Origin of the sequence: Streptomyces sp. NPDC088254 (assembly GCF_044740925.1) — a bacterium.
Taxonomy (GTDB): Bacteria; Actinomycetota; Actinomycetes; order Streptomycetales; family Streptomycetaceae; genus Streptomyces.
The window spans coordinates 393,419-508,761 of the sequence record NZ_JBIURQ010000003.1 but is presented as its reverse complement, the minus strand read 5'-3'; the positions used below and the strand labels follow the sequence as shown (position 1 = coordinate 508,761).

Annotated in this window: 90 protein-coding genes, 4 tRNA genes and 2 pseudogenes (1 of these 96 cut by a window edge); 63 read left to right on the top strand and 33 right to left on the bottom strand. The window is 71.5% G+C overall.

Going from position 1 to position 115,343, the window contains the following annotated elements; genetic code table 11:
- Positions 1-1,517 carry the 3' portion of an aminopeptidase N gene (pepN, locus tag ACIOC0_RS12760; protein WP_402155040.1) on the top strand. It extends 1,051 nt beyond the left edge of the window, so the window shows 1,517 of its 2,568 coding nt (coding positions 1,052-2,568); the start codon falls outside the window, past its left edge; its stop codon occupies positions 1,515-1,517.
- Between the two features lie 110 nt (positions 1,518-1,627).
- Complete coding sequence (locus ACIOC0_RS12755; protein ID WP_402155039.1) at positions 1,628-2,116, top strand: DUF1203 domain-containing protein; 489 nt, start codon at positions 1,628-1,630, stop codon at positions 2,114-2,116.
- A gap of 9 nt (positions 2,117-2,125) precedes the next feature.
- Here ACIOC0_RS12755 and ACIOC0_RS12750 read toward each other — a convergent pair whose 3' ends face one another.
- On the bottom strand, positions 2,126-3,142 hold the full coding sequence (locus tag ACIOC0_RS12750; protein WP_402155038.1) for an aspartate-semialdehyde dehydrogenase: 1,017 nt from the start codon (positions 3,140-3,142) through the stop codon (positions 2,126-2,128).
- A gap of 376 nt (positions 3,143-3,518) precedes the next feature.
- Between ACIOC0_RS12750 and ACIOC0_RS12745 the strand changes: the two genes are divergently transcribed.
- Positions 3,519-4,049, top strand: coding sequence for a sigma-70 family RNA polymerase sigma factor (locus ACIOC0_RS12745; protein ID WP_402155037.1), 531 nt, complete (start codon positions 3,519-3,521; stop codon positions 4,047-4,049).
- A gap of 1 nt (position 4,050) precedes the next feature.
- Complete coding sequence (locus ACIOC0_RS12740) at positions 4,051-4,890, top strand: hypothetical protein (protein ID WP_402155035.1); 840 nt, start codon at positions 4,051-4,053, stop codon at positions 4,888-4,890.
- A gap of 64 nt (positions 4,891-4,954) precedes the next feature.
- Here ACIOC0_RS12740 and ACIOC0_RS12735 read toward each other — a convergent pair whose 3' ends face one another.
- Positions 4,955-8,263 (bottom strand): S8 family serine peptidase, encoded by a 3,309-nt coding sequence (locus ACIOC0_RS12735; RefSeq protein ID WP_402155034.1) that lies wholly within the window; start codon positions 8,261-8,263, stop codon positions 4,955-4,957.
- Between the two features lie 301 nt (positions 8,264-8,564).
- Here ACIOC0_RS12735 and ACIOC0_RS12730 point away from each other — a divergent pair, with 301 nt between their 5' ends.
- Positions 8,565-9,029 (top strand): NUDIX hydrolase, encoded by a 465-nt coding sequence (locus tag ACIOC0_RS12730; RefSeq protein ID WP_402155033.1) that lies wholly within the window; start codon positions 8,565-8,567, stop codon positions 9,027-9,029.
- Positions 9,030-9,141: 112 nt separating this feature from the next.
- Here ACIOC0_RS12730 and ACIOC0_RS12725 read toward each other — a convergent pair whose 3' ends face one another.
- Both ACIOC0_RS12725 and pepN (ACIOC0_RS12720) read right to left on the bottom strand, forming a co-directional pair.
- Entirely contained in the window at positions 9,142-10,227 is a 1,086-nt protein-coding gene (locus tag ACIOC0_RS12725) for a hypothetical protein (RefSeq protein WP_402155032.1), read from the bottom strand.
- 233 nt (positions 10,228-10,460) lie between these two features.
- Positions 10,461-13,064: an aminopeptidase N gene (pepN, locus tag ACIOC0_RS12720; protein WP_402155031.1), complete on the bottom strand. Its 2,604-nt coding sequence runs from the start codon at positions 13,062-13,064 to the stop codon at positions 10,461-10,463.
- A 137-nt stretch (positions 13,065-13,201) separates the two neighbouring features.
- Here pepN (ACIOC0_RS12720) and ACIOC0_RS12715 point away from each other — a divergent pair, with 137 nt between their 5' ends.
- A complete protein-coding gene (locus ACIOC0_RS12715) occupies positions 13,202-13,861 on the top strand; it encodes a DsbA family protein (protein ID WP_402155030.1) in 660 nt (219 codons plus the stop codon).
- A 272-nt stretch (positions 13,862-14,133) separates the two neighbouring features.
- Here the strand turns inward: ACIOC0_RS12715 and ACIOC0_RS12710 are convergent, their stop codons facing one another.
- The 7 genes and pseudogenes from ACIOC0_RS12710 to ACIOC0_RS12680 form a co-directional block, all read right to left on the bottom strand.
- Positions 14,134-15,510, bottom strand: coding sequence for an amino acid permease (locus tag ACIOC0_RS12710; protein WP_402155029.1), 1,377 nt, complete (start codon positions 15,508-15,510; stop codon positions 14,134-14,136).
- Positions 15,511-15,622: 112 nt separating this feature from the next.
- Positions 15,623-16,561: a TauD/TfdA dioxygenase family protein gene (locus ACIOC0_RS12705; RefSeq protein WP_402155028.1), complete on the bottom strand. Its 939-nt coding sequence runs from the start codon at positions 16,559-16,561 to the stop codon at positions 15,623-15,625.
- An 11-nt stretch (positions 16,562-16,572) separates the two neighbouring features.
- Positions 16,573-17,909: pseudogene (locus tag ACIOC0_RS12700) on the bottom strand (LLM class flavin-dependent oxidoreductase).
- Between the two features lie 149 nt (positions 17,910-18,058).
- Complete coding sequence (locus tag ACIOC0_RS12695) at positions 18,059-18,793, bottom strand: ABC transporter ATP-binding protein (protein ID WP_402155027.1); 735 nt, start codon at positions 18,791-18,793, stop codon at positions 18,059-18,061.
- Positions 18,769-19,614, bottom strand: a complete 846-nt coding sequence (locus tag ACIOC0_RS12690) for an ABC transporter permease (RefSeq protein WP_402155026.1) — start codon at positions 19,612-19,614, stop codon at positions 18,769-18,771. The genes ACIOC0_RS12695 and ACIOC0_RS12690 overlap by 25 nt, the downstream gene beginning before the upstream one ends.
- Positions 19,615-19,619: 5 nt before the next feature.
- The gene (locus tag ACIOC0_RS12685) at positions 19,620-20,687 is read right to left on the bottom strand and encodes an ABC transporter substrate-binding protein (protein ID WP_402155025.1); all 1,068 of its coding nucleotides are present in this window, start codon (positions 20,685-20,687) and stop codon (positions 19,620-19,622) included.
- A gap of 255 nt (positions 20,688-20,942) precedes the next feature.
- On the bottom strand, positions 20,943-22,190 hold the full coding sequence (locus tag ACIOC0_RS12680; RefSeq protein ID WP_402155024.1) for an ROK family protein: 1,248 nt from the start codon (positions 22,188-22,190) through the stop codon (positions 20,943-20,945).
- 461 nt (positions 22,191-22,651) lie between these two features.
- Between ACIOC0_RS12680 and ACIOC0_RS12675 the strand changes: the two genes are divergently transcribed.
- Positions 22,652-23,230 (top strand): biotin transporter BioY, encoded by a 579-nt coding sequence (locus ACIOC0_RS12675; RefSeq protein WP_130436762.1) that lies wholly within the window; start codon positions 22,652-22,654, stop codon positions 23,228-23,230.
- A gap of 123 nt (positions 23,231-23,353) precedes the next feature.
- Here ACIOC0_RS12675 and ACIOC0_RS12670 read toward each other — a convergent pair whose 3' ends face one another.
- A complete protein-coding gene (locus ACIOC0_RS12670; protein ID WP_402155023.1) occupies positions 23,354-24,070 on the bottom strand; it encodes a hypothetical protein in 717 nt (238 codons plus the stop codon).
- Positions 24,071-24,282: 212 nt separating this feature from the next.
- On the opposite strand from ACIOC0_RS12670, the gene ACIOC0_RS12665 reads away from it, so the two are divergent.
- Positions 24,283-25,881: a protein kinase gene (locus ACIOC0_RS12665; protein WP_402155022.1), complete on the top strand. Its 1,599-nt coding sequence runs from the start codon at positions 24,283-24,285 to the stop codon at positions 25,879-25,881.
- Between the two features lie 60 nt (positions 25,882-25,941).
- Here ACIOC0_RS12665 and ACIOC0_RS12660 read toward each other — a convergent pair whose 3' ends face one another.
- The gene (locus ACIOC0_RS12660) at positions 25,942-27,417 is read right to left on the bottom strand and encodes an amino acid permease (protein ID WP_402155021.1); all 1,476 of its coding nucleotides are present in this window, start codon (positions 27,415-27,417) and stop codon (positions 25,942-25,944) included.
- A 229-nt stretch (positions 27,418-27,646) separates the two neighbouring features.
- Between ACIOC0_RS12660 and ACIOC0_RS12655 the strand changes: the two genes are divergently transcribed.
- Positions 27,647-28,132 carry a ribose-5-phosphate isomerase gene (locus ACIOC0_RS12655; RefSeq protein WP_402155020.1) on the top strand — a complete coding sequence of 162 codons (486 nt, stop codon included), beginning with the start codon at positions 27,647-27,649 and terminating at the stop codon, positions 28,130-28,132.
- 75 nt (positions 28,133-28,207) lie between these two features.
- On the top strand, positions 28,208-29,020 hold the full coding sequence (locus ACIOC0_RS12650) for an Fpg/Nei family DNA glycosylase (protein WP_402155019.1): 813 nt from the start codon (positions 28,208-28,210) through the stop codon (positions 29,018-29,020).
- A 7-nt stretch (positions 29,021-29,027) separates the two neighbouring features.
- On the opposite strand, the gene ACIOC0_RS12645 is transcribed toward ACIOC0_RS12650, so the two are convergent.
- A complete protein-coding gene (locus ACIOC0_RS12645; protein WP_402155018.1) occupies positions 29,028-30,290 on the bottom strand; it encodes a GNAT family N-acetyltransferase in 1,263 nt (420 codons plus the stop codon).
- 162 nt (positions 30,291-30,452) lie between these two features.
- Here ACIOC0_RS12645 and ACIOC0_RS12640 point away from each other — a divergent pair, with 162 nt between their 5' ends.
- Positions 30,453-31,637, top strand: coding sequence for a PP2C family protein-serine/threonine phosphatase (locus tag ACIOC0_RS12640; RefSeq protein WP_402155017.1), 1,185 nt, complete (start codon positions 30,453-30,455; stop codon positions 31,635-31,637).
- A 40-nt stretch (positions 31,638-31,677) separates the two neighbouring features.
- On the top strand, positions 31,678-32,127 hold the full coding sequence (locus ACIOC0_RS12635) for an HD domain-containing protein (protein ID WP_402155016.1): 450 nt from the start codon (positions 31,678-31,680) through the stop codon (positions 32,125-32,127).
- Here ACIOC0_RS12635 and ACIOC0_RS12630 read toward each other — a convergent pair.
- On the bottom strand, positions 32,124-33,302 hold the full coding sequence (locus tag ACIOC0_RS12630; RefSeq protein WP_402155015.1) for an acyltransferase family protein: 1,179 nt from the start codon (positions 33,300-33,302) through the stop codon (positions 32,124-32,126). The genes ACIOC0_RS12635 and ACIOC0_RS12630 overlap by 4 nt on opposite strands.
- Before the next feature lie 443 nt (positions 33,303-33,745).
- On the opposite strand from ACIOC0_RS12630, the gene ACIOC0_RS12625 reads away from it, so the two are divergent.
- Positions 33,746-33,940 carry a hypothetical protein gene (locus ACIOC0_RS12625; protein WP_130436771.1) on the top strand — a complete coding sequence of 65 codons (195 nt, stop codon included), beginning with the start codon at positions 33,746-33,748 and terminating at the stop codon, positions 33,938-33,940.
- Between the two features lie 540 nt (positions 33,941-34,480).
- Here the strand turns inward: ACIOC0_RS12625 and ACIOC0_RS12620 are convergent.
- A tRNA-Gly gene (locus ACIOC0_RS12620) sits at positions 34,481-34,551 on the bottom strand.
- 152 nt (positions 34,552-34,703) lie between these two features.
- Between ACIOC0_RS12620 and ACIOC0_RS12615 the strand changes: the two genes are divergently transcribed.
- The 5 genes from ACIOC0_RS12615 to clpX all read left to right on the top strand — a co-directional run bounded on the left by ACIOC0_RS12615 (position 34,704) and on the right by clpX (position 39,601).
- Positions 34,704-34,780 (top strand) — tRNA-Pro (locus tag ACIOC0_RS12615).
- Between the two features lie 199 nt (positions 34,781-34,979).
- The gene (gene tig / locus ACIOC0_RS12610) at positions 34,980-36,359 is read left to right on the top strand and encodes a trigger factor (RefSeq protein ID WP_402155014.1); all 1,380 of its coding nucleotides are present in this window, start codon (positions 34,980-34,982) and stop codon (positions 36,357-36,359) included.
- A 425-nt stretch (positions 36,360-36,784) separates the two neighbouring features.
- The gene (locus tag ACIOC0_RS12605) at positions 36,785-37,390 is read left to right on the top strand and encodes an ATP-dependent Clp protease proteolytic subunit (RefSeq protein ID WP_351091287.1); all 606 of its coding nucleotides are present in this window, start codon (positions 36,785-36,787) and stop codon (positions 37,388-37,390) included.
- A 67-nt stretch (positions 37,391-37,457) separates the two neighbouring features.
- A complete protein-coding gene (locus ACIOC0_RS12600) occupies positions 37,458-38,123 on the top strand; it encodes an ATP-dependent Clp protease proteolytic subunit (RefSeq protein ID WP_130436773.1) in 666 nt (221 codons plus the stop codon).
- A gap of 191 nt (positions 38,124-38,314) precedes the next feature.
- Positions 38,315-39,601: an ATP-dependent Clp protease ATP-binding subunit ClpX gene (gene clpX, locus ACIOC0_RS12595; protein ID WP_130436774.1), complete on the top strand. Its 1,287-nt coding sequence runs from the start codon at positions 38,315-38,317 to the stop codon at positions 39,599-39,601.
- Between the two features lie 86 nt (positions 39,602-39,687).
- Here the strand turns inward: clpX and ACIOC0_RS12590 are convergent, their stop codons facing one another.
- Positions 39,688-40,632 carry a hypothetical protein gene (locus ACIOC0_RS12590; protein WP_402155013.1) on the bottom strand — a complete coding sequence of 315 codons (945 nt, stop codon included), beginning with the start codon at positions 40,630-40,632 and terminating at the stop codon, positions 39,688-39,690.
- 136 nt (positions 40,633-40,768) lie between these two features.
- Here ACIOC0_RS12590 and ACIOC0_RS12585 point away from each other — a divergent pair, with 136 nt between their 5' ends.
- From ACIOC0_RS12585 to ACIOC0_RS12540, 10 genes are all read left to right on the top strand, one after another.
- Positions 40,769-43,399 carry a valine--tRNA ligase gene (locus tag ACIOC0_RS12585; RefSeq protein ID WP_402155012.1) on the top strand — a complete coding sequence of 877 codons (2,631 nt, stop codon included), beginning with the start codon at positions 40,769-40,771 and terminating at the stop codon, positions 43,397-43,399.
- A gap of 103 nt (positions 43,400-43,502) precedes the next feature.
- Positions 43,503-45,023, top strand: a complete 1,521-nt coding sequence (locus tag ACIOC0_RS12580; protein ID WP_402155011.1) for a bifunctional folylpolyglutamate synthase/dihydrofolate synthase — start codon at positions 43,503-43,505, stop codon at positions 45,021-45,023.
- Between the two features lie 4 nt (positions 45,024-45,027).
- Entirely contained in the window at positions 45,028-45,393 is a 366-nt protein-coding gene (locus ACIOC0_RS12575; RefSeq protein WP_402155010.1) for a DUF4233 domain-containing protein, read from the top strand.
- A gap of 64 nt (positions 45,394-45,457) precedes the next feature.
- Positions 45,458-45,871 carry a nucleoside-diphosphate kinase gene (ndk, locus tag ACIOC0_RS12570; RefSeq protein WP_351091008.1) on the top strand — a complete coding sequence of 138 codons (414 nt, stop codon included), beginning with the start codon at positions 45,458-45,460 and terminating at the stop codon, positions 45,869-45,871.
- Between the two features lie 358 nt (positions 45,872-46,229).
- Positions 46,230-47,249 (top strand): rod shape-determining protein, encoded by a 1,020-nt coding sequence (locus ACIOC0_RS12565; RefSeq protein WP_402155009.1) that lies wholly within the window; start codon positions 46,230-46,232, stop codon positions 47,247-47,249.
- A gap of 163 nt (positions 47,250-47,412) precedes the next feature.
- A complete protein-coding gene (gene mreC / locus ACIOC0_RS12560) occupies positions 47,413-48,354 on the top strand; it encodes a rod shape-determining protein MreC (RefSeq protein WP_402155008.1) in 942 nt (313 codons plus the stop codon).
- 13 nt (positions 48,355-48,367) lie between these two features.
- Complete coding sequence (gene mreD, locus ACIOC0_RS12555) at positions 48,368-49,039, top strand: rod shape-determining protein MreD (protein WP_351091013.1); 672 nt, start codon at positions 48,368-48,370, stop codon at positions 49,037-49,039.
- Positions 49,040-49,181: 142 nt separating this feature from the next.
- Positions 49,182-51,446 carry a penicillin-binding protein 2 gene (mrdA, locus tag ACIOC0_RS12550; protein ID WP_402155007.1) on the top strand — a complete coding sequence of 755 codons (2,265 nt, stop codon included), beginning with the start codon at positions 49,182-49,184 and terminating at the stop codon, positions 51,444-51,446.
- Positions 51,443-52,642, top strand: coding sequence for a rod shape-determining protein RodA (gene rodA, locus ACIOC0_RS12545; protein WP_402155006.1), 1,200 nt, complete (start codon positions 51,443-51,445; stop codon positions 52,640-52,642). Before mrdA ends, rodA begins: the two co-directional genes overlap by 4 nt.
- A 77-nt stretch (positions 52,643-52,719) precedes the next feature.
- A complete protein-coding gene (locus ACIOC0_RS12540; RefSeq protein ID WP_130436785.1) occupies positions 52,720-54,669 on the top strand; it encodes a TIGR03960 family B12-binding radical SAM protein in 1,950 nt (649 codons plus the stop codon).
- 79 nt (positions 54,670-54,748) lie between these two features.
- Here the strand turns inward: ACIOC0_RS12540 and ACIOC0_RS12535 are convergent, their stop codons facing one another.
- The gene (locus tag ACIOC0_RS12535; protein WP_402155005.1) at positions 54,749-55,882 is read right to left on the bottom strand and encodes a hypothetical protein; all 1,134 of its coding nucleotides are present in this window, start codon (positions 55,880-55,882) and stop codon (positions 54,749-54,751) included.
- A 197-nt stretch (positions 55,883-56,079) separates the two neighbouring features.
- Here ACIOC0_RS12535 and ACIOC0_RS12530 point away from each other — a divergent pair, with 197 nt between their 5' ends.
- From ACIOC0_RS12530 to obgE, 6 genes are all read left to right on the top strand, one after another.
- Positions 56,080-57,012, top strand: coding sequence for a hypothetical protein (locus ACIOC0_RS12530; protein ID WP_402155004.1), 933 nt, complete (start codon positions 56,080-56,082; stop codon positions 57,010-57,012).
- A gap of 48 nt (positions 57,013-57,060) precedes the next feature.
- Positions 57,061-57,825, top strand: coding sequence for a TIGR03936 family radical SAM-associated protein (locus ACIOC0_RS12525; RefSeq protein WP_402155003.1), 765 nt, complete (start codon positions 57,061-57,063; stop codon positions 57,823-57,825).
- Between the two features lie 274 nt (positions 57,826-58,099).
- Positions 58,100-62,323: a ribonuclease E/G gene (locus tag ACIOC0_RS12520; protein ID WP_402155002.1), complete on the top strand. Its 4,224-nt coding sequence runs from the start codon at positions 58,100-58,102 to the stop codon at positions 62,321-62,323.
- 307 nt (positions 62,324-62,630) lie between these two features.
- Positions 62,631-62,951, top strand: a complete 321-nt coding sequence (gene rplU / locus ACIOC0_RS12515; protein ID WP_402155001.1) for a 50S ribosomal protein L21 — start codon at positions 62,631-62,633, stop codon at positions 62,949-62,951.
- A 14-nt stretch (positions 62,952-62,965) separates the two neighbouring features.
- Positions 62,966-63,220 carry a 50S ribosomal protein L27 gene (gene rpmA, locus ACIOC0_RS12510; RefSeq protein ID WP_130436790.1) on the top strand — a complete coding sequence of 85 codons (255 nt, stop codon included), beginning with the start codon at positions 62,966-62,968 and terminating at the stop codon, positions 63,218-63,220.
- 109 nt (positions 63,221-63,329) lie between these two features.
- Complete coding sequence (gene obgE, locus ACIOC0_RS12505; RefSeq protein ID WP_402155000.1) at positions 63,330-64,766, top strand: GTPase ObgE; 1,437 nt, start codon at positions 63,330-63,332, stop codon at positions 64,764-64,766.
- Positions 64,767-64,827: 61 nt separating this feature from the next.
- On the opposite strand, the gene ACIOC0_RS12500 is transcribed toward obgE, so the two are convergent.
- The 9 genes from ACIOC0_RS12500 to rfbB form a co-directional block, all read right to left on the bottom strand.
- Positions 64,828-66,402 (bottom strand): DUF6020 family protein, encoded by a 1,575-nt coding sequence (locus ACIOC0_RS12500; RefSeq protein ID WP_402154999.1) that lies wholly within the window; start codon positions 66,400-66,402, stop codon positions 64,828-64,830.
- The gene (locus tag ACIOC0_RS12495; RefSeq protein ID WP_402154998.1) at positions 66,399-69,983 is read right to left on the bottom strand and encodes a CDP-glycerol glycerophosphotransferase family protein; all 3,585 of its coding nucleotides are present in this window, start codon (positions 69,981-69,983) and stop codon (positions 66,399-66,401) included. Before ACIOC0_RS12495 ends, ACIOC0_RS12500 begins: the two co-directional genes overlap by 4 nt.
- A gap of 59 nt (positions 69,984-70,042) precedes the next feature.
- Positions 70,043-72,265 (bottom strand): CDP-glycerol glycerophosphotransferase family protein, encoded by a 2,223-nt coding sequence (locus tag ACIOC0_RS12490; RefSeq protein ID WP_402154996.1) that lies wholly within the window; start codon positions 72,263-72,265, stop codon positions 70,043-70,045.
- A 72-nt stretch (positions 72,266-72,337) separates the two neighbouring features.
- Positions 72,338-73,246, bottom strand: coding sequence for a glycosyltransferase family 2 protein (locus ACIOC0_RS12485; protein WP_402154995.1), 909 nt, complete (start codon positions 73,244-73,246; stop codon positions 72,338-72,340).
- On the bottom strand, positions 73,243-73,971 hold the full coding sequence (locus ACIOC0_RS12480; protein WP_351091034.1) for a glycosyltransferase family 2 protein: 729 nt from the start codon (positions 73,969-73,971) through the stop codon (positions 73,243-73,245). Before ACIOC0_RS12480 ends, ACIOC0_RS12485 begins: the two co-directional genes overlap by 4 nt.
- On the bottom strand, positions 73,968-74,363 hold the full coding sequence (locus tag ACIOC0_RS12475) for a DUF2304 domain-containing protein (RefSeq protein ID WP_130436796.1): 396 nt from the start codon (positions 74,361-74,363) through the stop codon (positions 73,968-73,970). Before ACIOC0_RS12475 ends, ACIOC0_RS12480 begins: the two co-directional genes overlap by 4 nt.
- Before the next feature lie 163 nt (positions 74,364-74,526).
- On the bottom strand, positions 74,527-75,795 hold the full coding sequence (locus ACIOC0_RS12470) for a lipopolysaccharide biosynthesis protein (protein WP_402154993.1): 1,269 nt from the start codon (positions 75,793-75,795) through the stop codon (positions 74,527-74,529).
- On the bottom strand, positions 75,792-76,691 hold the full coding sequence (gene rfbD, locus ACIOC0_RS12465) for a dTDP-4-dehydrorhamnose reductase (RefSeq protein ID WP_402154992.1): 900 nt from the start codon (positions 76,689-76,691) through the stop codon (positions 75,792-75,794). The genes ACIOC0_RS12470 and rfbD overlap by 4 nt, the downstream gene beginning before the upstream one ends.
- The gene (gene rfbB / locus ACIOC0_RS12460) at positions 76,688-77,677 is read right to left on the bottom strand and encodes a dTDP-glucose 4,6-dehydratase (protein WP_402154991.1); all 990 of its coding nucleotides are present in this window, start codon (positions 77,675-77,677) and stop codon (positions 76,688-76,690) included. The genes rfbD and rfbB overlap by 4 nt, the downstream gene beginning before the upstream one ends.
- A 104-nt stretch (positions 77,678-77,781) precedes the next feature.
- Here rfbB and rfbA point away from each other — a divergent pair, with 104 nt between their 5' ends.
- The 7 genes from rfbA (at position 77,782) to ACIOC0_RS12425 (ending at position 84,458) form a co-directional block, all read left to right on the top strand.
- Positions 77,782-78,651 carry a glucose-1-phosphate thymidylyltransferase RfbA gene (gene rfbA / locus ACIOC0_RS12455; RefSeq protein ID WP_130436800.1) on the top strand — a complete coding sequence of 290 codons (870 nt, stop codon included), beginning with the start codon at positions 77,782-77,784 and terminating at the stop codon, positions 78,649-78,651.
- 22 nt (positions 78,652-78,673) lie between these two features.
- On the top strand, positions 78,674-79,279 hold the full coding sequence (gene rfbC, locus ACIOC0_RS12450) for a dTDP-4-dehydrorhamnose 3,5-epimerase (protein WP_402154990.1): 606 nt from the start codon (positions 78,674-78,676) through the stop codon (positions 79,277-79,279).
- A 160-nt stretch (positions 79,280-79,439) separates the two neighbouring features.
- The gene (gene proB / locus ACIOC0_RS12445) at positions 79,440-80,546 is read left to right on the top strand and encodes a glutamate 5-kinase (RefSeq protein WP_402155084.1); all 1,107 of its coding nucleotides are present in this window, start codon (positions 79,440-79,442) and stop codon (positions 80,544-80,546) included.
- A gap of 215 nt (positions 80,547-80,761) precedes the next feature.
- Entirely contained in the window at positions 80,762-81,235 is a 474-nt protein-coding gene (locus ACIOC0_RS12440; protein WP_402155083.1) for a hypothetical protein, read from the top strand.
- A gap of 86 nt (positions 81,236-81,321) precedes the next feature.
- Entirely contained in the window at positions 81,322-82,608 is a 1,287-nt protein-coding gene (locus ACIOC0_RS12435) for a glutamate-5-semialdehyde dehydrogenase (protein WP_402154989.1), read from the top strand.
- A gap of 98 nt (positions 82,609-82,706) precedes the next feature.
- A complete protein-coding gene (locus tag ACIOC0_RS12430) occupies positions 82,707-83,300 on the top strand; it encodes a hypothetical protein (protein WP_402154988.1) in 594 nt (197 codons plus the stop codon).
- 87 nt (positions 83,301-83,387) lie between these two features.
- A complete protein-coding gene (locus ACIOC0_RS12425; RefSeq protein ID WP_402154987.1) occupies positions 83,388-84,458 on the top strand; it encodes a hypothetical protein in 1,071 nt (356 codons plus the stop codon).
- Positions 84,459-84,519: 61 nt separating this feature from the next.
- Here the strand turns inward: ACIOC0_RS12425 and ACIOC0_RS12420 are convergent, their stop codons facing one another.
- Positions 84,520-85,614 (bottom strand): M48 family metallopeptidase, encoded by a 1,095-nt coding sequence (locus ACIOC0_RS12420; RefSeq protein WP_402155082.1) that lies wholly within the window; start codon positions 85,612-85,614, stop codon positions 84,520-84,522.
- Between the two features lie 142 nt (positions 85,615-85,756).
- On the opposite strand from ACIOC0_RS12420, the gene ACIOC0_RS12415 reads away from it, so the two are divergent.
- The 9 genes from ACIOC0_RS12415 to ACIOC0_RS12375 all read left to right on the top strand — a co-directional run bounded on the left by ACIOC0_RS12415 (position 85,757) and on the right by ACIOC0_RS12375 (position 91,080).
- Complete coding sequence (locus tag ACIOC0_RS12415; RefSeq protein WP_402154986.1) at positions 85,757-85,918, top strand: hypothetical protein; 162 nt, start codon at positions 85,757-85,759, stop codon at positions 85,916-85,918.
- A 108-nt stretch (positions 85,919-86,026) separates the two neighbouring features.
- Positions 86,027-86,191 carry a hypothetical protein gene (locus ACIOC0_RS12410; RefSeq protein ID WP_165430287.1) on the top strand — a complete coding sequence of 55 codons (165 nt, stop codon included), beginning with the start codon at positions 86,027-86,029 and terminating at the stop codon, positions 86,189-86,191.
- Between the two features lie 79 nt (positions 86,192-86,270).
- Entirely contained in the window at positions 86,271-86,909 is a 639-nt protein-coding gene (nadD, locus tag ACIOC0_RS12405) for a nicotinate-nucleotide adenylyltransferase (protein ID WP_130436805.1), read from the top strand.
- Positions 86,910-86,925: 16 nt separating this feature from the next.
- On the top strand, positions 86,926-88,812 hold the full coding sequence (locus ACIOC0_RS12400) for a LytR C-terminal domain-containing protein (RefSeq protein WP_402154985.1): 1,887 nt from the start codon (positions 86,926-86,928) through the stop codon (positions 88,810-88,812).
- 97 nt (positions 88,813-88,909) lie between these two features.
- Complete coding sequence (gene rsfS, locus ACIOC0_RS12395; protein ID WP_351091057.1) at positions 88,910-89,353, top strand: ribosome silencing factor; 444 nt, start codon at positions 88,910-88,912, stop codon at positions 89,351-89,353.
- On the top strand, positions 89,350-90,024 hold the full coding sequence (locus ACIOC0_RS12390; protein ID WP_402154984.1) for a histidine phosphatase family protein: 675 nt from the start codon (positions 89,350-89,352) through the stop codon (positions 90,022-90,024). The genes rsfS and ACIOC0_RS12390 overlap by 4 nt, the downstream gene beginning before the upstream one ends.
- A 114-nt stretch (positions 90,025-90,138) precedes the next feature.
- A tRNA-Ala gene (locus ACIOC0_RS12385) sits at positions 90,139-90,211 on the top strand.
- Positions 90,212-90,665: 454 nt separating this feature from the next.
- Positions 90,666-90,899 (top strand): hypothetical protein, encoded by a 234-nt coding sequence (locus tag ACIOC0_RS12380; protein WP_003976229.1) that lies wholly within the window; start codon positions 90,666-90,668, stop codon positions 90,897-90,899.
- A gap of 108 nt (positions 90,900-91,007) precedes the next feature.
- Positions 91,008-91,080 (top strand) — tRNA-Ala (locus tag ACIOC0_RS12375).
- Positions 91,081-91,257: 177 nt separating this feature from the next.
- Here the strand turns inward: ACIOC0_RS12375 and ACIOC0_RS12370 are convergent.
- Both ACIOC0_RS12370 and ACIOC0_RS12365 read right to left on the bottom strand, forming a co-directional pair.
- Positions 91,258-92,868 (bottom strand): NADH-ubiquinone oxidoreductase-F iron-sulfur binding region domain-containing protein, encoded by a 1,611-nt coding sequence (locus ACIOC0_RS12370; RefSeq protein ID WP_402154983.1) that lies wholly within the window; start codon positions 92,866-92,868, stop codon positions 91,258-91,260.
- Positions 92,865-94,175 (bottom strand): cytochrome b/b6 domain-containing protein, encoded by a 1,311-nt coding sequence (locus ACIOC0_RS12365; RefSeq protein ID WP_402154982.1) that lies wholly within the window; start codon positions 94,173-94,175, stop codon positions 92,865-92,867. Before ACIOC0_RS12365 ends, ACIOC0_RS12370 begins: the two co-directional genes overlap by 4 nt.
- Positions 94,176-94,598: 423 nt before the next feature.
- Here ACIOC0_RS12365 and leuS point away from each other — a divergent pair, with 423 nt between their 5' ends.
- From leuS to ACIOC0_RS12315, 10 genes and pseudogenes are all read left to right on the top strand, one after another.
- Positions 94,599-97,475 carry a leucine--tRNA ligase gene (leuS, locus tag ACIOC0_RS12360; protein ID WP_402154981.1) on the top strand — a complete coding sequence of 959 codons (2,877 nt, stop codon included), beginning with the start codon at positions 94,599-94,601 and terminating at the stop codon, positions 97,473-97,475.
- Between the two features lie 137 nt (positions 97,476-97,612).
- Complete coding sequence (locus ACIOC0_RS12355) at positions 97,613-98,341, top strand: hypothetical protein (protein WP_402154980.1); 729 nt, start codon at positions 97,613-97,615, stop codon at positions 98,339-98,341.
- Between the two features lie 272 nt (positions 98,342-98,613).
- Positions 98,614-99,096 (top strand): annotated as a pseudogene (locus ACIOC0_RS12350) (helix-turn-helix domain-containing protein); the annotation flags it as partial.
- 74 nt (positions 99,097-99,170) lie between these two features.
- Positions 99,171-100,016, top strand: a complete 846-nt coding sequence (locus ACIOC0_RS12345) for a DegV family protein (protein ID WP_402154979.1) — start codon at positions 99,171-99,173, stop codon at positions 100,014-100,016.
- A gap of 178 nt (positions 100,017-100,194) precedes the next feature.
- A complete protein-coding gene (locus tag ACIOC0_RS12340; RefSeq protein WP_402154978.1) occupies positions 100,195-101,430 on the top strand; it encodes a helix-hairpin-helix domain-containing protein in 1,236 nt (411 codons plus the stop codon).
- Positions 101,427-104,063: a ComEC/Rec2 family competence protein gene (locus ACIOC0_RS12335; protein WP_402154977.1), complete on the top strand. Its 2,637-nt coding sequence runs from the start codon at positions 101,427-101,429 to the stop codon at positions 104,061-104,063. The genes ACIOC0_RS12340 and ACIOC0_RS12335 overlap by 4 nt, the downstream gene beginning before the upstream one ends.
- Positions 104,064-104,068: 5 nt before the next feature.
- Positions 104,069-104,935 (top strand): arylamine N-acetyltransferase, encoded by an 867-nt coding sequence (locus ACIOC0_RS12330; RefSeq protein ID WP_402154976.1) that lies wholly within the window; start codon positions 104,069-104,071, stop codon positions 104,933-104,935.
- Positions 104,928-105,173 carry a hypothetical protein gene (locus tag ACIOC0_RS12325; RefSeq protein WP_130436817.1) on the top strand — a complete coding sequence of 82 codons (246 nt, stop codon included), beginning with the start codon at positions 104,928-104,930 and terminating at the stop codon, positions 105,171-105,173. Before ACIOC0_RS12330 ends, ACIOC0_RS12325 begins: the two co-directional genes overlap by 8 nt.
- 79 nt (positions 105,174-105,252) lie before the next feature.
- Positions 105,253-106,239 (top strand): DNA polymerase III subunit delta, encoded by a 987-nt coding sequence (gene holA / locus ACIOC0_RS12320; protein ID WP_402154975.1) that lies wholly within the window; start codon positions 105,253-105,255, stop codon positions 106,237-106,239.
- A gap of 317 nt (positions 106,240-106,556) precedes the next feature.
- Positions 106,557-107,051, top strand: a complete 495-nt coding sequence (locus ACIOC0_RS12315) for a hypothetical protein (protein WP_402154974.1) — start codon at positions 106,557-106,559, stop codon at positions 107,049-107,051.
- A 53-nt stretch (positions 107,052-107,104) separates the two neighbouring features.
- Here the strand turns inward: ACIOC0_RS12315 and ACIOC0_RS12310 are convergent, their stop codons facing one another.
- Complete coding sequence (locus ACIOC0_RS12310; RefSeq protein WP_402154973.1) at positions 107,105-107,335, bottom strand: hypothetical protein; 231 nt, start codon at positions 107,333-107,335, stop codon at positions 107,105-107,107.
- Between the two features lie 2 nt (positions 107,336-107,337).
- On the opposite strand from ACIOC0_RS12310, the gene ACIOC0_RS12305 reads away from it, so the two are divergent.
- On the top strand, positions 107,338-107,481 hold the full coding sequence (locus tag ACIOC0_RS12305) for a hypothetical protein (RefSeq protein WP_402154972.1): 144 nt from the start codon (positions 107,338-107,340) through the stop codon (positions 107,479-107,481).
- A 226-nt stretch (positions 107,482-107,707) separates the two neighbouring features.
- On the opposite strand, the gene rpsT is transcribed toward ACIOC0_RS12305, so the two are convergent.
- Positions 107,708-107,974, bottom strand: coding sequence for a 30S ribosomal protein S20 (gene rpsT, locus ACIOC0_RS12300; RefSeq protein ID WP_053750780.1), 267 nt, complete (start codon positions 107,972-107,974; stop codon positions 107,708-107,710).
- A gap of 232 nt (positions 107,975-108,206) precedes the next feature.
- On the opposite strand from rpsT, the gene lepA reads away from it, so the two are divergent.
- Entirely contained in the window at positions 108,207-110,075 is a 1,869-nt protein-coding gene (lepA, locus tag ACIOC0_RS12295) for a translation elongation factor 4 (RefSeq protein WP_402154970.1), read from the top strand.
- A 200-nt stretch (positions 110,076-110,275) separates the two neighbouring features.
- Positions 110,276-112,159, top strand: a complete 1,884-nt coding sequence (locus ACIOC0_RS12290; protein ID WP_402154969.1) for an AMP-dependent synthetase/ligase — start codon at positions 110,276-110,278, stop codon at positions 112,157-112,159.
- A 402-nt stretch (positions 112,160-112,561) separates the two neighbouring features.
- On the opposite strand, the gene ACIOC0_RS12285 is transcribed toward ACIOC0_RS12290, so the two are convergent.
- Positions 112,562-115,343 (bottom strand): ATP-binding protein (locus tag ACIOC0_RS12285; RefSeq protein WP_402154967.1); only part of this gene is annotated, 2,782 nt, incomplete at its 5' end.

Sequence of the window (115,343 nt, the reverse complement as noted above, 5' to 3'; positions counted from 1 at the left end):
TGAAGACGTGGGCCTACCGGCAGGACCAACTGCCGTCCACGCACCCGATCATGGCGGAGATCAACGACCTGGACGATGTCCTGGTCAACTTCGACGGCATCACGTACGCCAAGGGCGCGTCCGTCCTCAAGCAGCTCGTCGCCTACGTCGGCATGGACGAGTTCTTCAAGGGCGTGCAGGCCTACTTCAAGCGCCACGCCTACGGCAACACGCGCCTGACCGACCTCCTCGGCGCGCTGGAGGAGACCTCCGGCCGTGACCTCAAGGCCTGGTCGAAGGCGTGGCTGGAGACGGCCGGCATCAACGTGCTGCGTCCCGAGATCGAGACGGACGCCGAAGGGGTCATCACCTCCTTCGCCGTGCGCCAGGAGGCCCCCGCGCTGCCCGCCGGCGCCAAGGGCGAGCCGACGCTGCGCCCGCACCGCATCGCCGTCGGCTTCTACGGCCTCGACGAGGGCAGCGGCAAGCTGGTGCGCGAGGAGCGCGTGGAACTGGACGTGGACGGCGAACTGACCGCCGTGCCGCAACTGGTGGGCAAGCGCCGCCCGGACGTGGTCCTGCTCAACGACGACGACCTGTCGTACGCCAAGGTCCGCCTCGACGAGCAGTCCCTCGCCTTCGTCACCGAGCACCTCGGCGACTTCGAGGCGTCCCTGCCGCGCGCGCTGTGCTGGGCCTCGGCCTGGGACATGACCCGCGACGCCGAACTGCCCACCCGCGACTACCTGTCGCTGGCGCTGTCCGGCATCGGCAAGGAGTCCGACATCGGTGTGGTGCAGTCGCTGCACCGGCAGGTCAAGCTCGCCGTCGACCTGTACGCGGACCCCGCCGCCCGCGAGACCCTGCTGACCCGGTGGACCGACGCCACGCTGGCCCACCTGCGGTCCGCCGAGGCGGGCAGCGACCACCAGCTGGCGTGGGCCCGCGCGTTCGCGGCGACCGCCCGCACGCCCGAGCAGCTCGACCTCCTCGACGCCCTGCTGGACGGCTCGCAGACCATCGAGGGCCTCACCGTCGACACCGAGCTGCGCTGGGCGTTCGTGCAGCGGCTCGCGGCGGTCGGCCGTTTCGACGAGAGCGAGATCGCCGCCGAGTACGAGCGCGACAAGACCGCCGCCGGCGAGCGCCACGCGGCGACCGCCCGCGCCTCCCGCCCCACGGCGGAGGCCAAGGCGGAGGCGTGGGCGCAGGTCGTCGAGTCCGACAAGCTGCCCAACGCGCTCCAGGAGGCCGTGATCGGCGGCTTCGTCCAGACCGACCAGCGTGAGCTGCTCGAGCCATACACGGACCGGTACTTCGACGTGGTCAAGGACATCTGGGAGGAGCGGTCGCACGAGATCGCCCAGCAGATCGTCGTCGGCCTCTACCCGGCCCTCCAGGTCTCCGAGGAGACCCTGCGCAAGACCGACGCCTGGCTGGCCTCCGCCGAGCCCGGCGCGGCCCTGCGCCGCCTGGTCTCCGAGGCCCGCGCGGGCGTGGAGCGCGCGCTGAAGGCCCAGGCGGCGGACGCGCGCTAGCGGCCCGTACGCGGCGAAGGGCGCCCCGCCGGGGCGCCCTTCGGCGGCCGGGGAGCACGACGTCCGGATCCCGCCGGTGGCGCGGGCCGCCGGGCGGGAGCCTGGCACGCATGACGTTCACGATCCACACGTACACCGCACGGCCCGTCGAGCCCGGCGCCCTTCAGGAGCTGCGCGTCACGGACGACGCGGGCCGCCCGGCCGAGCCCTTCACCGACCACGAGGGCGGCGACCCGCTCCGCTGCTGCCTGCGCCGCAGCGAGCCGGGCGAGCGGCTCGCGCTCGTCTCCTACGCCCCTCTGCGCCGCTGGGCGGCCGGGACGGGCGCCGACCCGGGCCCCTACGACGAGCAGGGCCCCGTCTTCGTCCACGCAGGCCCGTGTCCGGGTCCGGCGGCCGGCGACACGCTCCCCTTCGCGGACGCCCACCGCACGGTCCGCCGCTACTCGGCCGCGGGCCGCATACTGGGCGGCGCTCTCGTACCGGCCGGCGGCCTCGCCGAGGCCTTCCGGAAAGCGTTCGACGACCCGGCCGTGGCACTCGTCCACGTCCGGGCCGTCGAGTACGGCTGCTTCCTCTACGAGGTGCGCCGAGGCTGAGGCCGTACGTCAGCCCTTCAGCTCGGCCGCCACCAGCTCCGCGATCTGGACCGCGTTCAGGGCCGCGCCCTTGCGGAGGTTGTCGTTGGAGAGGAACAGGGAGAGGCCGTTCTCCACGGTCTCGTCCTCGCGGATGCGGCCCACGTAGGAGGGGTCCTTGCCGGCCGCCTGCAGCGGGGTCGGGATGTCGGTGAGGACGACGCCCTCGGCGTCCTTGAGGATCTCCGTCGCGCGAGCGGCGCTGATCGGACGCGCGAAACGGGCGTTGACCTGGAGGGAGTGGCCGGAGAACACCGGCACGCGCACACAGGTGCCGGAGACCTTCAGCTCCGGGATCTCCAGGATCTTGCGGGACTCGTGGCGGAGCTTCTGCTCCTCGTCCGTCTCGTTCAGGCCGTCGTCGACGATCGAGCCGGCGAGCGGGACGACGTTGAAGGCGATGGGCCGCTGGTAGACCTGCGGCTCGGGGAAGTCGACGGCCTCGCCGTCGTGGGTGAGGCGGTCGGCGTCGGCGATCACCTTCTGCGCCTGGCCGTGCAGTTCGGCGACGCCCGCGAGGCCCGAGCCGGACACCGCCTGGTAGGTGGCGACGACGAGGGCTTCGAGGCCCGCCTCGGCGTGCAGCGGCCGCAGCACGGGCATCGCGGCCATCGTCGTGCAGTTCGGGTTGGCGATGATGCCCTTGGGGCGGTGGGCGATCGCGTGCGGGTTCACCTCGGACACCACCAGGGGCACGTCCCGGTCACGGCGCCACGCGGAGGAGTTGTCGATCACGACGGCGCCCTGCGAGGCGACCTTCTCGGCCAGCGCCTTCGAGGTCGCGCCGCCCGCCGAGAACAGCACGATGTCCAGGCCGGAGTAGTCGGCGGTCGCCGCGTCCTCCACCGTCACGCCGTCCAGCTCGGAGCCCGCGGAACGGGCCGAGGCGAACAGGCGCAGCTCGGTGACCGGGAAGTCGCGCTCCTTGAGGATCTTGCGCATGACCGTGCCGACCTGACCGGTGGCTCCGACGATTCCGACCCTCACGACGACTCCCTGTCTGTTCACGGCTTGCTGCCGCCTTCTACGGTCCTCTGCGGCGCGGCGGCTCTTCACGGACCGCACGGCGTGGCCGAGGCCTTTCCATCATGCGGCCGACACCGGCCCGCCTGTCCAGTTCTTTGCCCGCGGCGCCCGAGGAATGGGACGCGGCGGTCCGGTCCCTGGTTGCGGAACTGCGGTGCGCACCCCGCCCGAGCTGCAGAAAATCGCCTGCGGACGGGCCCGCGCCGCAAGCTCGCCTGCCCGTCCCGCCCCCTCTCACACAGTGGTGTGACGTACGCCTCGACGGGTGTGGAAAGCCCCCTCGAACGTTCCACGGTCTCCCCGCGTCACAGGAGAAACGCGGTGGAGGGGGTGGCGTGTGCTGCGCGGAAGAGGGCGGCGCGTGCAGGGGGCGCGCGCGGACGACGACCCGCTGGACGCGGCGCAGGAACGCCGGGTGCGGGCGGTTCTCGCGCTGGGCGGGGTTCCGCAGTCGGACCTGCCGGACGGGGTGCAGCAGGTCCGGCTGCGGCTGCTGGAGCGGGCGGCGAAGGGGGACGAGGCGCCGCGGGACGTCTCCGCGTGGGCGGCCGTCGTCGCCTCCAACCTGGCCATGGACTGGCACCGGGCCAAGCGCCGGCAGGAACGCGTCGGCGAGCGCCTGGCGTCCCTGCGCCAGCACGAGCATCCCTCCGGCGAGGAGACCAGCGTGCTCTCCCTCGCCGTCGCCCGCGGTCTGGACGAGCTGCCCGACGCCCAGCGTCAGGTCCTCGTCCTGCGTTTCTACGCCGATCTGCCGGTGCGCTCCATCGCCCTCGAGCTGGGCGTGCCGGAGGGCACGGTCAAGAGCCGCCTGCACACGGCGGTCCGGGCCCTGCGCGCCCGCCTGCACGAGGACGAGGTGGTGTGACATGAGCACCGGACGCGACAGCGAAGAGACCTTCGGCGAAGGCGAAGCCGATGTCGACGGCTACGACGGCTACGACGGCTACGACGACAAGGAGGGCACCGACCCCCTGATGGCCGCGATCCTGGGCACACCCCTGCCCGAGGAGTCCCGCGCCGACCCCGCCTTCCTGGCCGCGCACCGGGCGGCGACGGCCGACCTGGCGGTGCTGCGCGAGCAACTGGGCGTCGTCGCGGACACCCTGACCCGGCCCGCCGAGCGCACGGAGGACACGCTCACGTCCGGGCCCGCCCCGGTACTGAGGCCGCGCCCCGTCCGCCGACGTGCCGCGCGCGCCCTCGCCCTCGCCGCCGCCGGTGCGATCGTCGCCGGGGCCGGGTGGCTGGTCGTGCAGGTGGGCGAGGGGGTGAGCACGCTCAGCTCGTCGAAGAGCGCCGACAGCGGCGCGGCCGACACCACGGCCGAGGGCGAGGCGGGCGCGGCCGAGCCCGGCGCGAGGTCGACCGGCAGCCCGCTGGGCGACCCGGGCTACCTCGCCTGCGCCCGCTTCGTCGTCGAGGGGGAGGTGACGGACGTCGTCCCGGTCGGCGGCACCGGAGGGGACCGGGTCACGCTGCGGGTGACCCGCTCCTACCTGCCGGGGCGGCCGGCGGCGGGCGAGGTGGACGTCGTGCTGGCGCCGGACATGGACCCGCTCGTCGCCGAGGGCGACCACGTCCTGGCCGGCCAGTCGCGGGACTCGGCGTCGCCGGAGGTGTGGGCGGTCGGCTCGGCGGACATCGCCGCCGAGCGGGCGGCGATCGAACGCACGCTGCCCCGCACCGACGGGGTGAGCTGCGGATGACGAAGGGGCGGGCGCCCTCACGGACGCCCGCCCCTCACACTGTGCCGTCACACACTGGGTGCGGTTACGGCACGACCTTCTCGATCGCCACGCTGCCCGTGCCCGCGACCGTGCCGCGCGCGTTCTTCAGCTGGACCCGGCCGAAGAACGCCCGGCCCTCCGGCGCGGGGGCCAGGGCGGTGACGGTCGCGGAGACCGTCGCCGTGGCGCCCGTGGCCAGCTTCACCGGCGTCGACCCGTCGACGGCGACGGCGCCGAGAGCCGAGGAGAAGAACACGTCCAGGTAGTCGTAGGCCGTGGTGCCGGCCGGGACCGAGTAGCCGGCGACCTCGATGGTGTACGTGCCGGCGGCGGGCGACGGGATGGAGACCGCCTCCTCCGAGTCGCCGTCGGCCTGCTGCGCGACCTGGTTGCCGGCGGCGTCGAACACCGTCAGGTCGAGGTCGGCGGAGGCGTCGGAGACCTTGCCGATGGAGACGTCCAGGGACTTGGCGCCCGCGGGCACCTCGACCGTGGTGGTGTGCGTCTCGTGGTTGGCGATGGTCGGCCGGGCCGCCTTGGAGGAGCCCAGCGGGCCGCCCACCGGCGCGCCCTCGAACGCCGCGAAGTTGTTCTTCACCTTCCAGGAGACGGCGGCCGGCGTGCCGACCTTCGCCTCGGGCACGGTCACGGTCGCCGGGTCGAACGTGGCGCCGAAGACGGTGACGTCCAGCTGGTAGGGGTTGTCGAGCAGCGGCGAGGTGCGGCGCGACTCGACCTCGATCTCCCAGACGCCCGGCTGCGGGTCGGCGTAGGAGCGGGCGTCCGGCTTGCAGCCGTTGCCGTCGAGGTAGTTGTTGTAGCAGTAGATGGTGGCGCTGTCCTCGACGGCGACACCGTACGGGTGGATCGAGATGAACCGGGTCTGGCTCTTGTCCTTCAGACCGCCGATCGCGACCTCCAGGGAGGTGGCGCCCTCGGGCACGGTCAGGAAGTAGTGCTCCGAGCTGTTGCGCTGCACGCTGCTCTTCGCGGTGAAGGTGTGCGCCACCGGCGTGGCGGCGACGACCGTGTTGAGGATCTGCTTGTCGACGCCCTCGGTCGCCGGGTCGTCGACCTCGAGGATCGCGCTCTTGATGCCGACGGCCTTCGCCCTGGCCTGGATCTGGACGGTCACCGGCTTGTTCAGCGGCAGCGTCACCTCGTCCGGGCCGAGGATCTTGAAGGTGTGGTCCGCGTTGTTCTTCAGGTCGAGGCTGTGGCGGATCGCCTTGTCGGCACCGGTGGTGCGGGTGATGGTGACGTCGTAGACCCTCTTCTCACCGGTCTTCAGGCCGCCCTCGCGGTCGTAGATGCCGGTGCCGAAGCCGGGGGTCTTCAGCGCGGCGTCGATCGCGGTGTCGACGGGGGCCTTGACCGTGTACTCGTGGGCGGTGGCGCCGTCCTCGATGGCGTCCCAGGCGTCCACGATGTCGATGGCGCCCGCGCCCTCCTCGTAGGCCTGGAGGTCCTTGATGTGGTGGGCGGTCGAGGTGAGCGCCGTGCGCAGGTCGGCGGGCGTCAGCTTGATGCCCTTCGCCTTGGCGGCGCTCAGCAGCAGCGCCGAGGCGCCGGCTGCCTGCGGGGAGGCCATCGAGGTGCCCTGGAGCATGGCGTAGCCGGCCGGCAGGGTGTAGCCCGACTCGGCGACCGGGGCGCCCGGCAGCCAGGTCTGGATGGTGTTGATCGCGGCGCCGGGGGCGACGAGGGTCGGCGTGAAGCCGCCGTCCTCACGCGGGCCGCGCGAGGAGAACGGCAGCAGCGCGTACTTCTTGTCGACCTGCGAGCCGTAGTTGGCGGCCCAGGTCTTCTGGGAGATGGCCGCGCCGACGGAGATGACCTTGTCGGCCAGGCCGGGGTCGCCGATGGTGTTGGCGCCGGGGCCCTCGTTGCCCGCGGAGATCACGAGCTGGACGCCGTAGGTGTCGATGAGGCGCGTGTAGAGCTCGGCGCGCGCGTTGTTGCCGTCGTTGAGCGCCGGCAGGCCGCCGATCGACATGTTGACGATGTCGACGCCGCGGTTGACGACGAGGTCGATCATGCCCTCGGTGAGCGCGACGTTGGTGCAGCCGGGGCCGAAGACACAGGCGCGGGAGGAGACGATCTTCGCGCCGGGGGCGGCGCCGTTCATCTTCCCGCCGAACAGGCTGTTGGCGGCGGTGATGCCGGCGACGTGGGTGCCGTGCTCGCTGGAGATCATGCCGATGTTGACGAAGTCGGCCTTCTTGCCGACCCAGTCCCCGCCGTACGGGTCCATCGGGACGTCCTTGCGGATCTCCACCACGAACGGGATCCGCTCGGCGACGTCGGTCGCCGGGTTGTCGGTGCCGAAGTAGCCGACCTGGAAGCCGTTCTTGTACGGCTTCATCGCGGTGTCGTCGGTGAAGTCGCCGTTGTTGTTCAGGTCGACGGTGACCGTGCCGGCGGCGGCGTTGTAGAGCACGCCCCAGGCGTCGGTCTTGTCGCCGTCGCGGTTGACGTCGCCCTGCTGGTCGCCGCCGGCGGTGGCCGACTCGCGGAACAGGTTGATGGAGTACGTCCCGGCCGGCGCGGTCCAGGTGCGGCCGCCGTAGACGAAGCTCGGGCCGGAGACGGTGCTCGTCATCGGGCGCCAGCTGAGGTCGTTGTCGACGATCGGGTCGGTGGAGGTGACCCAGTCGACGATCTTGCGCTCGCCGGTGGTGGTCTTCTGCAGCGCGGGGTGCGAGAGGTCGACGCCGGAGTCCAGGACGCCGATGGTGACGCCGCGGCCGTCCCACTGCGCGTGGTCGTCGACGAAGTCGACGGCGCCCGTCTCGAAGGACGGGTTGTACGGGTTCTCGGCGGGCGTCTGCTTGCCCGGCGCCGGGTACGGCTTGGGGGCCTTGGCGGCGCTCGCACCCTTCGCGGTGTCCGCGGCGGGCGTCGGGTCGTCGAGGACGATGTCCTGCTTGAGGTCGATCGCGTGCACCGAGGACAGCTTCCCGGCGGCGGCGATCACCGAGTCCGCCTTGGCCGTGGGCACGGTGGCGCGGACGTAGCCGAGCTTGTCGTAGGAGCGGCCCACGGAGGCGCCGTCGACGGCGTCCAGCTTCTCGGCGACCTGCTCGGTGCTGCCCGGAGCCGTCGCGACCATCAGCGTGACGTTCTTGTCGCCGGCGGCCTTGGCTTCGGCGAGGAGGTCGGCGTCGTCGGAGCCGAGCTTGTCGGCGGCCGACTTCACGCCCGGGTCGGCGGCGGCCGAGGGCTGGTCGGCGGAGAAGGCCAGGGGTATCGGCCCGGCGGCCGACAGCGCGGCCACCAGACCCGCGGCCACGGCTATGCGGGCCGCGCGTCTTGCGCCCGGTATCGGTTCGCGCTGGGGGGTGTGGGTCATCGGCATCCCTTGTCGGTAAGGAACGATCAGCGCGCGACCAGGTCCGTTCCCCGTCCGGTCGCGCACGTCCGGAACGCGATCCCGGACGAGCACGCAGCTTTACGCAAGGGATGGATGTTTGGGGAGAGTTGACCGAATCGATATGGACGTATGGGGAAAACCCCCGATGGCCATTGCGGAGATGAGCGCCCAACCCGGACGAAACGCCCCTTGACGGCTTCAAGGTTCGCCGGAGACCCTCGCCCGCCCCAAGTCCCGTCCGCGAGGCGTCCGTTCGCCGGAGCCTGGGTAACCTGCACCGATGCGCGAGAAGTTGAGGGTGGCGGCCTACGCCGTCTGCGTCCGTGACGGCCGGCTCCTGCTCGCCCGCTCACCGGCCCCCGGCGGCACCTTCGAGTGGGTGCTGCCCGGCGGCGGGATGGAGCACGGCGAGGACCCGCACGACACCGTCGTGCGCGAACTGGAGGAGGAGACCGGGTACCGCATCGAGGTGACTGGCCTGCTCGGCGTCGACTCCTTCCGCCATGTCCTGCGCGGTGAACGGCTGCGCGCTCCCGTCGACCACCACGGTGTGCGCATCGTCTACGAAGGGCGGATCGTCGGCGGGGAACTGCGCGACGAGATCGGCGGCTCCACCGACACGGCCGCCTGGCACGACCTGGCCGATGTGCCCGCCCTCACCCGGGTGCCGCTGATCGACACGGCGCTGCGCCTGTGGCGGGAACGCCCGGCGAACGGACGGGTGCCCGCGACGCCCGGGGAGTGAGTCCGCACCGGACGGACCGGTGACACGAGGAGGGGCCGCCGGCCTGAGGGGCGCGAACTCCCTCGGCCCGGCGGCCCCTCCTCTCCCCTCCTGCTGTCGGCTCGTCGCCCCACTACTGGGGCAGTACCACGACGTACGCGGCCGGATCGCGGTCCCCCGAGGCCATCAGGGCGGTGCGCACCACCGCCGCCTGCTGCTCCATGCACTCCCGCAGCTTCCTCGGCGTGATGTGCACGACGGTGATGCCGAGCCGCTCCAGGTGCTCCCGCTTGCGCGCGTACTCCGACCACATCGCGTCGTCCTCCTGCCCGGCGTCGGGCCCGTCGTCCGGCCGGCGCCGGGGCCGGGGCGCGCGGGTGTCCAGCTCCACCGCCACCGCCTGCTCCGGCCAGTACGCGTCCACCCCGCCGAGGTGCGGGCCGCCCGGCAGCCGCAGGTCCACGTTCCACACCGGGTCCGGCAGACCGTGGTGGCGCACCATCGCGTACAGGCGGTCCTCCGCGATCGACCGCCCCTCGGCCAGCAGCGCGTCCACCGCGGCCACCACATGCGGCCGGCCCAGCAGCTTCGCCAGCTTCAACTCACGTACCACCGCGGCCGGTTCGCAGTACCCCCCGCGCACCGCGTCGGACAGCAGCCGCCGGACCGCCCCCGCGTCCGTCAGCCCCGCCACCGCGTCCGCCAGCGCGCGCGGCACCGGCGCCACCGGGAGCCCGGTGGCCTCCTCGGCGACGGGCAGGTCCGGCGTGCGCAGGACGTGGGCGCAGCCCGCCGAGCGCAGCCGCCGCCGGCAGGGGACCAGGACGTCGATCCGCTCCAGGGAGGGCAGCGGGGGCGCGGAGGGGAAGCCGTGCAGCGTCAGCGCCGCCAGGCCTGTGATCATCGCCTCCGCGTACACCGGGCGGTGCGGCTCCCCGGCGCCCGGCTGAGCCGGCACCCCGGAGGGCGACGTCTCGCGGGCCGCGTACAGCAGCACCGAGTGCAGCCGCTCCTCGCTGGTCGGCGGTCCGGGGTGGAGCAGGAACACGCCGGGCAGGAGCTGCTGCCAGGGGCCGCCGGCGCGGCACTGCTCGCCCGCCGCGGCGGGGGAGACGCCGTGCGCGCGGAGCTGGGCCGTCGTCATGACCCGGCGCTGGACGTCCGAGAGGTGACGCAGGGGGCGGGGCGAGGCCGGGGGGAGGGGGGTGTTGTGGTTCATGCCTGGGAGGTTCCCGCGTCCGAACCGCCCTGTAACCGCTGTTACACGCTCGTCGACAAATGAGGACAAGCCCGCACTAAAGGACGGGTGTTCGGATGCCGAGTAGGCACCGGAAACCCCTGGTCCGCAAGACGGGAGCCAGGGGTTACGGGTCGGATTGCCTGCATTCCGTAACGGTCACGGACCGCCGGATCTCAGGCCAGAGCTCGGGCTTCCATGGCAGCCCCCGTGCGTCAGTCGGCGCCAACCTCGGCGGCCGCGTCACAGGCCTGCCCGCGCAGCGCCCGCGCCAGGTCGTCCCGCGCCTCCAGCACCAGCCGGCGCAGCGCCGGCGGCGCCGACTCGTGCGCCGCGAGCCACGCGTCCGTCGCCTCCAGCGTGCCGGGGGAGTCCTGGAGGTCCGGGAAGAGCCCCCTGACCACGTGCATCGCGATCTGGATGGACCGCTCCTCCCAGATCCGGTCGATCACCTCGAAGTACCTCGGCGCGTACGGCGCGAGCAGCTCCCGCTGCGAGGGCTGCGCGAAGCCCGCGATCGTCGCCTCCACCAGCGCGTTGGACAGCGCGTCCGACTCCACGAGCTGCGCCCACGCCTGCGCCTTGACCGCCGCCGAGGGGCGGGCGGCCAGGCAGCGGACCTGGTGCCGCTTGCCCGACGCCGTGTCGTCGCGGGCCAGTTCGGCGGCGAGCACACCCTCGTCCACGACGCCGTGCGCGGCCAGCGGCTCCAGGAAGGCCCAGCGCAGCTCCTGGTCCACGTCCAGGCCGTCGATCTTCGCGGTGCCGTCCAGCAGCCCCCGCAGCAGCTCGAAGTCCTCCGCCGAGGAGGCCACCGACGCCCAGAACCGCGCCCACGCCAGCTGGTGTTCGCCGCCCGGCCCGGCCGACCGCAGCTCGGCCAGCGCGCCCTCGGCCAGCAGCCGCTCGCCGACCGGCCGCCACGCGGGACTCACGTAGTGCACGAGGGCCGAGCCGGCCCAGGCGTGCAGCATCTGGAGCACCCCGATGTCGGACTCGCGCCCCGCGAACCGCAGCACCAGGTCCACGAAGTCCCGCGCCGGCAGCAGCGCGTCCCGGGTCAGGTTCCACAGCGCGGACCAGCACAGGGCGCGTGCCAGCGGGTCGGTGACGTCCCCGAGGTGGGCCTTGAGGGTCGCCAGCGAGGTGTCGTCGAAGCGGATCTTGCAGTACGTCAGGTCCTCGTCGTTGACCAGGACCAGCTCCGGCGCGTCCGCCCCCGCCAGCTCCGTCACCAGCGTGCGCGGACCGTCGACGTCCACTTCGGCGCGGGCGTACCGCTCCAGCCGGCCCTCCCGCAGGCGGTACAGGCCGATCGCCACCCGGTGCGGGCGCAGCTCGGGATGGGATTCGGCGGCCTCCTGGAGCACCGCCAGCTCGTCGATCCGCCCCGAGGCGTCCAGCAGCACCTGCGGGGTCAGCGAGTTGACGCCGGCCGTCTGGAGCCAGGACCGCGCCCACGCGCCCATGTCCCGCCCGCTGGTCTCGGCCAGCACCGACAGCAGGTCGCCCAGGCGCGTGTTGCCGTACGCGTGCCGCTTGAAGTAGCGCCGGGCGCCCTCCAGGAAGGCGTCCTGCCCGACGTAGGCCACGAGCTGCTTCAGGACGGACGCGCCCTTGGCGTAGGTGATGCCGTCGAAGTTGAGCTTGGCGTCCTGCAGGTCGCGGATGTCGGCGGTGATCGGATGGGTGGACGGCAGCTGGTCGGCGCGGTAGGCCCAGGCCTTGCGGCGGTTGGCGAAGGTGATCCAGCCGTCGGTGAAGCGGGTCGCCCCGACCATCGAGAAGGAGCCCATGAAGTCGGCGAACGACTCCTTCAGCCACAGGTCGTCCCACCACTGCATGGTGACCAGGTCGCCGAACCACATGTGCGCCATCTCGTGCAGGATGACGTTGGCCCGCGCCTCGTACGACGTCCGCGTCACCTTGCCGCGGAAGATGTACTCCTCGCGGAAGGTCACCAGCCCCGGGTTCTCCATCGCGCCGAGGTTGTACTCGGGGACGAACGCCTGGTCGTACTTGCCGAAGGGGTACGGGTAGTCGAGATGGTCGTGGAAGAAGTCCAGGCCCTGCTTGGTGATCTCGAAGACGTCGTCGGCGTCGAAGTGCGGCGCGAGGCCCTTGCGGCACAGGGCGCCGAGGGGGATCTCCAAGCGGGTGCCGTCCTCGAACGTCCGCTCGTAGCGATCCGTGACGTAGTGGTACGGGCCCGCCACCACGCAGGTGATGTACGTCGAGATCGGCTTCGTCTCGGCGAACCGCCACACCCCGTCGGTGCGCTCGCCCACGCCGTTGCTCCACACCACCCAGTCCTCGGGCGCCCGCACCTCGAAGCGGAACGGCGCTTTCAGGTCGGGCTGTTCGAAAGTGGTGAGGACCCGGCGGGAGTCGGCCGGCTCGTACTGCGTGTAGAGGTAGACCTCGCCGTCCTCGGGGTCGACGAAGCGGTGCAGGCCCTCGCCGGTGCGGGAGTACGCGCACTGCGCGTCGACGACCAGCTCGTTCTCCGCGGCCAGGTCCTCCAGCAGGATGCGGGAGCCGTCGAAGACCTCGCCGGGGTCCAGATCGCGCCCGTTGAGGGTGACGGCGGTCACGCTCGGGGCAACGAGGTCGGCGAAGCTCGAGGCGCCCGGCTCGTTGCAGCGGAAGCGGATCGTGGTGACGGAGCGGAAGGTGCGCGGACCCTCCCCGGCCCCCTGGCCGCCTCCCGCCGGGTCGTCCACCGCCGACCGCACGTCGAGGGACACGTCGTACCCGTCGACGGACAGCAGGGCGGCCCGCTCCCGGGCCTCGTCGCGGGACAGGTTCTCACCGGGCACGGGCGGTACTCCCTCGGGCGTTGACGCAAGTCGCAGGACAGCACCGATCCTGCCATGCGCCCCTGACCGGGAACACCGGGGAATGACCTGCCCGGGCGGCGCGTTCCACCCCCAAACGCTTCCTGCCGAGGAGAGACATGTCCGAGAGCGCCACCGCCGGCAAGACCCCCGTCGACTTCTGGTTCGACCCGCTGTGCCCCTGGGCCTGGATGACCTCCCGCTGGGTTCTGGAAGTGGAGAAGGTCCGCGACATCGAGGTCCGCTGGCATGTGATGAGCCTCGCCGTCCTCAACGAGGACAAGCTCGACGAACTCCCCGAGGAATACCGCGAGATGCTCGCCACCAAGGCGTGGAAGCCGGTCCGCGTGGTGACCGCCGCCTGGCAGAAGCACGGCGCCGACGTCCTCGGCCCGCTCTACACCGCGCTCGGCACCCGCTTCCACAACAACGGCGAGGGCCCCACCCCGGAGGCCATCGCCGGCGCGCTCGCCGACGTCGGACTGCCCGCCGACCTCATCGACTACGCCGACCAGGAGAACTTCGAGTTCGACGCCGAGCTGCGCGCCTCCCACAAGGAGGGCATAGAGAAGGTCGGCCAGGACGTCGGCACCCCGGTCATCGCGGTGCCCGGCACCGACGGCGAGCAGATCGCGTTCTTCGGCCCGGTCGTCACCCCCGCCCCGCAGGGTGAGGAGGCCGCCCGCCTGTGGGACGGCACCCTCGCGGTCGCCTCCGTCCCCGGCTTCTACGAGCTCAAGCGGACTCGGACGAAGGGCCCGGACTTCAGCAACCTGTGAGGTGCGGCCCTCATCGGGTCCTGAGACGGGAGACCCCCGCGAGTCACGTCCTCGCGGGGGTCTCCTTCTTTCCGCCCGCCGCCGTGAAGGGTGAGAAGACGATCACGAGGCAGGGCGTCCCGCACAGCTTATTGCGAGCTGCTTGCAACTGCACGGTAGCAACAAACAGTCCGGCGCGGACAGCGTCCGGCGATCGCGCCCGCCGCCGACCGAAAGACGAGCGAGGCCCCCGTGCCGCTCGCACAGGGGCCTCGCTCGTCGGGCCGGGGGCGTCAGGGCGCGGTGCGCCTGCGCTGCCAGAGGTAGCCGGCCACCGCCAGCAACACCGTCATCGCCCCCGTCGAGTACAGCTGCACGCGCGTGTGCGGCTCCCGGGCCATCAACACCAGCACCGCCGCCATGCCCGCCAGCGAGACCCAGGTCAGCAGCGGGAACGCCCACATCCGCACCGTCAGCCGCTCCGGCGCCTCCCGCTCCAGCCGGCCGCGCAGCCGCAGCTGGGAGACGGCGACGAACGCCCAGACGACCAGGATCACCGCGCCGATCATGTTCAGCAGCCAGGGGAAGACGTCGTCGGGCCGCCAGTAGCTGAGCAGCACGCACACGAACCCGAACGCGCACGAGGCGAGGACGCCGACCCGCGGCACCCCGCCCGAGACCCGGCCCAGCGCCTTCGGGCCCTGCCCGCGCCGCACCAGCGAGTAGGCGATCCGCGAGGCGCCGTAGACGTTGGCGTTCATCGCCGACAGCAGGGCGGCCAGGACCACGACCTTCATCAGCTGACCGGCGCCCGGGATGCCCAGCTGGTCCAGGGCGGCGACGTACGGGCCTTCCTCCGCGACCTTCGGGTCGTTCCACGGGACGAGGGTGACGACGACCGCCATCGAGCCGACGTAGAACAGCCCGATGCGCCACATCGCCGTGCGGACCGCGCTCGCCACACCGCGCACCGGGTCCGGCGACTCGGCGGCGGCGATGGTGACCGTCTCCAGACCGCCGTAGGCGAAGACCGAGGCGAGCAGGCCCACGACCAGGCCCTCACCGCCGTTGGGGAAGAAGTCGGCGAGGTGCGCGGTCCCCGGGGAGTCCGTGCCGGGCAGGACCCCGGCGATCGCCAGCACGCCCAGCACCAGGAACAGGGTGATCGCACCGACCTTGAGGGCCGCGAACCAGAACTCGAACTCGCCGAAGTTCTTCACCGCGGCCAGGTTCGCCCCGCAGAAGACCGCCATGAACAGCGCCACCCACGCCCACTGCGGCGTGCCCGGCAGCCAGCCGGTGACGATCTCCGCCGCGCCGATGCCCTCCAGGCCGACGGCCGTGCACAGCAGCACCCAGAACGACCACCCGGCGGTGAAGCCCGCCCACGGCCCGATCGCCCGCTCGGCGTGCGCCGAGAAGGAGCCCGACGACGGGTACGCGGCCGACATCTCGCCCAGCATCCGCATCACCAGCATCACCAGCAGGCCGGAGAGGGTGTAGGCGAGGACGATCGAAGGGCCGGCGGCGGCGATGCCCTCGCCGGAACCGACGAACAGTCCCGCGCCGATGACCCCGCCGAGGGCGATCATCGACAGGTGGCGCTGTTTCAGGCCGTGGGACAGGGCGGCGTCCGACTCCGGGGGAGCGTCGGTGGTGGTGCTGGGCATGGGCGCGACTCGTCCAATGCGTAGAGGGCAAAAAACGCCGCCAGTCTGGTCGGCCCCCGCGCACCGGCGTGGGGGCCGACCACTATCCGGACATCTGCCGGACCGACCGTGTCTACGCCGCTACGGTCGCCGCCTCCCGGGCCGCCGCAGCCGGCACGGCCGCGGCCACGGGCGTGTAGTGCGCCGCGTCCCCCTCCACCGACCTGCTCCTCCCGCCGTCGACGCCCACCGGGACGTCCCCGGCGAGGGTCACCCGGTGCAGCCGGCGCGGCTGCCCGTCGTAGTTGTCGACGGCGTAGTGCTGGGTGATGCGGTTGTCGAAGATCACCAGCTGGTTCGGCGACCAGTGGTGGCGCAGGACGTTCTCCGGGCGGATCACGTACGACTGGAGCAGGTCAAGGATCTTGCGGGACTCGCCCACCGACAGGCCGACGATCCGCTGCGCGAACCCGCCGATGAACAGCCCGCGTTCACCGGTCAGCGGGTGGACCCGCACCACGGGGTGGGCGGTGCGGTACTTGATCGAGGTGAACTGGGCGCGCTGGGCGGCCTGTTCCTCGTCGAACGCCTCGTTAGGGACGGCGTAGTCGTAGTCGTTGGTGTGCTCCGCCCACAGGCCGTCCGCCAGCCGGCGCAGCGGTTCGGGCAGGTCGCGGTAGGCGGCGGCCGAGCTGGCGATCAGGGTCTCGCCGCCGTACGGCGGGACGGTGATGCTGCGCAGCGTGGTGGCCTGCGGCGGGTTGAGCACGAAGGTGACATCGGTGTGCCAGTGGTTGGCGCGGCCCCTCTCGCTGTCCACGGGCAGCACGTTCGGCGAGCCCTCCACCGCGCCGACCGTCGGATGGGCGGTGGTCAGGTCGCCGAAGTGGCGGACGAACGCCTGGTGGCCCTCGTCGTCGAGGTTCACGTCGTCGAAGACCAGCGCCTTGTGGACGTTGAGGGCCTCGCGGACGGCGGCGACGCTCTCCTCGTCGAGGGGGCGGGAGATGTCGACGCCGGAGACGCGGGCGCCGATGTTCGCGGTGACCTTGGTGATCCTGATGTCGCTCATGGGGTGTCCTTTCAGACCAGGGCGGGGGTGTGGACGTACTGGTTGGCGGGGCGGGGCAGGCCGTAGCGCTCCCGCAGGGTGTGGCGGCCGCCGTACTCCGTGCGGAGCAGGCCGCGGACGCGCAGGATCGGGACGACGTGGTCGACGAAGGCCTCCAGACCGGAGGGCAGGACCGCGGGCATGATGTTGAAGCCGTCGGCGGCGCCCTGGGTGAACCAGGTCTCGATCGTGTCGGCGACCTGCTCGGGCGTCCCGGCGACGGTGAGGTGACCTCGGCCGCCGCCGAGCCGCCCGATCAGCTGCCGCACGGTGAGCCGTTCGCGCCGGGCCAGAGCGACGACGAGCGTGTAACGGCTCTTGGCGCCTTCGACGGCGTCCTCGGACGGCAGGCCGGCGGGCAGCTCGGCGTCCAGCTCCAGTGTCCCGGGCTCCAGTCGGAGCAGCTGCTCCAGCCGCCGGACGCCGTGCTCGTGGACGATGTGGTCCTCCAGCAGCCGCTCGTTCGCCAGTGCCTCCGCCTGCGTCGAGCCGAGCACCGGCACGATCCCGGGCAGCACCTTGATGTGCTCGGGGTCCCGGCCGGCCGCCGCCGTGAGCGATTTGAGGCCGGCGTAGAAGGCCCGCGCGTCCTCGATGGTCTGCTGGGCGGTGAAGACGGCCTCCGCGTAGCGGGCCGCGAACGCCTTGCCGTCCTGCGAGGACCCGGCCTGCACCAGCAGCGGGTGCCCCTGCGGCGAGCGGGGGACGTTGAGGGCGCCCTCGACGCTGAAGTAGCGGCCCCTGTGCCGGGGGGGATGGATCTTCGCGTCGTCGCCCCACACGCCGGCCGCCTTGTCGGCGACGATCGCGTCGTCCTCCCAGCTGTCCCACAGCTTCAGCGCCACGTCGAGGAACTCGGCGGCGCGGGCGTACCGCTCGGCGTGGGCGGGCTCGGCGTCGAGACCGAAGTTGCGGGCGGCCTCGGCGCCCGCGGTGGTGACGATGTTCCAGCCGGCCCGGCCGCCGCTGATGATGTCCAGCGAGGCGAACTTGCGGGCCAGGTTGTAGGGGGAGTTGTAGGAGGTGGACGCGGTCGCGATCAGGCCGATGTGCTCGGTCGCCGTGGCCAGCGCGGTCAGCAGCGTGAGCGGCTCCAGCGCGCCGGCCGGGCGCTGGGCGATGCCGCCCCACAGCTGCGGTCCGTCGGCGAGGAAGAGGGAGTCGAAGGCGCCGCGTTCGGCGGTTCTGGCGAGCCTGACGTAGTGGCCCAGCTCGACGTGGGCGTAGGGGTCGCTCTCGGGGACCGCCAGGAGGCCTCGTGGTGGCCGGTGTTCATCAGGAAGGCGTTGAGGTGCAGTCGCCGGGTCATGGGTGTCCCTTGCTCTGGACAGGGGGAGGACTTCTGAAGTTCCGGCCGGGCTGTCCAGCCCGTCCGGTGTTCGAGGACGAGGCCCGTTCAGGGCCGAAGCGGGGGCGTGGGGGCGGCAGCCCCCGCAGGACGGCCACCCAGGCCGCCGGTCAGGCGATGTCCTCGGTGACGCCCAGTGCCGCCAGCAGCCGCTCGCGGTACTCCCCGAGCAGCGGGTCCCGGTACGAGCGCGGGTGCGGGCGGTCGACGCTCAGGTCGACGGCGATCCGGCCGTGCTCCAGGACGAGGACCCGGTCGGCGAGCACGATCGCCTCGTCAACGTCATGGGTGACCAGCAGCACCGAGGGCCGGTGGTGCTCCCACAGCTCGCGCAGCAGGGTGTGCATCCTGATCCGGGTGAGCGCGTCGAGCGCGCCGAACGGCTCGTCGGCGAGGAGCAGCTCGGGCTCGCGGACCAGGGAGCGGGCCAGCGCCGCCCGCTGCGCCTCGCCGCCGGACAGCTCGTTGGGCCAGGCCCGCTCGCGTCCCGCGAGGCCGACCTCGGCGAGGGCGGCGCGGCCCTTGGCCTCGGCGTCCTTGCCGTCGAGGCCGAGGAGCACGTTGGGCAGCACCCGCCGCCAGGGCAGCAGCCGGGAGTCCTGGAAGACGACCGACACCCTTTCGGGCGCGCTCAGCTGCCCGCTGCCGGTGACCTCGTGGTCGAGTCCCGCGACCGCCCGCAGCAGGGTGGACTTGCCGGAGCCGCTGTGTCCGAGCAGGGCGACGAACTGTCCGGCGGGGATGTCCAGGTCGACGCCGTCCAGGACGGTCCGTCCGTCGAAGGAGCGGGTGAGCCCGCTCAACCGGACAGCGGGACGGGTCAGTTGCTCAGAGTGCGTCGCCACGACAGCACCCTCCGTTCGACGATGCGGACCGCGCTGTCGGAGACCAGACCGAAGATCCCGTAGACGACCAGGCCGACGAGGATGACGTCCGACTGGCCGTAGTTCGTGGCCTGGAACATCATGTAGCCGAGGCCGCTGGTGGCGTTGATCTGCTCCAGGACCACCAGTCCCAGCCAGGAGCCGGTCACGCCGAGCCGCAGTCCGACGAAGAAGCCGGGCAGGGCGCCGGGGATCACGATCTGCCGGATGAACCGCAGCCTGGACAGCCCCTGCACCTCGGCGACTTCGACGAACCGGTGGTCGATGCCGGCCAGCGCGGAATGCGTGTTGAGGTAGATCGGGACGTAGACGACGATGGCGATGATCGCGATCTTGAAGGTCTCGCCGATGCCCAGCCAGAGGATGAACAGCGGGATCAGACCGAGGGTCGGGATGGCCCGGTTGAGGTTGACCGTCCCGTCGATCAGCGCCTCACCGGTGCGGGAGAGCCCGGAGACGAGCGCGAGCGTCACGCCGGCGGCCAGGCCGATCGCGAAGCCGGAGCCCGCCCGTTGCAGCGAGGTGAGGATGTCGGTGGTCAGCGTCCCCTCGGTCCACAGCCGGACGCCGGTCTCCACCACTGTCCAGGGCGCAGGGATCGCGGCGGGGTCGAGCCGTCCGGCGGCGGACGCGGCGGCCCACAGGGCGAGCAGCAGCAGCGGGCCGGTGAGCCGGGCGGCGGGGAGCTGTTTTCCGGGCGCGAGCCTTCGGCGGCGATCCCGGGGGCGCTCGTCGGAGACGGCGGTGGGGGCGGTGGCCGTGTGCAGTGTGGTGGCGGTCATGGCGGTCACTTCCGGTACTCGGCCGGCACGGACTGGGCGGCGATGTGTTCGAAGCGGTGGTCGAAGAGCTCGGCGACGTCGAACTTCTTCACGAACCCGCCCTCGGCGAGCAGATCCGCGGTCTCCTGCTCCCACTTGATCGCCTCGCTCCAACTGGGCGAGAAGAGAGGCTTGTTGGCGAGAGCGGTGATCCCCTTGGCCTGTTCCGGGCGCAGGTTCTGCGTCTTGACGTAGAACTCGTCGTTCCAGATGTCGGGGTTCTCCCACTGCCAGACCAGGCCCTTGGCCCACTGCGGGATGTACGCGGCGATCGCGGCGGCCCTGGCCGGGTCGTTCAGCACGGACACCGGCGCCCACAGCAGGTTGAGCAGGTCGACGACGTCGGTGGCGATGGTGTGGGCGCCCTTCGCCCCGTACTGCTTCAGATAGGCCGGGGCCTGGCTGTTGGCCAGCGGCGCGATGTCCACCTGGCCGGACTGCAGCGCGGTGAGGAACTGGTTGCTCGTCAGCGGCACGAGGTCCACGTCGTCGTACTCCAGGCCCGCCTTCTTCAGCGCCCGCAGCAGGACGACCCCCTGCGCCTGGCCCTGCGAGAACGCCAGCTTGCGGCCCTTGAAGTCCGCGACGCTCCCGATGTCGCTGCCGGGTTTGGTGGCGAAGAGGTAGTTCGGCTTGCGGGTGAGGTTGATCGCGACGATCTTCGCGTCGAAGCCCTGGTAGTGCGCCTGGATCGGCGGGATGCCCGCGTTGTTGGCGAGGTCCAGGGACTTCGAGCGGAACGCGTTGATGACGTCGGGACCGGCACCGATGTTCAGCCAACTGGACACCTTGAACGGCAGTTCAGGCAGTCTCGCCAGCTTGAACTGGAGCTGCTGGACGTTCTGGAAGGAGCTGATCCGCAGGCTGGTGCCGGCGGGCACCGTGGCCGGGATCGCGGCGGTGGAGGCGGCCTCGGACCCGGCGGCCGCGCTGCTCTCGGCGCATCCGCTCAGTCCGGCGGCAGCGGCGGTGACGCCGAGCAGAGAGGTGAGGAAGAGACGCCGGTCGAGGCCGGACGCACGGGAAACAGGCATGGAAGGACCCCCAGGGGAAAACAGCGGAAAGGCAGGGACACCGCAGGTGGAATTCCGGACGCGAAAGAGCCCGGGAAAAGAATTCACACAACCTTGATCAGGCGTGGATTCCCGCGTCGTGAGGCGGGAGGAAGGCGCGCTCCCGGCGCGCCGGGGGCGTCAGCAACAGAGGGTGCGACAGCTCATGGGAAAGATGTTCCTGTCCGGGTGCCAGCCCTGTCAACATTCGGAGTTTCTGAATTAAGTCGACCCGGCTCAGGCGGCCGGCCGCAGCCGGGCGGAGACCGCCAGCGGATCCCGGTAGAGCACGTCGAGAGCCACCGCGCCGCCCGCCACCGCGAGCACCGAGTCCGGGAAGCTGCTCGGCGCGACCGACGCCGCCCGGTCCGGTCCGACCTCCTCCCGCAGCGCGGCCAGGCAGTCCTCCCGGTGCAGCGCGCCCACCTCGGTGACGACCACGCTCTCCGGGTTGAGCACGTCCATGAGCAGCGCCGCGGCCCGCCCCACCAGCCGTGCCCGCCCCACCAGCAGCCGCACCGCCACCGGGTCCCCGTCGGCTGCCGCGGCGATCACGTGCATCGGGTCGACCCCGTCGATCACCCCGGCCTCCCGGGCCCGCCGGCACAGCGTCCGCTCGCTCAGCTCCACCTGGAGGCAGCCCACCCGGCCGCACTCGCACGGCTCGACGCCCCCGGCCAGCGGCAGATGCGCGATGGCGCCGGCCTGCGAGCGCGGTCCGTGGTGCACCTCGTCATGGGTGGCGAACGCCGCGTCGACGACGTTGCCGGCGAACAGATGCAGCACACTGCGCCTGCCGCCCGCCCGCCCGAACAGCCGCTCGGCGTTCACCAGCGCCCGCGCGTGCCCGTCCACCTGGACCGGCAGCCCCGTACGGGCGCGGAACACCTCCCGCACCGGCACGTCCCGCCAGCCCAGCAGCGGATGCTCGACCACGGTCCCCGAGTCCCGGTCGACCCAGCCGCCCACGGCCACGCCCACCCCGAGCGCCCGGCAGCCGGGCGCCGCGCCGAGCAGCGCGTCCAGCCCGTCGGCGGCCCGCGCCAGCACCGCGCCGGGCTCGGCGCCCTCGCGCCCCTCGTGCCGCAGCTCGCGCCGCGCCACCACCCGCCCGCGCAGATCCAGCAGCGCGACCGTCGTGTACGGCACCGCGACATGCACCCCGCCCACCACGAACCGCGAGTCGTCCAGATCCACGGGGACGTGCGGGCGGCCCACCCCGTTGCTGCGCCGCGGCACGGCCGACTCCCGGATCAGCCCCAGCTCAGACAGGCGCGCGCAGTGGTCGGTGACGGACGCCGGGGACAGCCCGGTCACCCGCGCGATGGTGCTGCGGGCCACCGGCCCGTGCTCCAGCACCGACCGCAGGATCACACTGGCACTGGTCCGCCGCCGGTCGCTGTCCGCGACACGGGAGACGGGGGAGGGCGGGGCTCCGGCGAACGAAGGAGACGTCGTCAGGGGAGAAACAGCGGTACGGGGCATGGAGAACTTCCTCGGGGCCGGTCCGGCACTGCGCCTGCGCTGAAGAGGCGCCCGGATCGTCTCCGCTCGCCTCACACCGGCCGGCGACAGGCGGCCGTGCCCACACGTCGCAGGTCGACATGGCGACGCGACGAGAAGTTGAGGGACTGGGCGACCATGCGGCCGAAGCTAGCAAAGCCGTCCACGGCTGCCCAGGCGGTGACCGACGGGCGAGACGGGCCCGGTCCACGCCCGCGCCGCGATTGGCGGAACCCTACAGACGTGCGTCACGGGCTCCCCGTAGCACGTGCCACGCCACCTCCGTGACCGGAGTCACGTCCGCACGGGTGTAACCCCCATCCTTTGTCCGGAGCCCACCAAGCTGCCGATCATCCGTTTGTCGACCACTGACGGTGAGCGGACCGCTCCCGCTGGGATAGCGTCGCCGTGTCCCCGAACCGTCCCCGTCCCGCGGAGCCCCCATGAGCATCGCCGCCACCACCGTCCGCCCCGGACAGGTCCTCGCCGACCTCCTCCCGGCCTCCCGTGTCCGGGACGCCGCGCTCGTGCTCGGCGGCGCCGCGCTCACCGGCCTCGCGGCCCAGATCGCCGTCCCCGTGCCCGGTTCCCCGGTGCCGGTGACCGGCCAGACCTTCGCCGCCCTGCTCGTCGGGACCACCCTGGGCGCCGGGCGCGGTTTCCTCGCCCTCGCCCTCTACGCCGTGGCCGGCGTCGCGGGCGTCCCGTGGTTCGCCGAAGCAGGCTCCGGCGCGGGCGCGGTGTCCTTCGGCTACGTCCTCGGCATGCTCCTCGCCTCCACCGTCGTCGGCGCCCTGGCCCGGCGCGGCGCGGACCGCGGCGTGTGGCGCATGGCGGGCGCCATGCTGATCGGCGAGGCGATCATCTACGCCGTCGGCGTCCCGTACCTGGCCTACGCGGCCGACATCTCCGCCTCCGCCGCGATCGCGGCCGGCCTCACCCCGTTCCTGATCGGCGACGCCCTCAAGGCCGCGCTGGCGATGGGCCTGCTGCCCACCGCCTGGAAGTTCGCGAACCGCTGAGCGACGGCCGGCCCGGCCCCGGCGCTGACATCGGAAGAGGCCCGCTCGGGGCAGACCATCTGCCCCGAGCGGGCCTCTTCCGTGCGCCGTGGGAGGGGTCCCGGCGGATCACGGCTCTCCGTGTCAGGCCTCGCGCCCTGGCGGCCGCCGCCGTGACCATCGCAGTCCGGCCGCGCCGACCACGATCAGCGCCGCCCCGGCCGCGCCCCACGGCAGGACGGCCGGCCCGGTCCGGGGCAGTTCGTCGCCGCCCGGTGCCGCCGGCGTGTTGTCCGTGCCGAGCAGCAGCGGCGTCGCGGGCGCGTTCGGCGACGGGTTCGTCGTACCGAACGGCACCGGGCCCTGCTGCCAGAACGTCTTCGACCCGTCGGCGCTCTGGACGGGCAGGCAGATCCTCCCCTTCCGGCCCGTGTCGAAGGTCGCGCCGACCGCGTACGACTTCGACGCGCCGGCCGCGAGGTCACCGACCGGGCAGGCGAAACCGCTGTTCGCGCCCTCGGGGAGATCCTTCCGCGCGATCGCGGAGCACCCCGCCGCGTTCCTCACCGTCAGCCCGTCGAACCCGACGACCAGCAGCCTGACGTCGCCGCTCCCCTCGGTCCCCTCGTTGCGCACCGTGGCGGTGATCGCCGTTTCGTGCGAGGCGTTGTCGACCGAGATCCGCTCCGGCAGCAGCGTGCTCAGCTTGACGCCCGCGGGCGCCGCGTCGACGGCCTTCCCCCCTTCGCCGCTTCCGGGCCCCGGGGCGCCCGCGGCGGCGGGCAGGGCCGAAATCATCACCGCCGAGAAAGACGCCGCGATCAGCGATCCGGCGATGGTCGTCGTACCACGAGAACTCATGTTCGTCCCCCTTGGCTGCGTCTGAATTCGCAGTACTTGAAGAGGTACCACAAGATTTCTCCGCACTATGCTGATACGCCACTGAGTGTGACCATTGTGTTCCAGGGGTCGGGCAATGGAGGGGGTGCAGCGAATTGCCGGGGAGCGCGGGGAATCCAGGAATTCCGGAAAACGCTGGGAACACGGGGAAAGGAGGTGTCCCGGGTTTTGTCGTGGCGAGCCGGTACCGGTTGGCCGAAGTGATCGGGCAGGGGGGAATGGGGCGGGTGTGGCGCGCCGCCGACGAGATGCTCGACCGGGTGGTCGCGGTGAAGGAGATGCGCATCGACGGCCTCGACGCCGAGGACGGCCGCACCCGCCGTGAACGCGCCCTGCGCGAGGCCCGCGCCACCGCACGCATCGACCACCCCGGCGTCGTACGGATCTACGACGTCGTCGACGAGGGCGAACGCCTGTGGATCGTCATGGAGTTGGTCGCCGGACGCTCCCTGGAGCGCCTCACCGCCGAGGAGGGCCCGCTCGGCCCCCGGGAGACGGCCCGGATCGGCCTCGGCCTGATCGCTGCGCTGCGCCAGGTGCACGCGCGGGGCGTCCTGCACCGTGACATCAAGCCGGGCAACGTCCTCATGGACGACGGCGGGCGGCGCGTGGTCCTCACCGACTTCGGCATCGCCGCGATCCAGGACGCCAAGGCGCTCACCATGGTCGGCATGCTGGTCGGCTCCCCCGACTACATGGCTCCCGAGCGGGTCTCGGGCAGGCCCCAGGGCGCGGCCTCGGACGTCTGGTCGCTGGGCGCCACCCTCTGCGCCGCCCTGGCCGGGCACTCCCCCTTCTCCCGCGGCACCACCCTCGCGACCCTCCACGCCGTGCTCTACGAGGAACCCGAACTTCCCTCCCGTGCAGGCCCGTTGTGCGAGGTCCTCACCGCGGCGCTGCGCAAGGAGCCGTCGCTGCGCGCCGACCTGGACGCCCTGGAAACCGCCCTGCGCCCGGTGGCCTTCCCCGCTCCGACCCCGACCCTGCCCGCGCACCCGGCCGGGACGCCCACCGTCGGGGTGGACGGGGCGGATCGGGCACGCGTCGCGGCGGAACGCGGACCGGCCCCGCCCACGGTCACCCGCGCGGATCCGCCGGCGCCGGGCGGGCCCACCGGCCCCGCCCGGCGCCGCCGCACGGTGCGGTCGGCTGCGGTGGGCGCCGTGGCCGTGAGCGTGGCCGGCGCACTGGTGTGGGCGGCGATGTCCGCGGACGGGCCCGGAGCCGACGGCGCCTCGCCGCGGCCGAGCCCCGCGGTCACGGCTTCCGGCACCACGAACAGCCCTACCGCCACTGCGGTCCCCGGCGGTACCTCGCCCACCGTGGCGGGGACGTACCGGCCGCCCAGTCTGCCGCCGGGCGCGCACCAGGAGGCCGGCGGGTACGCGTGGGCGACGCCCCGGGGATGGCGGCGGGACCTGAAGACGGGAGCGGAGGTGCACTACACCTCCCCGGACGGCACGCAGGAGCTCGTCGCCAAGTCCTCCCTGGCCCGGGGCGATCTGATGGAGACCTGGCGGACCTCCGAGCGCAACGCCCGGCAGGGCCGGGGCTACCGCAAGATCCGCCTGGAGGAGGTGACGTTCCGGGGCCGGCCGGCGGTCGTGTGGGAGTACGCCTTCACCCTCGGAGGCGTCCCCTGGCACGCCGTCCTGCTGGGCTTCACTCAGGACGGGACCACGTACCAGGTCAACACCTGGTACCAGCCGGCCGTGGAGAGGGACGCGCTGCGGACGTACGAGAGGGCCAAGGACAGCTTCACCGTGCTCTGAACGCGCGAAGGGGCCCGCACGGGCGGGCCCCTTCGACGGTCCGGTGGGACGGACGTACGGCTACTTCTCGACCGGGACGGTGTCCTCCGCCACGGCCGGAGCCTCGGCGGCGGGGGTCTTGCCCTTCACCTTCTCCTTCACGAAGGCGATGGCGATCACGACCGCCGCGACGAGCAGCGACAGCAGCACGGTCTCCCGGCCGTCGTGCTCGGTGTCGGTGAGCATGTAGCCGAGCACGAACACGATCAGCGCGGCCGTCGCCCAGGTCAGGTACGGGTACAGCCACATCCGCACGACCAGCTTCTCCGGGGACTCCGCCTGGATGATCTTCCGCATGCGCAGCTGCGAGAAGCAGATCACCAGCCACACGAACAGCGCGACCGCGCCACTGGAGTTGACCAGGAAGAGGAACACGGAGTCCGGGAACTTGTAGTTGAAGAAGACCGCGACGAACCCGAACACCACGGAGGCGATGATGGCCGCCATCGGCACGCCGCGGCTGTTCGTCCGCGCGAACGCCTTGGGCGCGTCGCCGCGCTGGCCCAGCGAGAACGCCATCCGGGAAGCGGTGTAGAGACCGGAGTTCAGGCAGGACAGCACCGAGGTCAGCACGATGAAGTTCATGATCTGCCCGGCGTGCGCGATGCCCAGGGAGTCCAGGGCCGCGACGTAGGAGCCCTTCTCCTTGATGGAGGGGTCGTTCCACGGCAGCAGCGCGACGACGACGAAGATCGAGCCGAGGTAGAAGACGCCGATACGCCAGATGATGCTGTTGGTGGACTTGGTCACCGCGCGCTGCGGGTCCTCGGACTCGCCGGCGGCCAGGGTCGCGATCTCACTGCCCATGAAGGAGAAGACGACGAGCAGCACACCGGTGAGGATCGCGCCCGGCCCGTTGGGCAGGAAGCCGCCGTGCTCGGTGAGGTTGCCCAGGCCGGCCTTGTCGCTGTCGACGCCGGGCAGCACGCCGAAGACGGCGAGTCCGCCGACGACGATGAAGGCGCCGATGGCGACGACCTTGATGCCGGCGAACCAGAACTCGAACTCACCGTAGGAGCCCACGGAGACCAGGTTGGTGGCGGTCAGGACCACCATCACGATCAGCGCCCACCCCCACTGCGGCACCGCCGGTATCCACGACTCGAGGATCGCGGCACCGGCGGTCGCCTCCACGGCGAGGACGACGACCCAGAAGAACCAGTACAGCCAGCCGATGGAGAAGCCGGCCCAGGGGCCGAGCGCACGGTCGGCGTGCGCGGAGAAGGAGCCGGAGGTCGGGTTGGCCGCGGACATCTCCCCGAGCATCCGCATCACCAGCACCACGAGCGTGCCGACGAGGGCGTACGACAGGAGGATGCCGGGCCCGGCGGTGGCGATGCCCGAGCTGGACCCTACGAACAGTCCGGCACCGATGACGCCACCGATGGCGATCATCGAAAGATGGCGGTTCTTGAGACCCGCCTGCAGACCGGGCCCGGGTTCTTCGGGGCCTCCGGGGCCGTTTTCGGCCTTCTTCAGAGTCGGCTGCGAAGTCATGGAACGGGGTTTCCTTTGCGCCGCGGGGTGTGTCTCCCGTACGAGCGGATGTACGGGCCGTACGAAGGGGTGTACGAGCCGGTCCAGTGAATCCGAGGCACTGGAATTCGGGAACCTTTGATTCCGGATCGTTACTTGAGGTTTTCCTGAGGTTCCAATGGGGCACGTAGGTTTTTCGGGCCCGACACCCCGCGCAGCTACCCCGCAACACGCGTGTCACACTCATCCCATGCGCGTGTATCTCGGCTCGGACCATGCCGGCTTCGAACTCAAGAACCATCTCGTCGAATGGCTGAAGGCGGCGGGCCACGACCCGGTCGACTGCGGCCCGCACATCTACGACGCCCAGGACGACTACCCGCCCTTCTGCCTCCGCGCGGCCGAGCGGACGGCCGCCGACGCCGACTCCCTCGGCATCGTCATCGGCGGCTCCGGCAACGGCGAGCAGATCGCGGCGAACAAGGTGAAGGGCGTGCGCGCGGCCCTCGCCTGGAGCGAGGAGACGGCGGCTCTCGGCCGTCAGCACAACAACGCCAACGTCGTCGCCATCGGCGGCCGGATGCACACCCAGGACGAGGCGACGAAGTTCGTCGAGACCTTCCTCGCCACCCCGTTCTCGGGTGACGAACGACACATCCGCCGCATCGACATGCTGTCGGACTACGAGACGACGGGCGACCTGCCCGCGATCCCGCCCCACCACCCCCAGCAGTAAGGCACCTCACCCCGCCCGGCCCACGGGGCCGGGCGGGGACCGGGGGAGACGACGGCAGCGGAAGGACGGCGCGCAGTGCCGGAAGGGCACACGATTCACCGGCTGGCACAGGACTACGCCGCACGCTTCACCGGCACGGCCCCCCGCCTCACCAGCCCCCAGGGCAAGTTCAGCGACGCCGCCGACCTCCTCACCGGCACCCCGCTCACCCGTACCGAGGCCCACGGCAAGCACCTGTTCCTCGGCTTCGGCGCCGCGCCCTCCTGGATCCACGTCCACCTGGGCCTCTTCGGCAAGGTGACCTTCGGCGACGCCCCCGCGCCCCCGCCCGCGGACACCGTCCGCCTCCGCCTCGCGACCGGGACGTCGTACGCCGATCTGCGCGGCCCGACCACCTGCGCCCTGATCACCGAGGCCGAGAAGCAGGCGGTCCACGCCCGGCTCGGCCCCGACCCGCTCCGCGAGGACGCCGACCCCGGCGCCGCCTACCGACGGATCTCCCGCAGCCGGACCGCGATCGCCGCCCTCCTGCTGGACCAGAAGGTCATCGCCGGCATCGGCAATGTCTACCGCGCCGAGGTCCTCTTCCGGCACGGCGTCGACCCGTACCGCGCGGGCCGGGACGTCACTCCCGCCGAATGGGACGCGATCTGGGCCGACCTCGTCGCCCTCATGCGCGACGGCGTCCGCGACAACCGCATCGACACGGTCCGCCCGGAGCACACCCCTGAGGCGATGGGCCGCCCGCCCCGCTTCGACGACCACGGCGGCGAGGTCTACGTCTACCGCCGCACCCACCAGCCCTGTCACCTCTGCGGCGAGGCCGTCCGCACCGCCGACCTCGCCACCCGCAACCTCTTCTGGTGCCCGACCTGCCAGAAGGGCTGAACCCGCCCTAGAAGCCGTGCGGCAGCCAGGGCGCCGCCCAGCCGCCGAACGCCACCGACGCCTCCTCCAGCGCCCCCGGGCGCAGCTCGCGCACCCGGCCGGCCGCGGCGAGCGACCCCAGGCTCACGCCCCCCAGATACACCGCCCCCAACTCCCGCACGGACAGCGCGAGATCAGCGGCGTCCGTCGTCCGCTCACAGCTAGCCCCCTTCGCGTCGCCGGTCAGCCGCCAACGCCCCGTGTTCCAAGGGCAGAAGGCGTCCTCGACCTCCAACACCACGTCCACCGGTGCCGGATACGTCCGCGCCTCGAGCGCGGCCCCGACGTCGACAAGCCGCACGTACAGCGAGTCCCGCACCCGCAGTTCACACCGGCGCACGTCCGAGACGAGGTGCTGCCAGCTCTCGTCCACGGGCCGGCTGCGCACCTTCAGCGAGGTGGTCAAGTCGATCCCGAACAGGAACCGCCACAGCGCCGCGCCCGAACAAGGATCCACCGCGACCAGATCCTGCAGCACCACCTGCCCGTTGTGCCCGGAGTCCGTCCACCGCGGCACGACCCGGAACCGGGCGTACCCGCTGACCTCGCCGTCCCGCTCGGCGAGCACGCACTGCAGCGGCGACGCGCCGCCCCGCGCGCTCTCCGGGTCGAGCACCCCAAGCCGCTCCCACCCGGGCCGCCGTGCCAGCATCCCCGGCCGCAGCGGCACCGTGCGCGCATACACCGCCTCGCACGCGTCCAGGCTGCCCAGGGGATCGGCGTAGCGCAGGCGTACGTCATCGGTGCCGGGCGGGACGGACAGCCGCACCCGGCTCGTATCGATCTCGGCGTGGAGGGCGGAGGTCGCCGCGCCGTACCCGAACCGGCCGTAGATCGCGGGCTCGGAGGCGGTGAGCACGGCCAACGGCTCGCCCCACGCGCGTATGTCGTCGAGCTGGCGCCGCATCATCGAGGTGAGGACGCCGCGCCGCCGGTGCGTGGCCGCCACGGAGACCATCGTCACGCCCGCGGCCGGCACCGAGGCCCCGCCGGGCACCGTCAACCGGAAGTCGAACGCCCCCGCGGTCCCCACCAACAGGTCGCCGTCCCGGGCGGCCAGGGAACGCTCGTACGGAGTGAGCGCTCTCCACAACTCACGCTCCTCACCGGCATCGTCGACGCCACCGAAGGCGCGCACCAGATTGTCGTACCATTCGTCCCAGCCATCCTGTCGCAGCACCGTGAGAGCCGCGGCCGGAAGGGGCAAGCGCCCCGTCGCCTCAGTCGTCATGAATCATGCCTACCAGCGCAATGCGGGACGAGCCAGGGGATTTCTCCCTCCTCGCGGCGGAATCGCTTTCCGTGCCGTTCACTGTGAAGTCGAAGCTCGGACGGGGGACAAGTGGGACCTCCCGTGCCAAGCGGCGGGTCGGATGGATAGGGTCCCGAATTAATGGCGGCAGGACGACAGCGGCGAGCGGAAGCCGAGACGTCTACGGCCCGGTTGAAGCACCTCGTGCACCGGGTCCGCACCGGCGTGCGCCGGAGCGCCGTCGACTACTTCCGCGGCGACGGCTCGGACTGGATCGCGCTGGCCGGACTGCTGCTCACCGTCCCGTTGATCGCCGCCACCACCCTCGCCAACTCCGTGTGGTGCTCGCCGGCCGCGCTCGTGCTGCCGATCGTCGCGGGCGGTCTCCTGCTGCGCCCCGCGAGCCTGTTGGGCCTGTACGCGGCGGCGGCCACGGCCCTCATCGTGGAGTCGGTGCAACTCGGCCCGTACACCGAGGGCCCCTCCCGGGTCACCCCGGGCGTCGTGCTCGTCGTCGCGGCCTGCGGTCTCTTCGGGCTGCTCATCGCCCAGTTCCGCAGCCGGGTCGGCGTGCCCTGGCGGCGCGGCGGCACCATGCTGTTCGACCTGCGTGAACGCATCCGCGTACAGAGCAAGTTGCCGACGCTGCCGAAGGGCTGGCACCGCGAGATGGCGCTGCGGCCCGCCGGCGGCCAGTCGTTCTCCGGCGACTTCGTCGTCGCCGCCCGCACCAACGGCGGCCGCACCATGGAGGTCGTCCTCACCGACGTCTCCGGCAAGGGCATGGACGCCGGCTCGCGCGCCCTGCTGCTGTCCGGCGCCTTCGGCGGCCTGCTCGGCTCGCTGCCCCCGCACGCCTTCCTGCCCGCCGCCAACGGCTATCTCCTGCGCCAGGACTGGGACGAGGGCTTCGCCACCTCCATCCACCTCGTCCTGGACCTCGACTCCGGCGACTACGAGCTGTACTCGGCCGGGCATCCGCCGGGCCTCCAGCTCAGCGCGGGCAGCGGCCGCTGGGAGGAGAAGGCGGCCGAGGGCCCGCTGCTCGGTGTCTACGAGGGCGCCCAGTTCGACCCGGTGAAGGGGATCCTGCGCCCCGGCGACGTGCTGATGCTGTTCACGGACGGCCTGGTGGAGACCTCCGACCGGGACATCGTCGAGGGCATCGACCGCCTCACCGGCGAGGCCGACCGCTATGTCGCCGGCGGCTTCCAGGGCGCCGCCTGGCATCTGATCGAGGCCGTCGCCAAAGACGTCAACGACGACCGCGCCCTGCTCCTGATCTGCCGCGAGGGCCCCACGGCCCAGACGTCACCGCTTCTCTAGTGCCGCCAGGGCCGGTGCCGACACGAGGGAGAGGTCCCGCATGCTCACACTGACCGAGGTCGAGGCGCTGGCCCGCGCCGCGCACGAGGGCCAGACCGACAAGGCGGGCCGCTCCTACGCCGAACACCTCCAGGCGGTCGCCGAGGGCGTACGGGACCGGGGCGGGGACGCCGACCAGATCGCCGCCGCCTGGCTGCACGACGCCGTCGAGGACGACGCCCTCTCCGAGACCTGGCTGCGCGAGGCCGCGCTCAGCGACCGTACGAAAGCGGTCGTGCTGGCCGTCACCAAGCGGGCCGGGGAGACACCCGAGGCGTACGCGGGGCGCGTCCTCGCCACCCCGGGCGCGCTGCTGGTGAAGGAGGCCGACCTGGCGCACAACGCGGACCCGGCCCGGCTGGCCGTCCTGGACGCCCCGACCAGGTCCCGGCTGACCGAGAAGTACGCGCACATGCGCGCGCTGCTCGGCCTCGCCGACGGCCAGCACTAGGCCGAGACGCGCTCGCGCCGCTGCTCCCCCGCACGCAGACGCTCGCGTTCCCGCTCCCGCTCCTGCGCACGCTCCCGCGCCTCACGGGCGGCGTCCCGACGGAACGCCCACTCCATCCTCGGCTCCACCACGCACCGGAACACCCGCCGGACCGGCTCGGTGCACAGCAGGGTGACGGCGGCGCCCACGGTCAGGCTGACGGCGATCACGCCGAGCGGGCCGGGCAGCCAGGCCGGCTCGAACAGCCCGGCGTAGATCGCGCTCTTGAGCAGGAACCCGTGCAGCAGATAGCCGTACAGGGTGCCCGCGCCGAGCGAGGTGAACCAGGTCGTGCGACCCGGAACCAGCGCGAGGAAGCAGGCGGTCAGCAGCAACGAACAGCCGAACATGGCGAGTTGCATGAGCGGGCCGACCCACCAGGGCGCGCCCATCTCCTGCGCGGAGTCACGGTGGTAGAACCAGGCGTGGTCCATCCGCGGCACCGCCCAGTAGGCGAAGGCCAGCGAGAGGGCGAACAGGGGCACGGCAGCGATCCGCGCCGGACGGCGGCGCACCAGCTGGAAGTGCTCGGGCCTCAGGCACAGCCCCAGCACGAAGAACGGCAGGAACTGCAGCAGGCGCTGGAGGTCGAGGTCGTCGCCGATGGCGGGGGAGAGCGACGCCAGCATGGCGACGGCGAGCGCGACCGGCAGCGGACGGCGGAGCAGGTTCCACACGGGGGTGGTCAGCCGCCAGACGAACAGCGCGCACAGGAACCACGTCAGGTAGTACGGGTCGAGGAGATTGAGCTCCTGGTCGGCGTTGCCGCCGGCGTAGCGCGCGAAGAGGGTGTAGCCGGCCTGGAACACGACGTACGGCACGGCGACGCCGGTGACCAGCCGCTTCAGCCGGTTCGGGCTCGCGTCGAAACGCCGGGAGAAGTAGCCGGAGATGACGATGAAGGCCGGCATGTGGAACGCGTACACCACGAGATACGCCGCCTGGAGCGGCCGGTCGCCGCCCTTGAGGGGTTCCCAGGAATGAGCCACCGCGACCAGCACGATCGCCAGGTACTTGGCGTTGTCGAAGAACGCGTCGCGCTGTTCGGGCCGTCTGTCCGGGGACTCCCGGCGCTGATCTTTCTCGCTCGGGGAAGAGCGCGGGCTCGGCACGAGAGACGAAGCGGCGTGGAACATCTGAGGCACCCTAGCGTTGTCCGCGGCGATACGTGAAACGCGTGAGTGTGTTTCACGTTATCCGAGCCCGGCTGCCCGCGAATTAGCCGAACTCGCTGCTCATATTGCTGTCTTGTGGGTCACAGAGCGCCCCGAATGTCATGAATCATCCAGGCCAAAAAGTGCATACCGCCGGTTGTGGGCTCCTCGTCACCCGCACTCCGGCCACAATTCGAATCCATTATGCAGCAGTTGTGAACGAACTGCGGGAACAGGCCCTCGAATTAAGGTGCGAGGCCCTTTTCGCATGCCCGGCGCGCGATACGTGAGGGACGGTCGACGTCGAGGATGCGTCACGGGCCGCATATAAGGGGCCTGTTGGTGGCACGATGGTCTCTGCGGGGTACGCGGGGTCGCGACCCCGGGCCGGCAGTGCGGAACCGACCGAGGGTGTGTGATCAGTTGTGGCCATCTCACTGTCAGTGGTGCTGCTGTTGGCGATCGTCCTGGTCGTCCTGATCCGGGGCGGCTCCATCAAGGCGGGCCCCGCCATCGTCGCGATCCTCTTCGGCTTCTTCCTCGCCTCGACCGGCATGGCCCCCTCGATCAACCGCTTCCTCAACTCCCTGGCGGAGACGATCAACCAGATCAGCTTCTGAACGGGGCGTCGGACCCCTTCCCGATCACGCCGGGCCCTCTTCACCTGGCGCACAGCCCGAGCCCGGTGGCGCCGCACCGCCGGTCGGGACCGGCACCGGGGCACACAGCGGCTGTGCGGGGTGGCTGCCACCGCGGTCGTAGCGTTGCGAGCAGCCGCTTGCGACGGCCCCTGCGGCGCAAAGCGGTGACGAGGGCGATGGCGGCGCCGATGCCGAGCATCGCGAGAGCGGCAGCCGGCAGCAGTCGGCCTCCGAGTGACGAAGCCTCCCGGCTCCCCGATGGCGTACTGGGACGGGCCCCCGGGGCAGGCGACCGTTCCAGGTCTCGTCGCGGGTGAGGAACACGTCGATCGCCGGTGTCCGCGGCGAGGGCTGCGTCCGGCGCAACCTGGATCATCCGTGCCGGCTCGCCCCTTCCTTCCGGCGTGACCGGCTGAGCCCAAGGCGCACGCGGGGGTGCGGGCGGACTGATCGGGGCCCCGGAACGCGATCAGGGCCAGGTGGAGGAATGATCCTCTGACCTGGCCCTGAGCCGTGCAGAGCGGGCGACGGGAATCGAACCCGCGTAGCTAGTTTGGAAGACTAGGGCTCTACCATTGAGCTACGCCCGCACAGGAGGCACCGCGGAGTGGCCGCGGCACTGCAGGCATCGTAGCGGGTCCGGTCGCCTTGTCGCACACCGTGGTCCTCCGGTCGCGTCGACGCTCGGTAAAGGCGGCGGTCGGGCGGGCCCGCGGGCATGTACCCTACGTGTCGCACCAGACGGGGTGTGGCGCAGCTTGGTAGCGCGTCCGCTTTGGGAGCGGAAGGCCGTGGGTTCAAATCCCGCCACCCCGACCACCTGCGCGAACCGCTTGCGCGATCCCGCCGTACGCCTGGCCGTTGATCGTCTTTTGGGCGGTCCCCCGGCTGCGGCTACTATGCAAACTGCGCGCCCGTGTGTCCCGAGCCCACTCGGCCTGAGAATCCCGGGCGACGAATCGCCGGACCTGTCTGGCTCCGGCGAAACCCAAGAAGTCAGCCACAAGGAGACCGAACCGTGAAGAGCGCCGTGGAGACCCTGAACCCGACCCGGGTTCGGCTCACTGTCGAGGTGCCCTTCGAGGAGCTCAAGGACAGCCTCGACGCGGCGTACAAGAAGATCAACCAGCAGGTCACGGTGAAGGGCTTCCGCAAGGGCAAGATCCCTGCCCGCGTCATCGACCAGCGGTTCGGCCGCGGTGCGGTCCTGGAGGAGGCCGTCAACGACGCGCTTCCGAAGTTCTACACCGAGGCGGTCAACGAGGCCGAGATCGACGTCCTCGGCCAGCCGGAGGTCGACATCACCGAGCTGAAGGACGGCGAGACGCTGAACTTCACCGCCGAGGTCGACATCCGCCCCTCCCTGGACCTCCCGGAGGACTTCTCCTCCATCGAGGTCGAGGTCGACGCCGTCGAGGTGACCGACGAAGACGTCGAGAAGTCCGTCGAGCAGCTCCGTGAGCGCTTCGCCTCCACCTCCCCGGTGGAGCGCGCCGCCGCGGACGGCGACGTGGTCACCGTCGATCTCGAGGCCAAGGTCGACGGCGAGGTGCTGGAGGACGGCGTCGCGAGCGGCGTCTCCTACACCATCGGCTCCGGCGAGCTCCTCGACGGCATCGACGAGGCCGTCAAGGGCCTGGAGGCCGGTGGCGAGACCACCTTCACCTCCGAGCTCAAGGGCGGCTCCGCGGCCGGCAAGGAGGCCGAGGTCACCGTCAAGGTCACCCAGGTCGCCGCGCGTGAACTCCCCGAGCTGGACGACGACTTCGCGCAGCTCGCCTCCGAGTTCGACACGCTCGACGAGATGAAGGCCGACAGCCGCAAGCGTCTCGCCGACATGAAGCAGTTCGACCAGGCCACCCAGGCCCAGGAGCGCGTCCTGGAGAAGCTCCTGGAGCTCGTCGAGGTGCCCGTCCCCGAGAAGCTGCTCGAGGACGAGGTCAACACCCGCAAGCACAACCTCGAGCACCACCAGCTCGGTCAGATGGGCCTGACCCTCGACAAGTACCTGGAGATCCAGGGCAAGACCGCCGAGGAGTTCGAGACCGAGACCCGCGAGGCCGCGGTCAAGGGCATCAAGACCCAGTTCGTCCTGGACGAGCTCGTCAAGCGCGAGAAGCTCAACGTCAACCAGGAGGAGCTCACCGAGCACCTCATGCGCCGTGCCGCCTCCTCCGGCATGTCCCCCGACCAGTTCGCCCAGGCGGTCGTCGAGGGCGGCCAGGTTCCGCTCCTGGTCGGCGAGGTCGCCCGCGGCAAGGCTCTGGCCCTGGTCGTCGAGTCCGCCACGGTGAAGGACACCAACGGCGAGGTCATCGACCTCGACGACGAGGACGAGGAGACCGAGGAGACCGCCTCCGCCGAGGCGGAGACCTCCGAGGACAAGAACGAGGCCTGAGCAGCCGAGCGTCACCGCTGACGTAGGCAGCACGAGGGGCTCCGGGGCAGACAGCTCCGGGGCCCCTTCGGCGTACGCCAGGGCAGACCACCCAGGGGCGCGGGGGCTGTGCCGACATGCGGCTCCGCCGCGCGGGCGCGACCAGCCCCGACGGCCCGCAGCCCGAAGACCACCAAAGGGCCCCCGCCGATCCGCACCGCTCCTCCTGCGGAGCTCTACGCCCCCGACGGAGCCCCCCGGCGGACCTCTACGCCCCCGGCGAACACTCACCTCTCCGGGATTCCCCGAAGGGACCCGCGCGTTAGGGTCCATGAATACGAGGGCAGGGGAGTCGCCGAACCGCCGGACGGCCCCACGCCCCGGCAGAACACGTGAGACGGCCCGGCGCCGTCGTAAGACGAGCAGGTGGATACGTGACGAATCTGATGCCCTCCGCCGCCAGCGAGCCTTCTTTCGGTGGCGGCCTCGGTGACCAGGTCTACAACCGGCTGCTCAACGAGCGAATCATCTTCCTCGGACAGCAGGTCGACGACGACATCGCCAACAAGATCACCGCACAGCTGCTGCTCCTGGCCGCGGATCCGACCAAGGACGTCTACCTGTACATCAACAGCCCCGGCGGCTCGGTGACGGCAGGCATGGCGATCTACGACACGATGCAGTACATCCCGAACGACGTGGTCACCATCGCCATGGGCATGGCCGCGTCCATGGGGCAGTTCCTGCTGACCGGCGGTGCGGCCGGCAAGCGCTTCGCGCTGCCCCACGCCGACATCATGATGCACCAGGGCTCCGCCGGCCTCGGCGGCACCGTCTCGGACATCAAGATCCAGGCCGAGTACCTGCTGCGGACCAAGAAGCGCATGTCGGAGCTGACCGCCCAGCACTCGGGCCAGACGGTCGAGGCGATCATCCGCGACGGCGACCGCGACCGCTGGTTCACCCCGCAGGAGGCCAAGGACTACGGCCTCATCGACGAGATCATCACGCATGCCTCCGGTGTTCCGGGAGGCGGCGGCACCGGAGCCTGACCGCCCCGGCCTCGCCCCGCACCGCCGAGACTTCAGCCCGTAACGCACCAGGATGGTGAACACGCACATGAGCAACTTCCCCGGCGCCGCCAGCGGCCAGTACGAAGGGCCCCGGCCCGACAGCCGCTACGTGGTCCCGCGCTTCGTCGAGCGCACCTCCCAGGGCATCCGCGAGTACGACCCGTACGCGAAGCTCTTCGAGGAGCGCGTGATCTTCCTCGGCGTCCAGATCGACGACGCCTCCGCCAACGACGTCATGGCGCAGCTGCTGTGCCTGGAGTCGATGGACCCCGACCGGGACATCTCGGTCTACATCAACAGCCCCGGCGGCGACATGACCGCCCTCACGGCCATCTACGACACGATGCAGTTCGTGAAGCCGGACATCCAGACCGTCTGCATGGGCCAGGCGGCCTCCGCCGCGGCGATCCTGCTCGCCGCCGGTACGCCCGGCAAGCGCATGGCCCTGCCGAACTCCCGCGTGCTGATCCACCAGCCGGCCGGCTCCACCGGCCGCGGGCAGCTCTCCGACCTGGAGATCATCGCCAAGGAGTTCACCCGGATGCGCGACCAGCTGGAAAACATGCTGGCCAAGCACTCCAACCAGCCGATCGAGAAGATCCGCGAGGACATCGAGCGCGACAAGATCCTCACGGCCGAGGAGGCGCTGGAGTACGGCCTGGTCGACCAGATCATCTCCACCCGGAAGATGAACAACAGCGAAGTACGCTGACGCGGGCGTGGTAACGTCCGCCGCCCCTTGGCGCGGTGTGTGACACGGTCCACGTGCGGTGGGTCGCAGTGAACCGTGCCAAGGGGGGCCCGAACGGGGGGCCCGGCAAGGTACCGTCGGACATAAGGCAGCACCAGGAGCCGCTGGACTCTTAGCGTCCAGTCGTCTCCCAGGCGAAGGGGAAGCACACCGTGGCACGCATCGGTGACGGCGGCGATCTGCTCAAGTGCTCGTTCTGCGGCAAGAGCCAGAAGCAGGTCAAGAAGCTCATCGCAGGGCCCGGTGTGTACATCTGCGACGAGTGCATCGATCTCTGCAACGAGATCATCGAGGAGGAACTCGCCGAGACGAGCGAGGTGCGCTGGGAGGAACTCCCCAAGCCCCGCGAGATCTACGAGTTCCTGGAGGGGTATGTCGTCGGCCAGGAGCCCGCGAAGAAGGCCCTCTCCGTCGCGGTGTACAACCACTACAAGCGGGTCCAGGCAGGCGAGAACGGCGGCGCCCAAGGCCGTGACGACGCCATCGAGTTGGCGAAGTCCAACATCCTCCTGCTGGGCCCCACGGGCTCCGGCAAGACCCTCCTCGCGCAGACCCTCGCGCGCATGCTGAACGTCCCGTTCGCGATCGCCGACGCCACCGCGCTCACCGAGGCGGGATACGTCGGCGAGGACGTCGAGAACATCCTGCTGAAGCTGATCCAGGCGGCCGACTACGACGTCAAGAAGGCCGAGACCGGGATCATCTACATCGACGAGATCGACAAGGTCGCGCGCAAGAGCGAGAACCCCTCCATCACGCGTGACGTGTCGGGCGAGGGCGTCCAGCAGGCCCTGCTGAAGATCCTCGAGGGCACCACGGCCTCGGTGCCGCCGCAGGGCGGCCGCAAGCACCCGCACCAGGAGTTCATCCAGATCGACACGACGAACGTCCTGTTCATCGTGGGCGGCGCCTTCGCGGGCCTGGAGAAGATCATCGAGACCCGGGCCGGCGCCAAGGGCATCGGCTTCGGCGCGACGATCCGTTCCAAGCGGGAGCTGGAGGCCAAGGACCAGTTCGAGGACGTCATGCCCGAGGACCTGGTCAAGTTCGGCATGATCCCCGAGTTCATCGGCCGCCTCCCCGTCATCACCTCGGTGCACAACCTGGACCGCGAGGCCCTGCTCCAGATCCTCATCGAGCCGCGCAACGCGCTGGTCAAGCAGTACCAGCGCCTCTTCGAACTCGACGGCGTGGAGCTGGACTTCGAGCGCGAGGCTCTCGAGGCCATCGCCGACCAGGCGATCCTCCGCCAGACCGGCGCGCGCGGCCTGCGCGCCATCATGGAGGAGGTCCTGATGTCGGTGATGTACGAGGTGCCCTCCCGCAAGGACGTGGCCCGCGTCGTCATCACCGCCGACGTCGTCCACTCCAACGTCAACCCCACCCTGATCCCGCGCGACGCCCGCGGCCGGGGCCCGGGGGAGCAGAAGACGGCGTAGCACCGCCGCCCCGCACCCGAACGAGGGCGCTCCGACCGCGTATTGCGGTGGGAGCGCCCTCGTCGTCGTGCGGGAAGGTGCGGAGGTCAGGCCTTGACGCGGACCTCGCCGCGGAACTTGGCCGTCAGCTCGGCCGCGCCGTTCAGGTCGGCGGCCTTGCCGCCCATCGCGTCCGCCAGGTCCATGCTGATGACGATGCCCAGCGTGCTGTGGTCGCCCCAGATGCACACCGGCATGCTGAGTTCGCTGGGCACGCCCTCCGCCTCGCCCCCGGAGCCGCTGGAGATCTTCGTCTCCTGGCACTTGAGGACCGCGCCCTTGAGCGCGGCCGGCTTGAACTCCTTGGGCGAGCCCACGAGCTCGCCCTCGTCGTCCTTGCCCGCCTCCTTCTTCATCTCGGCGAACATGCCGTCGACGACCGCCTCCGGGTCCGCGATGTCACCTGAAACGCCCATGAACTTGATCATCCGCTGGGAGAGCGGATTGCTCTTGTCGCCGGCTTCGTACTCGGCTTCCACGTCCTTGGCGTTCTTCACACCGTGCTTCTCGGCGTCTTTCAGGTCGTCCTCGCTGAAGGCGTCCTCGTCCGACTTGCCCGTCTTCTTGTAGTCGCTGAGCACGGTCGCCGGAGTGGTCAGCTTGTGCGGGCCGTCGTCGGCGATGTCCGAACCGCCGCCGTTGCCGAGGAGGAGCGTCACACCCACCGCTATCGCGGCCACGACCGCCACCGCGCCGATGGCGATCGCGGCCTTCTTCTTGCCGCCGCCGGCCGGCGGGGGCGGCTGCGGAACGCCGTACGGGGGCTGGCCGTAGGGCCCCTGGCCCATGGGCGCGGTGGGCGGCTGCTGGCCGTACGGGCCCGGCTGCTGCTGGGGGTAGCCGTAACCCGGCTGCGGGGTCTGGGGCTGCTGGGGGTAGCCATAGCCGGGCTGCGGGGCCTGCGGCGGCTGGCCGTACGGACCGGGCTGGCCGTACGGACCGGGCTGCTGAGGCTGCTGCCCGCCGTACGGGCCCGGCTGGTTGTAGCTCATTCCTGGGTTCCCCTCCAGATGCTTATGTAGTTCTCACATCCTGTCCCAAGCCGTGGGGGCCTTCGGCGGCGGGGCCCTCACCGTTACAGAACAAAGGCGTTTCGGGACTGCCCCGTGACACCCCTAAACTGAGCCCGTGACCGAGAACGCTCAGCAGCAGCCACCAGCGCCCAGCACCGAACTGCCGACCCAGTACGCGCCGGCCGAGGTAGAGGGGAAGCTGTACGAGCGCTGGGTGGAACGGGGTTACTTCGCCGCGGACGCCAAGAGCGACAAGCCCGCATACACCATCGTCATCCCGCCGCCGAACGTCACCGGCTCCCTGCACCTGGGCCACGCCTTCCAGCACACGCTGATGGACGCGCTGACCCGCCGTAAGCGGATGCAGGGTTACGAGTCGCTGTGGCTGCCCGGCATGGACCACGCCGGCATCGCGACCCAGAACAAGGTCGAGCAGCAGCTCGCCGAGGAGGGCAAGTCCCGCCACGACCTGGGCCGCGAGGAGTTCGTCGAGCGCGTCTGGCGGTGGAAGGAGGAGTACGGCGGCAAGATCCTCGGCCAGATGCGCCGTCTCGGCGACGGAGTCGACTGGGACCGCGAGCGGTTCACCATGGACGAGGGCCTGTCCAAGGCCGTCCTCACCATCTTCAAGCGGCTCTACGACGACGAGCTGATCTACCGCGCCGAGCGCATCATCAACTGGTGCCCGCGCTGCCTCACGGCCATCTCCGACATCGAGGTGGAGTACCAGGAGGACGCGGGTGAGCTGGTCTCCATCCGCTACGGCGAGGGCGAGGACAGCCTGGTCGTCGCGACCACGCGCGCGGAGACGATGCTCGGCGACACCGCCGTCGCCGTCCACCCCGACGACGAGCGCTACAAGCACCTGGTCGGCAAGCAGATCAAGCTCCCGCTGACCGACCGGACCATCCCCGTCGTCGCCGACGAGCACGTCGACCCCGAGTTCGGCACCGGCGCGGTCAAGGTGACCCCGGCCCACGACCCCAACGACTTCGCCATCGGTCAGCGCCACGGCCTGCCGGCGCTGACCGTCATGGACGAGCACGGCGTCATCACCGTCCACGGCCCCTTCATCGGCCTGGACCGCTTCGAGGCCCGCTCGGCGGTCGTCGGCGCGCTGAAGGCGCAGGGCCGCATCGTCGCCGAGAAGCGCCCGTACATGCACTCCGTGGGCCACTGCTCGCGCTGCAAGACCACCGTCGAGCCGCGTCTTTCCATGCAGTGGTGGGTCAAGGTCGGCCCGCTCGCCAAGGCCGCGGGCGACGCGGTCCGCGACGGCCGGGTCAAGATCCACCCCGAGGACATGTCGAAGCGCTACTTCGACTGGGTCGACAACATGCACGACTGGTGCATCTCGCGCCAGCTGTGGTGGGGCCACCGCATCCCGATCTGGTACGGCCCCGAAGGCGAGGTCGTCTGTGTCGGCCCCGACGAGGAGCCGCCGGGCACCGAGGCCGAGGGCTGGAAGCAGGACACCGACGTCCTGGACACCTGGTTCTCCTCCGGCCTGTGGCCGTTCTCCACGCTCGGCTGGCCCGAACAGACCGACGACCTGCGGAAGTTCTACCCGACCGACGTCCTGCTGACCGGCCACGACATCATCTTCTTCTGGGTCGCCCGGATGATGATGTTCGGTCTCTACGCCATGGACGGCGAGGTCCCCTTCCGCACGATCTCGCTGACCGGCCTGGTCCGCGACGAGCGCGGCAAGAAGATGTCGAAGTCCTTCGGCAACGTCGTCGACCCCCTCGACTGGATGGACAAGTACGGCTCCGACGCCGTCCGGTTCACCCTCGCCCGCGGCGCCAACCCCGGCACCGACGTGCCGATCGGCGAGGACTGGGTCCAGGCGTCCCGGAACTTCGCCAACAAGATCTGGAACGCGACGCGCTTCGCGCTGATGAACGGCGCGACGGTCGACGGGCCGCTGCCCGACCCGTCCGAGATGTCCTCGACGGACCGCTGGATCCTCTCCCGCCTCGGCAGGACGGTCGCCGCGGTCGACGCGTACTACGAGGACTACCAGTTCGCCAAGCTCTCCGACGCGCTCTACCACTTCGCGTGGGACGAGGTGTTCGACTGGTACGTCGAGCTGTCCAAGACCACGTTCCAGGGCGGCGGCGAGCCGGCGAAGGTCTCCGGACGCGTCCTCGGCGAGGTCCTCGACGTCACGCTCAAGCTGCTGCACCCGGTGGTCCCGTTCGTCACCGAGTCCCTGTGGACGACCCTGACCGGCGGCGAGTCGATCGTCGTCGCCCAGTGGCCGACCGACTCCGGCTTCCGCGACGCCGACGCCGAGCGTGAGATCGAGACGCTCCAGTCGGTCATCACCGAGGTCCGCCGCTTCCGCGCCGACCAGGGCCTCCAGCCCGGCCAGCGGGTCCCGGCCCGGCTGACCCTCGACGGCACCGCCCTGGCGCCGCACGAGGCCGCCATCCGCCAGCTGCTGCGCCTCCAGCCGGAGGGCGACGCCTTCGCGGCGACGGCGACCCTGCCCGTCGCGGGCGCCACGGTCGCCCTCGACCTGTCCGGCACGATCGACGTGGCGGCGGAGCGCAAGCGGCTGGCGAAGGACCTGGCCGCGGCGGAGAAGGAGAAGGCCCAGGCGAACGCCAAGCTCGGCAACGAGGCCTTCCTCGCCAAGGCGCCCGACCAGGTCGTGGACAAGATCCGCACCAGGCTGGCGAAGGCGGACGAGGACATCGCCCGGATCCAGGCCCAGCTGGAGCGCCTGCCCCAGGCGTGAGCGGCGCGTCAGCGGCCGAAGGCCCCCGGAGCAACCAGCAGTGTTCATCCAGCTCCGGGGGCCTTCGCCCATCTCTGTCACCGGCCGTCCGTAGACTGGCCCTGTGAGCGACGAAGACCCCGGCAACGGCCCCCATGACACGCCCGACTCCCTCGACGCCTTCGAAGAACTCGTCGCGGCCGAGACCGATCGCGACCCCGATCTCGCGGTGATCGAGGCCGGCAGCCGCACCCTGCGCACGCAGGGCGGCCCGCCCAGCTCCGACGTGCCCGCGCGCCCCGAGGACCCGGAGGTCGACAAGGCGCTGCGCGAGGTCGAGACGGAGCTGGCCACGCGGTGGGGCGAGACCAAGCTGGAGCCGTCCGTCGCCCGCATCGCCGCGCTGATGGACGTCCTGGGGGACCCGCAGCGCTCGTACCCCTCCCTGCACATCACGGGCACGAACGGCAAGACCTCCACCGCCCGCATGATCGAGGCCCTGCTCGGCGCGTTCGAGCTGCGCACCGGCCGGTACACCTCCCCGCACGTCCAGTCGATCACCGAGCGGATCAGCCTGGACGGCGCGCCGATCTCCGCCGAGCGGTTCGTCGAGACGTACCAGGACATCAAGCCGTACATCGAGATGGTCGACGCCCGGCAGGAGTACCGGCTGTCCTTCTTCGAGGTGCTCACCGGCATGGCGTACGCCGCTTTCGCCGACGCGCCCGTCGACGTCGCCGTCGTCGAGGTGGGCATGGGCGGCTCCTGGGACGCCACCAACGTGATCGACGGTGACGTGGCCGTCATCACCCCCATCGACCTGGACCACACCGACCGGCTCGGTGAGACGCCCGGCGCGATCGCCGGCGAGAAGGCCGGGATCGTCAAGCAGGACGCGACGGTCATCCTGGCCCAGCAGCCCGTCGACGCCGCCCAGGTGCTGTTGAAGAAGGCCGTCGAGGTGGACGCCACGGTCGCCCGCGAGGGCCTTGAGTTCGGGATCGTGTCCCGGCAGGTCGCCGTCGGCGGGCAGTTGCTCACCCTGCGCGGTCTCGGCGGCGAGTACCCCGAGGTGTACCTCCCGCTGCACGGCCCCTACCAGGCCCACAACGCGGCCGTCGCGCTCGCCGCCGTCGAGGCGTTCTTCGGCGTGGGCGCCCAGCGGCCCGAGCCGCTGGACATCGACACCGTCCGCAAGGCGTTCGCCGCGGTGTCCTCGCCGGGCCGCCTGGAGGTCGTGCGCCGGTCGCCGACCGTCGTGCTGGACGCCGCCCACAACCCGGCCGGCGCCCGGGCCACCGCCGAGGCGATCGGCGAGGCGTTCGACTTCAGCCGGCTGATCGGCGTCGTCGGCGCGAGCGGCGACAAGAACGTGCGCGGACTCCTGGAGGCCTTCGAGCCGATTTTCGCGGAGATCGTCGTCACGCAGAACTCCAGCCACCGCGCGATGGACGCGGACGAGCTCGCCGCGATCGCCGTCGAGGTGTTCGGCGAGGACCGCGTCCAGGTCGAGCCCCGGCTGCCGGACGCCCTGGAGGCGGCGATCACGCTCGCCGAGGAGGAGGGCGAGTTCGCCGGCGGCGGCGTCCTGGTCACCGGATCCGTCATCACCGTCGGGGAAGCCCGGCTGCTGCTGAAGGGCTGAGTCCATGCGCACGCTCTGTTCCTCGACCCTGATCGGCGAGTTCTTCATCATCGGCTTCGCCGGCCTGGTCGCCATGAAAGACCCCGACCTGTCCATGTCCACGGTGTGGACGGTGTGCGGCGTCGCCATGCTGCTCAGCGTGCTGCTGTGCGCCATGGTGACCCGGCCCGGGGGAGTGGCCCTGGGCTGGGCCCTCCAGGTCGCCCTGGTCGCCGCCGGCTTCGTCGTGCCGATGATGTTCGTGCTGGGCGTCCTCTTCGGCGCCCTGTGGTGGGCGTCGGTGCACTACGGCCGCAAGATCGACGAGGCGAAGGCCCGCTTCGCGGCGCAGGCGGACGCCCCGTCCCCGGACGCTGCTGACGCTGTGTGACGGGCGCGCGGACACGCCCTGTAACCTCATCCCACCGCACACCGGCAGTAGAAGGAGTCCTCCCGTGAGCCAGCGCACCCTCGTCCTGCTCAAGCCCGACGCCGTCCGTCGAGGCCTGACCGGCGAGATCATCAGCCGCATCGAGCGCAAGGCCGGCTGGCGGATCACCGCGCTGGAGCTGCGCACGCTGGACCAGGACACGCTGGAGCAGCACTACGGCGAGCACAAGGGCAAGCCCTTCTACGAGCCGCTCGTGGAGTTCATGTCGTCCGGGCCGGTCGTCGCGCTGATCGTGGAGGGCGAGCGGGTCATCGAGGGCGTGCGCGCGCTCGCCGGCCCCACCGACCCGATCGCCGCCGCGCCCGGCTCCATCCGCGGCGACTACGGCGTCATCGTCCGCGAGAACCTGATCCACGCCTCCGACTCCGAGGAGTCCGCCGAGCGCGAGGTGAAGATCTTCTTCCCGGGCCGGGCCTGAGCGACCCCGGGAGACGGGCGGCGGGGCCGCGCCGGCGCGGCGGGTCCCGCCTCCCGCGAAGGTTTCGCGGATTTTTCTGATGGGCCGTTACCCCGACCGTCCGTCTGACCTGGCACGGCCGTGTCCTTTTCGGCCGTCCCTCGGCATATGCGTGGCGATCGAGGGAACGGATGCCCCCTATGGACCGTCTCCACAAGCGAGGCGCTCCGGCATCTGCTGACAATGGCGAAGACCCTCGCGCAGTGTCCGTGCAGGCGCGTCTACGATGGAAGCCTTCACGTCACAGCACCCACCTCGCCGACCTGAGAAGCCCTCAAAAGCTCATGGGAAGGCCTGTCGAATCCTGATGGGGAACTCAATGTCGTTCATCGGCCGTGACATGGCTGTCGACCTCGGGACCGCCAACACGCTGGTGTACGTCAGGGGTCGCGGGATCGTACTCAACGAGCCGTCCGTCGTCGCGATCAACACCAACACCGGTGGCATCCTCGCGGTCGGGGCCGAAGCCAAGAAGATGATCGGCCGCACGCCCGGCAACATCGTCGCCGTGCGTCCGCTGAAGGACGGCGTGATCGCCGACTTCGAGATCACCGAGCGGATGCTCCGCTACTTCATCCTGAAGATCCACAAGCGGCGCTACCTCGCCCGCCCGCGGGTCGTCGTCTGTGTGCCCTCGGGCATCACCGGCGTCGAGCGCCGCGCCGTCATCGAGGCGTCGACGCAGGCCGGCGCGCGCCAGGTGCACATCATCGAGGAGCCCATGGCCGCGGCCATCGGCTCGGGTCTGCCGGTCCACGAGGCCACCGGCAACATGGTGGTGGACATCGGCGGCGGCACCACGGAGGTCGCGGTCATCTCGCTCGGCGGCATCGTCACCGCCCAGTCCATCCGCGTCGCGGGCGACGAACTGGACAACGCGATCATCCAGCACATCAAGAAGGAGTACTCCCTCCTCCTCGGTGAGCGGACGGCCGAACAGATCAAGATCACGATCGGTTCGGCGTACGACCTCGACGCCGACGAACACACCGAGATCCGCGGCCGGGACCTGGTCTCCGGGCTGCCGAAGACCGTCGTCATCTCCGCCACGGAGGTGCGCAAGGCGATCGAGGAACCGGTCAACGCCATCGTCGACGCGGTCAAGACCACCCTCGACAAGTGCCCGCCGGAGCTGTCCGGCGACATCATGGACCGCGGCATCGTCCTCACCGGCGGCGGAGCCCTGCTGCGCGGCCTCGACGAGCGGCTGCGGCGCGAGACCGGCATGCCGATCCACATCGCCGAGGACCCGCTGGACAGCGTGGCGCTCGGATCCGGCAAGTGCGTCGAGGAGTTCGAGGCGCTCCAGCAGGTCCTGGACGCGGCGCCGCGCAGATGACGTAACGCTTCGATTCCGCCGTACGAGACGATCTCTCCTCGTGCGGCGGATCGTTGCAATAGAGGCATAAGCTCCCACAAAGCGCCCCTTGGCCGCACAGGCCGGGGGCCACCCGAATTCCCGCAGAGGAAATTCCTACAGAGGAAGGGCACGGCCGCCGCACGTGAGGGACACACGAGAGAGCCGGCTGCTCCTGGTGCTGCTGGTCGCCGTCGCGTTCGCGCTGATCACGGTGGACATCCGCGGCGGGGAGGACTCCCCGGTCGACGGTGCCCGACGGGCCGCGGCCGCGGCCTTCGGCCCCATCGAGGACGGCGTGTCCTCGGCGGTCGACCCGGTCGGCAACGCCGTCTCCGCGGTCCGCGACTCCGGTGAGCGCCACGACCGGCTCGCGGAGCTGGAGCAGCGCAACGCGGCTCTCGAGGCGAAACTCGGCAGCGACGACCGCAACCGCAGCCGGCTGACGCAGCTCGACAAGATGCTGAAGCTCGCCGGCGCCGGCCAGTACGGGATCAAGGGCGCCCAGGTCATCGCGATAGGAGCGGCGCAGGGCTTCTCCTGGACCGTCACCATCGACATCGGCGCCGCCGACGGCGTCAAGCGCGACATGACCGTCCTCAACGCCGACGGCCTCGTCGGCCGGGTGACGACCGTCGGCCCGAACACCGCGACCGTGCTCCTCGCCAACGACCCCGACTTCACGGTCGGCACGCGCATGGAGGCCGGCGACGAACTCGGCTTCGCCTCCGGGCAGGGCGACCGGCCGCTGCGCGTCGAACTCCTCAACGGCAAGGCGGAGGTGAAGGCGGGCGACCGGCTCGTCACCTTCGGCTCCCAGGCGGACCGGCCGTTCGTGCCGGGCGTCCCCGTCGGCGTGGTCTCCCGCGTCGACCCCTCGGGCGGCGACCTCACCCGCACGCTCTACGTCACGCCGTACGTCAGCTTCACCAAGCTGGACATCGTCGGAGTCGTCGTCGAGGCCCCGAAGAAGGACCCGCGTGACACGGTGCTCCCCGCCAAGCCCAAGCCGGTCCCCACGCCGACGGTGACCGTCACGGTCACCCCGAACGCGAACGCACCCGCCGACGGCCAGGACCAGCAGTAGGAGCTGACAACGAATGCGCGTCAACCGGATCCTGCTCTCCGTGCCCCTGGTGATCGTCGCCCTGGTCGTCCAGGTGAGCGTCCTCGCCCGCCTCCACCTCCCGGGCGCCGTGCCCGACCTGCTGCTGCTGACCGTGCTGGGGCTCGCCCTGGTCTACGGCCATGTCGGCGGCGCTCTCATCGGCTTCGGCGCGGGACTGCTCGCCGACCTCGCGCCGCCCGCCGACCACGCCGCCGGGCGCTACGCCCTGGTGCTGTGCGTGATCGGCTATCTCGCCGGGCTCGTCAAACCGGAGAACGGCCAGGTCAAGTCGGCCACCGGGCCGATGGTGGTGGTCGTGGCCGCCGCGGTCGGCTCCACCCTGCTGTACGCGGGCGTCGGCGCCCTCGTCGGCGACACCGCGGCCCGCGGCGTCGGCCTGACCGGCCTGCTGTTCTCTGCGGCTCTGTACGACCTGCTGCTCGCCCCGTTCGTGGTGCCGGGCGTGATGTTCCTGGCCCGGCGCACGGAGAACGACCCGCTCGCCGAGACCACCTCCGGCGGCAAGGCCGCCGACATCTCCTCCGGCTGGCACTCCTCCGGGACGGGCCTGAGGGTCGGGGGACAGCGCGGCGGACTGCGGATGAGGGCGGCCCGGGCCCGGGTGGCGCGGGCCGGGCGCATCAAGGGGGTCAAGCGGTTGTGAGCGGTGGCGAGTTCACCCGGACGGGGGACGGCCCCGGCGGAACGGGGCGGAGCGCGCCGGACGTTCATCATTCGTACGCGGCGACATCCGCATCCGCACAGAGAGACGCACGTCAGCGCACCGAGAGGGGGAGGCAGCCGCAGTGACCAACATTCCCGAGACCGGGCGGACGCCACGGGTCCAGATCCGGCTCGTCGTGATCCAGATCCTCGTCCTCTCCCTGCTCGGCACCCTCGGCGGCCGGCTGTGGTACCTCCAGATCAGGGAGGGCGCCGCCTACGCCAAGGAGGCCTCCGGCAACCACGTCCAGCAGGTCGTCGAGCCCGCCGTGCGCGGCTCCATCCTGGACGCGCGGGGCGTGCCCCTCGCCGACAACGAGACCCGCCTCGTCGTCTCCGCCTCCCGCACCGACCTGCTGAAGCAGAAGGACGACGGCAAGGCCGTCCTGACCAAGCTCGCAGGCGTCCTCGGCATGAGCGCCGAGGAGGTCACCCAGAAGGTCCGGCTGTGCGACGCGCAGACGCCCCAGCCCTGCTGGAACGGCTCGCCGTACCAGCCGATCCCGATCACCGACGAGGCCACGGCCAAGCAGGCCCTGCAGATCCGCGAGCGCGCCGAGGACTTCCCCGGCATCACCGCCGAGCCGGAGGCCGTGCGCCGCTACCCGGCCCCCGGCGCCGCCAACACCGCCCAGGTGCTCGGGTACCTCTCGCCGGTCACCGACGAGGAGATCACCAAGGCCCAGGACACCGACTCGCCCTACCTGCGCTCAGACCAGGTGGGCCGCAGCGGCCTGGAGCGCCAGTACGACAAGCAACTGCGCGGCAAGGCCGGCGTCACCCGCTACGAGGTCGACAACCTCGGCCGGGTCATCGGCCAGGCCGAGGCCGACGCGGCGCAGCCCGGCTCCAACCTCGTCACCAGCGTCGACGCCCGGGTGCAGCGGGTCGCCGAGTTCGAGCTCAACGAGGCGATGAAGGCCGCCCGCAAGGAGTGGGACCGCAACACCAACGAGCGCTACAAGGCCGACTCCGGCGCGGTCGTGGTCATGGAGGCCAAGACCGGCCGCATCGTCGCCATGGCGTCCAACCCGACCTACGACCCGAACGCCTGGGTGGGCGGCATCTCCGCCAAGGACTACAAGCGGCTCACCGGCAAGTCCTCGAACTACCCGCTGCTCAACAGGGCCATACAGGGTCAGGCAGCCCCCGGCTCGGTGTTCAAGGTGGTCTCCACGGCCGCCGCGGTCCAGGCCGGCTACCCCTTCGACGGCCGCTACAACTGCTCCAGTTCGTACTCGGTCGGCGGCCAGGTCTTCAAGAACTTCGAGTCCCAGAACCACGGCCCGATCAGCCTCGGCCGCGCGCTGGAGGTCTCCTGCGACACCGTCTACTACGGGCTGGCGCACCGCGAGTGGCAGAAGGACGGCGGCATCGACCCGAAGAAGAAGCCCAAGGACTTCTTCTACAAGACGGCCCACCAGTTCGGCCTCGGCGCGGAGACCGGGATCGACCTGCCCAACGAGGTCAGCGGCCGCGTCCCCGACCGCGAGTGGAAGCAGGCGTACTGGGACGCCAACAAGAGCGCCTGGTGCAAGACGGGGAAGAAGGACGGCAGTTACGTCGAGAAGATCGCGTACGAGAACTGCCTCGAAGGCAACAAGATGCGCGCCGGTGACGAGATCAACTACTCCATCGGCCAGGGCGACACCCTGGTGACGCCCCTTCAGATGGCCACCATCTACGCGGCCATCTCCAACGGCGGCACGCTCTACGACCCGACGGTCGGCAAGGCCGTCATCAGCGCCGACGGCAAGAGCGTCAAGGAGATCAAGCCGAAGTCGCACGGCAAGCTGCCCGTCAGCAAGCAGACGCTGGCGCAGATGGACGAGGCCCTCGCCGGCGTCGCCACCCGCGGCACCGCCGCCTGGCGCTTCGGCGGATGGCCGCAGGACAAGATCCAGATGCACGCCAAGACGGGCACCGCCGAGGTCTACGGCAAGCAGACGACGTCGTGGTTCGCCACGTACACCAAGGACTACGCGATCGTGATGACGATCTCCCAGGGCGGTACGGGTTCCGGGGCCTCCGGCCCGGCCGTGCGCAACATATACGACGCGCTGTACGGCATCTCCGACGACGGCACGATCACCCCGAAGAACGCGCTGCTGCCCACCCCGCAGAAGGGCCTGCCCACGATCAAGACGGACGGCACCATCGCGGCCCCGAAGATCTCCAAGGACCCGGCGAAGGAGCAGCAGGCCTTCCAGAAGGCCCCCGAGGAGGGCGCGGCTGCGGCCGGCGGTTCGCAGCCGGCGGCGACGGTGGCCTCGCCCGAGGCCAACCGTGACACCCGGCGACGACGGCGCGGTCCGCGCGGGCGGGGAAGCCGGAGGGTGAGCTCATGACCGGCGCGAACGGGTTCTCCGTCTCCGGGTACGGGCCGCAGCGGGCCGGCTGGACGCGGTTGTTCGCCCGCGACTCGGTCGCCCGGCGTCTGGACTGGCCGATCCTGCTGTCGGCCACGGCCCTGTCGCTGATCGGCTCGGTGCTGGTGTACTCGGCGACGCGCAACCGCACCGAGATCAACCAGGGCGACCCGTACTACTTCCTGATCCGGCATGTGATGAACACCGGGATCGGACTCGCCCTGATGGTCGGGACGGTCTGGCTCGGCCACCGCGCCCTGCGCAACGCGGTGCCGGTCCTCTACGGGCTGTCGGTGCTGTTGATCCTGCTGGTGCTCACCCCGCTGGGCTCCACGGTCAACGGAGCGCACTCCTGGATCGTGCTGGGCGGCGGCTTCTCGCTCCAGCCCTCGGAGTTCGTGAAGATCACGATCATCCTGGGCATGGCGATGCTGCTGGCGGCGCGGGTAGACGCCGGTGACAAGCCCCACCCCGACCATCGCACGGTCCTTCAGGCACTGGGTCTCGCCGCGGTGCCGATGATGATCGTGATGCTCATGCCCGACCTCGGATCGGTCATGGTCATGGTCATCATCGTGCTGGGGGTGCTGCTGGCCTCGGGCGCATCCAACCGCTGGGTCTTCGGCCTGATCACCGCGGGTGCGGCCGGCGCGATCGCCGTCTGGCAGCTGCACATCCTCGACGAGTACCAGATCGCCCGCTTCGCGGCCTTCGCCAACCCCAGCCTCGACCCGGCGGGCGTCGGCTACAACACCAACCAGGCCCGGATCGCGATCGGTTCGGGCGGACTGACCGGAGCGGGACTCTTCCAGGGCTCGCAGACGACGGGTCAGTTCGTGCCCGAACAGCAGACGGACTTCGTGTTCACGGTCGCCGGTGAGGAGCTCGGCTTCGTCGGCGGCAGCCTGATCATCGTCCTGCTCGGCGTCGTCCTGTGGCGCGCCTGCCGCATCGCCCGGGAGACGACCGAGCTGTACGGCACGATCGTCGCCGCCGGGATCGTCGCCTGGTTCGCCTTCCAGGCGTTCGAGAACATCGGCATGACGCTGGGCATCATGCCGGTCACCGGACTCCCGCTGCCGTTCGTGTCGTACGGCGGATCGTCGATGTTCGCGGTGTGGGTGGCGGTGGGGCTGCTGCAGTCGATCAGAGTGCAGCGGCCCATGTCGGCGTGATTCCCGGGCGGTCCGAGGGCCGCCGGGGGCGCGTTACGCTTGATGGTCACCCCTGCCAGCTCAAGAAGGTTCGAGAGATGCCTGTCGCATCGGTCTTCCCGCAGCTCGAAGCTCTGCTCCCGCATGTGCAGAAGCCGATCCAGTACGTGGGCGGCGAGCTGAACTCCACCGTCAAGCCCTGGGACGACTGTGACGTCCGCTGGGCGCTGATGTACCCGGACGCGTACGAGGTCGGTCTGCCCAACCAGGGCGTCATGATCCTCTACGAGGTACTCAACGAGCGGGAGGGCGTCCTCGCCGAGCGCACGTACAGCGTGTGGCCGGACCTGGAGGAGCTGATGCGGGAGCACGGCGTCCCGCAGTTCACCGTGGACAGCCACCGCCCGGTGAAGGCCTTCGACGTGTTCGGCCTGTCCTTCTCCACGGAGCTGGGCTACACGAACATGCTCACCGCCCTCGACCTCGCGGGCATCCCGCTGGAGTCCAAGGACCGCACGATCGACGACCCGATCGTCCTCGCGGGCGGCCACGCGGCCTTCAACCCCGAGCCGATCGCCGACTTCATCGACGCGGCCGTCATCGGGGACGGCGAGCAGGCCGTGCTGGACATGACGGAGATCATCCGCGCGTGGAAGGCGGAGGGCCGCCCCGGCGGCCGCGAGGAGGTGCTGCTGCGCCTGGCCAGGACCGGCGCGGTGTACATCCCGGCGTTCTACGACGTCGAGTACCTGCCCGACGGCAGGATCGGCCGTGTGGTCCCCAACCGCTCGGGCGTGCCGTGGCGTGTGTCGAAGCACACGGTCATGGACCTCGACGAGTGGCCCTACCCCAAGCAGCCGCTGGTCCCGCTGGCCGAGACGGTCCACGAGCGGATGTCCGTGGAGATCTTCCGCGGCTGCACCCGCGGCTGCCGCTTCTGCCAGGCCGGCATGATCACCCGCCCGGTCCGTGAGCGGTCGATCACCGGCATCGGCGAGATGGTCGACAAGGGCCTGAAGGCGACCGGCTTCGAGGAGGTCGGCCTGCTGTCGCTCTCCTCCGCCGACCACAGCGAGATCGGCGAGGTCGCCAAGGGCCTCGCGGACCGCTACGAGGAGGACAAGATCGGCCTGTCCCTCCCGTCGACGCGTGTGGACGCCTTCAATGTCGACCTGGCGAACGAGCTGACGAGGAACGGCCGCCGCTCCGGTCTCACCTTCGCCCCCGAGGGCGGCTCCGAGCGCATGCGCAAGGTCATCAACAAGATGGTCTCGGAGGAGGACCTGATCCGCACGGTCGCCACCGCCTACGGCAACGGCTGGCGGCAGGTGAAGCTGTACTTCATGTGCGGTCTGCCGACGGAGACCGACGAGGACGTCCTCCAGATCGCCGACATGGCGATGAACGTCATCCAGAAGGGCCGCGAGGTCTCCCGCTCCAACGACATCCGCTGCACGGTGTCGATCGGCGGGTTCGTGCCCAAGCCGCACACGCCGTTCCAGTGGGCGCCGCAGCTGTCCGCCGAGGAGACCGACGCCCGGCTGGAGAAGCTCCGCGACAAGATCCGCGGCGACAAGAAGTACGGCCGTTCGATCGGCTTCCGCTACCACGACGGCAAGCCCGGCATCGTCGAGGGCCTGCTGTCGCGGGGCGACCGCCGTATCGGTGCCGTCATCCGCGCCGTCTACGAGGACGGCGGCCGTTTCGACGGCTGGCGCGAGCACTTCTCCTACGACCGCTGGATGAGCTGCGCGGACAAGGCGCTGGCGCAGTTCGGCGTCGACGTGGACTGGTACACCACCCGTGAGCGCGGCTACGAGGAGGTCCTGCCCTGGGACCACCTGGACTCCGGTCTCGACAAGGACTGGCTCTGGGAGGACTGGCAGGACGCCCTCGACGAGACGGAGGTCGAGGACTGCCGCTGGACGCCGTGCTTCGACTGCGGCGTGTGCCCGGCGATGGGCACCGAGATCCAGGTCGGGCCGACGGGGAAGAAGTTGCTGCCGCTCTCGGTGAAGCAGCCCGCGGGCAGCGGGCACAGCCACTGAGCGAGTTCCGCTTGACGGGAGCGGGGCGTTCGAGGGGTCGGTGACCCTTCGGACGCCCCTCTCGCATTCCGGCGCGGCGTCAGGACGCCGGGGTGGTCCCGCTGTTCAGGGCGCCCTTCCTCGGGCGCAGCGACACTTCCGCCCACACCTGGTCGGTGCAGTCGAGGATGGACGCGTCGCTGTCGTTGATCTCCCTGGTGCAGGTGATCTCGTAGACGCGTCCGGTGGTGGTGAGGACGTCGAAGGCGACGGTGTCGGTCTCCGCGAGTCCCGACACCGCGGCCGCGCAGGGGAGGCCGGCGCCCCTGATACCGGCTGGGTAGCCCTCGTTGCCGGTGAGGTCGGTCCACAGCATGGGGCGGTCGCCGTCGCCCGCGATGTCACGGACGCCCGCGTAGTAGCGTCCGCCGGTCAGCACGCCGCGGTACTCGACGCCGGCCTCGGCCCGCAGGGCGTCGATGTCGGAGCACGGGACGCGGGCGCCGCCGGGTGCGGCCGGGCCCGTCTGCCCGGGTCCGTGGCCGTACTCGCCCTTCGGGTCCTTGCACTCCTTGTCACCGCGCCCGCCCCGCGACGCGGCGTCCCCCGGCTTGTGGAAGGCGGGCTTGGCGGGTCCCGGCTTGGTCCGGCCGGGCTTGTGGGAGGCCGCTGTCACGGCGCCGGGCTTGTGCGCGGCGGGCTTGGCCGGTCCCGGCTTGGTCTGGCCGGGCCGGTGGGAGACGGGCTGCGTGGCGCCCGGCTTCTGCGCGGCGGGCTTCGCGGGGCCGGGCTTGGTCTGGTGCGGCCTGTGGCCGGCCGGTCCGGAGGCGCCCGGTTTCTGCGTGGCGGGCTTGTGTGTGGCGGGCTTCGCGGGGCCGGGCTTGGTCTGGTGCGGCTTGTGGCCGGCCGGTCCGGAGGCGCCCGGTTTCTGCGTGGCGGGCTTGGCCGGGCCGGGCTTGGTCTGGTGCGGCTTGTGGGGGGACGGCTTGGCCTGGCCGGGCTTCTCGTGGGCCGGCCTCGGGGCCGTCGGCTCGCAGGCGTCGGCCGGGGTGACCACCGTGGTGACCGCACTGCCGGTCGCGGGGCCCGCCGGGCTCCCCGCCGTCGCGGAGGCCGGGCCGGCCGCGCCCGCCGCCAGCAGCAGCGCGAGGGTGGCGGCCAGGCCCGCCTTTCCGAACCCGGCGCGTGCCGACGGCCCGAGACATGAGGGCGGTGTCCCGAGGACAGGACTCATCTTCGTGCTCCTTGCTCTCCCGGTTCGGGCGATTCCCCTGAACCCGAGTGCGAGCGTGACGGGAACACAGGAGGCAGCGGTGCCTACGGGGGCGGAACGCGCCGACAATCGACGTATCGGGCTAACGCCGTGGACGCCGGGCGAATCCGGACGGGCGACAGCGCATCCGGACGGGCGGCCACGGCGTCCACCTGGGCATGGACCTCCAGAAGAAGCCCGCGGACCGGCCCGCGCGGCCGGACCCCGAAGGGTGTCTCGTCGTCGCCCTCCGGCTGCCCGTGCGGATCGTCGCGTTCGTACTGGTCGTGCCGGTGAGGATGGCCTGGGACGCGCTCGTCGTGGCCGGCCGCCTGCTGCGCGACGCGGTGCTGCGGCCGTGCGGCCGGGCCCTGCTGTGGCTGGGCGAGGTCCTCGTCGTCCGGCCGCTCGGCTGGCTGTGGCGGTGCATCGTCGTCCCTGTCGCCCGGGCCCTCGCCCGGCTCGTCCGCGTGCTGGTGGTCACGCCGCTGCTGTGGCTCTGCGCACACGTCGTCGTCCCCGTCGCCCGGGCCCTCGCCTGGCTCGCCCACTGGCTGATCGTGGTCCCGGCCCGCCGGCTCCTCGAATGGGTCCTCGTCCCCGTCGGGCGGGCGATCGGCTGGGTTCTGTACCGGACCGGGCGGATACTCTTCGTGCTGCCCGCGCTCTTCCTTTACCGCTGGGTCCTCGCCCCCGCAGGCCGGGTCCTCCTCGTCGTCGGCCGGGAGATCCGGGACGCCCTCGGACACGCCTGGCGGATCGCGGGACACGTGTCGCTCGCCGTGGGACGGTTCCTCGGCGTCCTCCTGCGGTGGACCCTCGTGGAGCCCGCGCGCTGGGTGTACCGCACGGTGCTGACGCCCGTCGGGCACGTCGTCCGCGACGCGGTGCTGCGCCCGGCCGCCCGGGCCGCCCGTGCGGCCCGCCGCACGGCACGGCAGGCGCTGAGCGCTGTACGGGAGTCCGCCCGGCAGGCCCGCGCCGACGTCCGCCGGCTGTTCCTCGGGGAACCCGGCGCACCCCGCGGGCGCGAGACCGGCGGCCGCCGGGAACCTTCGGCCCGCGGGGCACGTACTCTTGGTAGCAGTACGACCGCTCTCACGAAGGACTGAACGACACTGGGCAAGCGACAGCCCGAAGGCCCGCCGCCCGCACCCGCGGTGCAGCGCATCCGACTGCGCTACACCAAGCGCGGCCGCCTCCGGTTCACCAGCCACCGTGACTTCCAGCGCGCCTTCGAGCGCGCGTTGCGCCGTGCCGAGGTGCCGATGGCGTACTCGGCGGGGTTCACGCCGCACCCGAAGGTGTCGTACGCCAATGCCGCACCCACCGGCACGGGCAGTGAGGCGGAGTACCTGGAGATCGCGCTCACCGAGGCGCGAGACCCGCAGAAGCTGCGTGAACTGCTCGACGAGTCGATGCCCGACGGGCTGGACATCGTCGAGGCGGTCGAGGCCCGCACCTCCGGCCTCGCCGACCGGCTCACGGCCTCCGTGTGGGAACTGCGCCTGGACGGCGTGGACCCCGCGGACACCGAGCGCGCGGTGGCCGCGTTCGACACGGCCGACACCGTGGAGGTCCAGCGCCGCACCAAGAACGGCGTCCGCACCTTCGACGCCCGCTCCGCCGTGGTCCGGCTGGAAACGCACCTTCCCCAGGCTGATAGGCCTATCGACCAGCCCTGTGCGATACTGCGGCTGGTTGTTCGGCACGTGACGCCTGCCGTACGACCCGACGACGTCCTGTCCGGTCTCCGCGCCGTGGCCGACCTGGCGCCGCCGGTCCCCGCAGCGGTGACCAGGCTGGCGCAGGGGCTGTTCGATGAAGAGACCGGCGCGGTGACCGACCCGCTCGCGCCCGACCGCGAGGCAGCCGGGGCCAGTTCGACGGCCGATGCGACTGCCGCCGCGAAGGCGCCGGCGTAAGGAAGGTTCCGCACAGGGACGGACGTCGTAGCGCCGCCCTCGTACTCGGGAGCCACCTGGGTCGGGCAGCGCACCGACCAGAAGACTTTCGCCAGGCCGTGGGCAAATCGGCGTACGGAACCGGCGAGACAGGACACAGAGAGCTCCCGTGCGGCGGCCGCGCCCCGGACGGCGGCACCGCGCACAGCGCGAGCCGCGGACGTCAACGGCGACCGATCCCTGATCGGCGCCGGACCAGCGCGGCGCCCGGGAGCCTGACGGGAGACACACCCGCATGCTCGAGCCGACCGAACCCATCCAGGGTTCCGAAGAACAGAACAACACCCCCAGCGACACCCTGCCGCCGCGTCGTCGGCGCCGTGCCGCCTCCCGCCCCGCCGGTCCGCCGGTGGGCGCTGCCGCCGACGCCCCGGCAGAGACCGTCGCGCCGGCCGTCGCGGCCGTTGCCTCCGCCGACCTGGCGGACGACATCGACGAGGAGAAGACCGACGAGACGGTCGAGACCGTCGAAGCCGCCGGGACCGACGGGACGGAAGAAGCCGCGGAGGCGGCCGAGGCCGCGCCCGCGCGTCCGCGCCGTCGCGCCACCCGCCGCGCCTCCGCGCCCGCCGGTTCCCCGGACGCGGCGCAGACCGTGGTGACCGCCGAGACCATCGCTCCCGCCGAGGCGGCAGCGCCCGTCGCGGAGGCCGCCGCACAGGAGACCGCCGTGACGGAAGACGCCACCCCGCCCCGCCCCCGTCGTCGCGCGACGCGGCGCGTGGCCACTCCCGCCACCGCCGCCGAGGCGACGGAGGCCGTGGCCGCCGCGCCCGCGGGCGGCGCCGACGAGGCGACCGCCGACACCGCCGGGGAGCCCGCCGCCGAGGCCGCGCCCGCCCCCCGCACCCGTCGTCGTGCGAGCCGGCGCGCCTCCGCGCCCGCCGGAGCGCCGCAGGAGACGGAGGCCGCCGTGCCGGTCGAGGCTCCCCAGGCCGTCGAGACCCCGGCTGCCGAAGAGGTCCCCGCCGAGCAGGCCCCCGCCGAAGAGGCCGCCCCGCGTCGTACGCGTCGTCGTGCCACGCGCCAGGCGTCCACGCCGGCCGAGGAGCAGACCGCGGCCGTCGAGACCCGTGAGGCCGAGACGCCCGCCGAGCCCGCCGCCGAGGCACCCGCTCCCCAGGCCGACGAGGACGCCGCTCCCCGCCGGCCGAGGCGCCGGGCGGTCCGCAAGGCCGCCGTCGGCTTCTCCGAGCCCGCGCGTCCGGCCGGCGACGAGGGCGACGGGCCGCGTCGTCCCGCCCGCCCCGCCGTCGCCGTCTTCCAGGCGCCCGTCTTCACCGAGCCCCGCTTCCAGACCCCGGAGCGCGCGGCCGCCGAAGCCGCGGCCGCCGAGGCGGAGCCCGTCGAGGTCGCCCAGCCCGCGCAGACCGCCGGGACCGAGGAGCCCTCGGAGGAGCAGACCGGGGCGCGCCGCCGCCGTCGCCGCCGGGGAGCCGGCCAGGGCGAGGAGGCCGCCGAGACCGCGCGTCAGAGCGCCCCGAGCACCCAGGCCGCCGAGACCGTGAAGCCGTCCGCCGAGGACGAGACGGAGTCGGAGGAGCCCGAGCCCGAGTACGCCGACGAGTCGGCCGAGACCGCGGACGGCGCCGAGGGCGCCGACGAGCTGGCCGAGGGCGATGACGACGGCGACGAGGGCGGCTCGCGTCGCCGTCGCCGCCGGGGCGGCCGCCGTCGCCGTCGCGGTGACGCCTCGGACGGCGAGTCCGGGGACGCCGACTCCGACGACCTGGCCGCCGAGCAGGCCGAGCAGGACGCCGAGGACACCGCCGAGCAGGACGACGAGGACGCCGACGAGGGGGACGAGGCCGCCGGCTCCACCGCGGGCAGCCGCCGTCGCCGCCGCCGTCGCCGTCGCGCCGGGGACAGCTCCCCCGACACCGAGCCGGGCCAGGGCGACCCGGAGCGCACCGTCGTCAAGGTCCGCGAGCCGCGCAAGGCCGGCGAGCCGTCCGACGAGGTGCAGTCCATCAAGGGCTCGACCCGCCTGGAGGCGAAGAAGCAGCGCCGCCGGGAAGGCCGCGAGCAGGGCCGCCGTCGTGTGCCGATCATCACCGAGGCGGAGTTCCTCGCCCGTCGCGAGGCGGTCGAGCGTGTGATGGTCGTCCGCCAGCACGGCGACCGCACGCAGATCGGCGTCCTGGAGGACGGCGTGCTCGTCGAGCACTACGTCAACAAGGAGCAGTCGACCTCGTACGTCGGCAACGTCTACCTGGGCAAGGTCCAGAACGTGCTGCCGTCGATGGAGGCCGCCTTCATCGACATCGGCAAGGGCCGCAACGCCGTCCTGTACGCCGGCGAGGTCAACTTCGAGGCGCTGGGCATGGCCAACGGGCCGCGCCGTATCGAGTCCGCCCTGAAGTCGGGCCAGTCGGTCCTCGTCCAGGTCACCAAGGACCCGATCGGGCACAAGGGCGCCCGTCTCACCAGCCAGGTCTCCCTGCCGGGCCGCTACCTCGTGTACGTGCCCGAGGGCTCGATGACCGGCATCAGCCGCAAGCTGCCCGACACCGAGCGGGCCCGGCTGAAGACCATCCTCAAGAAGATCGTCCCCGAGGACGCGGGCGTCATCGTGCGCACCGCCGCCGAGGGCGCGAGCGAGGAGGAGCTGCGCCGGGACGTCGAGCGGCTCCAGGGGCAGTGGGAGGACATCCAGAAGAAGGCCAAGAACGGCGGCTCCAGTGCCCCCTCGCTGCTCTACGGCGAGCCGGACATGACCGTCCGTGTCGTGCGGGACATCTTCAACGAGGACTTCACCAAGGTCGTCGTCAGCGGTGACGACGCCTGGTCGACGATCCACGGGTACGTCTCGCACGTCGCGCCGGACCTGGCCGATCGGCTGTCGAAGTGGACCTCCGAGGTCGACGTCTTCGCCACCTACCGGATCGACGAGCAGCTCGCCAAGGCGCTGGACCGCAAGGTCTGGCTGCCCAGCGGCGGTTCGCTGGTCATCGACCGGACCGAGGCGATGGTCGTCGTCGACGTCAACACCGGCAAGTTCACCGGTCAGGGCGGCAACCTCGAGGAGACGGTCACCAGGAACAACCTGGAGGCGGCCGAGGAGATCGTGCGTCAGCTGCGGCTGCGCGACCTCGGCGGCATCATCGTGATCGACTTCATCGACATGGTGCTGGAGTCCAACCGGGACCTCGTCCTGCGGCGCCTCCTGGAGTGCCTGGGCCGGGACCGTACGAAGCACCAGGTCGCCGAGGTGACCTCGCTGGGGCTCGTGCAGATGACCCGTAAGCGGGTCGGGCAGGGGCTGCTGGAGTCGTTCTCCGAGACCTGCGTCCACTGCAACGGGCGCGGTGTCATCGTGCACCTGGACCAGCCGTCGGTCTCCGGTGGTGGCGGCAAGCGCAAGAAGCGCGGTCGCGGCGGTGACGGACAGGGCCACGAGCACGACCACGAGATCGTGACCGCGGAGGCCACCGAGGCGGAGGCCCTGCCGGCCGTCGCCGACGCGGAGTCCGAGGCCGAGGTCGCCGCCGAGGTCGCCGAGCCGGTCGCCCTGGAGGCGCCCGACTTCGCGCCCGACGAGGAGCTGTACAGCAGCGTCGCCGAGGCGGAGGCCGCCGCCACGCGCGGTCGCGGCCGGCGTCGCGCGAGCCGCCGGGTGTCCGCTCCGGCGGGCGCGCCGAGGGGTAACGCAAGGCGGGCGGCTGCCGCTTCGGAGGAGCCCGGGGAGACGGTGCCCACGGCGCAGGACGTCACCGCCGAGCAGGAGGCCGAGCGTCCGGTGCTGCCGGCCGAGTCCGCCACGGCGCAGGCCGAGCCGATCGCCGCGGAGGACCCGGTCGTCGAGGCGGCCGCCGCCCAGGCCCCGGCCGCGGAAGCGCCGGCTGCCGAGGCCCCTGCCGTCGAGGAGGCCGCGCCGAAGGGCCGTACGCGCCGCCGTGCCACCCGTAAGGCGTCCGCGCCGGCCGGGTCGCCCGCGGGGGCGGAGAGCGCCGTGGTGACGGTCGCCGAGACCGCACCCGCTCAGGCCCCGGCGGAGCAGCCCGAGCCGGCGGCGCAGGCCGCGGCCGAGGCCGCTGAGGCCCCGGCCGAGCCGGCCGCCGCCGAGAGCGCCGCTCCGGCCCGTCCGAGGCGTCGTGCCGTCCGCAAGGCCACCGCGCCCACCGCGTCCGAGGAGACGGCCGTCGTGGTCGTCCCGTCGGAGGCGGCCGGGACGGAGACCGCGGAGGCGGGGACCGCCGCTGCGGAGGCCGCCGAGCCGGCTGCCGAGACCGCGGCGGCCCCGGCCAAGAAGGCCGCCCGCAAGACCGCCAAGAAGGCCACGGCGAAGAAGGCCGCCACCAAGAAGGCGACGGCCACGGCGGAGAAGACCGCCGCCAAGAAGACGGCCGCGAAGAAGACGACGGCCAAGAAGGCGGCGGCGAAGTCCACGGCCAAGAAGACGACGGCGGCGGCGCGACGCACCACGCCCTCGGTGTCGGCCACGACCGACGAGGACTGAACCGTCGAGGGCCGAGCAGTGATGGGCTGAACCGAGGGGCCCCCGACCGGGGGCCCCTCGGCGTTCACCGGCCCCCGCGCGTTCGTCCGCCCCCGCCCGCCCCTGCTGTCCGGGGCCGGACTCGGCCGGTTTGACCCCTGACCAGCCGCCCCGTAACCTTGACCGTCGGCGTGTCGTGTGGCGCGCCACATCCCCGTAAACCTCTTCCTCCCGGGTGCCTCGGCGGCCGGGAGAGGTCCGCTCGTGGCGTTCCGCCCGGCGGCTGGACTGCGGGGGTGCCGTTCCCGAGCGAGAGAGTGAGATCCGCGTGTACGCCATCGTGCGCAGCGGTGGTCGCCAGCACAAGATTGCTGTCGGCGACATCGTTGAGGTTGACAAGATTTCCACCGCCAAGGTTGGCGACACGGTCGAGCTCTCGACCCTGCTCGTTGTCGACGGCGACGCTGTGACCAGCGACCCGTGGGTGCTGGCCGGCATCAAGGTCCAGGCCGAGGTCGTGGACCACCACAAGGGCCAGAAGATCGACATTCTGCGCTACAAGAACAAGACCGGCTACCGCCGTCGTCAGGGCCACCGCCAGCAGTACACGGCGATCAAGGTCACTGAGATCCCCGCGGCTGCGAAGTAAGGGACTGAGGAGAGATGGCACACAAGAAGGGCGCATCGTCCACCCGGAACGGTCGCGACTCGAATGCCCAGCGGCTCGGCGTGAAGCGCTTCGGCGGTCAGGTCGTCAACGCGGGTGAGATCCTGGTCCGCCAGCGTGGCACCCACTTCCACCCCGGCGCCGGCGTCGGCCGTGGCGGCGACGACACGCTGTTCGCGCTGCTGCCGGGCGCGGTGGAGTTCGGCACCCACCGCGGCCGCAAGGTCGTGAACATCGTCCCGGTCGGCTGATCGGACGCTTACGCGAGGCGGACCTCACTTCCCGGGCGGGAAGGCGGGTCCGCCTTTCGCGTGTTACACCACACAACACAGACGTACGTTTCTCTGGAGGCACCGAACCATGACCACCTTCGTGGACCGCGTCGAGCTGCACATCGCCGCGGGTAACGGAGGTCACGGCTGTGCCTCCGTCCACCGGGAGAAGTTCAAGCCGCTCGGCGGCCCGGACGGCGGCAACGGCGGGCGCGGCGGTGACGTCGTGCTCACCGTCGACCAGTCCGTGACCACGCTGCTCGACTACCACCACTCCCCGCACCGCAAGGCCACCAACGGCAAGCCCGGCGAGGGCGGCAACCGCTCCGGCAAGGACGGCCAGGACCTGGTCCTCCCCGTGCCGGACGGCACCGTCGTCCTCGACAAGGCGGGCAACGTCCTCGCCGACCTCGTCGGCCACGGCACGTCGTACATCGCCGCACAGGGCGGCCGGGGCGGCCTCGGCAACGCCGCTCTCGCCTCCGCCCGGCGCAAGGCCCCGGGCTTCGCACTGCTCGGCGAGCCGGGCGACCTCCAGGACATCGTCCTGGAGCTGAAGACCGTCGCCGACGTGGCGCTGGTCGGCTACCCGAGCGCCGGCAAGTCCTCGCTGATCTCGGTGCTGTCCGCGGCCAAGCCGAAGATCGCCGACTACCCCTTCACGACCCTGGTGCCCAACCTCGGTGTGGTGACGGCCGGTTCGACCGTCTACACCATCGCCGACGTGCCCGGTCTGATCCCGGGCGCGAGCCAGGGCAGGGGGCTCGGCCTGGAGTTCCTGCGCCATGTCGAGCGGTGCAGCGTCCTCGTGCACGTCCTGGACACCGCCACGCTGGAGTCCGACCGCGACCCCGCCTCCGACCTCGACGTCATCGAGGAGGAGCTGCGGCAGTACGGCGGGCTCGGCGACCGTCCCCGCATCGTCGTCCTGAACAAGATCGACGTGCCGGACGGCAAGGACCTCGCGGAGATGGTGCGCCCGGACCTGGAGGCGCGCGGCTACCGTGTCTTCGAGGTGTCCGCGGTGGCGCACACGGGGCTCAAGGAGCTGTCCTTCGCCCTCGCCGACCTGGTGGGGCAGGCGCGGGCCGCCAAGCCGCAGGAGGAGGCCACGCGCATCGTCATCCGGCCCAAGGCGGTCGACGACGCCGGCTTCACCGTCTCGCGGGAGGAGGACGGCCTGTACCGCGTCCGCGGCGAGAAGCCCGAACGCTGGGTGCGCCAGACCGACTTCAACAACGACGAGGCCGTCGGCTACCTCGCCGACCGGCTCAACCGCCTCGGTGTGGAGGAGGAGTTGATGAAGGCCGGCGCCCGCGCCGGGGACGGCGTGGCCATCGGGCCCGAGGAGAACGCGGTCGTCTTCGACTGGGAGCCGTCCATGACGACCGGCGCGGAGATGCTCGGCCGGCGCGGTGAGGACCACCGCTTCGAGGCCCCCCGCCCGGCCGCCCAGCGCCGCCGCGACCGCCAGGCCGAACGGGACGAGGCGGAGCGGGAGTTCGACGAGTTCGACGCCTTCTGAGCGAACGCGCGAAGGGTCCGCCCGCACCCCCTCGGGGGGTGCGGGCGGACCCTTCGTCGTGTCAGGCGACCGGCGTCGGCTGGGTGTCCCGGTCGTCGGCGGAGGACGTGTCCTCGTCCTCGGTCCTGCGGGACGGGCCGGAGGTCCCGGCGTCGGTGTCGGTCCGCTTGCCGAAGCGCGGCTTCGCGGCGAGCAGCGGCAGCGTCAGGATGCCCAGGAACATCGGCGCGAACATGTAGCGCGCCAGCGGCGCCGGGTTGGCCGCCACCACCGTCAGCTGCAGCGCCAGCGTCACCGACATCAGGCCCACCGGCGCCCAGGAGCGGTGTCGGCGGGAGAACGTCAGGAGCACCGCGTACGCCACGTAGCACCAGGTGCCGCCGCGGAAGAGCAGCCACTGCAGCTGCGGCGTCTTGCTGGCCTTCCAGACGAAGAACGCCACGTCGTGCAGCTGGTCGTTGAGCGGGCGGATCTTCAGGACCGGCCGGTAGGAGCTGTCCCTGATCTCCTCGTTCCAGTCCGCCCAGCCGAACAGGTTCTTCGGTACGGACGGCGGGCTGATCAGGGTGTGGCCCATCATGTCGACCGGGCCGGGGAACGGCGACCAGGCGATGTGCGAGCGGCACAGCCGCGCCGCGATCATCTGGTCCGGCGTCCGCTTCAGCACCCGCATCCACAGGTCCAGCAGCTGGCTGTTGAGCTCGTCGGCCTTCTTGCGGTTCATCGGCGGCCGCATCGCCCAGTCGGCGTTGTAGCAGTTGGCCGCCTTCCCGCCCCAGTGCGACAGCGGGGCCACCTTCGACATCAGCTCGGTGTCGGCCTTGCTGAAGGTCTTGGGGGCCTTGCCGTAGACCACCGCGATGTCCGCGTAGTTCATCGCGTAGACCTGGTCCTTCGTCGGCGTGATGACGCCGATCGCCGGATAGATCACGGTCTGCAGCAGACCGGCGATGAGCGCCGGGACCACGGTGGCGACCAGCAGAGCCTTGCGCATCCTCGGCAGCACCAGCAGCAGCACCGGCGCGGCGATGACCGCGACGAGCAGGCCGTTGTTGCGGAACAGGCCCATGCACAGGAAGCCGGCGAACAGCACCGCGATCTCGTTGCGGAACGCCTTGTCCCGCGCGGAGTCCACCCCGCGCATGCGGCGCACCACGAGCCGCCCGGCCGCGCCGAACGCCAGGACGGAGCCGATGACGAACGGCACGTCCTTCCAGACGAAGATGACGAAGGAGCCGATGGACGGAACCGCCGCGCAGGCGACGGTGGCCGCCGCGCTCCACTTGCCCGGCACTCCGAACTTACGCAGCGTCACCGCCACGTAGGCCAGGGCCGACGCCATGGCGACGCTCTGAGCGAACGTCAGCAGCGCCAGATCGCCTGTGGTGTTGAGGGACAGCCACACCAGCGCGTCGTAGGCCACCGAGTGGTTCGACATCCAGTGGCCGGTGGTGACGTGCCACACGTACGCGATGGAGTCGTAGCTCATCCCACCCGGGTAGAAGGCCGCCCACCAGATCAGGAAGATCACCTGAGTGGTGCCGTAGACGGCCAGTGGCAGCCGTCGTGCGGGCGGAATGCGCTCCAGACGCTTTCTCAGACGCTCTCGGTCAAGGGGGATCCTCGTTGCTTTCAACGCTGCTCCGCGGGCTCAAGAGGGGGTCGGTCGGGGTGCGCGAGCTCCAGCATCCGGGTGATCACCCGCTCGGCGGCATGCCCGTCGTCGAGGTCGCAGAACACCTCCTTGAACTCGCGGTAGGCGTCCGCGTACGAGGCGCTGATGCCCTCGATCCCGGCCAGCGCGTCGATGAGTTCGTCGGAGTTCTGCAGGAGCGGGCCTGGAGCCCGCTTCTCGAAGTCGAAGTAGAAGCCACGCAGCTGGTCGCGGTAGTACTCCAGGTCGTAGGTGAAGAACAGCATCGGACGGCCCGTGTTCGCGAAGTCGAACATGAGCGACGAGTAGTCGGTGACCAGGACGTCCGTGATCAGGAACAGCTCGGCGATGTCCGGGTAGCTGGACACGTCGAAGACGAAGCCGTCACCGGCGCCGGGCACCGCGTCGACGATGTTGGAGTGCTTGCGTATGAGGAGGACGTGGTCGTCGCCGAGGCGCTCGCGCGCCTTCTGCACGTCGAGCCGCAGATCGAACTTGTAGTTGCCCGCCTGGTAGAACTGGTCGTCCCGCCAGGTCGGCGCGTACAGCACGACCTTCTTGCCCTCGGGCAGGCCTATTCGCTCGCGTACGGCGCGGGCCACGTCCTGCGTCTTGTCGGACAGCAGCAGGTCGTTGCGCGGGTAGCCGGACTCGAGGATCTCGCCGTCGTACTGGAACGCCCGCTTCATGATCGGGGTGGAGAAGCGGTTCGGTGAGACGAGGAAGCTCCAGCTCGGCGTCTCCTCCGCGACCTTCGAGAGGTACTTGCGGTCGGCGAACTGGACGCTGTCGATGTCGTGGCCGATCCGCTTGAGCGGGGTGCCGTGCCAGGTCTGCACGATCACCTGGCCCTCACGGCGCCGGATCCAGTGCGGCAGGTGGGTGTTGGTGACGATGTACCTGCTGCGGCCGAGCGCCTCGTACCAGTCGCGGCTCCACCGGCGTACGACCTTGACGCCCTTGGGGATCTCGGCGCGGCGGTCCTCGACCACCCAGATGTGCTCCAGGCCGGAGCCCTGGCGCACCAGCTCCTCGTAGACGGCGCGTGGCGAGTCGGAGAACTGGCGGCCGGAGAAAGAGGCGTACAGGACCGTGTCGCGCAGCGGCGCGGTGCGGGCCTGCGCGTACACGCCGGTGCGCATCTGGCGCTGGCGGAACCAGCCGAACTCCTCGGGGCCCAGGTCGGGGGCCGCCTCGATCAGCAGCCGGTCGAAGAAACGGTGGGTGAGGGTGTAGTCGCGGCCGCGGACGGCGAAGCGCACGGGCAGGCCGGTGCGCGCGGACGGCACGACGCGGACCGGCACCTCGACGCGGCTGCGGGTGGTGCGGGCGAACAGGTACCAGCGGCCCTGGCGCAGCGGCACCTCGCTGATGCTGGTGGGCACGGGCAGGAAGTCGGCGCGGAACGTGCCGTCGGCGACGGTGGCCGGGTGGGCGTGCTCCTCGGCGTGCCGGCTGTGCCGCAGCACGATTTCGACGGGCTCGTCCACGGTCGCGGGCAGGGTGCCGGTGAGGACGACGCGGCCCTCGGGGGTGACGGACAGCTCGCCGACCATGGGCTGGACGGGCTGGGTGCGCAGCGCGAGCCGGCCCACGCCGTCGTCCGTGACCGCGGTGACGCGGCCGCCCCACTCGGCGACCCGTCCGCCGGGCAGAGGGTGCAGCGGGTGCTGGGGGGCGCGGTCGTCGCGGTCGGTGTCGACGGCCACGGAGTGCCCGCGCTTGGCGCCGCCGACGAGCAGTTCGGCCGTCCACTTGTCGACGACCTCGAGGTTCCCGGAGTCGCGGCCCTCGACGTCGAGATCGGCGAGCGGCACCCGCAGGGAGAAGCCCTGCCCGGGGGTGCGCTCCACCGGGTACTCCAGCTTCGCCTCGGTCGAGCCGTGCTTGAAGCGCAGGGTGAGGGGCGCGTCGCCGGTGGCGGCCTCGTGGCCGAGGACGCCGGTCAGCTCCAGCACGCCGTCCTCGACGCGGTGGCCGGTGAGCTTGGCGCGGACCCGCTCGACCCGCAGGTAGAGGTGGTCGTCGTTGATGAACGGGACGACCCGTACGTCGTCGTCGACCCAGAACGGGGCGGGGCTCTCGGCGCTGCCGCTCTCGCCGGCCTTGAGCCGGGTGTGGCGGACGATGCCCTGCTGGACGGTGGCGACGGTGACCCGCCACACGGCGTCCCGCCAGCCGCCGCGGGCCCTGAGCTTCGCGGGGTCCAGGTCGAGGGAGAAGCCCGACCAGTCGTAGTTGTGCAGCGACTGACCGGAGGTCTGGGTGGCGCGTGAGGCCTGGGTGCGGGTGGGGCGGACCAGGACGGTGCGCCGGCTGCCGGTCTCGCGCAGCATCAGCACGCGCAGGGTGGTCGGCTGCGGCCGCTCGGCGGCCAGGTTGCGGATGTAGGAGTGGCCGCCGATGTGCAGCCGGCCGTCGCGCCAGACGATCTCCTCGGCGCGGGCCCGGGCGGCGAAGTCGGAGTCGACGCGCAGCACGGAGCGGGGCACGGCGCGCTTCTTGTCGATCACCGGGTAGTCGGCGAGGTAGCGCAGGCCCTGCCGGACCACCGGGACGGCCCGGCCGGCCTCGCGTTCGAAGGCGAGCAGTTCCATGAGCTCGTCGAGCCGGCCCTCGCGGATGAGGTGGCACTTCAGGCGCATCGAGACGGGCAGCCGGGGCATGACGCGGGGGTCGACGCGGCTGAGGAAGTCGGCGGCGCCGGACATGAACAGGTCGCGGAACTCGTCCCCGGCCTGGTCCAGGACGCCCATGAACAGCGGCAGCTCGTCGGTGATGAAGATCTCGTCGTACCAGCGCTTGTGCTGGACGTACGCCTCGCCCGGCTGGGAGGCGAGGAACCGGCTCACGGAGTCGCAGGAGCGGATGCGGTCGCGGACGTTGACCGGCTCGGTGCGGCGCTGGGTGATGGAGGGCGCGCCCCCGGTGCGCTGGCGCCACAGGTAGATCGGCTCGCTGAGCACGTCGACCGCGGAGGCCAGGAAGTGGGCGGGCAGGGTGACCGGCGCGTCCTCGTAGAGGATGCCGGGGAACCGGAAGGCGTGCTTGTCCCAGAACGACCGGCGGAAGACCTTGTTCCAGGCGGTGCGGTCGTAGACGAGGTCCTTGTCCCGGCTGATGTGGGTGCGGGAGCGGTCGGTGCGCAGCCGCTTGGCGTGCAGCGGGGAGACGAGGATCTCGCCGGCCTTGAGCAGGTTGACGTTGCCGCTGACGAAGTCCGAGCCGGACGCCTCCAGGCTGGCGATGCACCGCTCGTAGGCGTCCGGCAGGACGATGTCGTCGCTGTCGACGAAGGCGAGGAACTCGGTGCCCTCGGTGAGGTGGGCGACACCGGTGTTGCGGGCCGGGCCGAGTCCCTGGTTCTCCTGTGCGACGACCCGGAACCGGGAGTCTCTCTGCGCCCACCTTTCGGCGATCGTCAGGCTGCCGTCCTTGGAGCCGTCGTCCACGACGATCGCCTCCCAGTCGGTGAACGTCTGGTCCGCGAGCGACTGCAGGCACTCGTCGAGGAACAGTTCCACGTTGTAGGAGGGAACGACTAGTGACAGACGGGGAGGCATCTGGGGTACTGCGCCTTTCTACAGGTGTTCGTCAACCGGACTTGCCGGACACGGTAGCTCTAGCCCCGCGCCGGACGGCTCGGACGCTCCGGGGAGATCACCGCAGGGGGGTCGACCTCGTCGTCCAGGAAGACCCTGCGTACCACACGTTCGGCGGCACGGCCGTCGTCGAACTCACCCAGGCGCCTGCGGAACTCGGTGCGCGCCTTGGCGGAGGTGTCGTCGCACCAGCGCCCCGAGAGGAAGACGTCCACGAGGTCGGTCTCGGTTGCCGCCACATGGCCGGGAGATTGGGCGTGGATGTCGAAGTACGTGCCGCGGGTGGCCCGGTAGGTCTCCCAGTCGTTCGCGAAGAGCACGATCGGCCGGTCGAGGAGCGCGTAGTCGAACATCAGCGACGAGTAGTCGGTGAGCAGGCAGTCGGCGGCGAGGTACAGCTGCTCCACCGAGGGGTGGGAGCTGACGTCGACGACGGTGGATCCCTCGGCGGAGCCGGGGCCGGAGCCGAGGTTGAAGTAGTGGGCGCGCACCAGCACGGTGAAGCCCTCGCCGATCTGCTGCGCGAAGTGCTCCACGTCGAGCAGCGGGCGGGGTACGGCCATGTAGTCGCGGTGCGTCGGCGCGTACAGGACGACCTTGGCATCGGGGGCGATGCCGAGTTCGGCGCGGGCCCGCGCCCGGTCCTCGTCACGGGCGTTCACCAGCACGTCGTTGCGCGGGTAGCCGTAGTCGAGGGAGGTGTAGGTGGAGGGGTAGGCCCGGTCCCAGACGGCGGTGGTGAAGCGGTTGCTGGAGACGCTGTAGTCCCAGCGGTCGACCCGCTGCATCAGCGTGTCCATCTCCAGGTCCTTCTGGCCGAGCGGGAAATCGACCAGGTCGACGCCCATCCGCTTGAGCGGCGTGCCGTGGTGGGTCTGCACGAAGACCTGGCCCGGCCGCTTGACCACGAGGGTGGGGAAGTTCACGTTGTTCACGAAGTACTTGCTGCGGGCCATCGCGCGCCAGAACTGGAACGAGCCGGGGTGCACGACGGCGGTGCCGGGCGGCGGTGCGTTGCGCGCGCCGGGCTTGAGCACCCAGGTGCTCTTGACCTTGGGGGCGAGTTCGCGCAACTTCTCGTGGATGGCCGCCGGGTTGCAGGCGTAGTCGGCGTTCCAGTAGGCGGCGAAGACGGCGGTGTCCTTCTGCACCGGCAGCATCCGCTGGGTCCGGTAATAGGTCATCAGGACGGCGTGGCGGATGGGCTTCTTGAGCCTGCGGGCGGCGCGGTAGGCGCGGCGGGCGGCGGGGCGCAGCCGGCGCGGGAGCCGGTCGGCGGGGCGGCGCCGGCGTGCGGCCTCCTTGGCGCCACTGTTCTCGGGCTCGCGGTAGCCGGCCGGGCGGTGGGCCCGCTCGGCTTCGAGGCGGCGGGCGCGGAACTCGGCGCGGGCCCCGGCGGGCAGCCGGCCCGGCATCCGCTCGATGACTCCGAGGTGGAAGGTCATGCGTTCGAACAGCGCGGGCCGCCAGCGCTCGAACTCGGGGTGCGCGGCGAGGAAGGCGAAGACCAGGTCGTACTGGTCGAAGACCTCGAAGTGCTTGCGGCTCGCGGAGGACAGGATGCTGCCCTGGCGGCGCTGGCGGTAGTGGACGCAGATCCGGTCGAGGACGGCGATGGTCTCGGCGGCGACCAGCACCGGGTAGGTCCAGGGGGTGTCCTCGTAGTAGCCCGCGGGGTACTCGAAACCCCAGCGCTCGACGAAGTCACGGCGGTAGGCCTTGTTCCAGGCGACCTGGAGCAGCTCGAGCAGTTCGGGGTTGCCGTCGAGACCCACGGCCTCGCGGGGGCTCGCGGTGAGCACCGAGCGCTTGGCGTTGGGGCTGACCCGGCCGTCCCAGTAGGTGCGGGCGTAGTCGAAGACCAGCAGCTCGGGGTCGCCGGTCTCCTGAAGCCTGCGGGAGACGGCGAGCAGCGAGCCGGGGAGCATCGTGTCGTCGCTGTCGAGGAACAGCAGGTACTCGCCGCGGGCGCGTTCCATGCCCGCGTTCCGCGCCCGGCCCAGGCCCACGTTCTGTTCGAGCTGCACCGCCACGACACGGGGGTCGGCGTCCGCGTACTCGGCCATGATCTCGCCGCAGGCGTCGGGCGAGGCGTCGTTGACCGCGATGATCTCGAAGTCCCGGAACGACTGGCTCAGTACGGAGTCGAAGCAGTCACGCAGATACGCCTCGACCCCGTACGCCGGCACGATGATGCTGAACCGGGGAGTGGGGGACGGCTCTGCGGCTTGCGTGGGAGTCATCAGGGCTTGGACTTTCGGAAGGGTTCGGCGGTTTGCGGTCCGCGGGGCGGGAACCCCGTCCCGCGCGTGACGTCACTCGGATCTGGTCAGGGCATATCCGAGCAGGCGGCGCACGGCGTCCGAACGGCGGTGACGCAGGGCTCCGGGGAGCATGGTCAGCGCGTGCAGCCGCATGGACAGGTGCCGCCGGGCGGCGCGGGCGGCCTTGGGCCAGCCGTGCCGGTCGAGGTCGTCGGCGACCTCGTTGAAGAACCGTACCGCCTCGCCGAAGCGGGCTCCGGTCACCGCCTCGGCCGAGGAGAGGCTGCCGGAGTGACGTCGGTAACGGAAGGCGAGCGCCGGGTCGACGACCAGCTTCTCGCCGCGCTTGATCAACTCGATGATCATCGCGAGGTCCTGGATGACCGAGAGGTCCTCGCGGAAGCCGACCGGCTTGACGGCGTCGGCGCGCCAGCAGATCGACGGGAAGTACAGCCAGTTCCCGCCCAGGAGGTTCGCGGCGAGCGGCTCGCCGGAGAGCGCCAGCCGGGCGCCGTCGGGGTTCTTCGGCGCGTACAGCCGCCGTTTGACCTCGTCGCCCAGCGAGGTGGAGGGGTTGCCGTTCTCGTCTATGACCTCGACGCCCGGCTGGTAGATCGCCGCGTCCGGTTCGGCCGCGACGGCCGCGCGGATCGTCTCGACGTAGGTCGGCAGCAGCAGGTCGTCGCTGCCGAGCATGGTGAAGTGCGTGGACTCGACCAGGTCGACGCACTTGCGGAAGTTGCCGGTGATGCCGAGGTTGCGCTCGTTGCGCATGTAGCGGACCCGGCTGTCGCCGAGTGAGGCGAACCACTCGGGCACGCCCTCCTCGCGGCCGTCGTCGACGACGGTGAGCCGCCAGTCCTTGTCTGTCTGGTCGAGCACGCTGCGCACGGCCGCCTGCATCAGGGCGGTGTCGCCGTAGTGCGGCAGCATGATGTCGAGGGTCTGCACCTGGCTCACTTGCCCTTCTTGCCGAGCGAGGAGCGGCGGCTGAACGCGAGGAGCAGGATCATGCCGATGCGGCCGAGGTAGAGGGTGGCCTTCCACGGCGACTGGCTCGGGGTGCCGGTCACCCGCGGGCGCATCGCGACGGGCACCTGCTCGACGCGGTAGCCGGCGCGCAGGACGGCGATGGTGGACTCCACGGTGTCGCCGAGGTACTCCACCGGGTACCAGCGGGCGAACGCGTCGATCAGGTCGCGGTTGCAGGCGCGGAAGCCGGAGGTGACGTCGGTGAGCTTGGTGCGCGCCATGCGCGACAGCCAGAAGGCGAGCACGAGCATCGCCCAGCGGCGCGGGCCGCGGGCCTCGTACTCGCCGGTGCCGGCGAACCGGGCACCCATGACCAGGTCGGCGCCGGTCTCCAGGCGGTCCAGCAGTTCGGGCACGTTGCGCGGGTCGTGCTGGCCGTCGGCGTCGACCTGGATGGCGATGTCGTAGCCGCGGTCGTGCGCGAACTTGTAGCCGGCGCGCATCGCGCCGCCCACGCCGAGGTTGTAGGGGAGCTTCATCACGGTGGCGCCGGCCGCCTTGGCGACGACGGCCGTGTTGTCGGTGGACCCGTCGTCGACGACGAGGACGTCCACTCCCGGCAGCGTGGTGTAGGTCTCCTTGATGACGTCGGCGACGCCCTCGGCCTCGTTCCACGCCGGCATGATGATCAGTACGCGCTTGCCGTCGATCACTTCAGATTCCCCCGTTCGGCAGATGCGGCCGGGGTCTCCTGTGCGGCGAGCCGGGACCGCAGCTCCGTGACGTCGATGCGGAGCAGGGCCACTTCCTCGGAGAGCGTGCGGCCCTCCTCCTCCAGGTGACCCACCTCCCAGCTGAGCTGGAGGCACACGATGAAGAGGAACGCCACGCTCAGGAACAGGATCAGGCTGACGCCCGAGCGGACTCCGACCATGCGGGCCACCGAGTCCAGACCGGTGGGGAAGAAGCCGAGCGGGATGATCACCAGACCGGTGATCACCCACAGGAACGCGTACTTCTCCTTGAGCTTCCGCCGGCGCAGCAGCTCGACGATGCACAGGACGAGAAGGACTCCGGTGACCGAGGTCAGCATCCACAGACTCATGCCGCACTCCGGTGTATCGGACGACTCATTGGAAAGGGGCCTGTCTACTCTTCCAGGGGAATTCCGAGGCGGACGGCCGCAGAACGAGGCCGCCGGACTGCAGTCCACTGTCCGTCACATTTTGTCGCAATGCTTACGGAGAGTGATAGAATGGTGATCATTCTTAGGAGTGCAACGAACGGTAGCCTACACGAGCACGGACAACGAGCGTCATGAAGGCGACCACCGCGAAGGACCCCGCCGTGTACGCCACCTCGACCCGCGTCCTCAGGGGAAGCGCACTCAGCGTGACCGCCACCAGGGCCGCCGTCCCCACGATCCACGCCACCAGCTGAAGCCGCGCGGCGCCGCTGGTCAGCAGGGCCTGACCCAGCACCATCGCCAGCATGTAGAGCGTCGTCCCGAGCGACAGCCAGGCGAAGTCGACCGGCCCCAGCACGTCGGGCGCGCCGAACAGCGCCGGCAGCAGAGCCGGTCCGAGCGCCACCGCGCCGATGCCCCCGGCCACGCCGAGCCCGCCGGTCACCGACGCCGCCTTCAGCAGCAGACGGCGGTACTTCCGCGTGTCGCCCTCGGCCGCCGCCGACGACAGGCCCGCGAGCAACGACACCTGGAAGGCGCCGAACACGAACAGCGGCACCCGCGCCAGGACCAGCGCCGACAGCAGCGCCGCGACCAGCGCGTCGTCGTCCGTCGAGATCAGCTTGGTGCTGATCACCGCGATGTTCACCAGCACCTGGGCCAGCAGCGTGGAGCCGACCAGCAGCCCCAGGTGCTCGATCAGGTCACGCCAGTGCGCTGCCGTCCCCGACCGCGCGCCCTTGACCACCGGCCCGATCGTCGCCAGCACCGCGAGCAGCGGGGCCACCGTCAGCACCGCCGCGAAGGCGAACGCCGAGTTGACGCCGGACAGCGCCAGCCCCGCCGGGAGCACGATCCGCAGCGCGCCGTCCAGCCCCAACTGCATCCCGTAGGCCTGGAACCGGCCCAGACCCGCGAGGACGCCCCGGGTCACATACGCCACGGCCAGCGCCGTGAACGCCCCGCCCAGCGCCAGGACCATGCCGGTGTCGCCGTGGAAGAACAGATCGGCGACCGGCCGGGCGAACACGGCCAGCGGCACCAGCACCACCGCGAGCAGGGAGGCGGAGAGCACCGCGCCCCGCCGCAGCACCGGCAGCGCCCCGTCGCCGTGCACCACCCGGGCGGCGACCAGCCGGGTGATCTCCTGCTCGACCGGGAAGAACAGCCCCAGGCCTATGGAGGACACCACCGTCCACAGGACCGAGAAGCTCGCCATCCCCTCGACGGGCAGCGAGTGGCCCGCCGCCGCGAGATGGATGTAGCTCGCCACGCCGAGCAGCGCCGTCCCGGCGCCGACGAACGCGGTGCCCTGCGGCAGCGCCGTGGCGATGCGGTCGAGGAGACTCACGCGCCGGTCCGCCCAGGAGCGTCCGTCCGCCCGCCGGGAGCGATGACCTTCAGCGCCTCGGCGAGCTGCTCGCGCCACTCCGGCTGGACCGCCACGCCCGCCTCGGCCCACCGGTCGTGCGCCAGCACGCTGTACGCGGGACGACGGGCCGGCCGTACGAACTTCTCCGAGGTCGTCGGGCGCACCCGCTCCGGGTCGAGACCCGTCAGCTCGAACGCCGCCCGCGCCAGGTCGAACCAGGTGCCCGTGCCGGACGCGGTGCCGTGGTAAACGCCGGCCGGGGCCCGGCCGGCCACGGCCGCCTCGCCCAGGTCCGCGATCTGACGGGCGAGCGCCACGGTCCAGGTCGGCTGACCCCGCTGGTCGTCGACCACGTCCAGGGTCTCGCGCTGCCCGGCCAGGTTCAGCATCGTCGCGACGAAGTTGCGCCCGTGCGCGCCGTACAGCCAGGCCGTGCGCACCACATAGCCGCGCTCGGGCAGCAGCCCGGTCACCGCCTCCTCGCCCACGAGCTTGCCGCGCCCGTAGGCGTTCACCGGCGAGGTCGGGGCGTCGTGCGGGTACGGCTCGGCGGCGTCGCCCGGGAAGACGTAGTCGGTGGAGACCTGGATCAGCGCGGCGCCGCTGTCCGCGCACGCCTGGGCGAGCACCCGCGGGCCCTCGCCGTTGATCCGGGTCGCCGCGGCCTCGTCGGCCTCCGCCCCGTCCACGTCGGTCCACGCGGCCGCGTTCACCACGACGTCGTGGCCCGCCACCGCCGCCCGCACCGCGGCGGCGTCGGTGACGTCCAGCTCCTGCCGGGTCGACGCGGTGACCTCGGCCCCGCGCGCCACGAGCACGTCGGTCAAGTCCCGGCCGAGCATGCCGCCCGCGCCGGTGATCAGCCAGCGGGTCATGCGGGCAGCGCCGCCTTCGCCTTGAGCGGCTCCCACCAGGCGCGGTTGTCGCGGTACCACTGGACGGTGTCGGCGAGACCCTGCTCGAAGGTGACGAGCGGCGTGTAGCCCAGCTCCTCCTTGATCTTCGCGATCGACAGGGAGTAGCGCAGGTCGTGGCCCTTGCGGTCGGCGACGTGCTCGACCATGTCCCAGCCGGCGCCGCAGGCGTCCAGGAGCAGACCGGTGAGCTCCTTGTTGGTGACCTCGGTGCCGCCGCCGATGTGGTAGACCTCGCCGGCCCGGCCGCCGCGCAGCACCATCTCGATGCCCCGGCAGTGGTCGGAGACGTGCAGCCAGTCGCGCACGTTCAGGCCCTCGCCGTACAGCGGGACCTTCTTGCCGTCCAGCAGGTTCGTGGTGAACAGCGGGATCATCTTCTCGGGGAAGTGGTACTGCCCGTAGTTGTTGGAGCAGCGGGTCACCACGACGTCCATGCCGTGCGTGCGGTGGTACGACAGCGCCAGCAGGTCCGAGCCGGCCTTCGAGGCCGAGTACGGCGAGTTCGGCGCCAGCGGCCAGTCCTCGGTCCACGAGCCCTCGGCGATCGAGCCGTAGACCTCGTCCGTGGACACGTGGACGAACCGGCCCACCCCGTGGCGCTTGGCGGCGTCCAGCAGCACCTGGGTGCCCAGCACGTTGGTCGTCACGAACGGGGAGGAGTCCGCGATGGAGCGGTCCACGTGGGACTCGGCGGCGAAGTGCACCACCGCGTCCTGACCGCGCATCACGTCGTCGACGGTGGCGAAGTCGCGGATGTCGCCGTGGACGAAGGTGTACCCGTCCTTGCCGGCGACGGGGGCGAGGTTCTCCTCGTTGCCGGAGTAGGTCAGGTTGTCCAGGACGGTGACCTGGGCGCCCTCGCCCGAGGGCAGCTCGCCGAGGAGCAGCGCCCGTACGAACTGTGAACCGATGAACCCGGCACCGCCGGTGACAAGAATCTTCATAAGAGCCCACATTCTATAGCCCGCTGTATCACGCACTGTGCAGTGGCCCTTTTCACGGCGGGGGTGGCGGGAGCGGTCCGTACCCTGCCGTAGGCTGCGGGCCCATGCGTGGAATTCTGCTCGCCGGTGGTACCGGTTCCCGACTGTGGCCGATCACCCGTGCGGTGTCGAAGCAACTGATGCCGGTCTTCGACAAGCCGATGATCTATTACCCGCTCTCCACCCTGGTGATGGCGGGACTGCGGGACATCCTGATCATCACCGGACCGGCCGAGCGGCCCCAGTTCGAACGGCTCCTGGGCGACGGGTCCGACTGGGGCCTGAACATCGAGTTCGCCACGCAGGAACACCCCAACGGCATCGCCGAGGCCTTCGTCATCGGCGAGGACTTCATCGGCGACGAGGCCGTCGCCCTGATCCTCGGCGACAACATCTTCCACGGCTACGGCCTCGGGCGGCAGCTCGCCCGCTACAGCGACCCCGAGGGCGGTGTGGTCTTCGCCCACGCCGTCTCCGACCCGACGGCCTACGGCGTCGTCGACTTCGACGAGCAGGGCCGCGCCCGCTCCATCGAGGAGAAGCCGAAGAACCCCAAGTCCCGCTACGCCGTCCCGGGCCTCTACTTCTACGACAGCCGGGTCGTCGAGATCGCCAAGGGCCTCAAGCCGAGCGGCCGCGGCGAGCTGGAGATCACGGACGTCAACAAGTACTACCTCGACCGCGGCGAGCTCCAGGTCTCGGTCCTCGACCGCGGCACCGTCTGGCTCGACACCGGCACCTTCCAGTCCCTCGTCCAGGCCTCCGAGTACGTCCGGGTGGTCGAGGAGCGCCAGGGCATGAAGATCGGCTGCCTGGAGGAGGCCGCCTGGCGCGCCGGGTTCATCGGCGACGACCGCCTGCGCGCGCTCGCCGAGCCGCTGACCAAGAGCGGCTACGGCGACTACCTGCTCGACCTGCTCGCCCACGAGGCCTGAGAGAGAAACGGAAACGGTTCCGATGAAGGTGAACCCCCTTGGCATCGAGGGCGCCTGGGAGTTCGTCCCCCAGCAGCACGGGGACGCCCGCGGCCTCTTCCTGGAGTGGTACAAGGCCGAGCGCATGGAGGAGGCCGTCGGCCACCCGCTCGACCTGAAGCAGGGCAACCTCTCCGTCTCCGCGGCCGGCGTCGTGCGCGGCATCCACTTCGCCGACGTGCCGCCCGGCCAGGCCAAGTACGTGACCTGCGTCCGCGGCGCCGTCCTCGACGTGATCGTCGACGTCCGGGTCGGCTCGCCGACCTTCGGCCGCTGGGAGACCGTGCGCCTCGACGACCAGGACCGCAAGGCCGTCTACCTCTCCGAGGGCCTCGGCCACGGCTTCTGCGCGCTCACCGACGGCGCCACCGTCACCTACCTGTGCTCCGAGGGCTACGCGCCGCAGCGCGAGCGGACCGTGCACCCGCTCGACCCGGCGATCGGCGTCGAGTGGCCGGTCGAGGGCGTGCCCGAGCTGTCCGCCAAGGACGCCGAGGGCCCGACGCTGGCCGAGGCCCGCGAGGCGGGGATCCTGCCGGTGTACGAGGAGTGCGTGGCCTTCCGGGCCTCCCTGGCGAACCGGGGCTGAGCCCCCTCTCCGGCTGTCCCCGGGGCCGTCCGACCGGCGAAACGGAAAGGCGGCGCCGCCCCCCGCTCACGTAGATTGCGGACGAGCGCCACGGCGGGGAGCACGCGGGGCCAGGGACAGCCGAGTGAGGACGACGCAGGTGACAGTGGCAAGGCAGCAGGTGGCGCAGGCCCGCAGGATCGTCGTCAAGGTGGGGTCCTCCTCGCTGACGACCGCCGCCGGCGGGCTGGACGCCGACCGCGTGGACGCGCTCGTCGACGTCCTCGCCAAGGGACGCAGCGGCGGTGAGCGGGAGATCGTCCTGGTCTCCTCCGGCGCCATCGCCGCCGGTCTCGCCCCGCTGGGCCTGCACCGCCGCCCCAAGGACCTCGCTCGCCAGCAGGCCGCCGCCAGCGTCGGCCAGGGCCTCCTCGTCGCCCGTTACACCGCCTCCTTCGCCCGCTACGGCGTCCGCGTCGGCCAGGTGCTGCTGACCAGCGACGACATGAGCCGACGCGCCCACCACCGCAACGCCTCGCGCACCCTGGACAAGTTGCTGGCGATGGGCGCGTTCCCGATCGTCAACGAGAACGACACCGTCGCCACCGACGAGATCCGCTTCGGCGACAACGACCGTCTCGCCGCCCTCGTCGCCCACCTCGTCCACGCCGACCTGCTGGTCCTGCTCTCCGACGTCGACGGCGTCTACGACGGCGACCCCGCAAGGCCGGGCACCTCCCGGATCGCCGAGGTGCGCGGGCCCGCCGACCTGGAGGGCGTCGAGATCGGCAGCGCCGGCAAGGCGGGCGTCGGCACCGGCGGCATGGTCACCAAGGTCGAGGCCGCCCGGATCGCCGCCGCCGCCGGCATCCCCGTCGTCCTCACCAGCACCGTCCACGCGGCCGACGCCCTCTCCGGCGGCGACACCGGCTCCTTCTTCCACGCCACCGGCAAGCGCTCCGCCGACCGGCTGCTGTGGCTCCAGCACGCCTCCACCCCGCAGGGCTCGCTCACCCTGGACGACGGCGCGGTGCGCGCGGTCGTCGAGCGGCGCAAGTCGCTGCTGCCGGCCGGGATCGCCGGCGTCGACGGCGAGTTCAGCGCGGGCGACCCGGTGGAACTGCGCGACGGCGCCGGGCACGCGATCGCCCGGGGACTCGTCAACTTCGACGCCAGGGAGATCCCCCTCCTGATCGGCCGCTCCACCCGCGAACTGGCGAGGGAACTCGGCGCCGAGTACGAACGCGAGGTCATCCACCGGGACGACCTGGTGATCCTCCATCCCTGAACGGGTCCACGAGGGGCTCGGATGACCCCTGAGGCGTCGAACGGCGGATTCCGGGCGGGGTCGAACGGCCGGGACCGGCGGGGGACGTTCCGTGAAACCGCCCCAAGGAGCCGCGCGGCCTGCTCAACTTTGTGTCGGGGGCAAGGACCCGTCCATGCCCCCTGCACGGACACGTTCCGCACGAGCGCTGCGTAAAGGAGGCCGTCGTGAGACGAGTGCGCCCTGGGGCGGCGACCCGCGGCGGTGCCGGCGAGGAACGCACCCTGACCAGCGTCGCGGCCGGGGAGCGGTACCGGGCCGCGGAGGCCGACGGCGAGGAGGGCGCGCTGCGCGCCGGGGCCGAGGACCTGCCCCGCCTGTGGCATGTCACCCTCAGCGTCTCCGGGGCCGACGCCGACCTGAAGGAGCTGCGGCGCGCCCTGGAACAGCTCGCCCACGACCACCCCTTCCTCCTGACCAGCCGTTATGCCGCCGACCACGCGGAGATCCGCTACTGGGAGGAGGCCCGCGACCTGCACGACGCGGCCGCCGTCGCCCTGCGGCTGTGGGGCGAGCACCGGCAGACGGCCGGACTGCCGGCCTGGGAGATCGTCGGACTGGAGGTCGTCGACCGCCAGACCTACCACCAGCGCATCGCCGAGGGCTGCGGCCCGGCGCCTGCCGCACCGGTGGGCGTCCACCCTTTCTGACCTCGCTTCCGGCACCCGTCCCAGCGCGTGTCTCGGCGTGTGGAACGCACGCCGGACGGCGCGGCCCGGCGCACTACCCTTCCCGTATGACCACGCTCTCGCCGTACGACGCCCTCTCCCCGGTCACCCAGGCCGCCTACCGCGCCAAGGCGGCCGCCGCCGACCTCGCGCCGCTGCCCCGGGCCGTGAAGGACGACGCGCTCCTCGCCATCGCGGACGCGCTGGAGGTCCGTGCGAGTGACGTCGTCGAGGCCAACGCCAAGGACGTCGCCAAGGCCCGCGAGGCCGGCACCAGCGAGGCCATCGTCGACCGGCTGACCCTCACCCCGGAGCGGGTGCGGGCCATCGCCTCCGACGTGCGGGACGTCGTCGCGCTGCCCGACCCGGTCGGCGAGGTGGTGCGGGGCTCGACCCTGCCCAACGGCATCGACCTGCGCCAGGTCCGCGTCCCGCTCGGCGTGGTCGGCATCATCTACGAGGCCCGGCCCAACGTGACCGTGGACGCGGCGGCGCTCTGCCTGAAGTCGGGCAACGCCGTGCTGCTGCGCGGCTCCGCCTCCGCCTACGAGTCCAACTCCGCCCTCGTCCGGGTGATCCGCGACGCGGTCGGCGGCGCCGGGCTGCCCGCCGACGCCGTCCAGCTCGTGCCCGGCGAGAGCCGGGACAGCGTGCGCGAGCTGATGCGCGCCCGCGGTCTCGTCGACGTCCTCATCCCGCGCGGCGGCGCCTCCCTCATCCGGACGGTCGTCTCCGAGTCCACCGTCCCGGTGATCGAGACCGGCACCGGCAACTGCCACGTCTACGTCGACGCCCGCGCCGACATCGACATGGCGATCGAGATCCTCGTCAACTCCAAGGCCCACCGGGTCAGCGTCTGCAACGCCGCCGAGACCCTCCTCGTCCACCAGGACATCGCCCCCGAGTTCCTGCCCCGCGCCCTCGACGCCCTCGCCGAGGCCGGCGTCACCGTCCACGCCGACGAGCGGGTCATGGCGTACGGCGAGGACTCCAAGGCGACCGTCGTCGAGGCGACCCCGGAGGACTGGGAGACGGAGTACCTCTCCCACGACATCGCCGCCGCCGTCGTCGACTCCCTGGACAAGGCCGTCGAGCACATCCGGCTGTGGACCTCCGGCCACACCGAGGCGATCGTCACCACCTCGCAGCAGGCCGCCCGCCGGTTCACCCAGCTGGTCGACTCCACCACCGTCGCCGTCAACGCCTCCACCCGTTTCACCGACGGCGGCCAGTTCGGCTTCGGCGCGGAGATCGGCATCTCCACCCAGAAACTGCACGCACGCGGCCCGATGGGCCTGCCGGAGCTGACCAGCACGAAGTACATCGTCACCGGCGACGGACACGTCCGGCGCTGACCCGCGCGCCCGCTCGAGGAGCCGCCGAGCCGTCTCAGCAGGCGGATGAATTTCCCTTCCGCCTGCCCAAGGCGACCGCCCAGGTCTACTCTGGACCCGTGCCGGAGGACGTGGGGGGCACGCCGTTCCCGGACGGCTGGGAGCCCGACGACGACCAGGACCGCGGGGTGTCGGACGAAGAGTTCGCCTCCGTGGTCTTCGACGAGGCCTTCGTCCAGGCGGCCGTGGTGCACGAGCCGACCGCCGTCGAACGCCTCCTGGCCGCCGCCGAAGCCAGGGCCGAGGCCTCCGAGGCCGAAGCCCGCCGAGCCCGCGCCCGCGGCGACCGCTACGGACCCGAAGGCCCCCGCCGTTTCGGCCATGATCCGGACCAGGGCGACCTGGACGACGACGTGGCCGCCTGGGAACGCCACTACGACGACTACGACGACATCGGCCCCTACGGCCGCCAGGCGCGCTGGCACCGCCCCGTCGCCTGGGTGCTCGCCGTCGTCATGGGCATCGGCATGGTCGCGCTGGCCTTCGCCGCGGTCTACCGGGGAGCCTCCTCCGACAACCGGGACCGGATGCCGCTGCCCGCCTCCACCGGCCTCGGCCAGGGCGGCGGCCCCTCCGCGCTGCCCGAGGCGGCCGCCGAAGGCGCCGCGGACCGGATGCGCTCACCCGTCCCGGCGGTCCCGCACACGCCCTGAACGAGGCCCGCCGACGGGTGAGAAGCTGTCAGAAGTTGTCAGAATGCCGGGCGTTTACCCGAGCTCCCCGCGACCTACCCTGAAAGTATGGGCGGGCCTGGCGACCCACCGCAGGGGACACCCGAGGGGGCTCCCGGCGGCGGCGAGGACGAGTACCGATCCGTCGTCTTCGACGAATCGTTCGTCCGGGCTGCCCGCCTCCAGGAGTACTCCGCCGAGGAACGCATCGCCGAGCACGCGCCCGCCGTGCGCCGCCGCCCGCCCGCGCACCGGGGACTGTCCCGGCAGGCGCTCGTCCTGGTGGTGCTGATCGCACTCGCCTTCGGCACAGCCGTCTACATGGGCGTACGCCACCCCTACCAGAACGCGGCAGCCGGCCGGCCGGCGGAACCCCTGCGGATGACGGTCATCCCGCTCGCCCCGCAGGGAGCCGTACCCGGCTCGACCGACACCGCCTCCCTGTACGCGCACAGCCCGGCCGCCAACTTCCGCGTCGGCGCGGCGGGCATCCCGCTGCCCGCCGCCCGGCGCACCGCGCACTTCTCCGACAGCCAGGTCGTCACCGCCCTGCTCACCGCCCGCGACTACGTCATGCGCTCCTCCCTCTACCCGGAGGTGCTCACCGGGCAGCAGGTCCGGCCGGTGCGGCTGCTGATCTCACCCGAGCAGCTCGACCAGTTCGACGAGAGCTTCGCCCACCCGGCCGCCGACGGACGGCACGCGCCCACCGGCTGGCTGGTCCGCCTGGACCCCTCCCGGGCCGAGCTGGCCGACCCCGAGGTCCGGGTGCAGGGCACCCTGGAGGCCGCAGAGGCCGACTCGGCGACCCTGGAGGTCACCGCCGACCACACCTTCGTCTACGCTCTGCGGCCCGTCGGCGCCGACGCCAGGGCGCAGGTCTCGCTGTTCACCGTCCGCCGCGAGCTGCACTTCCGCTTCGGCCTCGACGACCTGCGGCTGCGCCAGACCCAGCTGGTCGTCTCCTCCCTCCAGGCCGGCCCGCTGTCCTGCGCCGAGGACTCCGCGGGCCATCTGCGGCCGCTGCTCGCCGGCCAGAGCGCCAAGGCCGGCGGCCCGGCCGGCACGGACCCGTACGTGACGGGCGACGCGCCGGCGCTGTGCGGGTCGCTGGCCGGCAGCGCGGAACCGCAGGTGTGAGCCCGCGGGCGTGAGCCCGGGTGTGAGCTCGCGCGGTTTGCGGGCAGCGTCCCGCCGTCGGTCAGTCGTCCTCGCGCGGGGGCGCGTCCGACGGGCGCTCCTTCGGGGGCGCGGAGCCGGTGAAGCCGTCGAAGCCGCGCCGGACCCGGCCGCCCAGGTTGCCCGCCCCGCCCGCGAGGTCGGTCACCAGCTTCATCAGCGGGTCCTTGGAGCTCTTGACGTGGTCGGCGTAGTGGGAGGCCGACTCGCGGAAGGAGTCCGAGACCGAGGTGTCCTTGTCCTCGGAGCGGCGCGGGTAGTGACCGTCCATGATCCGCTGGTGGTCGCGGGACTCGGCCCACTTCTTCAGCTCGGCAGCGCGCACGGTGGTGAAGGGGTGCGAGCGGGGCAGCACGTTCAGGATCTTCAGCACGGAGTCGCGCAGGTCGCCGCCCGCCTCGTACTCCTCGGCCTGCTTCAGGAACGCGTCCACGTTCATCTCGTGCAGGTGGTTGCCGCCCGCGATCTTCATCAGGCCCCGCATCGAGGCCCGCAGGTCCTGGCCGACCAGCAGTCCGGCGCGGTCCGCGGACAGCTCCGACTTGCGGAACCACTCGCGCAGCGCTGTCACGACGGCCATGATCGCGATGTTGCCGAGCGGGATCCAGGCCACCCGCACGGCCAGACTGGTCAGGAACAGCAGGATGGTGCGGTACACGGAGTGGCCGGACAGGGCGTGCCCCACCTCATGGCCGACGACCGCCCGCATCTCCTCCTCGTCGAGCAGCTCGATCAGGCCCGTGGTGACCACGATGATCGGCTCGTCCAGGCCGATGCACATCGCGTTGGGCTGAGGGTCCTGGGTGACGTACATCGGCGGGACCTTCGGCAGGTCCAGGATGTAACAGGCGTCCCGCAGCATGTCGTTCAGGTGGGCGAACTGCTCGTCGGACACACGCACCGAGTCGGACAGGAACAGCAGTCTCAGACTCCGCTCGGGGAGCAGCCCGCTGAGCGCCTTGAAGACCGTGTCGAAGCCGCTCAGCTTGCGCAGCGCGACCAGGGCGGAGCGGTCGGCCGGGTGCTCGTACGCACGCGAGGAGATCCCGGGAAAGCGGGTGCGCTGCCTGCTCGGCACGTTTCCGCGCCCGGTCTGCTCGTGGCCGTCGTCGGACATGTCATCCCCCATGTGCGTGTGTATGGGCCCTCGTGTGCGAGGTCCTTTACGGACCCTTGTGGGGCCCTTTGCGCTCCCGGAGCAGGGCCCAGCCTAGGCGGAGTTACGGTGGACGGGCACCACGCAGAAGGAGACCCGCGCCATGGAGCACTACCCCGCAGCAGCCTGGCTCGCCGAGGCCGCCGGCGCCGCCCAGCGGCAGGAGCCGGGCAACCTGCTCCGCGTCGTCCTGGTCGTCATGCTGGTGGGCTGTGCGCTGACCGCCTGGTTCCTGCTGCGTGGCTACAAGCGGAAGGACGACTGAGCGTCCGGGAAGGTTCCCGGGGCGGAGTCGGCGTGAGGGGCGGCGAGCCGCACGCTTACGATGGGCCGACATCTTTATCCCGCCCACATTGGATAGGTCCTGCCGAAGATGAGCTTCCACAGCGCCGCCGCCCAGTTGGTCACCCTCGCAGCCGAGGGCGAGGAGAAGGGTGGCAACCACGAGAGCCTGAGCCCCCTGGTCACCGGCGGTTCCGCCTTCCTCATCCTGCTGCTCCTGCTCTGGGTCACCACCCGGTTCAACCGCGACCGCTGAGGTACTCCGTGGTCATACCGGGGCATCCCGGACTCCGGTCGGCCGGCCCCCTCGGGCGGGGCCGGTAGGGTCTGCACGCATGGGAGAGCAGGACATGCCTACCGGCCCGGCGCACGGCCCGGCGAAGCGGGGCAGGCGCCGTCTCGGCGTCATGGGCGGAACGTTCGACCCGATCCACCACGGGCACCTGGTGGCGGCCAGCGAGGCCGCCGCGCGGTTCCACCTGGACGAGGTCGTGTTCGTCCCGACCGGCGAGCCCTGGCAGAAGAGTCACCGCAGGGTCTCCCTGGCCGAGGACCGCTACCTGATGACGGTCATCGCGACCGCCGAGAACCCGCAGTTCTCGGTCAGTCGCATCGACATCGACCGGGGCGGGCCCACCTACACCGTGGACACCCTGCGCGACCTGCGGGCCCTCAACCCCGACACCGACCTCTTCTTCATCACCGGCGCGGACGCCCTGGGCCAGATCCTGACCTGGCGGGACAGCGCGGAGCTGTTCTCCCTCGCCCACTTCGTCGGGGTGACCCGGCCGGGTCACAACCTCGCCGACCCCGGGCTCCCCGAAGGGGGCGTCTCCCTCGTCGAGGTCCCCGCCCTGGCCATCTCCTCCACCGACTGCCGCGTGAGAGTCGCCAAGGGCGACCCCGTCTGGTACCTGGTGCCGGACGGAGTCGTGCGCTACATCGACAAGCGCGAGCTGTACCGCGGCGAGTGAGCCGAGAGGGGTACCGGTGAACGACCGATACGACACGGGAGACGCGGGATACGACGCCGGCCACGGCGGTGGCCACGGCGACGGGTACGGCGAGGCCTCGTACGAGCTCGTCGGCTACGACGAATACGGACAGCCGGTGTACCGGCAGGTCCAGGCGCAGCCCTACGACCCGTACGCCCAGCGCCCGCAGCAGGACTACGGCTACGACCGGTACGCCCCCGGCGCGCAGCAGCAGACGCACGCCTACGACCCGTACGCCGCCGGCGCCTACGACACCGGACAGCAGCCGCCCGTCTCCGGCTACGACACGGGCCGTCAGACTCCGGTGGCCCACGACCCGTACACCTCCGGGACCACGGCTCCCTACGACCCGTACGACCCCTACGGGCACGCCGCGAACAGCGGGCAGCAGCCGCGCGTCACCGAGCAGACCGCCTACATCCCGCACCAGGCCGGCCCCGCCGACGACCGCTCGGCTCGCACCGGCCAGGCCGCAGCGCCTGCCTCGCCGGCCGGGCACCCGCACGCCGAGCCGGCGCAGGAGAAGGTTGCCGGGGCGTCCGAGGGGTCCGGGGCGGAGGGCGCCGGATCCGGGGAGCCCGGCGGTGACGCGGCCCAAGGTGACTACCGCACCGAGCAGTTCGCGTTCGTGGAGGAGCCCGACGGCGACTCCGAGGACGTCATCGACTGGCTGAACTTCACCGAGAACCGCACCGAGCGCCGCGAGGAGGCCAAGCGCCGCGCCCGCAGCCGGCTCGTCGCCCTGGTCGTCGTCCTCGCCCTGGTCGCGGTGGGCGGCGTCGGCTACCTCTGGTACGCCGGGAAGCTGCCCGGCCTGTCGTCGTCCGGGGAGTCCAAGACCGGCGCCGCCACCGCCTCCGCCGCGCAGAAGCGCGACGTGGTCGTGGTCCACCTGCACGACACCGGCGGTCAGGGCACCTCCACCGTGCTGCTGGTCGACAACACGACCACCGCGAAGGGCACCACGGTGCTGCTGCCCAACTCCCTCGTCGTCACCGCCGACGACGGCACCACCACGACCCTCGCCAAGTCCGTGGACGCCGACGGCTCGGCGGGCACGCGCGAGGCACTGGACACCGTCCTCGGCACCCGGATCCAGGGTACCTGGCGACTCGACACCCCCTATCTGCAGAACCTCGTCGACCTCGTCGGCACCATCGAGGTCGACACCGACACCGCCGTGCCCGACCCCACCGCCAAGAAGAAGGGCGCCGCCCCCCTCGTCAACAAGGGGGAGAACCAGACCCTCAGCGGCAAGATGGCCGTCGCCTACGCCACCTACCGCGCCGAGGGCGAGGCCCAGAACGCCCAGCTGGAACGCTTCGGCCAGGTGATGCAGGCCGTGCTGCGCAAGGTGTCCTCCGACGCGCAGGCCGCCACGGTCACCGTCCAGACGCTGGCGCAGATCCTCGACCCCTCGCTGACCGACAAGGACCTCGGCGCGTTCCTCGCCCGGCTCGCCGACCTCGCCAAGGGCGGCGACTACAAGACCGCCCTGCTGCCCGTGGAGGCCGACGGCACACTCAGCGCCCAGGCCGGCGCGAGCGTCGTCAAGGACGTCCTCGGCGGAACCGCGAAGAGCCCCGACAAGGACGCCGCCGTCAGCGTCTCCGTCCAGAACGCGAGCGGCCGCACAGCCGACACCGAGAACGCGCGCGTGGTGCTCCTCAACGGCGGCTTCACCTTCCTGGACGGCGGAAAGCCGTCCGGCACGCAGAGCGCCTCCGAGGTCCTCTACGGGGACGACGCCGACAAGGAGAACGCGGCCGAGGTCGCCAAGACCCTGGGCCTGCCCGCCGGCGCCGTCAAGAAGGGGACGGTCACCGCCAACGCGGATGTCACCGTCGTCCTCGGCGAGGACTACAAGGCGTCCACCTCGTGAAGCCGCGCCACCCGGCGGGCGGACGTGAAACGGATGGGGCGCCGTCGGCGGTCGTGAGACCCTTGAGGTCAAACGACCGCCGACGGAAAGCCGCGTAGTGACCGCCACCGACCGCTCTCTCGAACTCATCACCACCGCCGCGCAGGCGGCCGCCGACAAGCTCGCGCACGACATCATCGCCTACGACGTCAGCGACGTGCTGTCGATCACGGACGCCTTCCTGCTGGCTTCCGCCCCCAACGACCGCCAGGTCAAGTCGATCGTCGACGAGATCGAGGAGCGGCTGAACAAGGAGCTCGGCGCCAAGCCGGTGCGCCGCGAGGGCGACCGCGAGGCCCGCTGGGTCCTGCTCGACTACGTGGACGTCGTCGTCCACGTCCAGCACAGCGAGGAGCGCGTCTTCTACGCCCTGGAGCGGCTGTGGAAGGACTGCCCCGAGCTCGACCTCCCGGAGGACGCCAAGGCGACCCGCGGCAAGGCCAAGGAGCACGCCGCGCTGAACGCCGAGGAGGACGCCGCCGGCTTCGGGGACCCGCGATGAGCGCCGGCTCCCGGGCCGCCGCGGGCCGCACGGAGGGCCGGGGCCGCCGGATCACCCTCTGGCGGCACGGCCAGACCGCCTGGAACGTGGAGCGCCGCTTCCAGGGCACCACGGACGTCCCCCTGACGGAGGAGGGGGTCGCCCAGGCCCGCCGCGCCGCCAGGCTGCTCGCCTCCCTCAAGCCCGACGCGATCGTCGCCTCGGACCTGTCCCGGGCCGCGAACACCGCGGCTGAGCTCGCCGCGCTCACCGGCCTGGACGTCGTCCACGACGAGGGCCTGCGCGAGACGTACGCGGGCGTGTGGCAGGGCCTGACGCACGAGGAGATCGTCGCCCGGCACGGTGACGAGTACGCCGCGTGGAAGCGCGGTGAGCCGGTCCGACGCGGCGGCGGCGAACTGGAGACGGAGGTCGCCGACCGCGCCGCCCCCGTGGTGCTGCGGCACGCCGAGAAGCTTCCCGAGGACGGCACGCTCGTCGTCGTCAGCCACGGCGGCACGATCCGCACCACCATCGGCCGGCTCCTCGGTCTGGACGCCCGCGACTGGGAGAGCCTCGGCGGGCTGTCCAACTGCTGCTGGTCCGTCCTGGGCGAAGGAGCCCGCGGCTGGCGCCTGCTGGAGCACAACGCCGGCACCCTGCCGGAACCGGTGCTCGGCGACGACGACTGACCCCTCGGGGCGGCCCGGGGGCCGATTTCACTTTCCGGCAGGTCGCAGGCTAAAGTTCTTCTTGTCGCACCGCGGAGCGGAGCGAAACACCACGAGGTTCGCCACGTGGGACCAGGGGCTATAGCTCAGTTGGTAGAGCGCCTGCATGGCATGCAGGAGGTCAGGAGTTCAATTCTCCTTAGCTCCACGGTCCGACTCTCTCCGGAGTCGTCGGAGATCGCTTCGACAAGATCCCGTCCCCCATCCCGGGGGCGGGATCTTTTGTCGTCGGCTTGAGTCACTTCGGCTCCCGGAGGCGTATACCTCTGCGAAAGCGCTTCTCACATGCATGTTCGCGCTCGCTGGGGCAGTCGTGCCGAGGTGCCGTGTCCGGACCGGTACTGAGGCGTCGCTGACCGTATTGGCCCGGCCGTGGCAGAATCAAACGGCCGGAAGGGGGCGCGGCCCGACGGGAGGGAGTAGCGATGCCTGCGAGCATCCTCGGAGAGGTCGGCCACCTCTGCGGAGCAGCATGGACACGGGAAACGGCCACCCGGCTCAGCTGCCCTTCCTGCGGTTCCGCTTTCGTCGCCCAGGTCCTCGGGGACAACGGCGGGATCTCCTACGTGTGTACGGCCTGCCGCCACAGCTGGAGCTGATCGATGGGTGCACACAGGCGGAAGTGCGACTGGTGCGGCAGCGGCACCCCGATCGTGCGGGACATGGAGCCGGTCAACCCCGACTACCAGTACTGGTGCGAGGAATGCGCGCGGGCGCTGATCATAAAAGGCGATCCCATCGAGACGTACCGGGAGTTGGAGGGCGAGCCGATCTACGGCCGGCTCCTGGAGGAGCACTGCACCCTCAAGCGGTTCTACTCGTTCGTGACGGCTTGAGCCGACTTTCCGCGCCAAAGCGGACGGAACGGAAACGATTTGGTGGTCCGCCCCCCGGACCGTGTAATGTTGGCTTCGCCGCCGGGGAAACCCGCCGGAGCAGAACAAGGGGCTATAGCTCAGTTGGTAGAGCGCCTGCATGGCATGCAGGAGGTCAGGAGTTCAATTCTCCTTAGCTCCACAGCAGATCCCGCCGGATCGGAAAGATCCGGCGGGATCTTTTGCGTTCGCACACCGGCGTGCGTCCGATGCGCCGACCCACCGCACACACGCGTCCCAGGGCGTGTGCCGACGACCAGCACACGCACGGACGAGGGGCCGCCTGTTTCCAGGCGGCCCCTCGTCCGTGCGTACCGCCTCAGCGGCCCAGGGCGCGGCGTCCGCGGCCCTGGGAGAGGACCGGCAGGTTGCGGGAGGGCGCCTGGCCGCGCGTGTCCTCCTCGATGCGCAGGGCCAGCGCCGGGCAGCGCCGCACCGCCCGGAGCGCCTTGGCCTCCGCGTAACGCGGCACCTTCGCCTGCGCCACGGTGGGGAAGCCGTCGGCGCCGAGCTGGAAGACCTCCGGGAGGATGTCCGCGCACAGGCCGTGGCCGCGGCACAGGGTCCAGTCCACGAAGATCTTCTGACGGCTGTCGCCGGTGTCCGCGGGCTCCGAACCGCCCGGGAGGCTCGACGGGCCCATACCGCCCTCGAAGAGCGGCAGAACGCCCTCCACGGGCCGTCCGCAGCCGTTGCCGAGGACGTGCGCCGCGAGGTCGTCCGTGAACGCCTTGATCGTCGACTCCAGGAACATCGCGGAGCCGTCCGGATGCGAGCACGCGCCGCGCCGCTTGACGTTCTTGGCGACCTGCTTGAGGGCCTCCAGGGCGGCCGGGCCGCCGCCGTTGAGGATGTCCTCCATGCCGCGCGCCGCGGCCGGCAGACCGAGGTAGCAGGGACCGCACTGCCCGGCGCTCTCCTCGGCCAGCCACTGGGCCACCCGCAGCGACTCGCCCAGCGGGCAGGTCTCCTGACTGATCGGCAGGATCGCCCCGGCGCCCAGCGCGCCGCCCACGGCGTCCAGGGAGTTGCGGGAGACGACCGCCTCGTTGACGGTGGCGGCGTCGATCCACTTGCCGTGGTAGCCGCCGGTGAGCACGCCCTGCGGGACCGGCGGGGCGCCCGCCAACTGCAGGACGTAGCGCAAGGGGACACCGGTGGGGACCTCGATCACCATCGGGCGGGCGACGGCGCCGGACACCGTCAGCATCACGGTGCCGGGCTCGTCGTACAGGCCGGTGTTGCCGTAGCGCTCGGCGCCGATGCGGGCGGCGATGGCGAGTTGGGCGAAGGTCTCGGCGTTGGACAGCAGGGTGGGGGCGCCGCCGACGCCGTTCTGCGAGGCGCTGACCTTGCGGCCGGGCGGGATCGCCGGGCCGCCGTCGATGGAGCGGATCACGGAGGCGGCCGCGCCGGTGACCATGCGGATCGGGTTGCGCTGGACGAACGCCTTCAGCGCCGAGCGGCGGCCGTTGCTCAGGCCGCGCTCGGCGAGGGCGGCCTCCATGGAGCGCTCGGTCGACTCACGGGTGACCGCCACCACGAGCGTGCGGGCGCCCAGTGCCTCGGCGACGAGCAGCGCGCCGTCCAGGATGAGGTGCGGGGCACGGTTGATCATCACCGTGTCCTTGCGGCAGGCCGGTTCGTCCTCGCTGCCGTTGACGACGACGACCGGCCGCACGCCCCGCTTGATCGCCGCGTCGGCGACCGAGCGCAGCTTCTTGTGGAAGGGGAAGCCCGCGCCGCCGCGGCCCTTGAGGTTGATGCGCTCGGAGAGCTGCGCGAGCTTCTCTCCGCCCATGGGTTCGAGCGGCCCGTGCACCTTCAGGTGCATGGGCAGATCGAGTCTCTCGACAAGGTCGAAACCCGACGTGAGCTGCGGAAGCCCGACGACGCGGACTTCCGGGGTGTCGGGCAGGGCCTCGTTCACCTATAGCCTCCGGAAGGCATGTTCCAAGGTTCGCCCGCACCCGGAGTGTCGAAGGACGCTCCGGGCGCCGGTTCGTTGGCGGGACCGCTGTTGTACGTGTCGTTCGGGTTGTACGCGTTGTACCCGGTGTTCGTCTCACCGGTGTTGTACGCATCACTCCCGGGGTATCCGGCGGTGCCCGGATTGCCATAGACCGGGATGGTGAATCCCGTGTCCTGGAGCGGGTCGTAGACCGACTGGGGCGCCTCGCCGACCGGCGGCGGGGACGGGATCGGCCAGCTGCCCGAGGTGCTGCCGCCGTTGTCGACCCGCGGCATCGCCTCCGTGGCCTGCATGTCGAACGGCGTGTTCATGCGCGCGGTCTGGTCCGTCCCGTAGGACTGCTGCTGCCCGCGGGGGGTGTTGACGGCGCGGTAGGCGGCGGCGAAGCCGTTCGCGGGTTCCGCGCCGGCGGGCGCGTCGAACAGTGACGACGAGGACGGCGACCTGCGCGAGGAGCCCATGGCGTCGGCGCTGGAGGAGCGGCTCGAGCGGCTCTCGTACCCGGGCAGCGAGCCCGACCCGGTCGCCTCGGCCACGCGCGCGCGGCTTGCCTCCAGCGCGTCCCGGCCGGCCGGCTCGGGCTCGCCGCCGATGATCGCGCCGATGCGGTCGGCGAGCTGGCGCTTGACCGGGCGGGGGGCGGCGCGCAGCGCCAGGGCGGCCATGACGCCGACCAGCGCCAGTCCGTACAGGATCACGAAGATCGGCTTGGCCGCGCGACCCGCGTAGAGCCCGTGCAGCAGCGCGGCGCACCAGGCCGGATAGGCCAGCATGTGCATCGCGCGCCAGCGGGCGGCCACCGGGGCCGGGGAGGCGAACCGGGAGCGCAGTGCTCCGGTGATGCCCACGAAGATCATCAGCAGGCCGGCCAGGGAGCCCAGGCCGATGAGGAAGCCGTTGCCGGTGACGCCGAGCGAGAACGGGATGATCGCGGCGATGAGCTGGGTGTGCTCCAGCGCGATCTTCGTGGTGATGTGCAGCAGCAGGAACGCGATCGAGGCGACGGCCGTCGTCCTGTGCACCGCCTGGCCGACGATGCGCTGGCGCGTGTTGAGGATGACCCGGTCCTGGGCGACCAGGCCCCAGATCACCGAGCAGCTGAGCGAGACGAGGGAGAGCACGCCCGCGCCGAAGTTCAGGAACTCCTGGAACCGGTCGCCTCCGACCAGCACCACCACGGGTATGAGGATGAGGACGACAGCGGTCGCCACCCCGTAGGCCGACCGGCCGGGCTGGGGGAGCGAGCTGTTACTACGAGTGTTCATGGGGGCAACTCCGAGCAGTTCGGGAAAGCGGTCCCGCTGCCGAACTCTAAGTGGGCGCCATACCGATGGGTACGAGGTTTGGGTATTGCGTTGTGACAAAAGGACGATGTGGCTGGTGGGATGTCCCATAGCGGCTGTTACGCCAGGTAAGCTTTGACTCTGGTTCAGTCCCGGGGGGCTCCGTGCGGTCGGTGTCATTGTCGACCACGCATACGGAAGCGCGTCGCAGTCTGCTCAAGCGCTGCGGTACCCTTTGCCCATGCGTGCCGTACGCCTTCTGCTTAGCGAGCCGCGCTGATCAGTCCCGAACGCCGGTGAACCGGACGGTTCGGAATCGGCGCGGCGTCCCCTCCTGTGCGAGGGGTTTTTTCGTTTCTTGAATCGCAGCCGCTGGCAGAGACGATCGATGGAGCTTAAAGGATCATGAGCGAGACGAACCCCGCGGCCGCCGAGACGGCCGCGCCGCACCGCTACACGGCCGCAGTCGCCGCCGAGATCGAGGCACGCTGGCAGGACTTCTGGGACGCCGAGGGAATCTACGCGGCGCCGAATCCCGAGGGTGACCTGGCGGGCGACCCCGAGGTCGCCGCCCGGCCCAAGAAGTTCATCATGGACATGTTCCCCTATCCGTCGGGTGCGGGCCTGCACGTCGGCCACCCCCTGGGCTACATCGCCACCGACGTCTTCGCCCGCTACCAGCGCATGACCGGCCACAACGTCCTGCACACCCTGGGCTTCGACGCCTTCGGCCTGCCCGCCGAGCAGTACGCCGTGCAGACCGGCACGCACCCGCGCGTGTCCACCGAGGCCAACATCGAGAACATGAAGGCCCAGCTGCGCCGGCTGGGCCTGGGCCACGACAAGCGCCGGTCGTTCGCCACGATCGACCCGGACTACTACAAGTGGACCCAGTGGATCTTCCTGCAGATCTTCAACTCCTGGTACGACCAGGAGGCCGGCCGGGCCCGCCCGATCGCCGAGCTGGTGGCCGCGTTCGAGTCCGGTGAGCGCCCCGTGCCCGGCCACACGCGCGCGTGGAGCGAGCTGGACGCCTCGGAACGCGCCGACGTCCTGGGCGAGTTCCGCCTGGCCTACGCCTCCGACGCACCCGTCAACTGGTGCCCCGGCCTGGGCACGGTCCTGGCCAACGAGGAGGTCACCGCCGACGGCCGCTCCGAGCGCGGCAACTACCCGGTCTTCAAGGCCAAGCTGCGCCAGTGGAACATGCGCATCACCGCCTACGCCGACCGGCTGCTGAACGACCTGGAGGCGCTGGACTGGCCCGAGGCCATCAAGCTGCAGCAGCGCAACTGGATCGGCCGCTCCGAGGGCGCCCGCGTCGACTTCCCCATCGACGGCGAGCGCATCACCGTCTTCACCACCCGCCCCGACACCCTGTTCGGCGCGACCTACATGGTGCTGGCCCCCGAGCACCCGCTGGTGGAGAAGTTCACCCCGGACGCCTGGCCCGAGGGCACCCGCGAGAAGTGGACCGGCGGCCACGCCACCCCGGCCGACGCCGTCGCCGCGTACCGCGCCCAGGCCGCCTCCAAGTCCGACGTGGAGCGCCAGGCCGAGGCCAAGGACAAGACCGGCGTCTTCATCGGCTCGTACGCCACCAACCCGGTCAACGGCGAGCGCGTCCCCGTCTTCATCGCCGACTACGTCCTGATGGGCTACGGCACCGGCGCGATCATGGCCGTCCCGGCGGGCGACCAGCGCGACTTCGAGTTCGCGCGCGCCTTCGAGCTGCCGATCCACTGCATCGTCGAACCGACCGACGGCCGCGGCACCGACACCTCCACCTGGGAGGACGCCTTCGCCTCGTACGACGCGAAGATCATCAACTCGTCCAACGACGAGATCTCCCTGGACGGCCTGGGCGTCGCCGAGGCCAAGGCGCGCGTCACCGACTGGCTGGAGCGGTCCGGCATCGGCGAAGGCACCGTCAACTTCCGTCTGCGCGACTGGCTGTTCAGCCGCCAGCGCTACTGGGGCGAGCCCTTCCCGATCGTCTACGACGAGGACGGCGTCGCCCACGCCCTGCCCGAGTCGATGCTGCCGCTGGAACTGCCCGAGGTCGAGGACTACTCGCCGCGCACCTTCGACCCGGACGACGCCGACACCTCCCCCGAGACGCCGCTGTCGCGCAACGAGGACTGGGTCAACGTCACCCTGGACCTGGGCGACGGGCGCGGCCCGCGCGCCTACCGGCGTGAGACCAACACCATGCCCAACTGGGCCGGTTCCTGCTGGTACGAGTTCCGCTACCTGGACCCCCACAACAGCGAGCAGCTGGTCGCCCCCGACATCGAGCGGTACTGGATGGGCCCGCGCGAGGGCCTGCCGCACGGCGGCGTCGACCTGTACGTCGGCGGCGCCGAGCACGCCGTCCTGCACCTGCTGTACGCGCGCTTCTGGTCCAAGGTCCTGTTCGACCTGGGGCACGTCTCCTCCGCGGAGCCGTTCCACAAGCTGTTCAACCAGGGCATGATCCAGGCGTTCGTCTACCGCGACAGCCGAGGCATCGCGGTGCCGGCCGCCGAGGTGGAGGAGCGCGACGGCGGCTACTACTACCAGGGCGAGAAGGTCTCCCGGCTGCTGGGCAAGATGGGCAAGTCCCTGAAGAACGCGGTCACCCCCGACGAGATCTGCGCCGAGTACGGCGCCGACACCCTGCGCCTGTACGAGATGGCCATGGGCCCGCTGGACGTCTCCCGCCCCTGGGACACGCGCGCGGTGGTGGGCCAGTTCCGGCTGCTGCAGCGCCTGTGGCGCAACGTCGTCGACGAGAGCACCGGCGAGGTCACGGTGGTCGACACCGAGCCCGGCGAGGACACCCTGCGGGCCCTGCACAAGGCGATCGACGGCGTGCGCCAGGACCTGGAGGGCATGCGGTTCAACACCGCCATCGCCAAGGTCACCGAGCTGAACAACCACCTGACCAAGGCCGGCGGCCCGCTGCCCCGCTCCGTCGCCGAGCCGCTGGTGCTGCTGATCGCGCCGCTGGCCCCGCACATCGCCGAGGAACTGTGGCGCAAGCTGGGCCACACCGACTCCGTCGTCCACCGCGACTTCCCCGTCGCCGACCCGGCGTACGTCGTGGACGAGACCGTGACCTGCGTGGTGCAGATCAAGGGCAAGGTCAAGGCGCGCCTGGAGGTGTCGCCCTCCATCTCCGACGAGGAGCTGGAGAAGGCGGCGCTGGCCGACGAGCACGTCGTCAACGCGCTGGGCGGGGCGGGAATCCGCAAGGTGATCGTGCGGGCGCCGAAGCTGGTGAACATCGTCCCTGCGTGACGCGCCGCGCCCTGCGTCAGGGTGGTCCCCTACGGGCAGGTTCGGGGTTCTTCTGGAACTTCGGACCTGCCCGTGGCGTTTACCGTTGAAGAGAGCGGCGCGCGATGTGCCGGGGCCCGATTTGCCAGGAGGAGCTCGTGGAAGCGGTGATCGCAGTCTTCGCACTGCTCTTCGTGCTGTTCCTGGCGCTGGGCGCCTACGCCACGGTGAAGGCGGTCGGCGCGGCCAAGCGCAGCGTGGACCGCACCCTCACCCAGGCCCGGCGCACGGTCGAGGACCACACGCTGCGGGCCAAGTCCTTCACCCAGTTCGGTCCCGCCGCGGAGATCGCGCAGCTGCGCCTCAGGCTGCGCACCTCCATGCGGGCCACCCAGGACGCGCTGCGGGCCGGCGCCGTCGAGGACGAGTCCCTCAAGGAATCCCTCGCGCTCTTCCAGCGCCTGAGCGCACACGGGTACGAACTGGACGCCGAGCTCAAGCGCCTGGAGACGGAACCCGACCGGGCCACGCTCACCGAGCGGCTGCCCTCGCTGCGGGAGCGCACCGAGCGCGTCACGGCGTCGGCGGACTCACTGCGCTGGGCGGCCCGGGACCGGGCCGGCCGCTTCGCGGACGAGGACCTGGACACCCTCAGCGCCCAGATCGACGTGGAGGCGGGCGCGCTGCGCCACTGGACCACCGCGGAAGGCGGCCCCGCTTCGGCCCCGTGGCCCGAGACGCCGGCCGCCGCCCCGGCGGAGGAGGGACGGCCGAGCACGTCCGGTGTGCGCACCGCCCGGGAGCCGGCCCGGCCCGCCATCACCCCGCCGGGACCCCGGCCCACGTACCCGTGGCAGAAGAAGCCCCGCCCCGAGAGCACGACGTGACGCGAGGTCCGGCACTGCGTCCGACGGGGCGCCGGGCCCGCCGCCGGACCCGCTGAGCGAGGCCCGGCCGGACGGGGCCGGGCTGACGTCCGTGGGCTGGGATTCATGCTCAGTGCTCCGGCCTCCAGGCCGGGGGTGAAGCGGATCCCGTGGTGGCGACGGGGAGCGTCGCGGTGTTGTTCCGTCGGAGCCGGGCAGTGCACGACGGCGTTGACATCTCGCGCACATGTTCCCGGAGACAGCGGGCGTTCGATCTTCTTGGAGTGATCGTCATGCAGCTCAGGTACAGCTTCCGCCTGTACCCGGATGTCGGCCGGCAGACGGCGTTGGCGAAGGCGTTCGGGTGCGCCCGGGTCGTGTGCAACGACGCGGTCCGCGCCCGTGAGGACGCCCGTCGGGCCGGGCAGCCGTTCCCGACGGCCGGTGAGCTGTCCCGGAAGCTGAGCACCGAAGCGAAGCGGACCGCCGGGCGGGTGTGGCTGGGCGAGGTCTCCGCGGTGGTGCTCCAGCAGTCCCTGCGGGACGCCGAGAGCGCGTACCGTAACTTCCTCGCCTCCATCAAGGGCATCCGCAAGGGACCGAAGGTGGGGCCACCGCGGGTGAAGTCCCGCAAGGACGCCCGGCAGTCGGTCCGATTCACCGCCAACGCCCGCTGGAACATCACCGGCAGCGGCCGCCTGCACCAGCCGGAGATCGGCGCGTCGAAGGTGAAATGGTCCCGCGCCCTGCCGGCCGCCCCCACCTCCGTCACCGTCGGCAACCAGTTGAGAAGGCCCGAATCCTCGCCCTCTAAGGCGAGGAGCATGTCAAGCGAGGTAACCTCCAGCTCATGTCCCGCCATGTCGCGATCGTCACCGATTCAACGGCCTACCTGCCGCAGCGGACGATGGAGCGCCACGGCATCACCGCGGTGCCCCTGACCGTCGTCGTCGGCGGCCAGGCCCTCGAAGAGGGCACCGAGATCTCCACCCGCTCCCTCGCCGTGGCGCTGCAGAAACGACGCCCCGTCACCACCTCGCGCCCCAGCCCCGAGCTCTTCGCCGAGACCTACCGCAAGGCCGCCGAGGCCGGCGCCACCGGCATCGTCTCCCTCCATCTCTCCGCCGAGCTGTCCGGCACGTACGACGCGGCCGTGGTCGCGGCGCGGGAGGCGCCGGTGCCGGTGCGGGTGGTGGACACCGGGATGATCGCGATGGCGCTCGGCTTCTGCGCGCTCACGGCCGCCGAGACGGCCGGGGCCGGCGGCAGCGTCGACGAGGCGGTCACCGCCGCAGAGAAGCGGGCCGCCGCCACCTCCGCCTACTTCTACGTCGACACCCTCGACTATCTGCGCCGCGGCGGCCGGATCGGCGCCGCCCAGGCGCTGCTGGGCTCCGCGCTCGCGGTGAAGCCGCTGCTCCAGCTCGACGGAGGGCGGATCGAACCCCTGGAGAAGGTGCGGACGGCGTCGAGGGCGATCGCCCGCCTGGAGGAGCTGGTGGCCGAGCGGGCGGGCGGCGCCCCGGTCGACATCGCCGTGCACCATCTCTCCGCCCCGGAGCGGGCATCGGCGCTCGCGGAACGGTTGCGGGCCCGTGTGCCCGCCCTCGCGGAGCTGCATGTGAGCGAGGTGGGCGCGGTGATCGGTGCGCACACCGGACCGGGGCTGCTGGGAGCCGTGGTCTCGCACCGGTGACCTCAGCGTCACGGGCGCGACGGGGGAATCGGCGGCCCTTCGGTCTTCTCTCGCGATCTTCCCGATCTTTCCGATGAGACCCACTCGTGTGGGTGACGAAGTTGTCCACAACCGGGGCGCTGTCCACGGTAATTGAGCAAGATCATCGCGATGTGGCGAAGTGTCCGATCCTCGTCGCATGGCACTTCGATCACGTTCACATGCGACCAACCCGACCAGTGGGCCCGGCCGGCGGCCCGGCTCCGACGGGCGCTTGCGACACCGGCGCACCCCCGCTCGCGGCCGGGTGGGCGGCCGTCCTGCCCCGGCGGAGGAACTGCGCCGACGGGCGGAGCTGTTGTTCGGCGGACCGGGAGGAGAGCCCGCTGATCGGGGCGGGCGCGGCGAGTCGGGGAGCGGGCCGCCGGGGCACGACGGCGCGGTGGGCGGTGGGCGTGCGGCCGGGGGCGCGTCGGGGGAGCCGGCACAGCCGTCCGGCGGTGTGCTCGTGGCGGCGGACGAGCCGGATGAGGTGGTCGTCGACGGGTTCGCGGGGCGGTTGCGTCCGCTGCGTCCTGAGGACGAAGAGACGCGGGCCGCCGCAACCGCAACCACAACCACAACCGCAGCCGTGGACGGGGCGGACTGGCGGACGCGGGCGGGACTCGCCCTGCGGGAGCGGATTCCGGTGTGGGTGCAGGCGCACTGCGGGCTGGAGGCGAGGAGCGTGATCGCGCTCTCCGTGGTCGTCGTCGCCGTCGCGGCCTTCGCCGTGCAGCACTTCTGGTCCGGCGGGGCGCAGACCGTGCGGGCGCCGGAGGTGGTGCGGGCGGCCTCGTACGAGGAAGGCGAACGGAGTGGGCCGGGCAGCGGGAGGGAGGCCCCGGCCGGAGCGAGCGGTGCGGCGGCCGGCGCTGCGGGCGGTGCGGCGGGCGTGGTGGGGGCGCGAGGCAGGACGGGTGCCGCGGGCACGGCCGAGATCGTGGTGGACGTCAGCGGGAAGGTGCGCGAGCCCGGGATCCATCGACTGCCGGCGGGCTCACGGGTCGTCGACGCGCTGAACGCGGCCGGCGGGGTACGGCCGGGCACGAACACCGACGGCCTGAACCGGGCGCGGTTCCTGGTCGACGGGGAACAGGTCGTCGTCGGCGGCGCGGTGATGGGCGGCGGTGGCGCGGTCGGCGGTGGCGCCGCGAGCGGCCCGGCGGCGGGCGGGGCGGCGGGGCCGGGTGCCGGGGCGGGGGTTCCGGTCTCGCTGAACACGGCCACCGTGGAGCAGCTCGACGCCTTGCCCGGGGTGGGGCCGGTCCTGGCACGGCACATCGTCGACTACCGCGCGCAGCAAGGCGGTTTCCGCTCCGTGGACGAGCTGCGCGAGGTCAACGGCATCGGTCAGCGGCGCTTCGCCGACCTACGGGATCTCGTACGGCCATGACCCACGACGACCTCGCGCCTCAGGGGACTGCAGCCGACGCCCAGCCCGGTGCACGGCCGCGCCGGGCCGTGCACGCGGCCTCGGGGAGGCGGCTGGGAGACGCGCATCCGCGGCAGGAAGGCCCGTTGGATCTGCGGCTCGTGCCGCCGGCGCTCGCGGCCTGGGCGACGGCGGCGGTGTCACTGGACGCGTCGCCGGGGCTGGTGACCGCCGTCGTGCTCGCCTGCCTGACCGCGGCCGGGGTCCTCCTCGGCGTGGGACGGCGGGGACGGCGGGGGCGGTCCGCCTCGGACGCGAGCGCCGGCCGGTCGCGGGCGACCGTCGCCGCGGTGCTGCTCTGTGTGGCCGCGGCCGCCGCGGCCGCCGGACTGCACGGGGCCGACCTGCGACGCGGGCCGGTGCCCGCCCTGGCCGGTGAGTACGCCACGGTCACCGCCGAGGCGGAGCTCACCTCGGACCCCCGGCTCGCCCGCCCCCGCTTCACGGGAGACCGCCGCGCCCCGGACGCGGTGCTGATCGACGCGGAGGTCCGCAAGGTCGAGTCGAGTACGGGGCGGGCCCGGACCAAGGTGCCGCCGGAGGCCGGAGCGTGGGGTGGGCGGGTCGGGGCGGTGGTGGTGCGCACTCCGGTGCTGCTGGTGGTCGATGTCGCGGGTGCCGGGGAATCGGGAGCCCGGGGGCGGGCGGCGAGGGCGGAGTGGCTCGGGTTGCTGCCCTCGTCCCGGGTGCGGGTGACTGGCCGGCTGGCGCCGGCGTCGAGCGGCGGGGACCGGACGGCGGCGGTGCTGCGGGTGCGGGACCGGGCGGGGCCCGTGGTGGTGCGGGGGCCGTCGGCGGCGCAGCGTGCGGCGGGACGGCTGCGGGCGGGGCTGCGGGAGGCCACCGACGCGCTCCCCGCGGACGCGCGGGCGCTGCTGCCGGGGCTGGTCGTGGGGGACACCTCGCGGATCACGCCCGAACTGGACGAGGCCTTCAAGGAGACGGACCTCGCTCACACGCTCGCCGTGTCGGGCAGCAATCTCACGATCATGCTGGCCCTGCTCCTCGGGCCGCCCGGTCTGGCTCAGCACGTGGAGCGTCGCGGGCTGGCGCCGAGGCTCGGCATCCCCCTGCGGGCGACGGCCCTGCTGGGCGGGGCGCTGACCCTCGGGTTCGTCGTGGTGTGCCGGCCCGACCCGAGCGTGCTGCGGGCGGCGGCCTGCGGCGCCGTCGTCCTGCTCGCGCTGGCGACGGGTCGCCGGCGGTCGCTGATCCCGGCGCTGGCGACGGCGGTCCTGCTGCTGGTGCTGTACGACCCGTGGCTGGCGCTCAGTCATGGTTTCCTGCTGTCGGTGCTGGCGACGGGGGCGTTGTTGACGCTGGCTCCGCGTTGGAGCGCGGCACTGCGCCGGCGCGGGGTGCCGCCGCGGCTGGCGGAGGCGTTGGCGGCGGCGGGGGCCGCGCAGGCGGTGTGCGCGCCGGTGGTGTCCGTGCTGTCGGCGCGGGTGAGCCTGGTGGCGGTGCCGTGCAACCTGCTGGTGGAGTTCGCGGTGGCCCCGGCGACGGTGCTGGGATTCGCGGCGCTGGCGACCGCTCCGCTGGCGATGCCGGTGGCCGAGGCGCTCGCGTGGTGCGCGGGCTGGCCGGCCGGGTGGATCGCGTCCGTCGCGCGGACCGGGGCGGCGCTGCCCGGCGCGGGGCTGGACTGGCCGGGCGGCTGGGCCGGGGCGCTGCTGCTCGCCGTCGTCACGGTCGCGCTGGTGCCGCTCGGGCGGCGGCTGACGAGGCGTCCGTGGCTGTGCGGGATCTGCGGAGCGTTGCTGTTGCTCGTGGTCGTGCAGCCGCCGCCGCTGACCCGGGTGCTCACGGGCTGGCCGCCTCCGGGCTGGCGGCTCGCGATGTGCGATGTGGGGCAGGGCGACGCGACGGTGCTCGCGGCGGGCGCGGGCACCGGGGTGGTGGTGGACGCCGGGCCCGATCCGGTCCTGGTCGACCGGTGTCTGCGCACCTTGGGCGTCACCCGGGTGCCGCTCGTGGTGCTGACCCACTTCCACGCCGACCATGTGGCGGGGCTGCCGGGGGTGTTAAGGGGCCGGGCCGTGGGGGCGATCGGGACGACGGGGTTCGAGGAGCCCGCCGATCAGGCGGAGTTCGTGCGGAGGGAGGCGCGGGAGCGGGGAGTTCCCGTGGTGCGGGCGGCGGCGGGGGAGCGCAGGCGGGTCGGCGCGCTCGACTGGGAGGTGCTGTGGCCCCCGCCGGCCACGGCCGCCGCCGCGGAGCCGGACGGGCCGAACGACGCGAGCGTCACCCTGCTGGTGCGCACGGCGGGGCTGCGGATGCTGCTCCTCGGGGACCTCGAACCCCCGGCCCAGCGGGCGCTGCTGCGCTCGCCGGCGGGCGCGACACTGGCCGGCGGGGTGGACGTGCTCAAGGTGGCCCACCACGGGTCGGCCTACCAGGACCCCGATCTGATACGCACTGCGGCGCCGAGGATCGCGCTGATCAGCTGCGGGGCCGACAACCGGTACGGTCACCCGGCTCCCGGCACGGTCGCGGCGCTGCGGGCGTCGGGCGCGGTCGTGCTGCGCACGGACCGGGACGGTGCCCTCGCGGTCGCGGGTACCGGCGCCGGGCTGAGGGTGGCGGCAGACTGAGGGCCATGGACTCCGCACAGGTCGCCTCCGCGCCGCTCGACTCCCCTCTGCTGGACGCCTATCTGCGCCGCCTCGGCGTCGCGTACCCGGCGTGGCCCACCGCCGACGTGCTGCGGGAGCTGCATGTGCGGCATCTGCAGACCGTGCCCTTCGAGAACCTGTCGGTCCATCTGGGGGAGGAGATCGTCCTGGAGGAGAGATGGCTGGTGGAGAAGGTGGTGGAGGGCCGCAGGGGAGGGTTCTGTTACGAGCTGAACGGCGCGTTCGGGGCGCTGCTCGCGGGGCTCGGCTTCGATGTGACGCTGCTGGCCGGGCGGGTGTACGGGGAGGAGGGGCGGCCCGGGATCCCGTACGACCATCTGGCGCTGCGGGTGCGGACGGTGGACGCGGGGGAGTGGCTGGCCGACGTGGGCTTCGGGGCGCACAGCCACTTTCCGCTGCGCTGGGAGCACCGGGGTGAACAGGAGGATCCCGGGGGCGTGTTCAGGGTCGTGGAGGCCAGGGCGGACGCGGCCGGGGTGAAGGGCGGGGCGGGCCGCTCGGCCGATGACCTGGACGTCGTCCGCGACGGCTCGCGCCAGTACCGGCTGGAGGTGCGGCCGCGGGCGTTGGGCGACTTCGCGGCCGGCGCGTGGTGGCACCGGACGTCCCCCGATTCGCACTTCACCCGGTCGCTCGTCTGCTCGCGGGTCACGGAGGACGGCGGGAGGGTCACGCTGAGCGGGCGCCGGTTGAAGACGACGACGGTTGACGGGGCTTCGGAGGAGCGGGAGTTGACGCGGGACGAGGAGGTGCTGGCGGTGTACCGGGAGCGGTTCGGGATCCGGTTGGAGCGGGTGCCGCGGGTGCGGGCAGGATGGGGGCGTGAGTGATGTGAGACATGTGCTGGTGCTGCCCGACCGTGACGCCGCGGAGGAGGTGGTCGAGGCGCTGCGGGAGCGGTTCGGGGTGCGTGAGGAGCCGCAGGTCGTCCGCGACGCCCTGGCCGGTGAGGACGACGCGGAGGACGCGCAGTGGCTGGTGGTGCTGCGTGACGAGGAGGAGCGGCTCGACGCGGCCGGGCTGGACGCGTTCGCGGGGGAGTGGGAGGGGTGGCGCGAGGAGCCGTGACGCTTCCTGGCCTCGTGGCCGAGCTCAGGGGGCCTCGGGCCGGGCCCGGTTGTCAGTGGGCCGTGGGATGCTGTGGGGGATGGCCAGGAAGACCGCGAACGACGACCTTCTCGCCCCGGTGACGCTCGCCGTGGGGCAGGAGGACCTGCTGCTCGACCGCGCCGTGCAGGAGGTGGTGGCCGCCGCCCGGGCCGCCGACGCCGACACCGATGTGCGCGACCTCACCCCCGACCAGGTGCAGCCCGGCACGCTGGCCGAGCTGACCAGTCCCTCGCTCTTCGCGGAGCGCAAGGTCGTGGTCGTACGCAACGCCCAGGACCTGTCGGCGGACACGGTGAAGGACGTCAAGGCGTATCTCCAGGCCCCGGCCGAGGAGATCACACTCGTGCTGCTGCACGCGGGCGGGGCCAAGGGCAAGGGGCTGCTGGACGCCGCGCGCAAGGCGGGGGCGCGGGAGGTGGCCTGCCCGAAGATGACCAAGCCGGCGGACCGGCTGGCCTTCGTGCGGCAGGAGTTCCGGGCGACCGGGCGCTCGGCCACGCCCGAGGCGTGCCAGGCGCTCGTGGACGCGATCGGCAGCGATCTGCGGGAGTTGGCGTCCGCGGTGTCCCAGCTCGTCGCCGATGTGGAGGGCACCGTCGACGAGGCCGTCGTCGGGCGGTACTACACCGGGCGGGCGGAGGCGTCGAGCTTCACCGTCGCGGACCGGGCCGTCGAAGGGCGGGCGGCGGAGGCGCTGGAGGCACTGCGGTGGTCGCTGGCGACCGGCGTCGCTCCCGTGATGATCACCAGCGCGCTCGCGCAGGGCGTGCGGGCGATCGGCAAGCTGTCCTCGGCGCGCGGGGGCCGTCCGGCCGATCTGGCGCGGGAGTTGGGCATGCCGCCGTGGAAGATCGACCGGGTGCGGCAGCAGATGCGGGGCTGGACGCCGGACGGGGTCGCCGTCGCGCTGCGGGCCGTCGCCGAGGCGGACGCCGGGGTGAAGGGCGGCGGGGACGACCCGGAGTACGCGCTGGAGAAGGCCGTGGTGACGATCGCCCTCGCGGCGCGGTCTCGGGGTCGCTGAGCGCGTCTCTTGGGCCGGAATCGGCCGTGGGGGCCAACGGAGCAGCCGGTGTCGACGAGTCGTCGATCTTGGCCTTGGGAGCTGGTCCGGGCACGACGTCGCCCCTTTGGCGCCACGGTCGTACGGCCGGATGTCCTCAGCCGATGTCCGAAGAACGTGCCGTCGGCCAAGTTCCCGGCCACCACCCGAAAGAGGCGTGGCTCCGGGCCTTCGAAGATCGTTGGGCGGTATGCACAAGAACACTGCTCAACCCGAGAGGACCTCCCTTGTCGAATCTCCGGACGCGGGCGCTTGCCCGGCGTGCGACAGGTGTGGCCATGGCCGCGATCACAACCTTCCTGCTCCAAGGAGCCCCTGCATCGGCGACGGCTGCCGCGGAACCGCCGGTCGCGGGCACCTACTGCACGCCGTGGGAGGGCCACTACGGCGCGGAGAAGTGGACCTACGCCGATGCCCGTGTGTGCCTCGTCGTCGACGCCTCGCAGAAGGCCCACGTCAGGGGCGAGACCGACAGGAACACCTACTACTGGGGCACGGCCTGGTACAACGCCAGCAGCAACTACCCCGCCAACTGGCGCGCGACGGGAACGGTGAGCAACTCCAAGGGCAAGGTGCTGTCGTACGACACGTACCTGGTCGGCCAGACGTCCCGCACCGGCTCGAAGGACGACATGATCAACGTCGGCACTTTGTCGGAATGCGGCGAGTACACCGTCAGTATGCGATTCGTCCAGAACGGGGCGTACTGGACGGACAGCCCCTCCATCGACTCAGGGGAGCGCACCTACCAGATCGCGGTCCCCTGCTCCTGAGCGGACCGCGCGTCTCCCGCGCCGCCGCCCCGGCACGCCGAGGCGGCGGCCGGTCACTCGTACACCTCGCCCGGACAGGGCTTCGGCACCGCCTTGGGCATGGCGCAGATCAAGTGGCCGCCGGTGATCGCGCGGGCCGTGGGGGTCTTGCAGCCGACGTCGTGGGAGAGCCCGAAAGAAGGGATGCAGGCGCTGGCCACGCAGTGCCGGGTGGACCGCACGGCCGGGCAGCCGGTCACGCTGCGGCTCGGGTGGAGAAGAACGTGCTCGCCGGGCTCGTCCAAGCGTGATTTTCGCCGAACTCCTCGGCCGGATCCGCGACCTGCAGACGGAGTGGACCGAGGACGACATCGTGCGGATCACGACGGAGAACTCCGTGCTCAAGAAGCACGTCCGCGAACTGGAGCGGGAGAACCGGCGAGGCGAGTGACCGACCGGCTTGCCGCAGCCGGAAAGCGTGCGGTACGCCGTGCCCGCCACAGCCGGAAGCCCCCGTACGCCGTCCTGGGGAAGGGCGGGCGCGGGGGCTTCGGGTCACGCTGTGTGGAACCGCGCCCGCGTGGCGAACGCAGGCCGCGCGCGGTTCCGGAGGGCCGGACGGGAGCGGATGAGAGAGGGCCCGCTCTGGGTCCTTCCGGCGGTCAGATCAGAAGGGTTCAGCCCTTGAGGGTCGCGACCTTGGAAGCGAGCGCCGACTTCTTGTTGGCGGCCTGGTTCTTGTGGATGACGCCCTTGGAGACGGCCTTGTCGAGCTGACGCGCGGCAGCGCGCTGGTACTCGGTGGCCTTCTCGACGTCACCCGCGGCAGCGGCCTCGCGGGCCTTGCGGATCGCGGTCTTGAGGGAGGACTTGACGGCCTTGTTGCGCAGCCGCGCCTTCTCGTTGGTTTTGATCCGCTTGATCTGGGACTTGATGTTCGCCACGAATGAGCCTTTACAGGTTCAGGCGCCGGCCCGCACGGATGCCGCGCGGATCCCGCACCAGGTGATTTCTTGATGACGTGCCTCGCGCTGAGAGGGCATGAGACACAGCTGCCCAGAGTACCAGTGGCCTTGAGGGCGGCCCAAACCGCTCCCAGGTCCCCACGCGTGGGACCATGGAACCTACGTATCGATCCGACCGAGGCATAAGGCGCCTCAAGAGACAGGACCCTGCGTGCCCGCGATCCCTAACAATGTGCCCGAGCCGAGCCGTACCGACCCGGCGCTGATCCGCAACTTCTGCATCATCGCGCACATCGACCACGGCAAGTCCACGCTCGCCGACCGGATGCTCCAGCTGACCGGTGTGGTCGAGCAGCGGCAGATGCGTGCCCAGTACCTCGACCGCATGGACATCGAGCGCGAGCGCGGTATCACGATCAAGTCGCAGGCGGTGCGTCTGCCGTGGGCTCCGAGCCACGACAGGGACAACACGCACATCCTCAACATGATCGACACCCCCGGGCACGTCGACTTCACCTACGAGGTCTCGCGATCGCTCGCCGCCTGCGAGGGGACCGTCCTCCTCGTGGACGCCGCCCAGGGCATCGAGGCCCAGACCCTCGCCAACCTGTACCTGGCGATGGAGAACGACCTCAAGATCATCCCCGTGCTGAACAAGATCGACCTGCCGGCCGCCCAGCCGGAGAAGTTCTCCGAGGAGCTCGCCAACCTCATCGGCTGCGACCCGGAGGACGTGCTCAAGGTCTCCGCCAAGACCGGCGTCGGCGTCGACCTGCTGCTCGACAAGGTCGTGGCCGAGGTGCCGGCTCCGGTCGGCGTCAAGGACGCGCCCGCCCGCGCCATGATCTTCGACTCCGTCTACGACTCCTACCGGGGCGTGGTCACCTACGTCCGTGTCATCGACGGCCAGCTCAACAAGCGCGAGCGGATCCGGATGATGTCCACGGGCGCCACGCACGAGCTGCTGGAGATCGGGACCAACTCGCCGGAGATGCTGGCGGCCGACGGCCTCGGCGTCGGCGAGGTGGGCTATCTGATCACGGGTGTGAAGGACGTCCGCCAGTCCAAGGTCGGCGACACCGTCACCAGCCAGGCCAAGGGGGCGACGGAGGCGCTCGGCGGGTACAAGGACCCCAAGCCCATGGTGTTCTCGGGCCTGTATCCGCTGGACGGCTCCGACTACCCCGAGCTGCGCGAGGCGCTGGACAAGCTCCAGCTCAACGACGCCGCGCTCGTCTACGAGCCGGAGACCTCCGCCGCGCTCGGCTTCGGCTTCCGCGTCGGCTTCCTCGGCCTGCTCCACCTGGACGTGATCCGGGAGCGGCTGGAGCGCGAGTTCGGACTCGACCTCATCGCGACCGCTCCCAACGTGGTCTACCGCGTGGTCATGGAGGACGGCGCCGAGCACACCGTCACCAACCCCAGCGAGTTCCCGGAAGGCAAGATCAGCGAGGTGTACGAGCCGGTCGTGCGCGCCACCATTCTGGCGCCGACCGAGTTCATCGGCTCGATCATGGAGCTGTGCCAGACCCGGCGCGGCACCCTGCTCGGCATGGACTACCTCTCCGAGGACCGGGTCGAGATCCGCTACACGCTCCCGCTCGCGGAGATCGTCTTCGACTTCTTCGACCAGCTGAAGTCGAAGACGCGCGGATACGCGTCGCTGGACTACGAGCCCACCGGCGAGCAGACCAGCTCCCTCGTCAAGGTCGACATCCTGCTGCACGGCGACAAGGTGGACGCGTTCTCCGCGATCACCCACAAGGACCAGGCGTACGCGTATGGCGTACGGCTCGTCGCCAAGCTCAAGGAGCTCATCCCGCGGCAGGCCTTCGAGGTGCCGGTGCAGGCCGCCATCGGCTCGCGGGTCATCGCCCGCGAGACCATCCGCGCCATCCGCAAGGACGTCCTCGCCAAGTGCTACGGCGGCGACATCTCCCGTAAGCGCAAGCTGCTGGAGAAGCAGAAGGAGGGCAAGAAGCGGATGAAGATGGTGGGTTCCGTGGAGGTTCCGCAGGAGGCCTTCATCGCCGTGCTCAGCAGTGATGACAGCGCGGGGTCGGCGAAGGGCAAGAAGTAGCGGCCCACCGAAGCTGTCCAGGGGCCCGTCGTGCGGTTGCGCGGCGGGCCCCGTGCCTGTGGTCTGTGAAAAGTGACAGTACGTGACCCCTTACGTGCCGGGCGGTCGCCCTCTACGCTGAAGCCTGCTCGATAGTTACTCGCGAGTTAAACAACAGCCGCACTGAGCCAGCCGCATCGTCGCGGGCCCCGGAGGATGTCGTGAGCGACACACAGACCCTGATCGAGAACCGTCCGCCGTCCGTCGCGGGCCTCTTCCTGGAGCGCGTGTCCGCCACGCCCGACGCGGAGGCCTACCGGTATCCGGTGCCGGCTGTGTCAGGCCAGGGCCCGGACGACTGGAAGTCGCTGAGCTGGGCGCGGACCGCCGAGCGGGTGTACGCCATCGCGGCCGGGCTGATCGAGCTGGGCGTTCAGCCGGAGCAGCGCGTCGCGCTCGCCTCCTCCACCCGGATCGAGTGGATCCTCGCCGACCTCGGCATCATGTGCGCCGGCGCGGCGACCACGACGATCTACCCGCAGACCAACGCGGAGGAGTCGGCGTTCATCCTCTCCGACTCCTCGAGCCGGGTGCTGATCGCCGAGGACGCGGCCCAGCTCGCCAAGGCGGTGGAGAAGCGCTCCGAGCTGCCCGAGCTCACCCATGTGGTCGTCGTCGACGCGGCGGGCCTGGAGAGCGTGGACACCGGCGGCTGGATCCTCACGCTCGACGAGTTGGAGAAGCGCGGCGCCGCCCGGCTGCAGCAGGAGCCGGAGCTGATCAAGGAGCGGGTCGGCGCGATCGCCAAGGACCAGCTCGCCACCCTCATCTACACCTCGGGCACCACCGGCCGCCCCAAGGGCGTGCGTCTGCCGCACGACAACTGGTCGTACATGGCCAAGGCGATCGCCGCGACCGGGCTGGTCAGCGCCGAGGACGTGCAGTACCTGTGGCTGCCGCTCGCCCACGTGTTCGGCAAGGTGCTGACCTCCGGGCAGATCGAGGTCGGGCACGTCACCGCCGTGGACGGCCGCGTCGACAAGATCATCGAGAACCTGCCGGTCGTGCAGCCGACCTACATGGCGGCCGTGCCGCGCATCTTCGAGAAGGTCTACAACGGGATCGCCACGAAGGCCCGGGCCGGCGGCGGCGCCAAGTACAAGATCTTCCAGTGGGCCGCCGAGGTCGCCCGCGAGTACGCCAAGGTCGCCCAGGACAACTTCCGCCGCACCGGAACGGCCTCCGTGCCGTTCGGGCTCGGCGCGAAGCACAAGGTCGCCGACGCGCTCGTCTACTCCAAGATCCGGGAGGCGTTCGGCGGGAACCTGCGCGCCTGCGTCTCCGGCAGCGCGGCCCTGTCGCCCGAGATCGGCTACTTCTTCTCCGGCGCCGGGGTCCACATCCTGGAGGGGTACGGCCTCACGGAGTCCTCCGCGGCCTCCTTCGTGAACCCGGGCGAGGCCTACCGCACCGGCACCGTCGGCAAGCCGCTGCCCGGCACCGAGGTGCGGATCGCCGAGGACGGCGAGATCCTGCTGCGCGGCCCCGGCATCATGGAGGGCTACCACGGCCTTCCCGAGAAGACCGCCGAGGTGCTGGAGGCGGACGGCTGGTTCCACACCGGCGACATCGGCGAACTGTCGGCCGACGGGTACCTGCGGATCACCGACCGCAAGAAGGACCTGATCAAGACGTCGGGCGGCAAGTACATCGCGCCGGCCGAGGTCGAGGGCCAGTTCAAGGCGGTCTGCCCGTACGTGTCGAACATCCTCGTGCACGGGGCCGACCGGAACTTCTGCACCGCGCTCATCGCCCTCGACGAGCCGTCCATCCTCGGCTGGGCCGAGGAGAACGGGCTGGCCGGCAAGTCGTACGCCGAGGTCGTCGCCGCGCCGGCGACCGTGTCCCTGGTCCAGGGGTACGTCGAGCAGCTCAACCAGGGGCTGCAGAAGTGGCAGACGATCAAGAAGTTCCGGCTGCTGCCGCGGGACCTCGACGTGGAGCACGGGGAGATCACGCCGAGCCTGAAGCTGAAGCGGCCGGTCGTGGAGCGTGAGTACAAGCACCTCATCGACGAGATGTACGCGGGCACGCGCGAGGCATAGCCGGCAAGGGGCGCGGACCCCAACTCCGCGCCCCAGCTCCGCGCGCCGCGCCCCCAGCCGCACCCGGACTCCGCGCACCCGCGCCCCGGCTCCGGGTGCCGCGCCCTTACTCCGGGTGCCGTGCTCCGGCTCCGCGCGCCGCGCCCCGGCTCCGCGCGCCGCGCCCCGGCTCCGCGTGCCCGCACCCGAACTCCGGGTGCCGCGCCCCGGCTCCGCGCGTCCGTGCTCCGGCTCCGCGTGCCGCGCCCCCACCCCGCGCACCCGCGCCCGGGCCCCGCGTGCCGCGTCCCGGCTCCGCGTGCTGCGCCGCAGTTCCGCGCCCCGGCGTGCCGCGCCCCGGCCCCGCGTGCCCCACGCTCACTCCGCGCCCCCCCGCCCCCGCTCACCCCGCGCCCTCGCACCTCACTCCGTGAGCCCGGCCTCCTCCGTGGTTCCGTCGCCCCCCGTGTCGGTCTTTCCGGGGGGTTCGGATTTCCCGGCCCCGTCCGGGGGCGGGGGGTCCAGCAGGGCGCACACGACCGTCAGCAGGCGGTCGACGTCCACCGGCTTGGGGACGTAGTCGTTGGCTCCGCGTGCGATGGACTTCTCCCGGTCGCCTGGCATCGCCTTGGCGGTCAGGGCGACGATGGGCAGGCCCGCCCAGCGCGGGGTGCGGCGGATGGCGGCGATGGTCTCGTAGCCGTCCATCTCCGGCATCATGATGTCCATCAGGACGAGTTCGACGTCCGGGTTGCGCTCCAGCGTCTCGATGCCCTCGCGGCCGTTCTCCGCGTACAGCACGGGCATGCCGACCCGGCCCAGCACATGGGTGAGCGCGAAGACGTTGCGGATGTCGTCGTCCACGATCAGCACCCGCCGTCCGGACAGGACCTGCCCCGCCCGCCCCGCCTGCCAGGCCTCCAGCTTGGTGAGGGCCGGCCAGGAGTCGTCGCTCTCGTGCGCCCCGGAGGAGGACTCGGCGGCCAGGACGGACGCGCCGCGTTCCTCCGTGACCGTGTGGCCGGGGCTGACGACCGGGACGTACAGGGTGAACGTGGAGCCCCGGCTGGGCTCGCTCTCGGCGACGATCCGCCCGCCGAGCAGCCCCGCGATCTCCCGGCTGATGGACAGCCCGAGGCCCGTGCCGCCGTACTTGCGGTTGGTGGTGCCGTCGGCCTGCTGGAACGCCTCGAAGATCACCGGGAGTTTCTCGGGCGCGATGCCGATGCCGGTGTCGGAGACGGTGAAGGCGATCACCTCGTCGCTGCTCTTCACGTACCGGTAGTCGGGGTCCGCGACCCGGTCCACCCGCAGCTCCACCCGGCCCGACGCGGTGAACTTGATCGCGTTGGAGAGCAGGTTGCGCAGGATCTGCTGGAGCCGCTGCTCGTCCGAGTACATCTCGCGCGGCACGTCCTCCCCGACCGCCACCTCGAAGGCGAGCCCCCGGTCCAGGGTGAGCGGGCGGAAGGTGGCGTGGACGTAGTCCAGCAGCTTGATGAGCGGGAGCCGCTTGGGCCGTACGTCCATCCGGCCGGCCTCGATCTTCGACAGGTCCAGGATGTCGTTGATCAGTTGCAGGAGGTCGGAGCCCGAGCGGTGGATCGTCGTCGCGAACTGCACCTCCTGGTCGGAGAGACGGCCGTCGGGGTTGTCCGACAGCAGCCGGGCCAGGATCAGCAGGGAGTTCAGGGGCGTGCGCAGCTCGTGCGACATGTTGGCCAGGAACTCCGACTTGTACTGGGAGCTGGTCGCCAGCAGGGCCGCCTTCTCCTCCAGTTCCGCGTTGGAGCGCTGCAACTCGGCCTGCTGCTTCTGGAGTTCGTCGGAGCGCTCCTGGAGCTGCATGGCCAGGCGCTGGGACTCGCCGAGCAGCGACTCCGTGCGGGAGTTGGCGATGATGGTGTTGATGGCGACGCCGATGGTGTTCACGAACTGGTCGAAGAACGCCAGGTGCACATCGGAGAACCGGGAGAACGAGGCCAGCTCGATCACCCCGAGGAGCGTGTCCTCGAAGAGGATCGGGATGATGACGATCGTGGTCGGGGAGGCCTCGCCCAGCCCGCTGTTGATCTTGATGTAGTGCGGCGGGGCTCCCTCGACCAGGATCCGCTTCTTCTCCCGGGCCGCCTGGTGCACCAGGCCGTGCACCGGCAGCCCGCCCGTCTCCACGGTCGCGCCCTCCGCCGAGCCGTAACCGGCGATGAACGCCAGCCCCTTGGCCGGCACGGTCGTCCTGACGGCCGCCTCGCCCTCCGGATCGGCCAGGTAGAACGCCCCGTACTGCGCGTTCACCAGCGGCGTCAGCTCCCGCAGGATCAGGTCGGCGACCTCCATCAGGTCCCGGTGCCCCTGCATCAGGGCGGCGAGCCGGGCCAGGTTGGACTCCAGCCAGTCCTTCGCCCGGGTCGTCTCGCGCAGGTTGGCCACCATCAGGTTGATGTTGTCCTTCAGCTCGGCCACCTCGCCGCGCGTCTCCACGGAGATCGAGCGGGACATGTCGCCCTGGGCGACCGCCGAGGCCACCTCGGCGATCGCGCGGACCTGGGTGGTGAGGTTCAGCGCGAGCTCGTTCACGTTGGTCGTCAGCCGCTTCCAGGTGCCGTACACGCCCTCCACTCGCGCCTGGCCGCCGAGTTGGCCCTCGGAGCCCACCTCGCGGGCCACCCGGGTGACCTCGGAGGCGAAGGAGGACAGGGTGTCGACCATCGTGTTGATGGTGATCTTCAGCTCCAGGATCTCACCGCGCGCGTCCACGTCGATCTTCCGCGACAGATCGCCCTGGGCGACCGCCGTGGCCACCTGGGCGATGTTGCGGACCTGCGAAGTGAGGTTGTCCGCCATGGAGTTGACGTTGTCGGTCAGGTCCCGCCACACGCCGGAGACGCCCAGCACCTGGGCCCGCCCGCCGAGCCGGCCGTCCGTGCCGACCTCGCGGGCCACCCTGGTCACCTCGTCGGCGAAGGCCCGCAGCTGCTCCACCATCGTGTTGACGGTGTCCTTCAGCTCCAGGATCTCGCCTCGCGCGTCCACGGTGATCTTCTTCGACAGGTCGCCGTTGGCCACCGCCGTCGTCACCTGGGCGATGTTGCGGACCTGCGAGGTCAGGTTCAGCGCCATGAAGTTGACGTTGTCGGTGAGGTCCTTCCAGACGCCGGAGACGCCCCGCACCTGCGCCTGGCCGCCGAGGTTGCCCTCGGTGCCG

Bases quoted from the DNA above. Each gene is read 5' to 3' on its own strand.
- ACIOC0_RS12755 (WP_402155039.1), top strand. From the start codon at position 1,628: ATGACGTTCACGATCCACACGTACACCGCACGGCCCGTCGAGCCCGGC.
- ACIOC0_RS12740 (WP_402155035.1), top strand. From the start codon at position 4,051: ATGAGCACCGGACGCGACAGCGAAGAGACCTTCGGCGAAGGCGAAGCC.
- ACIOC0_RS12735 (WP_402155034.1), bottom strand. From the start codon at position 8,263: ATGACCCACACCCCCCAGCGCGAACCGATACCGGGCGCAAGACGCGCG.
- ACIOC0_RS12730 (WP_402155033.1), top strand. From the start codon at position 8,565: ATGCGCGAGAAGTTGAGGGTGGCGGCCTACGCCGTCTGCGTCCGTGAC.
- ACIOC0_RS12725 (WP_402155032.1), bottom strand. From the start codon at position 10,227: ATGAACCACAACACCCCCCTCCCCCCGGCCTCGCCCCGCCCCCTGCGT.
- ACIOC0_RS12715 (WP_402155030.1), top strand. From the start codon at position 13,202: ATGTCCGAGAGCGCCACCGCCGGCAAGACCCCCGTCGACTTCTGGTTC.
- ACIOC0_RS12710 (WP_402155029.1), bottom strand. From the start codon at position 15,510: ATGCCCAGCACCACCACCGACGCTCCCCCGGAGTCGGACGCCGCCCTG.
- ACIOC0_RS12705 (WP_402155028.1), bottom strand. From the start codon at position 16,561: ATGAGCGACATCAGGATCACCAAGGTCACCGCGAACATCGGCGCCCGC.
- ACIOC0_RS12690 (WP_402155026.1), bottom strand. From the start codon at position 19,614: ATGACCGCCACCACACTGCACACGGCCACCGCCCCCACCGCCGTCTCC.
- ACIOC0_RS12685 (WP_402155025.1), bottom strand. From the start codon at position 20,687: ATGCCTGTTTCCCGTGCGTCCGGCCTCGACCGGCGTCTCTTCCTCACC.
- ACIOC0_RS12680 (WP_402155024.1), bottom strand. From the start codon at position 22,190: ATGCCCCGTACCGCTGTTTCTCCCCTGACGACGTCTCCTTCGTTCGCC.
- ACIOC0_RS12675 (WP_130436762.1), top strand. From the start codon at position 22,652: ATGAGCATCGCCGCCACCACCGTCCGCCCCGGACAGGTCCTCGCCGAC.
- ACIOC0_RS12670 (WP_402155023.1), bottom strand. From the start codon at position 24,070: ATGAGTTCTCGTGGTACGACGACCATCGCCGGATCGCTGATCGCGGCG.
- ACIOC0_RS12660 (WP_402155021.1), bottom strand. From the start codon at position 27,417: ATGACTTCGCAGCCGACTCTGAAGAAGGCCGAAAACGGCCCCGGAGGC.
- ACIOC0_RS12655 (WP_402155020.1), top strand. From the start codon at position 27,647: ATGCGCGTGTATCTCGGCTCGGACCATGCCGGCTTCGAACTCAAGAAC.
- ACIOC0_RS12645 (WP_402155018.1), bottom strand. From the start codon at position 30,290: ATGACGACTGAGGCGACGGGGCGCTTGCCCCTTCCGGCCGCGGCTCTC.
- ACIOC0_RS12640 (WP_402155017.1), top strand. From the start codon at position 30,453: ATGGCGGCAGGACGACAGCGGCGAGCGGAAGCCGAGACGTCTACGGCC.
- ACIOC0_RS12635 (WP_402155016.1), top strand. From the start codon at position 31,678: ATGCTCACACTGACCGAGGTCGAGGCGCTGGCCCGCGCCGCGCACGAG.
- ACIOC0_RS12630 (WP_402155015.1), bottom strand. From the start codon at position 33,302: ATGTTCCACGCCGCTTCGTCTCTCGTGCCGAGCCCGCGCTCTTCCCCG.
- ACIOC0_RS12605 (WP_351091287.1), top strand. From the start codon at position 36,785: ATGCCCTCCGCCGCCAGCGAGCCTTCTTTCGGTGGCGGCCTCGGTGAC.
- ACIOC0_RS12600 (WP_130436773.1), top strand. From the start codon at position 37,458: ATGAGCAACTTCCCCGGCGCCGCCAGCGGCCAGTACGAAGGGCCCCGG.
- ACIOC0_RS12590 (WP_402155013.1), bottom strand. From the start codon at position 40,632: ATGAGCTACAACCAGCCGGGCCCGTACGGCGGGCAGCAGCCTCAGCAG.
- ACIOC0_RS12575 (WP_402155010.1), top strand. From the start codon at position 45,028: ATGCGCACGCTCTGTTCCTCGACCCTGATCGGCGAGTTCTTCATCATC.
- ACIOC0_RS12565 (WP_402155009.1), top strand. From the start codon at position 46,230: ATGTCGTTCATCGGCCGTGACATGGCTGTCGACCTCGGGACCGCCAAC.
- mreD (WP_351091013.1), top strand. From the start codon at position 48,368: ATGCGCGTCAACCGGATCCTGCTCTCCGTGCCCCTGGTGATCGTCGCC.
- rodA (WP_402155006.1), top strand. From the start codon at position 51,443: ATGACCGGCGCGAACGGGTTCTCCGTCTCCGGGTACGGGCCGCAGCGG.
- ACIOC0_RS12540 (WP_130436785.1), top strand. From the start codon at position 52,720: ATGCCTGTCGCATCGGTCTTCCCGCAGCTCGAAGCTCTGCTCCCGCAT.
- ACIOC0_RS12535 (WP_402155005.1), bottom strand. From the start codon at position 55,882: ATGAGTCCTGTCCTCGGGACACCGCCCTCATGTCTCGGGCCGTCGGCA.
- ACIOC0_RS12530 (WP_402155004.1), top strand. From the start codon at position 56,080: ATGGACCTCCAGAAGAAGCCCGCGGACCGGCCCGCGCGGCCGGACCCC.
- ACIOC0_RS12520 (WP_402155002.1), top strand. From the start codon at position 58,100: ATGCTCGAGCCGACCGAACCCATCCAGGGTTCCGAAGAACAGAACAAC.
- rpmA (WP_130436790.1), top strand. From the start codon at position 62,966: ATGGCACACAAGAAGGGCGCATCGTCCACCCGGAACGGTCGCGACTCG.
- obgE (WP_402155000.1), top strand. From the start codon at position 63,330: ATGACCACCTTCGTGGACCGCGTCGAGCTGCACATCGCCGCGGGTAAC.
- ACIOC0_RS12495 (WP_402154998.1), bottom strand. From the start codon at position 69,983: ATGCCTCCCCGTCTGTCACTAGTCGTTCCCTCCTACAACGTGGAACTG.
- ACIOC0_RS12490 (WP_402154996.1), bottom strand. From the start codon at position 72,265: ATGACTCCCACGCAAGCCGCAGAGCCGTCCCCCACTCCCCGGTTCAGC.
- ACIOC0_RS12475 (WP_130436796.1), bottom strand. From the start codon at position 74,363: ATGAGTCTGTGGATGCTGACCTCGGTCACCGGAGTCCTTCTCGTCCTG.
- rfbD (WP_402154992.1), bottom strand. From the start codon at position 76,691: ATGACCCGCTGGCTGATCACCGGCGCGGGCGGCATGCTCGGCCGGGAC.
- rfbB (WP_402154991.1), bottom strand. From the start codon at position 77,677: ATGAAGATTCTTGTCACCGGCGGTGCCGGGTTCATCGGTTCACAGTTC.
- rfbA (WP_130436800.1), top strand. From the start codon at position 77,782: ATGCGTGGAATTCTGCTCGCCGGTGGTACCGGTTCCCGACTGTGGCCG.
- rfbC (WP_402154990.1), top strand. From the start codon at position 78,674: ATGAAGGTGAACCCCCTTGGCATCGAGGGCGCCTGGGAGTTCGTCCCC.
- ACIOC0_RS12435 (WP_402154989.1), top strand. From the start codon at position 81,322: ATGACCACGCTCTCGCCGTACGACGCCCTCTCCCCGGTCACCCAGGCC.
- ACIOC0_RS12425 (WP_402154987.1), top strand. From the start codon at position 83,388: ATGGGCGGGCCTGGCGACCCACCGCAGGGGACACCCGAGGGGGCTCCC.
- ACIOC0_RS12420 (WP_402155082.1), bottom strand. From the start codon at position 85,614: ATGTCCGACGACGGCCACGAGCAGACCGGGCGCGGAAACGTGCCGAGC.
- ACIOC0_RS12415 (WP_402154986.1), top strand. From the start codon at position 85,757: ATGGAGCACTACCCCGCAGCAGCCTGGCTCGCCGAGGCCGCCGGCGCC.
- ACIOC0_RS12410 (WP_165430287.1), top strand. From the start codon at position 86,027: ATGAGCTTCCACAGCGCCGCCGCCCAGTTGGTCACCCTCGCAGCCGAG.
- nadD (WP_130436805.1), top strand. From the start codon at position 86,271: ATGGGAGAGCAGGACATGCCTACCGGCCCGGCGCACGGCCCGGCGAAG.
- ACIOC0_RS12390 (WP_402154984.1), top strand. From the start codon at position 89,350: ATGAGCGCCGGCTCCCGGGCCGCCGCGGGCCGCACGGAGGGCCGGGGC.
- ACIOC0_RS12380 (WP_003976229.1), top strand. From the start codon at position 90,666: ATGGGTGCACACAGGCGGAAGTGCGACTGGTGCGGCAGCGGCACCCCG.
- ACIOC0_RS12365 (WP_402154982.1), bottom strand. From the start codon at position 94,175: ATGAACACTCGTAGTAACAGCTCGCTCCCCCAGCCCGGCCGGTCGGCC.
- leuS (WP_402154981.1), top strand. From the start codon at position 94,599: ATGAGCGAGACGAACCCCGCGGCCGCCGAGACGGCCGCGCCGCACCGC.
- ACIOC0_RS12345 (WP_402154979.1), top strand. From the start codon at position 99,171: ATGTCCCGCCATGTCGCGATCGTCACCGATTCAACGGCCTACCTGCCG.
- ACIOC0_RS12340 (WP_402154978.1), top strand. From the start codon at position 100,195: ATGGCACTTCGATCACGTTCACATGCGACCAACCCGACCAGTGGGCCC.
- ACIOC0_RS12335 (WP_402154977.1), top strand. From the start codon at position 101,427: ATGACCCACGACGACCTCGCGCCTCAGGGGACTGCAGCCGACGCCCAG.
- ACIOC0_RS12330 (WP_402154976.1), top strand. From the start codon at position 104,069: ATGGACTCCGCACAGGTCGCCTCCGCGCCGCTCGACTCCCCTCTGCTG.
- holA (WP_402154975.1), top strand. From the start codon at position 105,253: ATGGCCAGGAAGACCGCGAACGACGACCTTCTCGCCCCGGTGACGCTC.
- ACIOC0_RS12315 (WP_402154974.1), top strand. From the start codon at position 106,557: ATGGCCGCGATCACAACCTTCCTGCTCCAAGGAGCCCCTGCATCGGCG.